General features: G+C 46.5%; 102 protein-coding genes (1 of these 102 running past the window's edge). 34 read left to right on the top strand and 68 right to left on the bottom strand.

Annotated elements, in window-relative coordinates; genetic code table 11:
- The 4 genes from J7E78_RS16255 to J7E78_RS16240 form a co-directional block, all read right to left on the bottom strand.
- Window positions 1-462: the start of a hypothetical protein gene (locus J7E78_RS16255; protein ID WP_215077272.1), read on the bottom strand. It extends 534 nt beyond the left edge of the window; 462 of the gene's 996 nt are visible here — the first part of the coding sequence; it begins with the start codon at window positions 460-462; the stop codon falls past the left edge of the window.
- Window positions 463-751: 289 nt separating this feature from the next.
- A complete protein-coding gene (locus J7E78_RS16250; protein ID WP_215077271.1) occupies window positions 752-2,776 on the bottom strand; it encodes a hypothetical protein in 2,025 nt (674 codons plus the stop codon).
- A complete protein-coding gene (locus J7E78_RS16245; RefSeq protein ID WP_215077270.1) occupies window positions 2,751-3,653 on the bottom strand; it encodes an ABC transporter ATP-binding protein in 903 nt (300 codons plus the stop codon). The genes J7E78_RS16250 and J7E78_RS16245 overlap by 26 nt, the downstream gene beginning before the upstream one ends.
- Window positions 3,646-4,035 carry a GntR family transcriptional regulator gene (locus J7E78_RS16240; protein WP_036606399.1) on the bottom strand — a complete coding sequence of 130 codons (390 nt, stop codon included), beginning with the start codon at window positions 4,033-4,035 and terminating at the stop codon, window positions 3,646-3,648. Before J7E78_RS16240 ends, J7E78_RS16245 begins: the two co-directional genes overlap by 8 nt.
- A 1,042-nt stretch (window positions 4,036-5,077) precedes the next feature.
- Between J7E78_RS16240 and J7E78_RS16235 the strand changes: the two genes are divergently transcribed.
- Window positions 5,078-5,983, top strand: a complete 906-nt coding sequence (locus J7E78_RS16235) for a futalosine hydrolase (RefSeq protein ID WP_215077269.1) — start codon at window positions 5,078-5,080, stop codon at window positions 5,981-5,983.
- Entirely contained in the window at window positions 5,980-6,822 is an 843-nt protein-coding gene (locus J7E78_RS16230; RefSeq protein ID WP_215077268.1) for a 1,4-dihydroxy-6-naphthoate synthase, read from the top strand. The genes J7E78_RS16235 and J7E78_RS16230 overlap by 4 nt, the downstream gene beginning before the upstream one ends.
- A gap of 189 nt (window positions 6,823-7,011) precedes the next feature.
- Here J7E78_RS16230 and J7E78_RS16225 read toward each other — a convergent pair whose 3' ends face one another.
- Both J7E78_RS16225 and J7E78_RS16220 read right to left on the bottom strand, forming a co-directional pair.
- The gene (locus tag J7E78_RS16225; protein WP_215077267.1) at window positions 7,012-7,635 is read right to left on the bottom strand and encodes a pyroglutamyl-peptidase I; all 624 of its coding nucleotides are present in this window, start codon (window positions 7,633-7,635) and stop codon (window positions 7,012-7,014) included.
- Window positions 7,636-7,654: 19 nt separating this feature from the next.
- Window positions 7,655-8,656 carry a Gfo/Idh/MocA family protein gene (locus tag J7E78_RS16220; RefSeq protein ID WP_215077266.1) on the bottom strand — a complete coding sequence of 334 codons (1,002 nt, stop codon included), beginning with the start codon at window positions 8,654-8,656 and terminating at the stop codon, window positions 7,655-7,657.
- Window positions 8,657-9,151: 495 nt separating this feature from the next.
- On the opposite strand from J7E78_RS16220, the gene J7E78_RS16215 reads away from it, so the two are divergent.
- The 7 genes from J7E78_RS16215 (at window position 9,152) to J7E78_RS16185 (ending at window position 18,585) form a co-directional block, all read left to right on the top strand.
- Window positions 9,152-10,882 (top strand): helix-turn-helix domain-containing protein, encoded by a 1,731-nt coding sequence (locus J7E78_RS16215; RefSeq protein WP_215077265.1) that lies wholly within the window; start codon window positions 9,152-9,154, stop codon window positions 10,880-10,882.
- A gap of 99 nt (window positions 10,883-10,981) precedes the next feature.
- Complete coding sequence (locus J7E78_RS16210; protein ID WP_215077264.1) at window positions 10,982-12,055, top strand: FecCD family ABC transporter permease; 1,074 nt, start codon at window positions 10,982-10,984, stop codon at window positions 12,053-12,055.
- A gap of 2 nt (window positions 12,056-12,057) precedes the next feature.
- Entirely contained in the window at window positions 12,058-13,074 is a 1,017-nt protein-coding gene (locus J7E78_RS16205; protein WP_215077263.1) for a FecCD family ABC transporter permease, read from the top strand.
- Window positions 13,075-13,135: 61 nt separating this feature from the next.
- Window positions 13,136-14,083 (top strand): iron-hydroxamate ABC transporter substrate-binding protein, encoded by a 948-nt coding sequence (locus tag J7E78_RS16200; protein ID WP_215077262.1) that lies wholly within the window; start codon window positions 13,136-13,138, stop codon window positions 14,081-14,083.
- A gap of 384 nt (window positions 14,084-14,467) precedes the next feature.
- On the top strand, window positions 14,468-14,902 hold the full coding sequence (locus J7E78_RS16195) for a MarR family winged helix-turn-helix transcriptional regulator (protein WP_215077261.1): 435 nt from the start codon (window positions 14,468-14,470) through the stop codon (window positions 14,900-14,902).
- Window positions 14,903-14,975: 73 nt separating this feature from the next.
- The gene (locus tag J7E78_RS16190; protein WP_215077260.1) at window positions 14,976-16,760 is read left to right on the top strand and encodes an ABC transporter ATP-binding protein; all 1,785 of its coding nucleotides are present in this window, start codon (window positions 14,976-14,978) and stop codon (window positions 16,758-16,760) included.
- Window positions 16,753-18,585, top strand: a complete 1,833-nt coding sequence (locus J7E78_RS16185; RefSeq protein WP_215077259.1) for an ABC transporter ATP-binding protein — start codon at window positions 16,753-16,755, stop codon at window positions 18,583-18,585. The genes J7E78_RS16190 and J7E78_RS16185 overlap by 8 nt, the downstream gene beginning before the upstream one ends.
- A 357-nt stretch (window positions 18,586-18,942) precedes the next feature.
- Here J7E78_RS16185 and J7E78_RS16180 read toward each other — a convergent pair whose 3' ends face one another.
- Window positions 18,943-20,514: an ATP-binding protein gene (locus J7E78_RS16180; RefSeq protein ID WP_251035084.1), complete on the bottom strand. Its 1,572-nt coding sequence runs from the start codon at window positions 20,512-20,514 to the stop codon at window positions 18,943-18,945.
- Between the two features lie 258 nt (window positions 20,515-20,772).
- On the opposite strand from J7E78_RS16180, the gene J7E78_RS16175 reads away from it, so the two are divergent.
- Entirely contained in the window at window positions 20,773-21,108 is a 336-nt protein-coding gene (locus J7E78_RS16175) for a hypothetical protein (RefSeq protein WP_215077258.1), read from the top strand.
- A gap of 74 nt (window positions 21,109-21,182) precedes the next feature.
- Here J7E78_RS16175 and mglC read toward each other — a convergent pair whose 3' ends face one another.
- The 7 genes from mglC to J7E78_RS16140 all read right to left on the bottom strand — a co-directional run bounded on the left by mglC (window position 21,183) and on the right by J7E78_RS16140 (window position 30,972).
- Window positions 21,183-22,202: a galactose/methyl galactoside ABC transporter permease MglC gene (gene mglC, locus J7E78_RS16170; RefSeq protein ID WP_215077257.1), complete on the bottom strand. Its 1,020-nt coding sequence runs from the start codon at window positions 22,200-22,202 to the stop codon at window positions 21,183-21,185.
- Window positions 22,199-23,725, bottom strand: coding sequence for a sugar ABC transporter ATP-binding protein (locus J7E78_RS16165; RefSeq protein ID WP_215077256.1), 1,527 nt, complete (start codon window positions 23,723-23,725; stop codon window positions 22,199-22,201). Before J7E78_RS16165 ends, mglC begins: the two co-directional genes overlap by 4 nt.
- A gap of 74 nt (window positions 23,726-23,799) precedes the next feature.
- Window positions 23,800-24,861, bottom strand: coding sequence for a galactose ABC transporter substrate-binding protein (locus tag J7E78_RS16160; RefSeq protein ID WP_036606548.1), 1,062 nt, complete (start codon window positions 24,859-24,861; stop codon window positions 23,800-23,802).
- Window positions 24,862-25,023: 162 nt separating this feature from the next.
- Window positions 25,024-26,196: a substrate-binding domain-containing protein gene (locus J7E78_RS16155; protein ID WP_215077255.1), complete on the bottom strand. Its 1,173-nt coding sequence runs from the start codon at window positions 26,194-26,196 to the stop codon at window positions 25,024-25,026.
- Window positions 26,186-28,000, bottom strand: a complete 1,815-nt coding sequence (locus J7E78_RS16150; RefSeq protein WP_251035083.1) for a cache domain-containing sensor histidine kinase — start codon at window positions 27,998-28,000, stop codon at window positions 26,186-26,188. The genes J7E78_RS16155 and J7E78_RS16150 overlap by 11 nt, the downstream gene beginning before the upstream one ends.
- On the bottom strand, window positions 27,997-29,730 hold the full coding sequence (locus tag J7E78_RS16145) for a response regulator (protein WP_215077254.1): 1,734 nt from the start codon (window positions 29,728-29,730) through the stop codon (window positions 27,997-27,999). The genes J7E78_RS16150 and J7E78_RS16145 overlap by 4 nt, the downstream gene beginning before the upstream one ends.
- 339 nt (window positions 29,731-30,069) lie before the next feature.
- Window positions 30,070-30,972, bottom strand: a complete 903-nt coding sequence (locus J7E78_RS16140; protein WP_215077253.1) for a tyrosine-type recombinase/integrase — start codon at window positions 30,970-30,972, stop codon at window positions 30,070-30,072.
- A 167-nt stretch (window positions 30,973-31,139) separates the two neighbouring features.
- Here J7E78_RS16140 and J7E78_RS16135 point away from each other — a divergent pair, with 167 nt between their 5' ends.
- Both J7E78_RS16135 and J7E78_RS16130 read left to right on the top strand, forming a co-directional pair.
- Window positions 31,140-31,340, top strand: coding sequence for a cold-shock protein (locus J7E78_RS16135; protein WP_017690333.1), 201 nt, complete (start codon window positions 31,140-31,142; stop codon window positions 31,338-31,340).
- Window positions 31,341-31,440: 100 nt separating this feature from the next.
- Window positions 31,441-31,713 (top strand): HU family DNA-binding protein, encoded by a 273-nt coding sequence (locus tag J7E78_RS16130; protein ID WP_074093765.1) that lies wholly within the window; start codon window positions 31,441-31,443, stop codon window positions 31,711-31,713.
- Window positions 31,714-32,044: 331 nt separating this feature from the next.
- On the opposite strand, the gene J7E78_RS16125 is transcribed toward J7E78_RS16130, so the two are convergent.
- The 3 genes from J7E78_RS16125 to J7E78_RS30030 all read right to left on the bottom strand — a co-directional run bounded on the left by J7E78_RS16125 (window position 32,045) and on the right by J7E78_RS30030 (window position 33,295).
- A complete protein-coding gene (locus J7E78_RS16125) occupies window positions 32,045-32,689 on the bottom strand; it encodes a Vat family streptogramin A O-acetyltransferase (protein WP_215077252.1) in 645 nt (214 codons plus the stop codon).
- Window positions 32,690-32,794: 105 nt separating this feature from the next.
- A complete protein-coding gene (locus J7E78_RS16120; RefSeq protein ID WP_215077251.1) occupies window positions 32,795-33,112 on the bottom strand; it encodes a hypothetical protein in 318 nt (105 codons plus the stop codon).
- 75 nt (window positions 33,113-33,187) lie between these two features.
- Complete coding sequence (locus J7E78_RS30030) at window positions 33,188-33,295, bottom strand: hypothetical protein (RefSeq protein ID WP_397330581.1); 108 nt, start codon at window positions 33,293-33,295, stop codon at window positions 33,188-33,190.
- Window positions 33,296-33,743: 448 nt separating this feature from the next.
- On the opposite strand from J7E78_RS30030, the gene J7E78_RS16110 reads away from it, so the two are divergent.
- On the top strand, window positions 33,744-35,480 hold the full coding sequence (locus tag J7E78_RS16110; protein WP_215077344.1) for a methyl-accepting chemotaxis protein: 1,737 nt from the start codon (window positions 33,744-33,746) through the stop codon (window positions 35,478-35,480).
- 134 nt (window positions 35,481-35,614) lie between these two features.
- Here the strand turns inward: J7E78_RS16110 and J7E78_RS16105 are convergent, their stop codons facing one another.
- The 3 genes from J7E78_RS16105 to J7E78_RS16095 form a co-directional block, all read right to left on the bottom strand.
- Window positions 35,615-36,589: an alpha/beta hydrolase gene (locus J7E78_RS16105; protein ID WP_215077249.1), complete on the bottom strand. Its 975-nt coding sequence runs from the start codon at window positions 36,587-36,589 to the stop codon at window positions 35,615-35,617.
- A complete protein-coding gene (locus J7E78_RS16100; RefSeq protein WP_215077248.1) occupies window positions 36,586-37,215 on the bottom strand; it encodes a TetR/AcrR family transcriptional regulator in 630 nt (209 codons plus the stop codon). The genes J7E78_RS16105 and J7E78_RS16100 overlap by 4 nt, the downstream gene beginning before the upstream one ends.
- 179 nt (window positions 37,216-37,394) lie before the next feature.
- Complete coding sequence (locus tag J7E78_RS16095; RefSeq protein WP_215077247.1) at window positions 37,395-38,300, bottom strand: arginase family protein; 906 nt, start codon at window positions 38,298-38,300, stop codon at window positions 37,395-37,397.
- Between the two features lie 104 nt (window positions 38,301-38,404).
- Between J7E78_RS16095 and J7E78_RS16090 the strand changes: the two genes are divergently transcribed.
- Entirely contained in the window at window positions 38,405-38,956 is a 552-nt protein-coding gene (locus J7E78_RS16090) for a CGNR zinc finger domain-containing protein (RefSeq protein ID WP_215077246.1), read from the top strand.
- Between the two features lie 392 nt (window positions 38,957-39,348).
- On the opposite strand, the gene J7E78_RS16085 is transcribed toward J7E78_RS16090, so the two are convergent.
- Entirely contained in the window at window positions 39,349-40,230 is an 882-nt protein-coding gene (locus J7E78_RS16085) for a LysR family transcriptional regulator (protein ID WP_215077245.1), read from the bottom strand.
- 117 nt (window positions 40,231-40,347) lie between these two features.
- Between J7E78_RS16085 and J7E78_RS16080 the strand changes: the two genes are divergently transcribed.
- The 3 genes from J7E78_RS16080 (at window position 40,348) to J7E78_RS16070 (ending at window position 43,907) form a co-directional block, all read left to right on the top strand.
- On the top strand, window positions 40,348-40,872 hold the full coding sequence (locus J7E78_RS16080) for an HPP family protein (protein ID WP_215077244.1): 525 nt from the start codon (window positions 40,348-40,350) through the stop codon (window positions 40,870-40,872).
- Window positions 40,873-41,064: 192 nt separating this feature from the next.
- Window positions 41,065-41,643: a TetR/AcrR family transcriptional regulator gene (locus J7E78_RS16075; RefSeq protein WP_215077243.1), complete on the top strand. Its 579-nt coding sequence runs from the start codon at window positions 41,065-41,067 to the stop codon at window positions 41,641-41,643.
- A gap of 77 nt (window positions 41,644-41,720) precedes the next feature.
- A complete protein-coding gene (locus tag J7E78_RS16070; RefSeq protein WP_215077343.1) occupies window positions 41,721-43,907 on the top strand; it encodes a YhgE/Pip domain-containing protein in 2,187 nt (728 codons plus the stop codon).
- A gap of 374 nt (window positions 43,908-44,281) precedes the next feature.
- Here J7E78_RS16070 and J7E78_RS16065 read toward each other — a convergent pair whose 3' ends face one another.
- From J7E78_RS16065 to J7E78_RS16025, 9 genes are all read right to left on the bottom strand, one after another.
- Window positions 44,282-44,611, bottom strand: coding sequence for a DUF4190 domain-containing protein (locus tag J7E78_RS16065; RefSeq protein ID WP_397330580.1), 330 nt, complete (start codon window positions 44,609-44,611; stop codon window positions 44,282-44,284).
- A 572-nt stretch (window positions 44,612-45,183) separates the two neighbouring features.
- Window positions 45,184-45,939 carry an amino acid ABC transporter ATP-binding protein gene (locus J7E78_RS16060; RefSeq protein WP_215077241.1) on the bottom strand — a complete coding sequence of 252 codons (756 nt, stop codon included), beginning with the start codon at window positions 45,937-45,939 and terminating at the stop codon, window positions 45,184-45,186.
- Window positions 45,940-45,972: 33 nt separating this feature from the next.
- Window positions 45,973-46,632, bottom strand: coding sequence for an amino acid ABC transporter permease (locus tag J7E78_RS16055; protein WP_215077240.1), 660 nt, complete (start codon window positions 46,630-46,632; stop codon window positions 45,973-45,975).
- A gap of 112 nt (window positions 46,633-46,744) precedes the next feature.
- Window positions 46,745-47,515 (bottom strand): amino acid ABC transporter substrate-binding protein, encoded by a 771-nt coding sequence (locus J7E78_RS16050; protein ID WP_036672520.1) that lies wholly within the window; start codon window positions 47,513-47,515, stop codon window positions 46,745-46,747.
- 132 nt (window positions 47,516-47,647) lie between these two features.
- A complete protein-coding gene (locus J7E78_RS16045) occupies window positions 47,648-48,205 on the bottom strand; it encodes a DUF4825 domain-containing protein (protein ID WP_215077239.1) in 558 nt (185 codons plus the stop codon).
- Window positions 48,202-48,897: a permease prefix domain 1-containing protein gene (locus J7E78_RS16040; RefSeq protein ID WP_215077238.1), complete on the bottom strand. Its 696-nt coding sequence runs from the start codon at window positions 48,895-48,897 to the stop codon at window positions 48,202-48,204. Before J7E78_RS16040 ends, J7E78_RS16045 begins: the two co-directional genes overlap by 4 nt.
- A complete protein-coding gene (locus tag J7E78_RS16035; protein ID WP_215077237.1) occupies window positions 48,894-49,253 on the bottom strand; it encodes a PadR family transcriptional regulator in 360 nt (119 codons plus the stop codon). Before J7E78_RS16035 ends, J7E78_RS16040 begins: the two co-directional genes overlap by 4 nt.
- A gap of 230 nt (window positions 49,254-49,483) precedes the next feature.
- On the bottom strand, window positions 49,484-50,989 hold the full coding sequence (gene melA, locus J7E78_RS16030; protein WP_215077236.1) for an alpha-glucosidase/alpha-galactosidase: 1,506 nt from the start codon (window positions 50,987-50,989) through the stop codon (window positions 49,484-49,486).
- 189 nt (window positions 50,990-51,178) lie between these two features.
- Window positions 51,179-52,192: an AraC family transcriptional regulator gene (locus J7E78_RS16025; RefSeq protein WP_215077235.1), complete on the bottom strand. Its 1,014-nt coding sequence runs from the start codon at window positions 52,190-52,192 to the stop codon at window positions 51,179-51,181.
- 182 nt (window positions 52,193-52,374) lie between these two features.
- Here J7E78_RS16025 and J7E78_RS16020 point away from each other — a divergent pair, with 182 nt between their 5' ends.
- A complete protein-coding gene (locus J7E78_RS16020) occupies window positions 52,375-52,758 on the top strand; it encodes a histidine phosphatase family protein (protein WP_251035082.1) in 384 nt (127 codons plus the stop codon).
- 136 nt (window positions 52,759-52,894) lie between these two features.
- Here the strand turns inward: J7E78_RS16020 and J7E78_RS16015 are convergent, their stop codons facing one another.
- Window positions 52,895-53,509: a peptidase E gene (locus J7E78_RS16015; protein WP_215077234.1), complete on the bottom strand. Its 615-nt coding sequence runs from the start codon at window positions 53,507-53,509 to the stop codon at window positions 52,895-52,897.
- Window positions 53,510-53,635: 126 nt separating this feature from the next.
- Here J7E78_RS16015 and J7E78_RS16010 point away from each other — a divergent pair, with 126 nt between their 5' ends.
- Window positions 53,636-54,577 (top strand): helix-turn-helix transcriptional regulator, encoded by a 942-nt coding sequence (locus J7E78_RS16010; protein ID WP_215077233.1) that lies wholly within the window; start codon window positions 53,636-53,638, stop codon window positions 54,575-54,577.
- A gap of 276 nt (window positions 54,578-54,853) precedes the next feature.
- On the opposite strand, the gene J7E78_RS16005 is transcribed toward J7E78_RS16010, so the two are convergent.
- Window positions 54,854-57,190 (bottom strand): rhamnogalacturonan lyase, encoded by a 2,337-nt coding sequence (locus tag J7E78_RS16005; protein ID WP_215077342.1) that lies wholly within the window; start codon window positions 57,188-57,190, stop codon window positions 54,854-54,856.
- A 241-nt stretch (window positions 57,191-57,431) separates the two neighbouring features.
- On the bottom strand, window positions 57,432-58,418 hold the full coding sequence (locus J7E78_RS16000) for a LacI family DNA-binding transcriptional regulator (protein WP_251035081.1): 987 nt from the start codon (window positions 58,416-58,418) through the stop codon (window positions 57,432-57,434).
- An 85-nt stretch (window positions 58,419-58,503) separates the two neighbouring features.
- Here J7E78_RS16000 and J7E78_RS15995 point away from each other — a divergent pair, with 85 nt between their 5' ends.
- Entirely contained in the window at window positions 58,504-59,331 is an 828-nt protein-coding gene (locus tag J7E78_RS15995; RefSeq protein WP_215077232.1) for an HAD-IIB family hydrolase, read from the top strand.
- 149 nt (window positions 59,332-59,480) lie between these two features.
- Here the strand turns inward: J7E78_RS15995 and J7E78_RS15990 are convergent, their stop codons facing one another.
- From J7E78_RS15990 to J7E78_RS15960, 7 genes are all read right to left on the bottom strand, one after another.
- Window positions 59,481-61,925 (bottom strand): glycoside hydrolase family 6 protein, encoded by a 2,445-nt coding sequence (locus J7E78_RS15990; RefSeq protein WP_215077231.1) that lies wholly within the window; start codon window positions 61,923-61,925, stop codon window positions 59,481-59,483.
- Between the two features lie 528 nt (window positions 61,926-62,453).
- A complete protein-coding gene (locus J7E78_RS15985; protein WP_215077230.1) occupies window positions 62,454-63,530 on the bottom strand; it encodes an efflux RND transporter periplasmic adaptor subunit in 1,077 nt (358 codons plus the stop codon).
- Between the two features lie 28 nt (window positions 63,531-63,558).
- Entirely contained in the window at window positions 63,559-64,929 is a 1,371-nt protein-coding gene (locus tag J7E78_RS15980) for an ABC transporter permease (protein WP_215077229.1), read from the bottom strand.
- Between the two features lie 18 nt (window positions 64,930-64,947).
- Window positions 64,948-65,631, bottom strand: coding sequence for an ABC transporter ATP-binding protein (locus J7E78_RS15975; protein ID WP_215077228.1), 684 nt, complete (start codon window positions 65,629-65,631; stop codon window positions 64,948-64,950).
- Between the two features lie 202 nt (window positions 65,632-65,833).
- The gene (locus tag J7E78_RS15970) at window positions 65,834-66,997 is read right to left on the bottom strand and encodes a hypothetical protein (RefSeq protein ID WP_215077227.1); all 1,164 of its coding nucleotides are present in this window, start codon (window positions 66,995-66,997) and stop codon (window positions 65,834-65,836) included.
- A complete protein-coding gene (locus tag J7E78_RS15965) occupies window positions 66,994-68,460 on the bottom strand; it encodes a sensor histidine kinase (RefSeq protein WP_215077226.1) in 1,467 nt (488 codons plus the stop codon). The genes J7E78_RS15970 and J7E78_RS15965 overlap by 4 nt, the downstream gene beginning before the upstream one ends.
- Window positions 68,457-69,170 carry a response regulator transcription factor gene (locus tag J7E78_RS15960; protein WP_215077225.1) on the bottom strand — a complete coding sequence of 238 codons (714 nt, stop codon included), beginning with the start codon at window positions 69,168-69,170 and terminating at the stop codon, window positions 68,457-68,459. The genes J7E78_RS15965 and J7E78_RS15960 overlap by 4 nt, the downstream gene beginning before the upstream one ends.
- 215 nt (window positions 69,171-69,385) lie before the next feature.
- Between J7E78_RS15960 and J7E78_RS15955 the strand changes: the two genes are divergently transcribed.
- Entirely contained in the window at window positions 69,386-69,862 is a 477-nt protein-coding gene (locus J7E78_RS15955) for an RNA polymerase sigma factor (protein WP_215077224.1), read from the top strand.
- Window positions 69,863-70,083: 221 nt separating this feature from the next.
- A complete protein-coding gene (locus tag J7E78_RS15950; RefSeq protein ID WP_397330584.1) occupies window positions 70,084-72,870 on the top strand; it encodes a DUF5689 domain-containing protein in 2,787 nt (928 codons plus the stop codon).
- Window positions 72,871-72,947: 77 nt separating this feature from the next.
- On the opposite strand, the gene J7E78_RS15945 is transcribed toward J7E78_RS15950, so the two are convergent.
- The 5 genes from J7E78_RS15945 to J7E78_RS15925 all read right to left on the bottom strand — a co-directional run bounded on the left by J7E78_RS15945 (window position 72,948) and on the right by J7E78_RS15925 (window position 78,131).
- Window positions 72,948-73,484: a hypothetical protein gene (locus tag J7E78_RS15945; protein WP_215077222.1), complete on the bottom strand. Its 537-nt coding sequence runs from the start codon at window positions 73,482-73,484 to the stop codon at window positions 72,948-72,950.
- A 1,018-nt stretch (window positions 73,485-74,502) separates the two neighbouring features.
- Complete coding sequence (gene phnE, locus J7E78_RS15940) at window positions 74,503-75,309, bottom strand: phosphonate ABC transporter, permease protein PhnE (RefSeq protein ID WP_215077221.1); 807 nt, start codon at window positions 75,307-75,309, stop codon at window positions 74,503-74,505.
- The gene (phnE, locus tag J7E78_RS15935) at window positions 75,306-76,157 is read right to left on the bottom strand and encodes a phosphonate ABC transporter, permease protein PhnE (RefSeq protein ID WP_251035080.1); all 852 of its coding nucleotides are present in this window, start codon (window positions 76,155-76,157) and stop codon (window positions 75,306-75,308) included. The genes phnE (J7E78_RS15940) and phnE (J7E78_RS15935) overlap by 4 nt, the downstream gene beginning before the upstream one ends.
- Window positions 76,154-76,951, bottom strand: a complete 798-nt coding sequence (gene phnC / locus J7E78_RS15930) for a phosphonate ABC transporter ATP-binding protein (protein ID WP_062837418.1) — start codon at window positions 76,949-76,951, stop codon at window positions 76,154-76,156. Before phnC ends, phnE (J7E78_RS15935) begins: the two co-directional genes overlap by 4 nt.
- Before the next feature lie 178 nt (window positions 76,952-77,129).
- Complete coding sequence (locus tag J7E78_RS15925) at window positions 77,130-78,131, bottom strand: phosphate/phosphite/phosphonate ABC transporter substrate-binding protein (RefSeq protein WP_397330583.1); 1,002 nt, start codon at window positions 78,129-78,131, stop codon at window positions 77,130-77,132.
- A gap of 258 nt (window positions 78,132-78,389) precedes the next feature.
- Between J7E78_RS15925 and J7E78_RS15920 the strand changes: the two genes are divergently transcribed.
- Window positions 78,390-80,042 (top strand): bifunctional metallophosphatase/5'-nucleotidase, encoded by a 1,653-nt coding sequence (locus J7E78_RS15920; RefSeq protein ID WP_215077220.1) that lies wholly within the window; start codon window positions 78,390-78,392, stop codon window positions 80,040-80,042.
- A 182-nt stretch (window positions 80,043-80,224) separates the two neighbouring features.
- On the opposite strand, the gene J7E78_RS15915 is transcribed toward J7E78_RS15920, so the two are convergent.
- From J7E78_RS15915 to J7E78_RS15835, 17 genes are all read right to left on the bottom strand, one after another.
- The gene (locus tag J7E78_RS15915; protein ID WP_215077219.1) at window positions 80,225-80,560 is read right to left on the bottom strand and encodes a hypothetical protein; all 336 of its coding nucleotides are present in this window, start codon (window positions 80,558-80,560) and stop codon (window positions 80,225-80,227) included.
- A 244-nt stretch (window positions 80,561-80,804) separates the two neighbouring features.
- Entirely contained in the window at window positions 80,805-82,643 is a 1,839-nt protein-coding gene (locus J7E78_RS15910) for an ABC transporter ATP-binding protein (protein WP_215077218.1), read from the bottom strand.
- The gene (locus tag J7E78_RS15905) at window positions 82,624-84,432 is read right to left on the bottom strand and encodes an ABC transporter ATP-binding protein (RefSeq protein WP_215077217.1); all 1,809 of its coding nucleotides are present in this window, start codon (window positions 84,430-84,432) and stop codon (window positions 82,624-82,626) included. The genes J7E78_RS15910 and J7E78_RS15905 overlap by 20 nt, the downstream gene beginning before the upstream one ends.
- A gap of 380 nt (window positions 84,433-84,812) precedes the next feature.
- Entirely contained in the window at window positions 84,813-85,916 is a 1,104-nt protein-coding gene (locus tag J7E78_RS15900; RefSeq protein ID WP_215077216.1) for a toxic anion resistance protein, read from the bottom strand.
- Between the two features lie 11 nt (window positions 85,917-85,927).
- On the bottom strand, window positions 85,928-86,683 hold the full coding sequence (locus J7E78_RS15895) for a hypothetical protein (protein ID WP_215077215.1): 756 nt from the start codon (window positions 86,681-86,683) through the stop codon (window positions 85,928-85,930).
- Window positions 86,684-86,949: 266 nt separating this feature from the next.
- Complete coding sequence (locus J7E78_RS15890; protein ID WP_215077214.1) at window positions 86,950-87,999, bottom strand: ATP-grasp domain-containing protein; 1,050 nt, start codon at window positions 87,997-87,999, stop codon at window positions 86,950-86,952.
- A complete protein-coding gene (locus J7E78_RS15885; RefSeq protein ID WP_215077338.1) occupies window positions 88,000-88,848 on the bottom strand; it encodes an HAD family hydrolase in 849 nt (282 codons plus the stop codon).
- Window positions 88,848-89,999: a cysteine protease StiP family protein gene (locus J7E78_RS15880; protein WP_215077213.1), complete on the bottom strand. Its 1,152-nt coding sequence runs from the start codon at window positions 89,997-89,999 to the stop codon at window positions 88,848-88,850. The genes J7E78_RS15885 and J7E78_RS15880 overlap by 1 nt, the downstream gene beginning before the upstream one ends.
- The gene (locus tag J7E78_RS15875; protein WP_215077212.1) at window positions 89,996-91,429 is read right to left on the bottom strand and encodes a phosphoribosyltransferase family protein; all 1,434 of its coding nucleotides are present in this window, start codon (window positions 91,427-91,429) and stop codon (window positions 89,996-89,998) included. The genes J7E78_RS15880 and J7E78_RS15875 overlap by 4 nt, the downstream gene beginning before the upstream one ends.
- Window positions 91,359-92,555: an HpcH/HpaI aldolase/citrate lyase family protein gene (locus J7E78_RS15870; RefSeq protein ID WP_397330582.1), complete on the bottom strand. Its 1,197-nt coding sequence runs from the start codon at window positions 92,553-92,555 to the stop codon at window positions 91,359-91,361. The genes J7E78_RS15875 and J7E78_RS15870 overlap by 71 nt, the downstream gene beginning before the upstream one ends.
- A 146-nt stretch (window positions 92,556-92,701) precedes the next feature.
- Window positions 92,702-93,958 carry a TerD family protein gene (locus J7E78_RS15865; protein ID WP_215077211.1) on the bottom strand — a complete coding sequence of 419 codons (1,257 nt, stop codon included), beginning with the start codon at window positions 93,956-93,958 and terminating at the stop codon, window positions 92,702-92,704.
- 26 nt (window positions 93,959-93,984) lie between these two features.
- Complete coding sequence (locus J7E78_RS15860) at window positions 93,985-94,566, bottom strand: TerD family protein (RefSeq protein ID WP_215077210.1); 582 nt, start codon at window positions 94,564-94,566, stop codon at window positions 93,985-93,987.
- A 93-nt stretch (window positions 94,567-94,659) separates the two neighbouring features.
- Complete coding sequence (locus J7E78_RS15855) at window positions 94,660-95,235, bottom strand: TerD family protein (protein WP_076213449.1); 576 nt, start codon at window positions 95,233-95,235, stop codon at window positions 94,660-94,662.
- A 90-nt stretch (window positions 95,236-95,325) separates the two neighbouring features.
- Window positions 95,326-95,919 (bottom strand): TerD family protein, encoded by a 594-nt coding sequence (locus J7E78_RS15850; protein ID WP_215077209.1) that lies wholly within the window; start codon window positions 95,917-95,919, stop codon window positions 95,326-95,328.
- A 35-nt stretch (window positions 95,920-95,954) separates the two neighbouring features.
- Window positions 95,955-96,401, bottom strand: coding sequence for a tellurite resistance TerB family protein (locus tag J7E78_RS15845; RefSeq protein ID WP_215077208.1), 447 nt, complete (start codon window positions 96,399-96,401; stop codon window positions 95,955-95,957).
- A 462-nt stretch (window positions 96,402-96,863) separates the two neighbouring features.
- Window positions 96,864-97,595 carry a nuclease-related domain-containing protein gene (locus J7E78_RS15840; protein ID WP_215077207.1) on the bottom strand — a complete coding sequence of 244 codons (732 nt, stop codon included), beginning with the start codon at window positions 97,593-97,595 and terminating at the stop codon, window positions 96,864-96,866.
- A 275-nt stretch (window positions 97,596-97,870) separates the two neighbouring features.
- Entirely contained in the window at window positions 97,871-98,764 is an 894-nt protein-coding gene (locus J7E78_RS15835) for an NAD(P)-dependent oxidoreductase (protein ID WP_215077206.1), read from the bottom strand.
- Window positions 98,765-98,968: 204 nt separating this feature from the next.
- On the opposite strand from J7E78_RS15835, the gene J7E78_RS15830 reads away from it, so the two are divergent.
- The 3 genes from J7E78_RS15830 to J7E78_RS15820 are packed head-to-tail and all read left to right on the top strand — an operon-like array spanning window position 98,969 to window position 102,724.
- A complete protein-coding gene (locus tag J7E78_RS15830) occupies window positions 98,969-100,090 on the top strand; it encodes an endospore germination permease (RefSeq protein ID WP_215077205.1) in 1,122 nt (373 codons plus the stop codon).
- Window positions 100,062-101,564 carry a spore germination protein gene (locus tag J7E78_RS15825; protein ID WP_311517506.1) on the top strand — a complete coding sequence of 501 codons (1,503 nt, stop codon included), beginning with the start codon at window positions 100,062-100,064 and terminating at the stop codon, window positions 101,562-101,564. Before J7E78_RS15830 ends, J7E78_RS15825 begins: the two co-directional genes overlap by 29 nt.
- Complete coding sequence (locus J7E78_RS15820) at window positions 101,561-102,724, top strand: Ger(x)C family spore germination protein (protein WP_215077204.1); 1,164 nt, start codon at window positions 101,561-101,563, stop codon at window positions 102,722-102,724. Before J7E78_RS15825 ends, J7E78_RS15820 begins: the two co-directional genes overlap by 4 nt.
- A gap of 127 nt (window positions 102,725-102,851) precedes the next feature.
- Here J7E78_RS15820 and J7E78_RS15815 read toward each other — a convergent pair whose 3' ends face one another.
- Window positions 102,852-103,208 (bottom strand): hypothetical protein, encoded by a 357-nt coding sequence (locus J7E78_RS15815; RefSeq protein WP_215077203.1) that lies wholly within the window; start codon window positions 103,206-103,208, stop codon window positions 102,852-102,854.
- A gap of 141 nt (window positions 103,209-103,349) precedes the next feature.
- On the opposite strand from J7E78_RS15815, the gene J7E78_RS15810 reads away from it, so the two are divergent.
- Complete coding sequence (locus J7E78_RS15810) at window positions 103,350-103,886, top strand: hypothetical protein (RefSeq protein ID WP_215077202.1); 537 nt, start codon at window positions 103,350-103,352, stop codon at window positions 103,884-103,886.
- Between the two features lie 102 nt (window positions 103,887-103,988).
- Here the strand turns inward: J7E78_RS15810 and J7E78_RS15805 are convergent, their stop codons facing one another.
- Complete coding sequence (locus tag J7E78_RS15805) at window positions 103,989-104,270, bottom strand: hypothetical protein (protein ID WP_215077201.1); 282 nt, start codon at window positions 104,268-104,270, stop codon at window positions 103,989-103,991.
- A gap of 265 nt (window positions 104,271-104,535) precedes the next feature.
- Between J7E78_RS15805 and J7E78_RS15800 the strand changes: the two genes are divergently transcribed.
- Window positions 104,536-105,549: a DUF7309 domain-containing protein gene (locus J7E78_RS15800; RefSeq protein WP_215077200.1), complete on the top strand. Its 1,014-nt coding sequence runs from the start codon at window positions 104,536-104,538 to the stop codon at window positions 105,547-105,549.
- Window positions 105,550-105,650: 101 nt separating this feature from the next.
- On the opposite strand, the gene J7E78_RS15795 is transcribed toward J7E78_RS15800, so the two are convergent.
- Window positions 105,651-106,949, bottom strand: a complete 1,299-nt coding sequence (locus tag J7E78_RS15795) for a galactokinase (protein WP_215077199.1) — start codon at window positions 106,947-106,949, stop codon at window positions 105,651-105,653.
- A gap of 276 nt (window positions 106,950-107,225) precedes the next feature.
- On the opposite strand from J7E78_RS15795, the gene J7E78_RS15790 reads away from it, so the two are divergent.
- The 3 genes from J7E78_RS15790 to J7E78_RS15780 are packed head-to-tail and all read left to right on the top strand — an operon-like array spanning window position 107,226 to window position 110,225.
- Window positions 107,226-108,482, top strand: coding sequence for an MFS transporter (locus J7E78_RS15790; protein ID WP_215077198.1), 1,257 nt, complete (start codon window positions 107,226-107,228; stop codon window positions 108,480-108,482).
- Between the two features lie 59 nt (window positions 108,483-108,541).
- Window positions 108,542-109,468, top strand: a complete 927-nt coding sequence (locus J7E78_RS15785) for a DUF2268 domain-containing putative Zn-dependent protease (protein WP_215077197.1) — start codon at window positions 108,542-108,544, stop codon at window positions 109,466-109,468.
- Window positions 109,443-110,225 (top strand): MerR family transcriptional regulator, encoded by a 783-nt coding sequence (locus tag J7E78_RS15780; protein WP_215077196.1) that lies wholly within the window; start codon window positions 109,443-109,445, stop codon window positions 110,223-110,225. The genes J7E78_RS15785 and J7E78_RS15780 overlap by 26 nt, the downstream gene beginning before the upstream one ends.
- A 132-nt stretch (window positions 110,226-110,357) precedes the next feature.
- Here the strand turns inward: J7E78_RS15780 and J7E78_RS15775 are convergent, their stop codons facing one another.
- The 3 genes from J7E78_RS15775 to J7E78_RS15765 form a co-directional block, all read right to left on the bottom strand.
- Complete coding sequence (locus J7E78_RS15775; protein ID WP_215077195.1) at window positions 110,358-112,277, bottom strand: 3'-5' exonuclease; 1,920 nt, start codon at window positions 112,275-112,277, stop codon at window positions 110,358-110,360.
- Between the two features lie 99 nt (window positions 112,278-112,376).
- Window positions 112,377-112,652 carry a hypothetical protein gene (locus tag J7E78_RS15770; RefSeq protein WP_215077194.1) on the bottom strand — a complete coding sequence of 92 codons (276 nt, stop codon included), beginning with the start codon at window positions 112,650-112,652 and terminating at the stop codon, window positions 112,377-112,379.
- A 15-nt stretch (window positions 112,653-112,667) separates the two neighbouring features.
- On the bottom strand, window positions 112,668-114,038 hold the full coding sequence (locus J7E78_RS15765; RefSeq protein WP_215077193.1) for a lipase family protein: 1,371 nt from the start codon (window positions 114,036-114,038) through the stop codon (window positions 112,668-112,670).
- 74 nt (window positions 114,039-114,112) lie between these two features.
- Between J7E78_RS15765 and J7E78_RS15760 the strand changes: the two genes are divergently transcribed.
- Genes J7E78_RS15760 through J7E78_RS15750 form a run of 3 tightly spaced genes read left to right on the top strand, consistent with a single transcriptional unit; the run spans window position 114,113 to window position 115,226 of the window.
- Window positions 114,113-114,457 (top strand): hypothetical protein, encoded by a 345-nt coding sequence (locus tag J7E78_RS15760; protein WP_215077192.1) that lies wholly within the window; start codon window positions 114,113-114,115, stop codon window positions 114,455-114,457.
- Complete coding sequence (locus tag J7E78_RS15755) at window positions 114,454-114,843, top strand: hypothetical protein (protein ID WP_215077191.1); 390 nt, start codon at window positions 114,454-114,456, stop codon at window positions 114,841-114,843. The genes J7E78_RS15760 and J7E78_RS15755 overlap by 4 nt, the downstream gene beginning before the upstream one ends.
- Window positions 114,840-115,226, top strand: a complete 387-nt coding sequence (locus J7E78_RS15750) for a hypothetical protein (RefSeq protein ID WP_215077190.1) — start codon at window positions 114,840-114,842, stop codon at window positions 115,224-115,226. Before J7E78_RS15755 ends, J7E78_RS15750 begins: the two co-directional genes overlap by 4 nt.
- Window positions 115,227-115,343: the final 117 nt, after the last annotated feature.

Raw genomic sequence — 115,343 nt, 5'->3', positions numbered from 1 at the left:
ATCGGTTTGTCTTATTTCTACACGTAATCGCTCCAATTCCGCGGTATTGGCGGCATGAAGTGTCTTTATTTTTTGTTCCCACGCCTGCTCTTGTGTCTTCCAGTTCCCCACTTTCTCGTACGCTTGCTTCAACCTTAACTTGGTTTGTGCATCGGCTTTGTTTAATACGGAGTCCCAGGCTTTCTGCGCTGTGACGCCAAGATCTATGCCCGCTGCCTCGGCTGTTGAAGCAAAATAAATCGTGCCTGCGCTGAACAGAATCACAAGCCCTATAAGCAGGCGTGATCCGAAAATAAGATGAGCGAATGATGACAATTGACCATTATGCTGTCGCCCCTTCTTTTCTTGCACTAAGCCATGTTGTTCTATGAAGTCATATCCGCTTGCTCGTTCCAATAAGGAAGAACAACATGCCATGGCCTCCTGATCAGTTATCGTTTCCTTCCGCGCTTCTGTTTGCATCCGTCTCTACATCCTTTCTTCTAAAATACTTAGCAGAATAGCCAACGAAATCAGCGAACGACAAAAAAAGCACCCGCAAGTCAGGCATTTGCCTGCTCTTACGGGTGCTTCCCTCATAAGCCGTTCCATATGAGATTCGATTGAACGAGTCGCTCGAACCTTACCTTTTTCTAATATATTCCATTCGTTGTATCTGGTCAAGTAAATCTGGTTTCACTGTACTAATATCAAACCTTTGATCAACGGGAGAACCCTTCCCGCTTATAGTTAACAACTGATACAACTCAGCTTATTGATTGACCAAAATAGCTTTCATTTCCGCGGTCAGATCCTCTTCTTTCAGCATCATATAGATGTTCTCGCCACGAGTTACATTCAACTTGATCTGATAGATGGTATCTTTCTCTGTTAGATAACCCGACCGTTGACGATTGAGTAGATCGCTAATGATTTTTTTGTTTTTGGTCGCGACCTGCTTCTTGATGCTAAGACTCCCATCGATATATTCTGGCTGCGGAGTAGTCCACTGAAGCGAACCCGGACTGTTAATCTCCTGCTTCGCAAACTGAGCGGAGACAATCTCGTCTGCCTGGACAAGCAACTGGTCGTATAATTTGTTATCCTTCAGCCAAGCCAATACCCGATCATAGCTAGGTTTGATCTCAAAATTCCACATCTCCCTCGGTTGAAATGGATCTTTGGAAGACGAATCCTGATTCATCTCCGCGTAAGCAAACGACTGCCACGGGGAGCGCTGTTCTTCATAGGTCTGATCCAAAATGTCCTGTTTCAACAATGCTTTGAACTCACGGACTTGCTCCGGATTGCTAATATAAACCTTCCGGTATGAACTTATGGCAGAGCGAATGCCGAAACTTAATGCATCTTCATCCAGCTTATACGTTTCAAAGGCGACTCTTTTGTAATCCTGGGACTGTTTCAGAGCCATTAATTCCTGATGGAATTCGGCTTCTGGAATATAGTATTTACGTTTCATTACCTTACCGTTATCCAGCTTGTAGTTAATAAATACATACTCATCATTACGCATACCTGGATTGATCGGATCATTCAGTAAAGGAAGATCGGAATCCACGATTTTTTGATGTAGATCGATAACTGCACCCATGTATTCCGGATCATTAGAATAGAGGTGAGCATCGTCCTTTTTCTGAGTGACACCCTTACTGTAGGTATAACTCTCCCCACCAAGCTTGATGCTGTTCACCTTGCTCATTTCAGGCACTCGAGCGGCGTATCCATTCCAGTCGGCAATAGGTACGTACAGTATCAGACCAGCGATGATACCATATAGAATCAGCTTGGGTAGCAGCCTGCTGCTCCAGATCAGCCATGTTTTGCGAATAATCATCTCGGCAACGATGTAACCTACAATTCCGCCGAGGATATATCCGAAGATTCCCCATCCAGCTGATCCTCTTGGAGCAATCATTGTAAAGTAACCTCCGCCAATCAGAACCAGCGTAAACATTAAACCAAAACGGAATATAGGTTTCACAAGAGTAAACGTAACGGCTTGAGTAGCAGATTCAACCTGCCTCTTCGCATAAAGCACATAGGTTAGAGGAATAAACAGGATTGCAAATATCGAATAGATTATAAGTTCTCCATTAACAACAGGAGAATAACTGATTGAAGCCATACGAAGAACAAGTGACATTTCCGCATTACGTCCCAATTCATCGTATGGATATCCGAGCAAATAATGCTGGAGATGAAGTGACATAATGAACCACACGACAACAGGTAACAAGAGGAGCGCGTACACGGTGAGTCCCTGCAATACAGATTGACCAATACACATGCCCACCGCCACAGTTAGCATGAACATAAATAGCGAGAAAATACTCATGCTCAAGCCCCACATCCAGATTGTACTGCCATCGAACAGAAAAGCAGGTTGATCCAGTACTGCCCATACCCAGCCGGTAATCGCAGTTGTAATCCAGATTGGAATCAGGATCATGGCATATCCGGTCAACAGATTAACCGTTAACAGATGTTTACGACGTAACGGCAAACTATGGAACAGATCCGAAGGTGCACCGGACTGAATATACCGAAAAAGGAAGATTCCAGCCGCTACGGGTAGTGTAATAGCGAACAGAATCTGCACTTCACCATTAGCTTGAAACAAACTTGTAATCTGTTGTGGCACGTCCCTGTACTCGGTAGCGATATATAACGGTAACGAGAACAGCAATGTGATCAGGTACAGGATGCCTATCCATCCATGCTGTCTGAAATTTTGGATCAGGATGCCCCGGTTACAGAACAATCGGTTGAATGTCATACCCTGCGTCCTCCATTTCATAGATAAAGATTTCTTCGAGCGTCAAAGGTAGTACATCCAGCAGATACGGATCATGTATACGGAATTGGTCCGTTACCTGTTGTCGGTTGCCTTTGACAATGTACAGGGATACACTTCCCCGTTTCTCTTCATGCAAAATATCAATCTGCTCATCCATAGCTTTGGCATGGTCCGGGTGGCGGAAAGCAACCTGGATTTTATGCGTATCTGCCTTCAGATCATCAAGATCCTTCTCTACAATAATTCGGCCTTTGTGCATAATCGCCACATGGTCACACAGATCTTCGATTTCACGCAAGTTGTGCGACGAGATGACAATGGTTACCTGACGCTCAGCTGCTTCCTGGAACAGCAGGTTTTTGATCTGCTGGCGCATGACCGGGTCGAGGCCGTCAATCGGCTCATCCATCAGCAGCACTTCAGGCATACAGCTAAGTCCCAGCCATACGGCTGCCTGACGGCGCATACCTTTGGACATGCGATGTAACTTGCGTTTTACATCCAGTTTGAACACGGTAGCCAGTTGCTTGAACCGTTCCTCATTCCAGCGCGGATATACGGAACGATAAAATGTAGCCATCTGAGTTATCGAAGATTGCGGGAAAAAGTAGGGCGAATCGGCCATGAAAATGGTACGGCCTTTGAGATCCATATTTTCATAAATTTCAGCATCTTCGATACGAACAGTCCCGCTGTCCTGACGGTAAATGCCAGCCATCATTTTGAGCAGCGATGTCTTTCCTGCCCCGTTGGAACCGAGCAAACCATAGATCGACCCCTTATGTATGTGCATCGTTACGCCATCCACTGCCTTTTCCTGTTCAAACGCTTTGACGACTTGATTCAGCTCAATCATGAGGCTCCTCCTTCTCTATACGGGCCATCGCTTCCTCAAACAAAAGCGTCATATCCGCTTTGGTCAAACCGGAATACGAAGCTTCTGCAATCAACTTCACCAGAGACTCTCTGATCTCATCTCTCATGGCTTCATTCGGATGTTCCACTGACGATGATACGAAGCTCCCTTTTCCCTGCAAAGAATAAATGTAACCTTCACGTTCAAGCTCACGATACGCTTTCTGAATCGTATTTGGATTCACGGTCAGCTGCGTGGATAACGCACGAACGGAAGGAAGCTGCTCGTCGGGCTTTAGAATACCGTATACGATCATTTCTTTGACTTTGTCCACTAGTTGCTCGTAGATCGCCTTACGGCTGCGTACATCTAATTCGAACATCCCGCACCTCCTTTCTGTAAATGTGTGAAATACCCTATGGGTTTACATGACTGTATCTGAGGTGTATGTGCAAATATCTGGGTGTAAAAAGGCGTTACCTAAGCTGTACAACTGTACGTATTCAACTCTTAGGTGTATTAACTGTACTACTATTATTAATACAGTAAAATCAGATTGTCAACCATTGACTTTGACTTCTTGTTTTATTGGGAGTACGTTAAGAAAGATAGATCATATGGTATATTTGACATATATAATTTGGGAAAGCAGGTTCATTCTGGCTTAGGGTGGGACTCGATCAGGGTGGCATTCACATGAAATGAGGTAAAAAGGCTATCTGAAGCGATGTGGCTAGATGTGGCTACTTGAAGTGATACGGTACCCGAAACCTTGGCTTGACCACTTTTGACAGAATTACATGCAAAGGTTGTTCAGGTCTTTCCCCTTCCGTTATGATGGAGATGAATGTTCAGTAATCACTGTATCTTTGTTACTTTTTTGTGCGCGTTTAATCTGATTGATTGTTAGGTCTGTTGTACGTTTGGCTTGTTGGTCTAAAATCCGAAGGTCGATATATGATTTTAGCATTGATTGGGTCAGAGCAGTCTTCAGCCTTTTTAATCGTTTATTTATTCGTATAGAGTGCTAACTCGTGCTGTCCGCACTGAGTATACATATTTTAGATATGTCTTTCAAAGGGTGGACACAGACATGAGCAATCAACCTGGAATTGATATGCTACATATAGATCATTTTTAATTTTAATTCTGAAAACATCTATATGTAGTGTTTCATATTCCTGGGGTGATATAGTACCTTTTTAGAAAAAGTGTCCACTCTTTGAAAGACAAAATTAAGATAAATGTCCTTTTTTAGTGGACATATATATCTCCGAATTCCATTTATATCAGTTGAACTATACATTTACACGGAAATATAAAAGTCAGTAATACCCCTAAGAAGTATAACTAGAAGCTTGCTGTAAGAAAGATACTATGGAAGCATATGTTACACTTCTAATACCTCACAAGGAGAATCCGATATGAATGAACATAGACAGGATGCAGCTCAGAATAATAAAGCGAACGCATCATTCGAGACTAGTGGACACCACGGGGATTTAACTGGGGAAATAAACACTTCAGATATAAGTCCGGTCCAAGCAAGTTCGTCACAACGTGTGTTAATTGTAACCGCGGTGGATGCGGAAAAAGATGCGGTCCTCCGTGGTTTGGGAGACACGGCCGCGGAACGATTTGACGTCATCGCTGCGGGCGTTGGCCCAGCCTCGGCCGCAGCGGGAACAGCCGCTACATTGGCATATGCCGTAGCGGCTGCAAGCACTAGGGCGTTGGCGCAGGGTTCCACCGCGCCAAGCCCATCCGATGTGGCACAGACATCTGCCACATCTTCAAGGCCGGGGCCCCTTGCCGGGGCCGGATATTCACCAGCCTACATGCTGGTGATCAGTGCCGGCATCGGCGGCGGGTTCCCCGGCCGGGCAGACGTCGGCTCCCTCGTGGTAGCCGACGCCATGGTTGCCGCCGATCTGGGCTCGCAGACGCCAGACGGCTTCCTCAGTGTGGACGAGCTCGGCTTCGGCTCGTCCATTGTGGCGGCAGACGCGGAGCTTGCCGCTCGCCTGCGCCATGAGCTGCAGCGGGCCGGGCTCGCTGTCAGCGGAGGCACTGCGGTCACCGTGTCCACGGCGACCGGAACAGCGGAGACGGCCGCGGAGCTATTGCGCCGCGTGCCGGATGCCGCAGCCGAAGGCATGGAAGGCTTCGGCGTGGCAACAGCTGCCCAGCAGTTCGGCGTGCCAGCACTCGAACTGCGGGCCATATCCAACGCGGTCGGTCCACGCGACCGCGACGCTTGGCGCATCAAGGATGCCCTGGGTGCGCTTCAGGCTGCAAGTTCCATTTTACGGGAGGTTATTACATCATGAAAATTGCATTTTCCCCTTGTCCCAATGATACATTTATCTTCCACGCGTGGGTGCACGGGTTGATCCCGGGCGCACCTGAGCTGGATGTCCGTTATGCTGATATTGATATTACCAATGGTCTGGCGGCAAATCCCGATGGACCCGACACACCTGAAGTGATGAAAATATCATATGCAGCATTGCCATACGTGTTATCTGACTATGCTCTGCTTCCTGCTGGAGGCGCACTCGGCAGAGGATGCGGACCACTCGTTCTTACCGCTAACGGTACCACTGATCCTAGCTACCTGTCTGGTCGACGGGTTGCTGTGCCGAGCGAACGCTCGACAGCTTATCTGTTATTCCGTCTGTGGGCAGCGCAAAATGTTCCTGGCGGCGTAGGTGAAATTGTTGTCATGCCATTTGACCAGATCATGCCTGCTGTGCGGGACGGCAAGATCGATGCCGGACTTGTTATCCATGAAGCACGCTTCACGTACCAGAACTACGATCTCAAGCTGATGACAGATCTCGGGAACTGGTGGGAAAGCGACACAGGCTTGCCCATTCCACTTGGAGCAATCATTGCACGTCGTAACCTGGATGCTCATGCCCTCGCCGGATGGGCACGTGCCTCCGTTGAATATGCTTGGGCGCACCCGGATGAGTCGAGAGCATACGTTATGGAACATGCCCAAGAAATGGACCCTGACGTAGCTGCACAGCATATCGGACTGTATGTTAACGAATTCAGCGCCAACCTGGGTGATGATGGTTACGGTGCAATCACTGCACTGCTTGGTCGTGCCATGAAAGAAGGACTCGTTCCCGAGTTCGACCTTGATCTGTTGCGAATCTAACAACACACGACATAGAAAGAGCTGTCCCCTAACGTCAGACTTATGACGATGGGACAGCTCTTTTTTTGACTTTTTCAATAGAAAGAACGCTTACTTTACTCTACTTCATCCTGAACCCTACTGTATCCATTCAAACCCTTCAAACCCACTTCTCTTCCTCTTAACCAAGTCTTCTCTCACAACCATTTCCTACGATTCCTCCACAACCGTTCGGACCATAATTCGCAGCGCATCCAGCATCATGGGAATAGGCAGCGAAGGGACGGAAGGCTGCAACACAGCCATCTCTGTTGAAGCGGGAAAGTGTACAAATCCTGCACGGATCGGAAGCTGCCCTACTCGAATGTGATCTAGTACCCGGTACATCGTGTTGTTGCAGATATATGTACCTGCTGTATTAGACACGGTAGCTGGAATACCCGCTGCGGACATGTCATTCACCATGGCACGTATGGGCAAGGTAGAGAAGAGTCCGTCCGGACTTCCTTGTACAATCGGCTCATCCACAGGACGCTGTCCCTGGTTATCCGCGTAGGAGCCAGGCGGAATGTCTTTGACATTAACGGCAATCCGCTCCGGTGTGATGGACGTTCTGCCCTTGGCCAGCCCACAGGCGATGACCACATCTGGCCGATAGGCTTCCATCTCTGCGATCAACAGGTCTGCACATTCATCGAAGTGCACGGGCAACAGTACTGTTTTTAGCTCAGCACCCTCCATCACTTCGTTTGCAAGAGCTTCCATTAACGCCCCCGTCGGATTCACCGCATCCCCGCCAAACGGTTCAAACCCGGATATCAGAATCTTCACCATCCACGTCAGCTCCTGTCTGTTACTCCGATTTGTAACGCAATCCCCACTGGCCTCGAATCGTGTCCATCAGCTTCATGATTTCCAGGGATTCATCCAGTGTAATGGTATGGCTCTCCGTACGGCCTTCCAGGATACAGCGCCCCGCTTCTTCTGCCTCAAAAGCATAACCAATACATGTTCGATCATCCGTGAATTTCTCGGGCTCATCCTGTCCGTTCACATGCAGATAGGCTTCTTTGCCCGCCAGGAACAAAGGTAAACGGATCTTGCCTTCCGTACCGTATATGATCGCTTCATTGCTGAGATTCAGACGAATGGCAGCACTAAGTGATGCAGCACGTCCCTCGGAATAGGACAACAATACGGAAAACTGCTCATCCACACCTGTCGTTCCTATGTTCGCTGTGCTCCACACATGCTGGGGCTGTTCGCCAAAGATCATGGAAGCAAAGGAAATCGGGTACACTCCTGCATCCAGCAAAGCTCCCCCACCCAGATCCGGATTAAGCAATCTTCCTTCCGGCTCCCAGCCGACACGGAATCCAAAGTCTGCCTGAAGCAAACGTACTTCACCGATTCGTCCCTCTGCAATCCATGCTCTGGCTTGAGCGATCGGCGGCAAAAAGCGTGTCCACATTCCTTCCATCAGAAAAAGGTTACGCTCCCGTGCCGTCTCCACCAGTTGCTCCAACTGACGCGCATTCATCGTAAACGGCTTTTCACAGAGCACCGCCTTACCTGCCTCCAGACAAGCCATTACATTCTCCTTATGCACAGGATGAGGTGTTGCCACATAGATAATATCTACCTCAGGATCTTGCAGCATCTCATCATAAGAACCGTAAGCGCGTGCAAAACCATATTCAGCTGCAAACTTCTCCGCGCTTCCCGCTGTCCGTGAACCTACCGCTGCTTTCACTGCGTTCCCGGCATGCTCCAGATCCCTTGCAAACTGGGATGCAATCCATCCCGTGCCCATAATGCCCCAACGTACTTTGTCCCGTCCCGCTACTTCTGTCATATTAAAGCCTCCCTACTGCAAATGGTGTTAAAAAGGTTCATGATTCAGATCAGGCCAACAGGTTATCCCCTTTATTTTACCAAAAAGAAACGCTTACGTCAGAAAACGATTTCGATTATGTGTTCTCATTAGAATTCCAGTTCATCAGGGACTCGAACATATCTGTGTACATTTCAATTCTCCAGTAGATTTGCTAAGATTATCAGCAGACCAGGGCCAAGAAGTCCTGTCCTTAAGCATACTTGTAACTAGCGACAATCTGTTTAAACTATCGATCACATCTGATAATGGGATCATATCCCCTGTGCTATTTATAAAACATCTGACAATACTGCAAACGCGTTTTTGACAAGGCAGCCGGTAATCATAACATCATGCGAAACGCATCAATAGATGAGACGTTCAAGAAAGACGTTCAGGTCCGAGAAAATAGGGTACGTTCCAGATTCGATCATTACCTAGAACTGTTTAAAAGAGAGGAGGTCGCATAGCACCATGACTACCATCCCCGGTACCGTCCACAGCGGCATGAATCCATACACGTTGCAACAGCAGACAAGTCCCAATGCAGAAAAGGAATCCTCAACCCAGGCAGACCTGGATGCCTTCCTGAATGATACCCTGATCGAACTTCGTCAGGCAGAACATATAATAACCCGAGGGAAATGGCGCTGGTCCACTACTGAACTTGCCCATCATACCTTTATATACATGCACAAATTCACAGGCGAACTAATCATGAATGGGACCGAATCCCACGTGGTTCGCAAATCAGCTTGTCTATGCACACCAGGAACTGCAATTGAACTGAAGAGTGATGAAGACCATGACATTGAACTATATATGATTCACTTCGATCTGTACCGGGCTACGGAGAAGACAAAAGCCAGACGAATCTACGAACGTGAGCTCAGTTCACCTGTTACAGGCTGGATTCAGGGCCCATTTTACGGTATACAGCGCATTGCCGCACAGCTTACACAATTAACCAAGGAAGGTTTGGAAACAGGCCTGAAAGCACAGCTCCTCCTGACGGAACTGTTACACATGCTCTGGCCTCAAGAAGACCAGACTGACGTAGGGGCTGGACAGGATGAACCCGAACAGTGGCTCAGGTCAACCCTGCAATACATGCGCGAAAACTATATGCATGAGATCAAGCTGGAAAAGCTGGCTGAACTGGCTGGCATGCACCCGTCCTATTACTCCCAGCTGTTCAAGAGTCGCATGCAGAAGAATCCGATTGAATACATCACCCATCTGCGCATGAATCGGGCCAAAGAATTGCTGCTCACTTCCGATCTGCGTATCCGTGATGTGGCTCGTGAAGTGGGTTACCGTGACGAATTCTATTTCAGCCGCCGCTTCCGAAATCATGCCGGTTATGCGCCCACTTCCTATGCGAAGCAGGTCCATCGGAATATCGTGTCGCTCTCCTATCCATACACGGACCACCTGATGACACTTGGCATCACGCCATGCGCAGCTCAGATCCAAGGCCATCTTCCTCATATGCCCAAATCGCTGACGCTGCCCTTCCACGCCTATGAACCTTGGGAACAGGGACGTCAGGCTTTCCTGGACGTGAATCCTGAGCTGATTCTGACCAAGGATAATGCAGCAGCCAAAGCCATGGAGCATATTGGCGATGTCGCCCCAATTATCACCATTCCCTGGAATCAGACAGACGTCTTTGGTCATCTGCATCAGATTGCATCCATTGTGGATCGTACCCAAGCAGCGACAGATTGGCTGGATCGACATGAACGCAAGGCAGAGCGTGCACGCAAAAAAATCAAGGAATTTGTCGGGGACATTACTGTTGCCGTTGGCACGTTAACACCTAAAGGTCCACGGATGTACAGCCACCGCAATTTCGGCCATGTATTTTACCGCAGCCTGCAACTGAACGCTCCTCAGCGCATTCAGACCGAACTGGCTGGCAAATCTCCCGGCGTTGGATTCAACTGGCTGCCCTTCACACCAGGAGAATGGGACGGACTGGAGGCAGATGTGCTGGTACTGGCGATTAATTCTATGCATGAAAAGGTAACACTGTTGAAAGAGATGGCTTCGAATCCGCTATGGAACAGCCATCCTGCGGTAAAAAACGGACGTGTACATCTCACCGACTGGAACTCATGGGTCGTATATGCTCCATATTCCATCAACATCCAGCTCGATGAAGCGCTCTCTATGTTGACGAACAAACCTTCACTTTTGTAATCTAAAAAATGTCCATCTCCAAAATCTTAATTTATGCCATGTACGGGCCTGAATTAAGATTCTATAATGATCACTAATTGATAATGATAATCAATAACAATGAAATGCGTTGTTGGTACCAAAGGAGTGACCCGTATTCAACATCCGGGACTGCCACATCGTCCGTCTAATTCAAAAAAATCTGCAGTGACCGTTGGGCTGACGTTTTTGTCTGCCATAGCCATACTGCTGCTAAGTATGTTTGTCGCAATCTCTTTAGGTGCCAAAGGGCTAACGCTGGAAACCGTATGGGCTGCCATATTTCAGTACAACCCAGCGTTGACACCACATCAGATTATTCATGAGCTGCGGCTGCCTCGTGTCCTTGCCGCGGTTATGATCGGCGCTGCCTTTGCCGTTGCAGGAGCATTAATGCAAGGCATTACGCGTAATCCGCTGGCAGACACGGGCATTCTGGGCATCAATGCTGGAGCCACTTTTGTCGTGGCACTGAGCTTTGCCTTTTGGCCCGGACTGCCGTACGGCTGGATTATGTTTTTATCATTCGTGGGAGCTGTTCTGGGCACACTGCTTATCTTCCTGCTTGGAATGGCAGCACCTGGTGGTCTGAATTCCATCAGACTGACCGTTGCCGGAGCCGTTATTGCAGCCATGTTAACCTCGCTCAGCACAGGCGTTGCCATTTATTTTGACCTGAGTCAGGATCTGGCTTTCTGGTATGCGGGTGGTTTTGGCGGAATTGAATGGCGGCATCTGAAGTTAATTCTTCCCGTGCTGCTCGCCACACTAGTACTGATTATGCCTCTCGCCCGGCGTGTATCCCTTATGTCACTCGGTGAAGAAGTAGCGATTAATCTCGGGATCAACTTGCGGTGGACGAGGTTTCTCGCCCTCGCAGCGGTTGTTGTGCTGGCTGGTGTGTCCGTGTCGGCAGTAGGCTCGATTGGATTTGTCGGACTCGTCATCCCTCATATCTCCCGCAAACTGGTGGGCGTGGATTATCGACTCATCATTCCGATGTCTTCTCTGCTTGGAGCGATATTACTGGTGCTCGCCGATCTGGGCTCACGCATCGTGAACCCGCCCGAGGAGCTCGCGGTAGGCATTATGGTCGCTTTTGTTGGTGTGCCGTTCTTCCTCTATCTGGCCCGTAAAGAAAGGAGGGCCTTGTAGCGATGAATTTTAACACACCTTCACGAGGTAAACGTTCGATAATCGTCAGTATCACGCTGCTCTGCGTCGCCATTGCTGTTATTGGGATCAGCCTGAATACGGGAACCATTCGTCTCTCCCCAGCGGCTGTGTTACAGACTTTGTTTGGTCATGGCAGTTCGGATGATCAGATTGTACTGTTTGATTACCGACTGCCTCGCATCCTGGTAACTGTACTGGCCGGAGCAGGACTTGGTATTGCCGGAGCAGCCTTGCAAGGAATCACCCGAAATCCACTGGCGGACCCGGGTATTCTGGGATTACATGCGGGGGCAGCATTTGGACTCATGGTGTTTGTTAGTCTTTCCTTTACGATGGATGGCTCTGTGGCCTTGCTGATTCCGTTGTTTGCTTTTGCAGGCAGTGTTGCCGCCGCCCTGATCATCATGCTGCTGTCCTATGATCGGCACAACGGCGTATCACCCATTAAGCTGATTCTGGTGGGAATCGCGGTAGCGGCCGGGTTCCATGCGTTGACACTCTACCTATCTCTGCGTTTGGATGAAGACACCTATTCCTTTGCTGCACGCTGGCTCGCAGGAAGCGTCTGGGGCCGGGATTGGATTCATGTGCAAGCATTGCTTCCTTGGGTGGTGTTATGTATCTCGTACATTTGGAGTCGATCCAAAACGCTTGATGCCTTCAATCTTGGAGATGCTGCCGCAACCAGTATCGGGACGCCTGTCCGATCCCAGCGTGTTATTTTGCTGCTCTGTGCCGTGGCTTTGTCTGCCGTTAGTGTATCGGTGGCTGGTGGGATCGGCTTTATCGGTCTGGCAGCGCCACATCTGGCGCGCAGACTTGTCGGTCCGATGCATCGGCATCTGATCCCTGCTGCCGGGCTCATCGGTATGGTTATTCTCGTGACCGCTGATACGATCGGGCGAACCATCTTTCAGCCTAATGCCATTCCGGCAGGCGTGGTGGTTGCTGCAATTGGTGCACCTTACTTTTTGTACCTGTTAGTACGAAGCAAGTGATCTTTTTTTTCAAAAAACAATAAAGACATCCAAGAGATGTTCAAGGAGAATGTGACTACCCATGTTAAAGAAAAATCTTATGCTTGTCATGAGTATCTGTCTGTTGCTTGTGCTCGCAGCCTGTGGAACGACCAATCATTCATCATCTGCTTCTGGTGGTTCGTCTACGGATACTTCAACCAAGAATCAAGACAACAGTGCAAATTCGGGAGAGCAACGTATTGCCTCCATGTCGATCCATCTGACCAATGATCTGTTGTCTCTCGGCATTACTCCGGTTGGTTCCGTGATCGGTGGCGAAGCCAAAGGTTTCCTGTCCCATGTTGCTGATCAACTTCAAGATACAACGCCGCTTGGTCCGGTTAAAGACCCGGATATGGAGGCTTTGCTTGCCCTGAAACCCGATGTGATCTATTTGGACGAAGAATTCTCCGGTGGTGATATTGCCAAATTCGAAAAAATTGCTCCGGTGCATGTCTTCAATCTGGATGACGGTACATGGCGCGACCATCTGAAAGACATTGGCAAACTCGTGAACCGCGAGAAGGAAGCCGAGCAATACATTCAGGACTACGCGGCCGAAACAGAAGAAGTGAAATCTCTGATTCATGACACGATTGGTGATGGGACTGTGATGGCGATCCGTGTTACTGCCAAAGAATTGCGTGTGTTCAGTACACGCCGTCCCATGGGTCCCATTTTGTATGAGGATCTCGGTCTGACGCCTGCCAATGGGATCACAGATATCGATTCGACTAAACCGTATCAAGTCGTCTCCCGTGAAATATTGCCGGACTATGATGCAGATGCGATCTTTGTGGTTGTGAATTCGGATGATGAAGCCCAGACCATGTTTAAGGAGCTGCAAAACAATCCGATCTGGCAAGGCCTGAAAGCAGTCAAAGCCGGCCATGTCTACCCGATTGGTGCACAACCTTGGCTCGATTACTCATCGATCGGTAATAAAATGGCCATGGATGAAGCCAAAGAAATGTTCTCCAAAAAGTAAGTTTCCGTACACTCCACACTTAACGTGTGACAATACCAAAAAACCTCTCTTAGAGACCGGAACAGAGTTAGTTATCATACTCTTTTCCGCTCAAAGCAGAGGTTTTTGTTTTTTTCTCTTGCATTCACTTGACGATATGTCAAATCGAATTTAAGATTTAGTTAGTCGACTAACTAAATGTACGTGTTCAAAAAGTCTGGTTTTCAGTACCGAGAAGATGGAATGAAGGTAGAAATGGAGTAGCGGAGCGTAGGTAAACTACGTGAGCAACGGACATTTCGGCTGAATTTTATATTCGATGCTGATGATGCCGCTAGGCATCCTTCGTAATCAAAAGTGGACTTTTTGAACAACCTCTAAAAGGATATGAACGGAGTAGATGATATGAACCAAGTCCAAAATGATCGGTTAATGGGACAGCTATCCGAACTCGTGAAACTGAAACGTTACAAGGTTCATGAGAAACTTGTGAATCACCCCGAGTTATACCCGGGACAACCCCCTTTGCTATTCCAGCTTGAACGGGAAGATGGCCAATCCCAGAAAAACCTGGCCGAACAACTTCAGCGCAGTCCCGCAACGGTAACCGTCATGCTCAAGCGCATGGAAACATCCGGTTATGTGAGACGTGAAGCAGACCCGAAGGATCTGCGCAGTATGCGAGTATATCTGACGGAACAGGGGCGCTCCGCGCTTCAAGAATTGAGAGAAGTGATTCAGGAGTTGGAACAGCAGGCCCAGAAAGATTTTACACCGGAAGAATTCCGGATCATGTCTGCACTTGCACAACGTATGCTCCAAAACCTGCGTGAAGCTTGAGGTGATGCAGGCTCGCGACATCGCTAACAACACTTGCTTGAATCAATGCAATTAAAACTGAGGTGATTCCCTATTGTGGACGTTAAAACGATTCTTGACACCGTATAAGTCGGCGGCAATCGTCGCCCCGCTGCTCATGGTACTTGAGGTAACCATGGACCTGCTCCAGCCCAAACTGATGTCCAGCATCGTGGATGATGGTGTACTTGCAGGGAATCTGCCCCATATCGTGACTACAGGTCTGATCATGCTACTTGTTGCGTTAATCGGCTGGGTTGGCGGCGCAGGCTGTACCCTCTATTCAAGCAAGGCTGCCATTGGATACGGCACGGATCTGCGTCAGGAACTGTTTGACCATATTCAAACCTTCTCCTTCCGCAATCTGGATACGTTTCAGGAAGGATCACTGATCACTCGTCTGACCAGTGACATTACCCAGATGCAGACCTTTGTGCAGATGCTGCTGCGGATGTTTATCCGTTCGCCAATGCTGATCATCGGTAGTATCATTATGGCGTTTACGATCAGTGTGAAACTGGCTTTGATTCTTATTGCCACTGTGCCGGTACTGTTTATTATTTTATTTATTCTGATAAAAGCATCCTATCCGCTGTTCGCCAGTGTGCAGAGCAAGCTTGATCAGGTCAACGCTGTCCTTCAGGAGAATCTTGCTGGCATTCGTGTCGTCAAGGCATTTGCACGTGCACGTCTGGAGAAAAAACGGTTCAAGCAATCCAACGAAGATTACACTACAACCGCGGTCAAAGCTTGGCGTATTGTAACGCTGAATGCACCCGTGCTCAGCTTGATGCTGAACGCTACCATTGTAGCGGTGCTGTGGTTCGGAGGTTTCCAGGTAGTCGGAGGCGATATTGCTGCCGGAGATCTGATTGCTTTTATCAACTATGTCACGGTTGTACTCTCGTCCCTCACGTCAATCGGCATGATGATGATGAGTTTCTCCCGCGCCAAAGTATCTGCTGCCCGGATCAACGAGGTGTTACACACACAGCCGGATATTCAATCGGGAACCGACAACTCCGGGAATGTACAGTCACCCCCGTCTACCCGTGATCAATCCCGATACCCAACGTCTTCCCTTTCCTCGCGCACAGGCGGTCAAGTGGAGCTCAGAGACGTATCTTTCCGTTATGACGGAGACCATGCACTCACCGGAATTAACCTGAAGGCTCGCCCGGGTGAGAAAGTGGCCCTGATCGGTTCAACAGGTTCAGGCAAAACCTCACTGGTGCAGCTGATCCCCCGACTCTATGATGCTTCGCAGGGGGAAGTGCTCGTGAATGGAGTGAACGTTCGTCACTGGGATCTTCAGGATCTTCGCAGCCGTGTGTCCATTGTGCTCCAGGAATCGATTCTGTTCAGCGGCAGCATCCGGGATAACATTTGCTTCGGCCGGCCCGGTGCAACGGATGCTGAATTGCGTGCTGCGGCACAAGCTGCGGCAGCGGATGATTTTATTATGAAACTGAAGGATGGGTATGACACGGAGCTGGGTCAGCGCGGGGTCAATCTGTCTGGTGGGCAGAAACAGCGTATATCCATTGCACGTGCCCTGCTCATGCGACCGGAAGTGCTGATTCTGGATGATAGCACCAGTGCTGTGGATCTGCGCACGGAAGCGAGTATTCAGAAGGCTTTGCAATCCATGATGAAATACAGTACCACCTTTTTGATTGCACAGCGGATCTCCTCCGTGAAGGATGCAGACTGTATATATGTTATTGATGAAGGGACGATCGTTGCCAGGGGCACACATGATGACCTTATGGCTCACTCATCACACTATCAAGCCATCTATTATTCTCAGCAACGGAAGGAGGATGTTCAATTTGGCTAAACCTGCATCTTCCTCCATTCAGCAAACCGTCGTGCCTCCGATCGGAAGACCCGGACCAGCGGGCAGAGGACCTGTTCCCAAAGTCAGAGCCAAAAATGCTCGCCACGCCCTAATCCGGGTATGGTCGTACATGGGACGTCATCGCAAAGGAGTCATTGCTGCATTAGTGCTGACCGCTCTCGGAACACTGCTCAATCTGGCAGGACCTTATCTTCTCGGCCGCGCCGTTAACGAACATATCGTTCCCAAAGTAACAGCGGGTTTGCTGAAGGAATGTCTCCTCTTGCTGAGTGTTTATGTCCTTGGTTCACTCCTGATGTGGGCTCAATCCTATGTCATGATTGGTGTTTCCCAACTGACCGTTAAGGATCTGCGACATGCGTTGTTCTCCCGACTGCAAGAGCTGCCTGTCAGCTTTTTTGATAAAAATCAAAGCGGGGACCTGATGAGCCGGGCCACCAATGATATCGATAACGTATCCACAACGCTGAATCAAAGCGTAACTCAATTGATGTCCAGTGCCATCCTGCTCGTTGGTTCCTTGTCGATCATGTTTGCACTGGATGTTCGGCTTACTCTGCTCAGTCTCGTGACTGTACCCTTGATTACCATTGCCACTCGCCTGATCGCTTCGAGAACACGTAAACACTTCACCGCCCAGCAGAAATTACTTGGTGAGCTTAACGGGTATGCTCAGGAAACCATTGCTGGACAAAAAGTCGTAACGGCTTATAACCGTCAGGATCAGGCACATCAGCATTTTGAGAACCTGAACGAGAAACTTCGCACATCCAGCACACAGGCTCAGACCGTTTCGGGTTTGGTTGGACCTACGATGAACGTGATGAACAATATCGGGTTTGCCATACTGGCTTCTGTAGGTGGATGGATGGCTTATCATGATCTGACGTCCATCGGACTGATCGTCAGCTTTCTCGCTTACTCCCGCCAGATCGAGCGGCCGCTCAACGATCTGGCCAATCAGTACAATCTGATTCAGGCTGCAATCGCAGGTGCTGAACGTGTGTTCCACATTATGGATACGCCTGGCGAATACGTGGAGGAACAGAAGAAACAACTGGACCAGATTCAAGGCAAAGTGGTATTTGAAGACGTCTCCTTCGGGTATAGTGCAGAGCGAGACATTCTTAAGAAAGTCAGTTTTACTGTAAAACCTGGTGAGATGATTGCACTTGTTGGACCCACCGGGGCAGGCAAAACGACCATTATCAACCTGTTACCCCGTTTCTACGAGATTACAGGCGGACGGATTACCATTGATGGATGTGACATCTCGGAACTGGAGAAGGATCAACTCCGTCGGCAACTCGGCATTGTACTTCAGGATGCCTACCTGTTCTCGGGTACCATTCGCGACAATCTCGCCTACGGCAAGCCGGACGCTACCGATGAACAGATCAGGAAAGCGGCTGGGCTGGCGAATGCACATTCGTTCATCCGCAAACTGTCACAGGGCTACGATACCCCCATCATTTCCGGGGGAAGCAATCTGAGCCAGGGACAGCGACAGCTGTTAACCATTGCCCGGGCAATTCTGGCTGATCCAGCGATTCTTATTCTGGATGAAGCAACGAGCAGCATTGATACGCGTACGGAGATGCAGATTCAAGAAGCGATGCGCACTTTAATGAAAGACCGTACCAGCTTTGTCATCGCCCACAGACTGAGCACGATTCGTGAAGCCGATCAGATTCTCGTCATTGATGATGGACAGATCGCTGAACGGGGCAGCCATGACGAGTTGATGCAGCAACAAGGATTCTACTATCGGTTACATCAGGGACAGCTCAATAAATCGAACTAATGATTATTAACACAGACACTACGATGACAGAATAACCTTCCAATCGCTGTTATCCCCAGATTTTATCAATTCCCTTTCACAAGGGGATAATCCGGGGATAAAGGCGAAGTGCATGCTTCCGAAGTATCTTTCTTTCAGAAAGCTTTCAGCTCCGCCTTTTCAGGTTTTTTCTGTCCTCTCCGTTACGTGTAAATGATTAGTTCAACCCAATATAGTCTGATCTGAACCGATGTGGATTCTACACAATAGGTTAATCGAAATACTAAACGCCGCACGGGGTTTCTCAGGACCCATGCGGCGTTTTTTTGTTTTTCTTTAATGACTATGTTATTGCTACCTCTGGGTCAATTATACGAGTTATATATCCATGGGCAGATGAAGCGTAAAGGTGGAACCAACCCCCATTTCGCTATGGACGGTAATTTTACCATTATGATCCTGAACGATTTTCTGGCAGAGTGCAAGTCCAAGTCCCGTGCCTTCTTCTTTGGTTGTATAAAAGGGATTAAAGATGGTGGATAGCGAATTTTCCGGAATGCCAATTCCTGTATCTGTAATTGAAATGAGTACTGCGTCTCCGTCCTGCAACAAATCCATATGAACCTCACCAGGATCTGTCATTGCTTCAAAAGCGTTACGAATCAGATTGATCAATACCTGTACAATCTTATCCCGATCCATGTTGATCACGACTGGCTCGTTGGTCATTTCAAGCGTAATTCGATGCCCACGGGATGCCGCATCTGACTCGGTCAAAGACATCACCCGCTCAAGGCAGTGGCCCAATTGCTCCGGCTTCATGTGATTGGCATGTGGTTTAGAAAACTGTAAAAATTCAGCCGTCAGATCGGTCACTCTCGTCACCTCACCCATAATCACTTCATACCAGGGTGCGATATTAAATGCTTGCCCACGTGACAGCTGCAGGAATCCACGAATTGCGGTAAGCGGGTTCCGAATTTCATGAGCCATCCCCGCGGCCAGTTCACCTACGGCCCTTAGTCTTTCGGAACGAAATACTTCTTCTTCATTTTTGAGCCATTTGCTGCGCTGTTGTTGAAGCAGTCTATCCTCGGCTGCCGTCATAAAGTGCTGCAACGAATCCGACATTTCCGGGTACAGAGAGATACTGTAGCTTACCTGGAGTCCTTGAAGCTGAACGGACAGCAGTGACGACATTCGTTCTTCCACATCCTGTATCTCCGGCAAAACGACCGCAAATCGGTCTCCTGCATACCGGGATATGCCATAGGCCTCGGTGAAATGATTGCTGATCATCTGACCTGTACCTGTAATTACCGTACACCAAGGATCTTCTGAATCTTTTTTAAAGCCGCTAAAGTTATTGACGTTCAAAAGGACAAGCAAAAAAGACCGTTGCTCTTCTACTGTCTTATGTAACACCTCCATGTAACCTTCGTAATTCAACAGTCCGGTAAGCGGATCATGCAGGGTCAGGAACCGATTTTTTTCCCGAAGCCTGCGCTTCTCGACCTCACTGTTGATTAAGGTATGATACAAAAAAATGATAACAACCGAGGTTAACAGATCAAATAACGAAACCAGTAAAGCATATGTATCTACAGGCACATACGACAGCCGAATCACTGTATATTGCAGCATGAACAGTAGCGAAATCGGTAATGTTTGTGCCACACGTTGTTTGTCCTGGATCATTGAAATGATCAGCATATAATACAGCATGTTACACCAGTTCAGTTGACTGAAGTAATGGAATATTCCGAGAAAAATCCAATGAACATTTCGCAGCACAGGATATCTTTTCTCCCCATAGATACTTGCAACCAACAGAGCACCCGAAATCAACAATAATACCAGATTAGGGGTAAGCCTGAGAACATAAGAGGACAGAATGACAAGCAGACAACCAAACGGGAATATCACCATTTTCATCGTGTAACTTAGCAAATAGCCTCGCCCCCTTTGACAAAAACTCATATCTAACAACTTATGTACATGTATTATATCGATTATGATTAGCTGATGTTGTCGATTAGTGGAGGCTCGTCAAATTCGCAAGAATGTATAAATTATGAAGGCAATAGGACATATGTTGTAATTGTAATCAACCAGAGTGAAACAATTCCTCTTCGCATAAATCAGTATTGTGGTACAATACATTAATGGATAAATTTAGGATAAATACTTGGTAATGGAGGATATCACATGACAACACAACGAAAACCACTGGGCCTCGGAACGCTCTCTCTACTCCTACTATTGATGGGTCTCGCCTTTAATTTCCAATGGGGCAAAGCAAATTTTATGATCAGTCACTCTCTTTTTAACTTAATAAACATGCCTATTTATAGCAACGGAACTCAAGGACTTCACATTCCTTTTGTAGTAGCGGCCCTCTTCTGGATTCCAGCCTTCTTGATCGCCAAAAAATATCGTGCGCATTTCGGTACCAGTGTATCTTATAACGTCGCCGGATTTATGTTGCTCTTATGCATCATTGGATCAGTTATCCCCGTTATCGATTGGATGGTCAATGGTTAAACAATTAAAGCCAGCTCTCTATATCCCGAGGGCTGGCTTCTTTGCTGCTTTTCCATATAAGATGAATGGAATTTTTATTTTTTCGCCATATACTTACGGATATCAAAAGCCACCGCAGCAACAATAATCATTCCTTTGATAATCAACTGCCAGTATGGACTTACACCGATAAACGTCAGACCATAGTTAATGACCCCGAAGATCAGCACACCCGCCATAACCCCAGGTACCGTTCCAATACCACCCGCCGTTGATACGCCGCCTACCACACATGCAGCAATCGCATCCAGCTCATACATGTTACCGTAATTGTTTGTTGCTCCACCTGTGCGTGCTGCCTCAAGTACACCACCCAGGCCATACAACGCACCCGCAATGGCATACAGGGCAACCAGGTTGCGTGCCACATGAATCCCGGATACATGCGCTGCCTGAATGTTGCCACCGATCGCGTACATGTTTTTACCGAGACGTGTTTTGTTAAAGATCACCCAGCAGATTAATGCCACCGCAAGCGCAATCAGTACAATATACGGGATGGAATAACCCTCGCCCAGATCAATGTATCCAGAGCCAATGACAGTGAAGTCCGGTCGCAATCCTCCGATCGGCTGTGACTGATTGGGTTCCGTATCAAAATAAATGGAGTTCAGTCCGTACACGGCAACCATCGTACCCAGCGTTGCGATAAAAGGAGGCACATGTAATTTGGCGACAATGAGTCCATTTACCAATCCCACAAACAGACCTGCGGTAATCCCGACAAGGATCGGCAGACCCACCCATAAGTGGGGCAGATCGGGGAAGAAGCGGTTTGCATACTCGTCAATTTGCAGCATCGATGCCGATACAACAGCCGTCAGACCAACCACCCGTCCAGCAGACAGATCGACCCCGCCCGTGACAAGGATAAAGGCTGCACCGAGCGCAATAATGGCCCGTGTGGAGGACTGCTGCAAGATGTCCCGCAGTGTGGAGAATGCAAGAAAATTCGGATCGGCAATCGCAATACCAATAATGAGCAGGATTAATACGATAAAGATGGCGCGTTGTGTTACATATTGTTTTACTTGATTGATCATCTGTGTGTTCATCTGTTTCCCTCCTGACTAAGCCCCATCCGCTGCTGAGCGGCCAGCCTCATAATATCCTGCTCGGTTGCCTCGGCTCCGTCCACGATTCCGGTGAGACGCCCTTCACTCATCACCATAATGCGATCCGACATACCCAGCAGTTCGGGCATCTCCGAGCTAATCATGATAATACTTTTGCCCTGACGAGCCAGTTCCGTAATAATGGTATAAATCTCAAACTTGGCCCCTACATCGATTCCACGTGTCGGTTCATCCAGCAACAGAATCTCCGGATCAGTCAGCAACCAGCGAGCCAGCAGAACTTTCTGCTGATTACCGCCAGAAAGGTTTCGAATCAGCGTGTTAACTGAAGGAGTTTTGGTTCTGAACTTCTGTGTCTGTTCCCGTGCTTCTTCCCGTCCCTTTTTCTCGTCCAGCAAGCCCACGCGATTTCGGTAACGCCCCAGACTGGCAATGATCGTGTTCTCATACACCGACAACACGGGGAATATTCCTGTAACCCTTCGTTCTTCCGTGAGCAACGCGATATTATGACGCTTCGCTGCTGCGGGGGAGTTAATCTTCACCTTGCGTCCATGAATCGAAATCGTACCTGAAGCGAGTCCGCGCAGTCCGAACAAGGACTCCATCAGTTCTGTCCGCTGTGCTCCAACCAGCCCGCCAATGCCAAGCACTTCACCTTTTCGCAGCTCAAAGGATACATCACGAAACGATTTGGACTGGCTTGATGTCAGACCCTCGGCCTTTAATATCACTTCACCGGGTACGTTGGTCCGTTCCGGGAACCGTTCATCCAGATCACGGCCAACCATACGCGTAATAATCAGATCGGTCGTTAAATCAGCAGCATCCCAAGTCCCGACAACGAAGCCATCACGCATGATCGTCACTTCATCCGAGATCGTCAGGATCTCCTCCATCTTGTGTGAAATATAGATAATGGATACGCCGCGACTGCGAAGTTCATTAATAATGGCAAAGAGCTGTTCCACTTCCTTGCCTGTCAGGGAGGAGGTGGGTTCATCCATGACAATAACTTTGGATTGAAAAGAGACTGCCTTGGCGATTTCCATGGATTGAATCTTCGAGACAGACAAGGTTCCGGCCTGAGCCTTCGGATCAATATCCAGATTCAGGTCCTTGAACAGAGATCGTGTATCGGTATACATCCGTTTCTCGTCCACCAGTATTCCCCTCATTGGAAAACGCCCCAGCCAGATATTCTCCATCACCGGACGATGCGGGACCGGGTTCAGCTCCTGATGAATCATGGATATGCCATGTTGTAGTGCCGCTTTGGAATTCGGAATATCCACATCTTTTCCTTCGATGCGTATCGTTCCTTCATCCGGGCGATACATGCCGAACAGACATTTCATCAGCGTGGATTTGCCCGCTCCATTCTCTCCCATCAAGGCGTGAACCGTCCCCGGCTTCACTTTCAATGTGACCTGACTTAGTGCCTGCACACCCGGAAATGCTTTGGAAACTCCATTCATCTCCAGCAGGTAAGGTGACTCCATCTTGGTTCCTCCCTTCCATATGACTGGCAAAAAAGGGACGCTACCCGAATGTCGGACGTCCCTGTCTCGTGCTGTTATTGGGCGTCGGCGATGTTGTCTTTTGTAATCTTTTTGTATGCAATCCAGACGTATTTACCATCTGTAATGTCGTATTTGGTATTTTCCTTTGTTGGTGTCTCACCTTTGGCAAGAACGGAAGCCAGTGCCACCGTAGCTGCACCCTGATTCTTGGCATCATTAAGCACCGTGCCCAGCATTGTGCCATCCTGTAGAGCTTGAATGGCTGGAGCTGTTGCATCGACACCTACAACCGGCATGGATTTGCCATCCTTGAAGTATCCGGCTGCTTTCAATGCCTCAATGGCTCCCAAGGCCATGTCATCATTGTTTGCGAGAACGGCTTCGATCTTGTCACCATGGGAAGCCAGGAATGCCTGCATTTTCTCCTGACCTTTCACCCGATCCCACATCGCTGTGTCTTCCGCCAGTGCTTCCACTTCGATACCGGCATCCTGGATCGCCTGAACCGAATATTTGGTCCGAAGCTCTGCATCCTGGTGACCCGGTTCCCCTTTCAGCATGACGTATTGCAGTTTGCCATCGCCGTTTTTATCCGCTTCCGGATGTGCTTTCCAGTAATCCACAATCAGCTGACCGGAGATCGTACCGGACTCCTCTGCTTTGGCTCCTACGTAGTACACTTTATCCCATTTGTTCATATCTTCCGCCACTGGCTCACGGTTGAGGAATACCACTGGAATGTTCGCTGCCTTGGCCTTGTCAATGATGACACCTGCCGCCGTCCGATCCACCGGGTTCACGGCCATGGCATTATATTTCTTGGACACAAACAGATCCACTTTCTCATTCTGGGTCGGCTGTGCATTCTGGCTGTCCACGATATCCAGAGTCGCAACGCCTTCCGCTGCTGCGGTCATCGCATTACGTACGCCCGTCATGAACGTATCATCAAATTTGTAGATGGCGACACCAATCTTGGGCGTTTCCGTCCCTGCTGCTGTCTGGCCTCCTGTATCTGTTCCCGTACTTCCACCTGCACTGTCTCCGCCGCTGCTACACCCTGCCGCCACAACCATACATGCTGTAATCAACAGTGTCATCCATGTCTTCTTCATATCCTAATGACCTCCCCCAAGTTCATTCGGCTTTACCGATGTCTTTATTATGAAAGGGTTTACATTAAATTCGAATACAATATCTTCACCTGTTCTATCGAAATCTTCCTCAAGTTCACAAACACTTTAATTTCTTCATTAAGCATTCGTTCAAGCATTGGTTCATTGTACAAAAGGAAACAACAGCTTCTGGTTATCCATCCAGAACATATTGTCTGTACTAACCAGCTTTGTCTCAAGTAATACTCTCGCTTGCACCTGTTGATTGTTCAGCCGCGCAACGGCTTGATTCAATCCCAGATAACCTGCACTATATCCATTCTGGACAATGAGATGATCAAAGACCCCTTCTTGCAATTGCTCCAGCTGCTGTTGTTCACTGCCGAATCCAACAATTCTTACCTTGTCCGCAGATTTGCGTCGATTCAGTTCATCGGCTGCTCCCAGAGAAGCCGGTTCCTGAAGAGTAATGAAGCCATCCACCTCCTGCTGGTCCAGCAATTGCTTCACAGTCTGCCAACATCCATCCCGTGTATTACATATCGATTTCGGTTCCACTTGAATATCAGGATACTGTACCAAGGCTTCCATAACTCCCTGCTCTCTCTGAATCAGACCAGAATTAAGGGGATCGAGGCCCAATAAGGCCACATGCCCTTTCCCTTCCAGAAGCTCCGCCATCGCCTGGCCGGCCTGTCTTCCCGCCTCGATATTATCCATCGAGATGAAACTAGTGATGCCTTTCACGGGAAATTCATCGTTAAGCACAATGACAGGAACAATGGTTTCATTGGAATTCGTTGTCTGTGCCTCCTGAATGATGTCACTAAGTGCCTTCTCACTTAGGGGATCAACCAATAGAGCTGATGCCCCCTGCTTTAGAGCCGATGCGGCAGCCCCCACTTGAGCCTGCTCTCGCGCACTGCGAGACAACGTTTGGCTGTTGATATTAGCCTGTTTGACATACATCTGACTTCCAGCAGAGTCCAGAATGGCAGGTGTGTACACATCACCATCGGAAGGGTATGCTTCCACGGTAATCAGTTCGGCTCCACTCTCTTTGGCAGCCGCTTCGGCGCCAAGCCGGATGGCTTCCGCAAGTTCCCCTGTCCCAGCTGGCGTAATCAGCGCGATACGTGGCGGTACTGCCGTAGCATCGGGACTCGATAGGCCGCAGGCACTGCATATGAGCAGACAGCAGTTTGCAACTGACAGAGTTACTAACCGACGTTTCCGAATCCCAGGGAAGCTCGCAGCAACCTTTTTCCAAAATGTACGGATATTCAATCCTTTAACTCTATGGGCATCGTTCCTATTAACTTGGTTATCCATCATCAGGCTCGCCCTCCTTCTGCTGCGATTGAATGGGGATCCGAATCCAGACCGTGGTTCCTTCTTCCAACTCACTTGCGAATTCAAGTCCGAAGCCCTCCCCATAATAAAGCCGAATTCGATCGTGTACGTTGCGTACAGCTACACCTGATCCTGCACCGCTTTTGACAACCGGATTGCCACTTAATAAACCTGACATCTGTTCTTCCGTCATGCCAACCCCATTATCTGTAATGCGAAACACCAGCTTGTTGTCCTCACAATAGACATCAATCTCAATACTTCCTTCGTCCATGTGGTACTCGATGCCATGAACAATGGCGTTCTCAATCAGAGGTTGAAGCACCAGCTTTAATGTCAGGCATTCCAGGAGCGTCTCATCTGCATTGATGGTAAAGTTGAATTTGCGTTTGAACCTCATCTGCTGAATCGTCAAATAATGCTGCGCATGCTCCAGCTCTTCTCTGATTGTGATAATCGTTTTGCCTTGACTGAGACTGATACGGAACAGGCGTGAGAGTGATGTAATCATCGTAATCACTTCCTCATTGCGGCTCATGCCTACCATGCGCACCACGGAATTCAGCGTGTTATATAGAAAATGCGGATTGATCTGGGCCTGCAAGGCTTCCAGCTCCAGACGACGCTTCTGTTCCTGTTCATGGATGATCTCATCCATCAAGGTGCGGATTTTATTGACCATCAGGTTGAAGCGACGGGATAGTCGTTCCACCTCCAGCGGCCCTTCAATAGGCAACTCCACGTTGAAATCCCCACGCTCCACGGCCTTCATCTTACGTTCCATTCGCCGAATCGGGCGAGTCAGACTGGAGGATAAGAACAGCGAGACGAGAATAACCAGCACCAGCACTACTACCAGTACACGAATGAGATATCCGTTCACTTCCTGACGCGTTGTCATAATCTCATCCAGGTAAGCAACACCAACGATTTTCCACCCGATATTGGCAACGGACTTTACGGTATTTAGCCTTTTCTGTCCATCTGCTTCATCTTCGTAACTGCCGGAAGCCACCAAAGCCTGTTCGATATTCTCACTTTTGAGTCCCATATACATCAATTGCTGCTGCGGATGGTACACGATATTGCCCGCACTCTCATCGATGATATAGACATATCCCCGTTGCCCCAGACTGACCCGACGGCTCAGTTCATCCATCTGTTTGAAATTGATATCGACCAGCAGGATGACATGTCGATCCTGACCATTTTGCCGTATCGTTATGCCTTTGCTCATGGAAACGACCCATTTATATGGGCCTGTGTACATGTTCTGAATATGAGGTAACGAGAAACTCAGATGATCCGGCACACGAAGCGCAGACTGAAACCACCCTTGCTGTGTCACATGGGCGCTGGTTTTTAATTCGGCTGTAGGTCGGTTCTTGAGCAATTTCCCCATGGAATCAAGCAGAGTAATTGAGATGATATCTTCACGACTGCTGAGCAGTGTGTCAAGCTGTTTGTCCACCAGTTCCCCTTCCCATGTCCCGTCACGCAGCATGTGTTCCTCAATGGCACGATACAGATGAGACATACTGCGGACGTAATCCTCCAGGTTATAACTGACCTGATCCACAATCTGTCTCGTCGTCAGTTCCGCACTTCGCTCGGCAGCCTGCGTGAACTTGTCATGCAGAAGCATCGCCATGATGGTCAGCACCAGAACGATGAAGACGGAGAAGGACCACGTAATAATAAACCGGATACTGCTGACTCTGGACGAACGCAGACGAGAGCGTAATCGAGGTCCCATGGACTTCACCCATCTGGACAAAAACTTCATCGGATTGAACCTTCACTTGCCGCCTGGGAAGCCTGTTTACGATATTCTTTCGGCGAGACACCAATATGTTTTTTGAAGCAAAAACTGAAGTAATTTGGTTCAGCAAAACCAACCTGCTCCGCAATCTCAAATGACTTCAGCTCTGTCGAGCGAAGCAGTTCACGCGCTGCCTCCATTCGGATCTGCATCAGGTACTGCAGGAAGGTAAGCTGCACTTCTTTTTTGAAAATGCCACAAAAATAACCAGAGCTGATATGCAGATGTCCGCACACCTTCTGAATGGACAGGTCCGGGTCGGCATAATGCTCTTTGGTGAAGACTAACGCCTGCTCAACAATATCCTTGTATACATGCTGGCGACCGCTGGCAATGCGATGTTGTACGAGTAGACAGACCTCCTGTACCTTCTTCTGTGCCTCAGTAAGTCCCGGCAGTCGGAACAAATCCGCATACAACTGGAACCCTGCACCAAAGATGTCTTCCATTTCTTCCCCTGATGCCTGTGCTGCCTTCCATACTGTTGTTAATACTTCAATTAAATAGAGCTGAATATCACTTCGCCCGTGTTCCACTGTAATTTCCCGGAAAATGATCGCAAGTGCTTCCTCCAGCTCCGCTTGTGTCCCTGCCTTCAGGCAACGTGTCAGCGTCTGCTGCTTCAACTCGTCGAACCGCAGCTTGCCCGCCGTCTGGCGCTCCACATCCGCAATGTATATGATTGAATCCGTCCCGGGCACAAGTCGATAATCCAGTGCCAGCAGGGCATCTTCATAGGCATGATTCACATCCGCAAGTGTATCCACAATCTGGCCTGATCCCACCGTCGCCGGGATACGCAAGTAGTGGTTGATGCTGCGCATCACATTTTCCAATGCCTTCTGTTGCCGCTTCGCTCCATCTGTACCGCCCGAGCGATCCACATAGAGCAGGACAATCGTCTCCTGATGCATAAAGGCATGACCAGCCCCATGCTCCGCCCAGACTTCTGCCGCAATGTTAAGTGCAGCAAAGCGTTTCAGTTCAGCATCCTCAGATTGACGCAAGGAACCTCCGGAAACCAATATCTCAGACTGATCCGCTACCTCGGATGTTGTTTTGTTATGTCGCTGTGGAGGCTCGTCGAATATTCCCTCAGGTTTCTCCTTCTGTACATCTCCATCTATATGCAGTGTCAATACGGACACACCATAGCGTTCTCCTGTCAGATCCAATCCGCATCGTTTGGCTTTACTATGAATATATGTCGAGGATTTCTGGCGATGGAGCAAGGTTGCCATCAGATCTGCCTGTAATAAAGGCACACTGGTATGATAGTGCTCACGCAGCTGCTGTACATCTTCACGCTCAGCCACTTCAGACGCCATCTGGGCGCGCAGTCTTGTGAGCAGTTCGGTGAGATGCCCTGTCGAGAACGGCTTCAGTAGATATTCATCCACACTTAACGAGATGGCTTGCCTCGCATAATCAAATTCATCATATCCAGTCAAAATGACCACCTTCACGAGTGGATTACGCTTCCTCAATCTTTCCGCAAGTTCCAGACCATTCATGAATGGCATGCTGATATCCGTCACCACAATGTCCGGCTCTACCCTCTCCGCCATCTCCAATGCTTCCCGCCCATTCTCAGCCAAACCGACTATCCGCAGATCGAGCGCTTCCCAATCGACCTCTACAACAAGTCCTTCACGCACATCTTCTTCATCATCCACCAGCAGTACCCGGTACACGATTGGATTCCTCCCTTTTATAACGGGCCTTATGCCCTAGCAACGAATAATATATGTAGCATTGTGAATCATTTAATTTCTTATTGCCCACCGAATTGAAGCAAAATGCAAAGGGCTCATGTTGATCTGTTCCAAGGTTGCCATCATAATATACAATATTATCAGGGATATGTAATCGCTTTCTTTGATAGAGGTAAGGCAACCCTGTCGGGCACTGCCTAAGTGAAATGTGAAGGATAGTTTATGAATGCTAAAGGTAGGTTAAAGTAATACAAACACGGAAAATTTCGAAGTACTTCTAATAAGAGGTGTTTTGATTGTGACTATAATTCAGATTCTTCATTCTTGTTCTCTACGATGATTCAAACTTAATGCTTTAAAATAAATCATTGTTGTATCTGGGTTGGTGTGTCCCATTATCTCGGCCAAACGGTGCAGTGGTGTATGCTCAGCCATGGCGTAACCAAAACGATGACGCAGGTCGTGTGAACTCAGTCCTTCCAGCCCTGCTGCTATCATTACTTTTTTAATCAGGTGGCGCAGTGCTCTCTCCGTTAAACGATCATTAGTCTTCTCTGAAGGAAAAAGGTACGCACGATCGGTAGCAAGATCAGACAAGTACTGATTCAAAATTACAATACATTGCATATTCAAAGGGATCTTACGTTGCACGTTGTGTTTATCGGCTCTCACTGTCAGGTGACCGCTTCGTCTACCAAGTTCGATATCATGAGGCTTGAGGTTGCATACCTCCATCGTTCGCAATCCCGTGTGAAACATAAGGGTCAGGATGGTCTGATCACGGAGGGAGTTACCATACTCCACTGCCGCGAGGAATGCCTGCTCTTCTTCGGATGTCATTCGGCGTGGACTGACTTTGTCTTCCGGAATGAATTTTAATGCTTTGGAAGGGTCATGACTGAGCCTGGATTCCAGGACAGCCCATTTGAAAAAACGCTTCAGCGTAATCAATCTTCGGTTAATGGTGGCTGGCTTCAATAACATAACTTTGAGTGAATCTTCGCGATAATGGACTAAAGTGGATGTGTGTACGTCTTCGATTCGCAATGTAAACTCTTCGCTAAGCATGGTGCTTTCCTTGTACCATTCGATAAAGTGCTTCAGATCACTTGTATATTCCTTCACGGTTTTGGGATGCAATTCACCCTCATTGGCAAGCATATGAATGAATTCTTCTATCGTCGGTTCCCGCTGCACCGAAGTCCCTGATGACTGGTTCATTAAAAATACCTCCAAATCTTGACTTATATTAGCGGACATGGTATTATAATATTAATCGATACATTAGCGGACATCAAGTTCGTGGTTTAAATGCACCAGGTGAGTGTCAATTTTTAATTATACTCGTCATAATGATCGGCTAAAAACTTATTTTTTGGAGGAATCACATGCAAACAGGTACAGTGAAATGGTTCAACGCGGATAAAGGATTCGGCTTTATCGAAACTGAAGAAGGAACAGACGTATTCGTTCATTTCAGTGCAATTCAAGGTGAAGGTTACAAATCTTTGGACGAAGGTCAACGCGTTCAATTTGAAGTAACTCAAGGTAACCGTGGACCACAAGCTGAGAACGTTACTAAACTTTAATTATATGAAAGCTGCCTTATCAATAAGGCAGCTTTTTATTTACTCATATGTTTCACAGTAAAAAACTTAACATCCCAAAAATGAAAGCGAGGTATTCCCCATGGATAAAGAACAATTGATCACAGAAGTAGCTAAGGCTGGCGGTTTCTCCAAGAAGAATGCTGAAAAAGCTGTAACCGTTGTACTGGATTCGATTCTCGAAGCTCTCAAAGAAGGTAAAGAAGTTCAAGTGGTTGGATTTGGGAAATTCGAAGTACAGAAGCGTGAGGCAAGAACGGGAAAAAGTCGTAGAACAGGCAAGGAAATTCAACTACCTGCAGGTAAAGTTCCTGTATTCACAGCAGGCTTAAGTATGAAAGAAGCTTTAAATTAAATCACGTAACAAACGTAACACCCCATTGAAAAGAGGTTTTTATTCAAACACACAATGATAATATGGATTTAAATGTCGTGTTTACTACCGTTGATGATATCATTAACTTTTATTCAGGCAAACAGACAAACTCGAATCATGCAGAAGCTCATACTCATTTAAAGCCCCCATCAGTACAGTCTGATTGCAACCTGCGACCATCAACCCGCTAAATTAACATTTCATCTTGGACAACAAGAGGCCCTGATCCGCTCAAAACGGTCCAGGGCCTGATTTGCTTGGAAGCCGGCTCCGTCAGGAACCAGCTTTTTTTGTCTTTTATGCAACCATCCTATTTGCTGTTCAGAAGTTCGCGCAAGATCTGTAGATCATATGTAGAGACAAGACGTTCCAAATGAGTATCCAGCCATTCCTCATCCTGATCCCACCACTTCAATTCCAGCAGCAGTGCAATCGTCTCTTCGTCAAAACGCTTTTTAACAGTCTTGGCTGGATTACCACCAACAATCGTATAGGGTTCAATGTCCTTAACAACGGTTGAATTGGAGGCAACGATTGCCCCGTCTCCAATCGTGATACCAGGCATGATCGTCACATTTTGTCCAAGCCATACATCGTTCCCCAGTACCGTGTCACCCTTATATGGAAGTTGTTCCAGTGTAGGTGTCACACGCTCCCATCCTCCACCAAAAATATTGAACGGATACGTGGTCATACCCTCCATCCGATGATTCGCGCCATTCATAATGAATGTCACACCTTCCGCAATTGCACAGAACTTGCCAATCACCAGGCGATCACCAATAAAGTCATAATGATGCTGTATACGGTCATAGAATTGCTCTGGTGGATTCGTGTTATCGCTATAATACGTATAATCACCGATGTCCACGTTGGAACGCGGCGGCAGGTTTTGAATGTAACATACCGTACGGATATTCTCATTCGGGAAAAGTTTTGTTTTATTAGGGGCCATATTGTAGTCCCTCCTTTTCCCTATTGTAACAGATTTTAAATTATAAATGGACTAGGAGCTCTGTCGACACATCGGACAAAATAGCCGCAGATGCCTTGATCTGCTCTACCGACTTGAGCTGTTCATGAAATTGCCGTTTTGTCCCAAGAGTGTCACGGTAATGGTTTTGTCAGTTGTTCCGGGTGAAGTATTTGAACCTGTCTCTTCCGAAGTCTCAGGCAGCGGTGTTACTTCACGCCCAAGTTGCTCTTGCAGATTCGCAAGGCGGTTCAATGCAAAAGTCGTCAGTGATCCGGCTGCCATGGAGTCCATACCTCCGCCGCCAAAGTTAACGCCAGGACGAGTCTGCGTATTACCTGTGCTATCTGTTGTTACTGTTCCCGTTGTGCCATCTGGAGGTGTTGTACCATCGGGCGGTGCCATTCCCTCAAATCTTCTGGTGGTGTACCGCCCACACCACCTGCTGCATCTGCATTTGCAGAATAAGCGATGTTGGATTCAAACTGTTCTGTTGTATAAAATTTCGTACTTGCCAGCGGCATCACTGTAGAGCATGTAGTTGTGTCCTTTGTCCCCGTTATAACTGTCATAGTTGCCAAAAACCATGTTGCCCGCAATATATTGAAGCGCTTATGTAAACATGGTAGGGGACGAACCTTTAGTGAATCTTAAACGCGATAAACCACAAAAATAAATAGTATGTATCACTATGAAATTTTCATAGGTATACAAAAAACATAATGAAAAAAAGCGCAATTATAACCTTGGAACCGGTTCATAAGTCCTATTTTGTTGCAAATATCTAACATTAATATGCCTATATAACGATATATCTGAAGAGTAGAACTTACCTGGAGTTCATATACGTGAATAGTAAAACTCATTACGAAAAGCTTTTAGAAACAAAAGAGAATCTGATCAGACAGTATTTTAGGGACGATTTCACAGTTTTTAAGTCAACAATTACATAGCGTGTACAACACCCAGGATAAGTCCTTCGTCACAATCGTAGAAGGAGTGAACCATCTTGTTTAATAAGCTTCGCTGGAGTACCATGCCTTTCTTCATCAAAAATTTGGTGATTTCATTCGGCAGCATCATGTTAATCGGTGTAATCCTGATTACTGCCGCGTATCAATTGCAAAAAAACATCTTGGTTGAACAGTTGCACGACCAGGCTACCGTCATCACCCAGAAATGGTACGATGATCTCGACACTGCCAAAGTGGCAGAAGCGGCTAAGGAAAAAAGCTACTCCGGTCCTGTACAAAAGGAAATGAAAGCTTATCTCGATTCCATCCATGACTTCTATCCCAACATCGCACAAGCGTACATTTTCGGTTCAGAACTTGAGCAAGGAAACGGAACGTCCATCATCGCGATTCCAACGAACCTGTTGGAACCATTCGAGGAAGGTAATCTGCCCGCAGGTGCCATGTACCCACTGCCCGAGAATAATGTTGTGGTGCTGGAACAGATGAAAAAGGACGGTAAGCCGGCCTTCAGTGATTTTTACACCGATGATTATGGAACGTGGACCACTCTGATCTATCCGATTAATAACGCAGATGGCTCCATGTACGCTGCTCTTTTCTTCGATGTAGATGCAAGTGCCGTTCCAAAAGGGCTAAACAAACTGCTTACATACGGTTTGATGTTCCTTGTCGGGTTCCTGATTTTGTTCATGGTGTTGCAATTCATTTTGCTGAAAAGAACGTTGCTTCCAATTCGCAACCTGATGAAAGGTATCGAAGAAGTCAGCACGGGTAATCTGGACATAACCATCGATACCGGGCGAGATGATCTGGGTATCATCAACGAGAAGTTCAATGCGATGATCCATCGATTCAATACAACCATCTATAAAGTACAGAATACTTCGCATCACCTCTCGGAATCTTCCAAACAACTACTGGGCATTTCCGAGAAAAATAATGTGAACATTCAATCCATCAGCACTAATATTCGAGAAATATCTACTGGACTGGTGTCACAAGACAAAGCCACTGTGGAGAACGCACGTGCCATGACTGAGATGTCAACGGTAGTGCAGACGATCGCCAGCAGCTCAGCCGATGTAGCAGATGAAGCACTCAGCATGGAGCAGCGCTCCAGTACAGGTAACGTGGTGATGCAACAAGTTATTGAGCAGATGCGCCTGATCTCCGGTGCGGTGCAAAACACGTCAAACTCGATTCAGTCTTTGGAAAATAACTCGAATCAGATTAGCAACATTGTTAACGTGATTACGGAGATCGCCGGACAAACCAACTTGCTTGCACTTAACGCTTCAATCGAGGCAGCCCGCGCAGGTGAAGAAGGAAGAGGTTTTGCGGTGGTTGCAGGCGAGGTACGTAACCTGGCAGAGCAATCTCAGGAATCAGCGAAGCAAATTCGACAGCTGATTGAAGAAATTCAACGGGATATCAGGCAGTCTTCCGAGGCAATGCAGTTGGGTTCCAAGGAAGTCACCAAAGGCTTGGAAGTTACCCAAGAGACAGGCGTATTCTTCGAGAATATTCTGACTGCTACGAATAAAGTTGCAAACCAGATTCAGGATATCTCCAGTTCTACTGAAGAGATCTCGGCAAGCACACAGGAAATGTCTGCCACGGCCGATGAACTGTCTGCCAATGTCAGCAAGGCAGCAAGCAGCAGTAAACAAATAGAGCAGTCCATAGATGAGCAGGAAGCCTCCATGGCAGCCATTGTGAGTGCCTCCGATGAGCTCTCGGTTGTATCCGAGCAACTGCAAGAACTGATCTCATTCTTCAAGGTTCGGGCGGAATAGTTTAGTCATAACTGTTTTTCTATGTAAAATCAGCCTATAGTGGTTTTCCACACTATAGGCTGATTTTATTTGATATTAAGGTGTTACCACTTCGTCAGAAAGCCCTTCTACTCGTCAGCTCTCCTGGATTGAATTTATTTCCCGATATACTCATCCAAAAAGCGATCTACTCTTTGGAAATATTCAGTGGGGTAATGGTTAATCGCATCGATGTGCTCCGTATTTTTCGGATACCATACTTCTGCGCTTGGATTATCTTTTAAGGATTCGTAAATAACTTCTGTATTTTTATAACTGATTTGCTGATCTCCAGTACCATGAATGAGCATAACTGGCTTGTCTTGCATCTTTTTCACCGCATCCATAGGAGATACGGAATCCAGATCAACGTTATAGACCCAATTGGCCATCCATGTCGATGTATAACTGAATGGGAATGCAGGTAAACCGGAAAAGAAGGGCAGACCCTCTCTCAGAAACAGACCGGCATTACGAAACGGACTATCTGCAATGACGGCTTGGATGTCATCACTTTCACTTGTGGCCAGCAAAGAAGTAGCTGCCCCCATAGAAAAGCCGATAACTCCGATGTTGTCACCCGTATGGTCTCTTGTTTTTAAATAGTCTACAGCTCCCAGCAAATCGTATTTTTCATTGAGGCCCAGAGTAATCAAATCACCATCGGATTTACCTTGCGAGCTGAGGTCAAATGCCAATACATTGTAACCTTTTGGAACGAGATGCTCTACTAACTTTGGGGTCCGCCCTTTGACTAAACGATTGCTCGTATACCCGTGGACAACAATTATCGTCTTATCGCTTGATTTACCACCAACATTTGCAGGAAAAAAGGTACCTCTAATCGTATTATCATTTTTCAAACTCTTGAACTCAACCTCTTCGTAAGGCGTTTTATCGATATTCAATTCGTAGCTGACATTTGTGTCTCTAGGATGGTGTAACAAAGTGTCTACTACTTTGTAAGATATAAAAAATACAAGAGCCACCACAAGCAAAAGCACGATTCCCAGGCTCCATAATATTTTGTTCCGTTTTTTCGCACGAACGTTGTTCAATGTCCGATCGGGTTGTAATGATGTTTGACTCATTCAGACTCCTCCAGTTTTTCTATTGGTGATATGGGTGCGAACAAATAAAAGGCATGGCTCTTCAGATTTTCCCACTCGGGATGATGAAGAATGCTTTCGCCGAGAGTTAAGGCCACTCCATTTAAAAAAGAGATATAGGCACGAGAAATCATCGCTGGAGAAAAGCTTTTGTTGAATTCCCCCATTAACTGTCCCTTGGCATAGACATCTTCGATTTCATCGGTCATTACCTTAATACTTTCAAGGACCTTCTGTGTAAGTTCAGGGAACCTTATTCGTTGTCCTAATACAGATTGAGCAAGCCGCAATTCATTGGTATAGAAGTAGATATGGTTGAATTGCTCTTCCACCATGTTCTTAATCAATTGGCCCGGTGTCCCCTCTTGTTGTAGAGAAGCAAGGGATTTCTTCTGAATATCAGCAAGCGGCTCAAGGACAGCGGCGTAGAATAAAGCTTCTTTACTAGGGAAATATTGAAAAATGGTTCCGGGAGTCACTCCGACACGCTTCGCAATGATTGCCGTTGTGGTATTCGAATATCCACTTTCTGCGAACAGGATAACCGCTTCTTTTAGAATCCGGCTCCGACGCTCCAGTTTTTTTTCTTCATTGATAGGTCTTGCCACATGTATTCCCCTCTCTTTAAACTAGACTTTAATTAATTAAATGATCAATTAATTAATAATATATCTTTAATGATGGCTTATTGCAAGAGCAAATTTATTTAACAGACGAGCAGGATGAAAACTTAACAAATAAAAACAAGCCGGTGTGCGGCCCAACTTGCGCCTCCGGCTTGTTTGTTTCAGACCCCTAATACATCAATAAGCATGTTGCAAAAGGTTCGCGTCACATCTTGAGCAACAGAGTCTAAATCGGGGTCGAGAATAGCTACAGTCATACCTACAATTAGATTGGAATCCAGAATCGTTCTGAGTATATCTTCTAGCTCATTCCAGTAAAGACCGTTTGGTTCTGGACAATCCACACAAGGCATAATCGAAGCATCCAGCACATCTGCATCCAGATGAAGCCAATAACCGTCAACCTTATTGGTTCGGAGCATAAAGTCCTGTACTAACGTTGTCGTCTTCTCTAACCCTTTCCGCCTGATCTGTTCCGCACTGCAAAAAGAAATGCCAGCCATTGTGGCTTCCTCAATAATGTCCTGCTCAGGATCGGACTCTCGATACCCTATCGAAAGTACGTGTTTCGCATGGATATACGGTGCTCGCTCTTCTACATTGGTTAGAAGGCTTATCCCCATTCCTGTGACTGTCGCCAGAGCCATTCCACCTACCACAGACTGTTCTCTATTCCCCTGATGGTAATAATCTGGATGTGCATCGATATGAATTAAACCATATGTGCCCTTCCGAGCGAGAGCAAGAGCACTCCCCACCAGGACACTGCAATCCCCACCGAGTACCAAGGAAAAATCATCAGCATTCAACACTTTTTGGACCACATTAGCTAAATTAACGGAGTAAGTAGCCACTTGTCGGCCATTTAGTGTTCCTTCATCGAAAACTTCTTCCACAGGATACTCAGGTTTGGATATTCGTTGAGTAATTTTTGCCCCAATAGCTGAATGCAAGCCCAACTGCTCAAGTGTATCTGGGAGCTTGTCACATCCTCTTTCACGTCCATCTGAATGTTTGCGTAGCCCCAGATTCGTCGGTGTGTGTATGATCTGAATTGTTGTATTCATGTAGACTCTACTCCTTTATCACTCGTTTGACTTGACTCATCGTAAGCACTAAAGCATAATTTAAGCATTACTATATAATGAATAATGTAAGGAGTCAATTGATTATGGAAGCTTACAATGACGCATGGTTTTCTTTCACATTCGAACTTATCAATACATATGATCCCTATTACGAGGAACCTGAAAGACTGGGTAGCTTGGCTCTATTCATGGAACTGTTGAATAAACATGTGTTGCCGTCAGCTAAGTTACCTACCTCGAAAGATTTAATAGCTGTACATTCATATCGCGACAAGTTTCGTGATCTCATTCGAACAGCAACGGACGAAGAGCTCTCTCTTTTCCTAAACATACATCTCTCTCGTGCCCCAATCCAATCCAGCTTATCTGCAACCACGTATGGGCAATTCATGTACGTATACGATCAACCGGACGGAACAGAACATTCGTTAGTGGATTCAATATTATCCATCTGCTCATTTGTATTGGGAATGGAATTAACCAAGTATGGCAGGTCACGCCTTAAAGCATGTGCTTCTGCACCTTGCGAGGAAATGTTTATGGATCACTCTAAAAATGGTCTTCAACGCTTCTGCAGTAAGCGTTGCTCAACCCGATACCATGTAAAAAAACATCGGCAGCAAAACAGTCAGTAGACATTTCATTGTTTTGTATGAGCTTGTTTGCACATGGCGAAAAGCCCGTTCCAGGAGGACATATGGCAGGCTGTGTTGGTGTTATTTGAGGGTGGGGGGACATGTACTCCCCGGCTTAACTCTTTCATTTCAATCCACGCACTCCATACGGAGTGTGACAGCGGAAATGAACGTCATAACGTCCTAAAAACCATATATTATGACGTATTTCCGATATCCCCAAAGAATTACATCATCATTTCTGCTAAAAATCAGCACAAATTCTACTTACCTGTTTGCCAAAAGGTCACAAAAAAGGTCTTTTCGACACATTTCGAGGTGCGAATCTCCCAGGGAAATCATGTGAGCTTGGGGTTCGCACCTACCCATACAGATCAGAAGACAAATCAATTTTACACTATAAGATTAAAGTGGTTAAAATGCTCTATTATAAACTTTTTAAACAAGCTTGAAATTTCGTTCATTTTGTTAGATTTTAATTCAATGATATTATGACGGATGATAATCGGATCGCCTAGTTTTAAAAGTTTCAGTGCGTTTGAGGATAACTCATTCTCAACTGAGCATTTGGGAACTAATGCAATACCCGTTCCATTAAGCACCGTCTGTTTAATCATTTCCAGGCTAGCGTATTCAATATTTTTGTAATCAAATTTGCCTTGATCGACCAGAATCTTGTTAGCCAGTGACTGATAAATGCAATGATTACCAAAGGTAATTACTTTAATTTCATGACTGAACAGCCTCTCATCGCTCACGCGGTTAGATCCAATAAAAACAAATTCTTCTTCAAAAATAGGCGTACACTTCAATTGATTAAGCTTAGGATCAACAGGAGCAATACCAAAATCGATTTTTTGATTGATTACATCGTCTATAATACTTTGATGAAAGCCCGTTGTTAATTTGATCTCTGAAGTAGTATACCGTTCTAAAAAATCGACGATCGGTTTGGAAAAATGGGTCACACAGAACGATTCCAAAGCTTTAATTTTAACGATACCGCTAATCTCATTAATTTCATCATATAGCTCTTGTGTTAGTTGCTCAAATGTTCGAGCATATTTTGCAAATATTTCTCCTTTATCGGTTGGAACTACACCGTTGATCGTTCTGTGAAACAATTGTACATTTAATAACTCTTCAAGAATATGAATATGGTTGGTAACCGTAGATTGGGAGTAACCTAATTGAATAGAAGCCTTGCTTATATTTCGTTGCTCATATGTTTTTAAAAACGAATACATATATTTTCCATCTAATTGGCTTAGCATTATACACATCCCATCTATTTATCGAATAATCATTATCGGTATTATTCATTATATAGATACCTCATCTTCATGTATACTCTGACATGTAGATGAAAACACATTTGTAGAGGAGTAGTCATGTTGTACAAAAATCTAAAAGCTTATATAACCAAATTTTCCACGGATACTCGTTCCCCGCTAACGATAAGCCTGTGGCATGCTGTTGTTGCTTTTACAGGTAGTTTTATTACGATATTTATGTTAATGAGTCTTTCTGAAGGGTTGCAATTATCTTTATTAATGGCTCCTTTTGGAGCTAGCTGTGTTTTGGCTTTTGTACTTCCCGAGGCTCCTGTGTCTCAACCCCGGAATATTATCGGTGGGCACTTCATTACAACTCTATGTGGACTGACTGTTTATCATTGGATAGGTTCAGGGATTTGGGCTTTATCTCTAGCTGTTGGATTAGGGATTGCTTTGATGATCGTAACCAAAACCACACACCCTCCTGCAGGTGCCAATCCAATCGTTGTGATCACAGCCGCAAGCTCCTGGTCTTTTCTTTTCACTCCAGTGTTACTCGGCTCAGTGATTATTGTGTGCGTTACCTTGCTATACAACAACCTGATTAAACATAGGAAATATCCGACATTTTGGCGATAAATTAATGTAACGATCGCAGGAATGTGAGCATCACATTTGCACCTGTTCCATCCGTTTATGAGAAAGATCACATCCACCTCCCCTGTTCAAGTGCTACAGTTGTTAACGACCAACTGACCACAATAGTAAATCGGTCAATAAAGAACTTATCTTACCATTTACCATTTCTATCTACAAGGAGGTGTACATACCATGAAAACGATAGATCGAAGGCAACAGGTGATGGATTCTGCCGAGAAATCCTTTGCCCTGTTTGGTTACAAAGCCACAACGATGGAGCAGGTTGCGAGACTTGCCAATGTGGGCAAGGGAACGATCTATACTTTTTTCGAAAATAAAGAGGAACTGTTCAGCGAGATTCTGCGCTCGATCATTACGGATATGAGACAGATTACAGAGCAGTCGGTGAAGGAAGAGAACTCCTTTCTGGATAACGTGCATATGAGCATGGATTCTTTGCTGGAATACCGTGAGGAACATGAGCTGTTGATCAAGCTCTTCCAGGAGGTTAACGAGTTCGGTACGCCGCAGGCCAAGGAAGGTTTACAGAAAGTGGAGACAGCCATTCTCGAATATCTGGAGCGTCAGGTCAGCCGTGCCATGGAATTAGAGCAGATTCGCAGGGACGATCCCAAGCTGGTTTCTTTTGTCCTGCTGAAGCTGTATGTCACCTTAACCTCGGATTGGAACAAAACGCATCCTACGCTGCACAAGGATCAGATCAAGGATTTTATGGGCCTCTTTCTCAAGAATGGCTTATCCCCTACCTAGAGAAAGGCATGCCACCAGACTCAACACATAATAGAGATAGAACAAATGGATGAGCGTAAGGATAGGGAGAGAACATGATGAAATCATTCCACGTATTTGGGCAAGACCTGAAGTCCGCCTTTAAGAAACCAAAAGTATTTATTCCGATTCTCGTTGTACTGTTCATTCCGGTGCTGTATAGCGGCCTGTTCCTGAACGCATTCTGGGACCCGTATGGCAAAATGAATGAATTACCTGTGGCGGTGGTCAACACGGATCAGGGTGCGGTCTACAACGATAAATCACTGGAGGTCGGTCAGAATCTGGTCGATGAATTGAAGAAAAGCAAAGATTTCAACTGGCAATTCGTGACTCGTGAACAAGCAGAACAAGGTATGCAAGACAACACGTATTATATGACAATTGTGATTCCAGAGGACTTTTCCACCAAAGCCACAACCCTGATGGATGAGCACCCTGAGCCGGCAGACCTGATCTATGAACCCAATGAAGGATACAACTTCCTCGCAGGTCAGATCGGCGGTACGGCGGTCAAACAAATTCGCTCCAAAGTCTCCGCTAAAGTAACTGAGTCGTATACCGAAACGTTACTGGATCAGGTCGAAAAAATCTCTGGTGGTTTGGCGGATGCCGGGGATGGAGCAGGTCAGATCCGTGATGGTGCGATTAAGCTGGATGAGGGTGCTGCTACATTAAATGAGAACCTGTCCAAACTGGCGGCAGGCACCGACAAGCTCGAAACGAGCGTAGTTCCGTTAAAAGAAGGTACATCTACCCTCGCTCAAGGCATAGGTGATCTTCATACTGGCGCAAGCGCCCTGTCCAATGGGCTGTCCCAATTGGCAGCAGCAGGCACAAAGCTTGGTGATGGAGCAACCCAGGCCGAAACAGGCAGCAAACAGCTACAAGCTGGCCTTCAATCTGCTCAGGAAGGCGCAGCCAAGCTGGATGCAGGACTGGCGGCTTCCGAGGAAGGCAGTGCAAAGCTGACTGCTGGGCTGCAAAGTTCTGTTGAGGGCAGTGGCAAAGTTAGCAAGGGTGCCAAAGCGGTTGCGCAAGGTCTTGCCCAATTAGCCGAAGCGAGTCCGGAACTGGCCGCAAGTCCAGCTGTACAGCAGCTTTTGGCAGCCAGTCAGGCCGTAGCCGCTGGCAGTGAACAAGTGTATCAGGGCGGACAGCAGTTGGTCGCAGGCAGCCAAAACCTGTACGCTGCACAGCAGCAACTCCATCAAGGCAGCAGCCAGTTGGTGCAGGGGGAACAACAACTGGTACAGGGTGCCACGCAGTTATCCGCCGGACAAGAAAAGCTTGCCACTGGTCTACAACAATTCAATTCCAAATTATCCGAAGCAGCCGCTGGAGGAGCCAAACTTGCGGATGGTTCAGGTCAATTGAATGCTGGTGCAGGCAAGCTGGTTGCCGGTGTAAGCCAGCTTACAGACGGCATCTCAACCCTTGCAGATGGCTCACATAAGCTCGATGACGGTGCTGGTCAGTTAAAAGAAGGTACGCTGAAGTTAACGGACGGATCTGGCGAACTTGCCACCAAGCTGAATGAAGCGGCCGAGCAGACGGGGAATGTGAAAAAGACCGATGAACTGGTAACGATGTATGCAGAGCCTGTTCAGGTCAATGAGCATAAATATAATGAGGTACCTAACTATGGTACAGGATTTTCGCCATACTTCCTGTCACTCGGGCTGTTTGTCGGGGCATTGATCGCCACTTTGGTAGTCCCAACACGCGGCAGCACAGTTAGCGAGGCAAGTGGCTGGAATCGTTTTGTGAGTAAAACGCTGGCTTTCACGCTCATGAGTGCTGTACAGTCCCTGCTTGCTTCATGGCTGGTCTTGTATGGCTTGGGTCTGGATGTTCAGAGCGTTCCATTGTTCCTCTTGTTCAGCTTTGTTACCAGTCTAAGCTTCATGTACATCATTCAGGCACTGGTGACTTGGTTGGAGAACCCGGGTCGATTCCTCGCGATTCTCATGCTGATCTTCCAGCTCACCACCAGCGCGGGCACCTTCCCGCTCGAACTAATTCCAAATTGGCTGAAAGTGTTTAATCCATGGCTGCCTATGACATATTCGGTAACAGGTTATAAAGCAGTCATCTCAAGTGGACAGTTCGGTGTGGCTTGGGATCAGATCGGTATTCTGTGCATCTTTGCCGTGATTGGTCTTGGAGGAACCTTAACGTATTTCCTGATGCATCGCACCACGGAGAACGAAAACGTAAGCAGTGAAGTTGTACTTCACGCATAGTACGAAAAAAATAGTCAAAGGCATATCCCACTATCCTGACTCGCTGGATGATAGCAAGTCTGGCTTAAATGGATATGCCTTTGTTATTTTGTTAGTTTCGATATTCAATTTAATCGAGATTCTTCAGAATGTTTTGGTTTAAAAATCTAAGAAAATCACCTTGCATGGAGCCAAGGGTAAGCATTTTCTTGATCATGCTAAATCGCCAATGGGTATTGTTGAATTGGAACGACCAAATAGCGGAGAGCAACATTCCAGATTTTAATTTTGATGTTGCAGATCAGCTTCTCTGTACGGTTCAGCTAAACGATCTATAGATTTTCTAGTGATGAATAGCATCGATAGTATTCCTATTCCTTTTCCTAGTATGTAGACTACATATCAGAGCTTGTGACAGCGAAAGTAAATAACAGTACGAACGCAATCAGTAATACATATAGCGCTACACTGATAATTCCACAGACAAGGCCAGCAATGGCTAATCCTCTACCCTGTTCCATGCGGTTCTTAATTTCTTTGAGCGATATAGAAGCAATGATGATAGCAACAATACCAATTAGTAATCCCATGTATGGAATCACGATGGACAATATCCCCAAGACAAGAGCAGCAATCGATTTGCTATTGGTTTTTGGTATTACATAAGGTGGTGGTGGAAGTGTGTCGTTATAATAACGATCCACATCATTTTCACGATATTCCAAGGTAAATCCTCCCTGTTTATTAAGTATGTTCATTATAATTGATTAATAGGAAAAATAATATCCATATTGTGTTAATTATTAATTGATATTAGATTTATTTTATTCCCATCATCCCCGGACACATATCTACATTCATACGCTTATAGATTGTACTTCAAGGATATGAACTTAAGAACCCGTTTATCCGTGTGATGATATAAATCAAGAATACCTCTAACATATAGATATTATTATAGTTGTAATACTTTTCTGAATATCTTTGGGGGAATACTCAGATGAAAATCGATAAAGTCATGAATATACTTATGATTTTGATGCTTGTACTTATTGCTTTTTATCAAAATAATGTAGCTGTTTTATGTTTTAGCATCGTTTTGTTTGGAATCATGAGTTATACGACATTTAGAATTCGAACCCATTGGAATGTAGCAACTTATATCTTGTTGACCCTCGTACTGATGATCTGGAACATATACCTGTGGACATAAGCTAATATTTTCAAAAAAAGAACGCAATCCCATATTACTCACAGGATTGCGTTCTATCGACATATCTTAGATTTGGAATGCCTTCTATCCTTCCACTTCCACCCGCTGCAAAAATGTCCGGGTACGTGCGAGCCTTGGATTGCCGAAAATCTGTTCTGGCGGCCCCGACTCTGCGATTTCCCCGTTATCCATGAAGAATACACGATCCGCAACGTCACGGGCGAAGCCCATCTCATGCGTGACAATCATCATCGTCATATTTTCCTGTGCAAGTTGCTTGATGACACGCAGCACTTCCCCGGTCAGCTCTGGATCGAGTGCCGAAGTCGGCTCATCGAACAGGAGGATATCCGGCTGCATCATCAGTGCCCGAGCGATGGCAACTCGCTGTTTCTGTCCACCGGACAGATTGGCGGGATAGACATCGGCTTTGTCCGATAGCCCTACTTTGCCGAGTAGTTCCAGACTGCGCTGCCGGATGATTGCCAAGCTTTCTTTTTTCAACGTCTTCGGTGCAAGTTCCAGATTATCTTGTACGGTCAGATGCGGGAACAAGTTGAAATGCTGGAACACCATGCCCATCCGATCCGTAATCTTGCGAATATCCGCGGCACCTGCGTAACGACCATTATCGACCAACGTCTGATCCTGAATGCGAATCGTTCCGCCCGAAATATCCTCCAGATGGACCAGGCTGCGCAGCATCGTACTTTTCCCCGAACCCGAAGGCCCGATCACGGCAATCACTTCGCCTGGTTCCACGTTGAAGGATACCTGCTTCAGCACATCAAGTGTACCGAATGATTTTCTCAATTGATTTACTTCTATTATATGTGTCATATGCAGACAGTCCTTTGATTGATCAGATTTAATTTATTCAAATGAAAACCGCTTCTCAAGTGCCTTGAACAGTACAGTGAGCACAAGTGTCATGAGCAGATACATAATCGCCGCCACGAAGAAAGGAATTAACTGCAAATCGCGATTTACCGCCGCTTGGGCGTAATACAACAGCTCAGGTACAGCCACGGCATAGAGCAGTGCCGTATCCTTGATGAGCGTAATGGACTCATTGGCCGTTGCGGGCAGTACCACACGAATCATCTGAGGAATAATGACTTTGGTCATCGTCTGCCACTTCGTGAGTCCAAGTACCTTCGCTGCCTCATGTTGCCCTTTATCAATGGAAAGTAGCCCGCCCCTGAAGATTTCAGCGAAGTACGCAGCATAGTTTAAGATGAACGCAATCCCCGCTGCAACAAAGCGATCAAACACCAGATACTCTCCAATCACCGGAAGCAACGGTAAACCGAAGCAGAAGAATAGAATTTGGAGTAGTAGCGGTGTTCCTCGCATGACGTAGACGTAGGTATGGGCAATCCACGCCAGCGGTTTAATTTGGCTTCTCATCGCCAGCGTAACTGCAAATCCAAGCGGTACAGAGAGCACGATCGCGAGCAAGAACATGAAAATGGTGGTCTGCGCACCCTCTAGCATCGGTTTTAAAATGGTCGATAGATAATCCCAACTCATTGTTTTGTCTCCTCTAATCTGTTAACCCCGCATTCCTCTGGGGCATGAATCGCTCCAGCGTGGAATACGGGGTCCGTTTTGTTTCTAACTATATATCAGGTGTGTAACCTGCCTATTTCAGAACCTTATCTTCACCCAACCATTGAGTGGAGATCTTAGCCGCTGTTCCGTCTGCATTCAGTTCATCCAATGCTTTTTGCAGCTGATTCAGAAGCTCTTCATTGCCTTTTTTGATACCAATGCCATATTGTTCCGGTGCAAGAGATTCATCCAGCAGTTTGAATGTTCCCTCTTCTTTGGACATGTAGTATCTCGCTACCACTTCATCAATGATGACCGCATCCAGACGTTTTGTCTTCAAATCCGTAAGAGCAAGGACGTTATCCTTGAACTCGGAAGCTTTCACTTTATCCTTGAGAGGACTTGCTGCAAGTGCATCTGCCGCGGAGGACAATGCCTGCAATCCCACATTTTTTCCATCCAGTTCATCCAACTTCGTGATTGGCGAGTCTGCCAAGGTAATGGCTACTTGACTATTTTCCAGATACGGCTTCGTGAAGAGCACTTTCTCTTTGCGCTCATCCGTAATGGTGTACCCGTTCCAGATCATATCAATCCGGCCACTGTTCAGCTCTGACTCTTTGGAAGACCAGTCGATTGGCTGGAATGTGATTTCTTTACCCATTTTCTCCGCTGCAGCTCTGGCATAATCAATATCAAAACCTACAATTTCATTCTGCTCGTCCCGGAAACCCATTGGAGCAAACTTGTCATCAATTCCTACAACAATCGTGTTATCGTCTTTGCTTGCGGAACTGGAACAACCAGCAACAATCAAGACACATATACTAATGAATAATAGTAGAATCGCTTTTTTTCTCATCTCTCGAACCCCTCCATGTCTATAACCAAAACCAAAACGCTTTAGTTCGTTACCACGTTATCAGAGATTTATAATAACATAGCATGGGAGAAGAGTCGAGTCTCTTGCCTATTTACTTCTATTTCATGCAGCTTAATTGTCAACAATCTGTGAAAAAGCCTCTTTCACTTGTGCGGATTCTACCAGCTTCTCGCGTACAGTCGAATTCCATAGCTCCGGGTTCTGAAGGTGTTCTAATTCCGTACCTGTCCATTGCCGGGCAGATTCACGACGTAAAGTATGGCTGGTATTCTCAAACTGGTAGACGATCTGCTCCAGATTATCGATCATGACAAAGTTGGCAACCCCATTATATATAAGTATCCGCTCAAGCTCTTCTGCGTCCATCTCATGAGTATCCATGCTGTAATTCACCTGAGCCGTGAACGTATCTGGATACAATTGGTAACCATTCAATCTTTCACGCAAAGGCAAAGCCTGATTCAGATGACTAAGGTTCGAATGATCACCCATGTATGGACTGCGATATTTCGCTAAAGCGGCAAAATCATGTGTCAGCGGGTTCTGCTGCTCTTCCTCGTACTGAGTCTGTTTCGCCTCGATCTTCGGATTAACGAAGCCTTCAACTATCACTAAGCCAATGATGCCCAACACAACAAGTGTTATAATCCATATGTTTCTAATTCTCATAACGCATCACTCACTTCATACTTACTAACGATCCGACACGCCCGATGCACAACCAAAGGAATAATAATACTCAGTAATGGGATGGCAAAGGCAATGACGATCACAGCAAACTGGTAGGGTCCATCCACCTGAATGGGTCGATTAAACCAGATGTTGCTTCCGAATCGCAACGCTGCCTGCGTTCCCCATAGTACGAGTATTAATGCCGCCCACAACCACCATATTCTGCGATTCCACTGCACTAAGGCAGGGATTCGAATAACCGTTGTTTTCACCGAAGTTGCAGAATCGTTCGACTTGTTGATCAACAGATACAATACATACATGCCACCAACAATGAGACTCATGATCATAAGCAGATTGTTTATGGCGGAGCCTTGCATCAGCACTCTCATTGGAATGGTAATGATCCAGGCTATGAGGCTATAAATCAGAGCAGACTGCAACAACGCTGTGCAGTAAGGAACACGTTGTACCCTTCGATGGTCACTCATCACTTCATCCATACCAGCGATATGCTGAATGGCGGTCTGGAACGCCTTCTCTTCACTCATCCCCTGCGAGATATAATCGTCAATCCGTGCAGCGAGATTGCTGTGAATCTCTTCTTTTAATTCTCGGTTGTCTAATGTATCTTGTGCGTGAGCGAACAAACGATTCACATGACGGGTGATGCGAGCTTCCAATCTCATAGGTCTTCATCTCCTTTTTCTCCAGTGACAATCATGCAATCAATCAGTGCCTTGGCTGCCTGCCAAGCTTGAACCTGCTCTCTATAGGCTTCGAGGCCTTGCGCTGTAATTCGGTAATATTTGCGTCGTCCTCCCTGCGTCTCTTCCCCCCAGTAGGACTCCACATATCCACTCTTCTCCAGCCTCTTCAAACTCGAATAAAGCGTAGGTTCCTTCAATTCAAACTGCTCTCCGCTCTTGCGATAGATCTCCTTAATAATGCTGTAGCCATAGTTATCCGCGGGTATAAGTACACTCAGAATAATGGGGTCAATATTGCCCCGAATCAGGTCACTGTTAATTACTTGCACATCCATCTGCGAGTTTCACCGACTTTCTTCCGTCCTGTGTATACTATAAGACATATTACTATGTCTGTAAAGGTAATATGTATCATGTAGTAGATATGCATCGCAAGAGCAACATTAGCAACATTCCTTTCTTGCTCTTCGTTTGGAAGCTATGGAGCCTTTGTTATCAGTGATGTCGAAAAAATAAAAAAACAAACAGGGCCCCTCCATTGGAGAAGCCCTTACTCACTTTCTATCTATTGCTGCACTTTCTCGCGATCTTTCCCTTTATCGGATTCTCCCGCATTTTTGTTCGCAGCATCCCGATCCTGTTGCATCTCTTCAACCGTTTTCACCTTGAGACGCGCTGCACCTTCATACTCCTTCGTTGGAATCAAATCACCTGCAGTAAGTCTTGCTTCTGCCGCTGCAATCGCATCTCCGTACTGCGGCAACCACTGGGCTTGCGCAACCAGCATCTCGTCGACCATCTGCCAGATTTCTTTTGGATTACACACGGCACCCACGAGCGGGTCCATCATAAACGCCTGACGAAGTAATTTGTCGTCTCCGTTCACCGCGGCTTCAACCGCGAGCCGTTGCACGGAGATGCTCACATTACATACGGCAGCCGGGCCAAGTGGCAGATCCCCTACATGCGGCATAGAGATACCGTTTCGATCCACATATCCCGGTGCCTCAATAATTGCATCATTCGGCAGGTTGGAGATCACCCCATGATTAACGGTATTGAAATGTCCGCGATAGACACGTCCGGTTTCCAGTCCCTCGATAATATACGAACCGTGCTCCTCGCCCCGTTTTTCCGGAATGAATTGCATCGGTTCATCCTTCATCCAGTTAGGAAAGTCAGTCTCGAACCAGTTGCGCCCCTCGGTACATACCCGCAGATACCCACCTGTCTCTCCGTTAATCCAGTTGCCCAGGTCGATCCATTCGTTAATCTCTTCCGGACGTTTGCGGTACCACGGCACATATTCACTCAGATGACCATTCGATTCCGTGCTGTAGTACCCAAAACGGCGCAGCATATCGATCCGTACTTTCTCGGTGCGGCTGTACTCTGGATGTTTCTCGAAGGCTTCGAGCAGATCACCTGTAAGGTCTTTGCCCTCATGAGACGCTTGAATATACCAAGTCTGATGGTTGATGCCGGCACAGACAATATCCACTTCACTCTTTTTCAATCCAAAAGCTTCCGCAATCTGATGATGACCATGCTGTACGCCATGACACAGTCCGATCGTCCGCACTCCGCCGTACTTGTTGCAAGCCCATGTGAGCATCGCCATCGGATTAGAATAGTTCAAGAGCAGCACGTCGGGTGTGCTCTGTTCACGAATATCTTTACAGATGTCCAGCATCTCAGCAATTCCGCGTTGTCCATACATAATGCCACCTGCACACAACGTGTCGCCGACACATTGGTCTACCCCATATTTCAGTGGAATATCCACATCGGTTGCAAATGCTTCCAGTCCCCCAACACGAATCGTACACAGTACATACTTCGCATCTTTCAACGCTTCTTTCCGATCCGTTGTTGGCTGAATCTGGATATTCAATCCATTCTCACGAATATCCCGCTGACACAGCTCAGTCACCATGTCCAGATTGTGCTGGTTAATATCGCAGAACGCAATCTCGATGTTGTTAAATTCCGGTACCGTGAGCAAATCCCTTAGCAACCCCCGTGTGAATCCGATACTTCCTGCCCCGATAAACGCCACTTTAAACGACATGTCTATGTCCTCCCCTAATCCGAATCTTTCGCTTCGGTTAATGACTCTCTTCATGAAATCATTGTACCAACGGCAAAAGGGGAAGCGTTATCAAAATCATGACCTGTTCAAGATCTTGTTGTCAAAAATCCTAACTTTTACACGCCAGTTCCACTAATCGATATGTATTCGATAATAACTGCAATCGGTTCAGTCATCCGACGGGTACTGACTAACATGTCGTTCCATAGAGGAGCGAAATTCAACTGGCGTACGGCCTGTATATTTTTTGAATAACATATGAAAATACTGACGGCTCCCTACTCCAACATAGTCGGAGATCTCAGAAATTGGAATATTCGTCTGCTGTAGTAGCATCTTGGCCTTCTCCATCCGAAGCATCGTCAGGTAATCGGTTGGTGTGCGCTGCGTGTGCTGACGGAAAATGCGATGCAAATAACCCGGATTCAGATTGACGGCTGCTGCAATGTCCTTCATCTGAATATTTCGATCCATATTATGATGCATGAATTCAATGGTTCGTTTGACATACAGCTCCGCCTGATCTGGCGCACTCCGGCTCATTTCTCCGCGCAGACGTGCAACACGGACCAGCAACTGGATAAACAGTGTACGCACCAGCATACCCTGTTCCGGGGACGAGAGATTCCGGGCTTCGCGGTGATGCGACCTTTCTTCTGGTGGAATGATCTTCATCGGCACAGTTGATCTTCCTTGCTCCAACAGACCGCGTTGATCGAGTTCCAGCACCAGACTTTTCATAATGTGGTACACCTCTTCCGGGTCAGGCAGTATCAGATATGGCGAAGCATTAGTGAGTAGAGTGTGAACTTCTTCCTCCTCCAGCGCGAGCTGACGGATCGATAACTGTCCGGGAGGTGAGCCTGAGAATCCAAACTCAACATTAAGCATCCGGCAAGGCACGCCATCTTCCACCAGCAAACGGTGAGGGACACCTGCGTCGAGCATAATGAACTGTCCTTTTTTCAAAATAGTCTGCTCCGAGGTCCCATCTGGCATCTGCACATCCACCCGGCATATTCCCGAAATAATATACATGATCTCCGTCGAATCATGATGGTGATAGGACATACGATAGTTGTCCCACTGCTTGTAATAGTACGCGTAGAAACGCGGCCCGCAGTCCTCTGTTCGCAATGCCTCCTGATACAGGCTTCCTGTCCAGCGCTTCGCAATGCTCATATCCATACCTCCATTCCTACAACGATCGATCCTCACTTTTCTCCATTGTAGCAATTCTATCGAGTGGATATAAACTGTCCTGACTCAGATGATGATTGCAATATTAAATTAGATAAACATATAATTAGTATATTATCTAATGATTTATGTGAACTATCTATACTTAAAGGAGGTTTCTACGTATGAGTACCACCTTTCATCTGGTGAGACATGGTCTCAAAGAAAGACGAATCGGTGATGTCTCCCTCACTTTCGAGGGGACTTTACAAGCCGAAGCCACAGCAATGCATTTTGCCAGAGCTGCCTTTCCTGTTGCTATAATCTTTACCAGCCCACTTCGACGAGCCCATGAAACCGCCAGCATGATTGCCCACCATATTCAATCCCCTATCACCGTAGATCCTCGCCTGCGCGAACGTGCCAATTGGGCCGATTGCCCGGATCAGTCATTCGAAGAATTCATTGCGATGTGGGATCGATGTACGTCTGATCCAGATTACATTCCACCCGTGGGTGACTCGGCCAAACAGGCTGGTGAACGTCTGGCATTCCGATTTTATAGCTAAGCAGAATCAATTGATCCCCGAGTGCTCCATCACCACATTAATTCATGAGAAAGGAAAATACACCCTCAAAGACTTTGCATCCGTTAAACATCTGAAATTCTGAATGATTGTTTCACTAAGCTTAATCGAGGATATGCTAAGCTCCAACAATCCGGAATTGTTCCCCCTCCACAACAATAGCTTGTGCATTCGTAATAGGTACTAGAGGTACCTTGGACTGATACTCTGCAAGAACTTTTTCTGATGATTCAACAAACGGAAAGCATCCATGATGCGGGACCGGATAAAAATCGATGACATTTAATGCACCATAACTTTTAAGGCTCGGGGCCACCGTGGAATCATCCATTTCTTTCACATATTCAATATGAGGCGATAAGATTATAGAGCCTGCTGACTCTCCAATGTAGATCTTTCCAGCCTGAATGTGTGCTCGAATCCGTTGGTCCGCCCCGCTTTTTTTAAGTTCTTGAAGTAGAAAAAATGTATTCCCACCCGTCACATAAATCATATCGTTTCGCTGTAAGGTACTCTCTATTTCTTGAGGTGAGGCTGAGGATATCTCCAACTCATCCACCACCAATCCCAATTCCTCAAGGGCTTTTCGGCCAGCCTGTACATAATCATTGTATTCCTCTTGAATAGCCGCTGTAGGAATAAATGTGACCGTTCTCCCCGTCAATTCTTCCTCAAATGCACCAAACAAGCTCGCTGTCTCTTCAAAAGATGAAGTCAGAAACAATTTTTTCATCTTTAACGCCTCCCATCGCTTTTCCTTCCTCTTCATTAAAACATGCAATGACTGACAGCTTGATGTCAGTCATTATAAAATAAGAGTGATGAACCTACGTATAGAATAAATAAGGAGGGATCAGTTATGAAATTGGAACGCATGCTCGCTATTGTGATGTTGCTTTTGCAACGTGGCAAGGTTCGTGGAAAAGATCTCGCCGAATTGTTCGAAGTTTCTCTGCGCACCATTTATCGGGATATAGAATCCATTAATGCAGCAGGAATTCCCATTACAACAAGCTCTGGTGCCGGTGGTGGCATTCGCATTATGGAGCAGTACAAACTGAATAAGGGCTTATTTACTACAGATGATATGATTGCCATGCTGACTGGACTCGGCATAATGCAAAGCACATTCTCAGGTAAGGAAGTATCCCATGCACTGGTTAAGTTGAGAAGCATTGTTTCAGAAGAACAGTTTCATGCTATGACTATGAAAACAAATCAGATGATGGTGGACTTTACGTCCTGGATGGGCGTTGATGACTCCGACACCGTTATTAAGTCTATCAAATTAGCCCTGGAAAAAATGTACACTTTAGCTTTTTCTTATTATAATCGCAAAGGAACCGAGCAGCTTCAAGGTGTGGAACCTCAACGACTGGTGTTTAAGGCAAGCTATTGGTATGTGCAGGCCTATCTGCCTCAAACACAGAGTTGCAGACTGTTCAAGTTACGCAAAATGTATGCGGTGACGGTTGAAGAAACTCCTTTTACTCAGCGTATCATGCCACATCCCTTCTCTGATTTTACCAATCAGATGCGCGCCAGAACTTTTCCAATTAAAGTACTCATTAACTCATCCGCTCTGAATCGCATGCTGGATTATTGCACGATGGAACATATCACCGATCTCGGAGATGAGCGATATCAGGTGGACCTCCCTTTTATAGACGATGATTATGGCTTCGGTATATTAATGAGCTTTGGAAGTAGCCTTCGTTGCCTAGAGCCGGAACATGTTCGACTGGAATTAATTCAACGAATGAACGCGGCAACAGAGCAATATACGAGATACGTCCCTTAATACATAGTTCCTTGCCAATAAACCGCCCCCTAAGAAAAACTAAGCCAATCCTAACTTTTCGATTGCATCCCCGAATGCTTCAATCCGCCTCTGATCTGCAATCATGGAAACTATCAAAAAAGCTCTGAAACCTCCATGTGTCGAGACACATTGGGATTCCAGAGCTTTTAAGCTTCCTTCGATGCCAACTTTTAAAAACCGATGTTTCTTTTCGTTTCAGGCTGATCATGAACACATGTTGTATTGCTATTGCCAGCTATTGCTCATCCCGTCTGTTTACTTTCCACCCTTACCTGGCGTGTAGAACTTCGGCAGCGTTACTTGTGACCAGTCCATATCCGACGCCATGTAGAAGGACGGATAGGAAGGCTGGTTGTATCCACTGTTCTGTCCAGCAATGCCTACACGATACATCGCATCATGCATGAGCGTGTACAGCTTACGATCTGTCTTCTCGGTACTCAGATAGATGCGGATCGCTGAGCTGTCGGTGGTTCTCACCAGCATCTCTTCCCGCCAATCCCCGAAGATATCAGCCACAAGAGAAGGTGTACCTTTGGTGTGATTGTTGGTTAATGTGCCTGTTGCGGTTAGCAGCGTACCACGCTTCCAATCCTTGATCGTAGGCGTGACGTTGATGGCACCGTCTACGATCTGAGTCGTCATATCAGCAGCCCAGCGGATATTCATATTTGTACCCGGCATCTGATCACTGATTTTCTCACCGCTCGCTGTCCATAATCCTACAGCCCATGTCTCCAGTCCACGACGGGTTGGATCAACATCTCCCACCATGCCGCGTCCGGTATCTTTGCCCGTGTACCCGCCATAGATCATTTCTCCGGTCTTCGCATCACGCAAGGAATAGCCGTATGGCGCCCAAGGACCACCCTCGTGAACCATGAAAATCTCAAGTCCCGGACGATCCGGGTCAATATCTGCCACATGAAGTGCATCCCCATGGCCCAGACGGGCAATCGTTCCCGGTGCAGCACTCTCGGCAGGCATCAGGTCTGAGGAGCTGTAAAGCACGCTGCCATCATGATCAATCGTAGCAGAGCCATAGACGATCTCCTGTTTGCCATCTCCATCCACATCCGCCACACTGAACGAGTGTGCACCCTGGGTGGTAATGGATCCGTACTCTGGATCTGTACCATCTACACCATGCGGCCCGTCATTGAACGGGTTCTTCATCGGTGTCCAGCCGCTGTCCACTTTCCATTCCTTTTTCAGCTTTTTGCCGTCCCAATTGTAGGCAACCATCGTCGAACGTGTATAATATCCGCGTGCAAAGATCGCAGACGGTTTCTTGCCATCCAGATACGCCACGCCTGCCAGGAAACGGTCCACCCGATTCCCCGGTTCAATTCGCGCCATGGCATAATCGCCCCACATCAGACCATCATCATGACGCTCGGGTTCATATGGAATGGTCTCCAGCTCTTTGCCTGATTTCCCTTCAAATACCGTAACATACTCCGGTCCATCCACGATAAAACCTTCAAACTTGCGCAGCTCATTTCGGTTACTGCGTTCTACCGCATATACATCAATGAAGTATTCGGCCAGGCTCTCGGCATCCAGCTGAGATAATGGGTAGTTATACTTTTTCTCCATTCCAAAAGCCTCTTCCAATGTTGCAGGCCAGTTCCCCTTCACAACCTCATCATGTTTATGCCAATTTCTGAACATATCCACTACGTGGTCGAAGTAACCGTCAGCACTCAACCGATAATCATCTTCGTTCGAGTACCCTGCCTTGCGATCCTGCTTGGGAAGTGTGATGTACTTCTCGGATGTTACTTTTCCTTTTTTGTTATATTGGATAATCTTGGTGCCCGGAGCGGTTTTAAACATCATCTCAGCCTTGCCATCCCCGTCAAAATCGTAAACGAGCATCTGTGTATAATGAGCACCCGCACGGATGTTAACCCCAAGATCGATCCGGTACAACAATTGTCCGTCCAAGGTGTAAGCATCAATGTAGGTTTTACCGGTGTATCCTTTTTGCGATACGTCCTTGGCGTTGGATGGGTCCCATTTGACGAAAAACTCATATTGGCCATCCCCGTCCACATCCCCCACGCTCATGTCATTGGCGGAATACGTATAAGCTTCTCCCGCAGGTGTCACACAATCGGCGGGTTTTTGCAGTGGAATATCCACATACCCGTTCGCCCAAGGTTTGACGGATGCACTGCGTTTACCCTCCTTGCCCTTTTTGTTCACCGCTGCCACTTCATAACGGGAAGAGGATTTGCCCGTGGCATCCACATAGTTGGTGCTGTCCGTGACGGTAGCGATCTTTTTGCCATCACGATAGACGTTAAAGTCCGTACCTGTCAGCCCTTTGTCGCTATACCCTGTGGCTTCATCCCCGAGCAATCTCCAGCTAAGAAAAACACCTTCGGATGTCGATGCAGCTACCAGACCCCGATCCAGATATTCCAGTTGAATGCTTTTCAAGTGACTGCCCCCTTTGCTGGATTGCAGACTGGCCTCTGCCACTCCATTGCTCTTCGAAGCTTCTGCTCCGGTGATTCCTGCTGTTCCTCCAATGAGCAAGGCTACGCTAAGCGCGGATGAGAGCACTTTGGCTGCAAGTGGCATACGTGGTGTCCGTTGCTTCCTATGACTGAATTGCAGACCTGAAGCCGCCCCCTTATGTACAGGCGTTGTTGTTTCTGAGTTCATCTACCTTCACTCTCCTTGAGACAGAATAGGTGATTACCTTCAAATGTTTACGCTTACATTTTGTCCGTCGGTTTCTATTATAGACACCCTGCCTGCCAGACCATAGGCAGATATCCGTCCAAAACGATCAATATTCAGTGTTTATGAGGATCATTACTTACGTGGAATCACGTATAATCAGCGAAGTCTTGTAGGTTTTCACTATTGGTGCAGATCGTATCCCTTTCAATCGCTGGCTAAGACATTCCGTAACATCCCTGACCATATCGGGAATACAATTGGTTAATGTGGTCAGTTCCGGATGGGTCATCAAGCCGACAGAATGGTTATCAAACCCGATGACAGACATTTGTTGAGGCACAGATATTCTTCTTTGCTTTGCTGCTCTCAGTAAACCCGCAGCTACAAAGTCACTACCTGTAATCATGCCATCTGGCAATGAATCAGAAATAAACAATTGTTCTCCCAAGGCATAACCATCCTCCATAGTTACCAGACCTGCATAACATTGTGATTTCGCACACGGAAGTCCGAACTGTTGGTGAGCCCGTTGAAACCCGTTCCATCTTTTCTCTTGCAATGGTGTCAGGTAATCCATACAGAAAAACAGATGACGACGTCCCCTCGACAGCAAATAAGAGGTCGCTTGAAAAACCGCATCTTCTTCATCCAGTCGAAAGACATCGAGAAACTCCCCGTCCATCGCTTCGTTGCATATGATCCCGATGCCTGAACCTAACCATTCTTTAATTTCGCTCTCCGAGAAATGGGAATGCGCAATAATTACAGCATCCATCTCCCGATGTAACAATCGGGCATACACATCACGTTCATACTCGCGGGATAATTCGGTCTGATAGATGACAAGCCGATACCCCATGGAGCCTAAGGAACGACCTAATGCACTAACAAGCTGGCTGAAATAGGGATGCTCCACATCGGGGACAAGCACGCCGATATGATTGCTTGCCTGCAGGCGGAACTGAACCCCATGCGTATTGCGAACATATCCCAGCTCCTTGATGGCTTCTTTTACTTTTTGTCTGCTTTCAATGGATACATGAGGATGGTCGTTTAACACACGGGATACCGTCGATTTAGAAAGACCGCTTACACGTGAAATATCAATTATGGTGGGCAACATAAACACCTCATAAGAAAAGTATTGACCTGGGAACGTTCCCAGCAACTATGCTATCGAAAACAACCTCTAGGGAGGAATGATACAGATGGAAGTCACCTATATCCCGGCTGTAACTGAATATCTGATATTTTTTGATTTTGACGAAACGTATTACCCACATGAATGTTTGCCTGAACAACTCAAAAGGGTATACGAGTTGGAAAGATATATCCAGCTCCTTGCCAGAAATCATCATGTAAAGGTAGCCTGGGTCACCGGAAGCAGCATTCAGCAAATACAGGCAAAAATGAAAATGGCCGGCATGACGCAGTTCCCTCATTTTATAGCGAGTAACCTGGGGACAGATCTATGGGAAGTCCGGCATGACGGACAATTGCTCACCATTCCTTCCTGGCAAAAGATCATTCGAGAATCTGGATTCTCCCGTAGAGATGTAGAAGATTTAATTGGTGAATTGAAATCAATATACAACATTGTTCTCCACGAACAGACTCAGTTTGGTCAATCCGGTTACAAAATGAACTACTATTATTATGCAGAATCTTTAGTCAAAACCCAATATGATATTCATATTATCAGGCATCTGGCTACCAATCACGGAATCGGAATCAATATCAATCAATGTAATCCCAAGGCGGGTGATCCGGAGCACGCCTATGATGTCGATTTTATCCCCGCAGGAACCGGAAAAAAAGCGGCTGTGCGATTCCTGATCGATTACAATCAGGTACTAATGTCCAATACATTGGCCTTCGGTGACAGTGGAAATGACATCGAGATGCTTCAGATGGTTGCCCATGGATATCTTCTTCAGAATGCAACGACCGAGGCAAAATCATACCACAATAACGTTGCCCCATATCGATACGCCGAGGGAATTTTGCATGTATGCAGAAATTTCTTTGGGGAGTAATTCATGTTTTGGCGGAAGTTCTATCGATTGTACAATGTAAATACCGCCACTTTCCTCAACGGAGAAGGGCGGTATTTTACATCCTATTGACGGGTTACCATGCTTGTAGCTTATCTTAACTCCGAATTACAGATCACCGATGGTTCCTCTTAAGGCTCAATGCCCCATACCAGGTTTCCATCTTGGTAGAGCGTTACCTTGTTCCAATCCTGGTAAGCTGTTTTCGTTGGATCGAAGGAGTAGTCGTTACTCTCGTCAAAGTTGGACCAGTCTGTTTTGTACATGCGAAGCTGGATGTCTCCAGTCTGTCCACCAGCCTGAATGCTGCCAGCACCAGATGTGAAGCTCAGCTCAACATACGAGTCTGTGAAGGTCCGCTGGATATTGGACCCGCCAACTTGAGCGTAATCGATGGCAGAATCCATCGCAGCCGAGCCTTCTTTAGAGAAGTAATAACGGATCTTCAAGTCACTCAGATTCACATCGGTACTGCCCAGGTTTTTGATGTTAAAATACGGTTTGATCTGGCTATCCTGCGCATTGGTATCTCCAGCACGATATTGCAGAACAAGATCACTGGTTGGTACAACGACACTTTGAGGTGTCGCGGAAGCTACAGCGGAATTGGCACTTTGCCCCGCTGTATTCACTGCACTTACCACATAATGATACGTTGTGCCGTTCGTGAGGGCAGTGTTGGTGTAGGACGTACCACTCACATTCGCCGCGATCGTTGTGAACGGACCTGATGCACTCAGCGCGCGTTTCACATTATAGCTTGTCGCACCTGCAGAAGCTGCCCACGTCAGGCTTACCTGAGCATTGCCTGCTGTCGCTGTTAAGGCTGTTGGTGCAGCCGGTGCCGTTACCCCTGCAACCGGCGTAGCAGTTGCTGTGGCAGAGTTAACACTTTCACCTACTGCATTCGTGGCCGTTACCACATAATAGTAGGTTGTGCCATTAATCAGTCCAGTGTTACTGTAAGACGTTCCACTCACATTGGCTGCAATTGTTGTGAATGGACCTGATGCACTCAGTGCCCGCTTGACACTATAACTTGTAGCCCCTGTGGAAGCAGTCCACGTCAAGGAGACTTGAGCGTTACCAGCAGTAGCCGTCAATGCTGCTGGTGCTGCCGGAGCTGTTGTTCCACCCGGAGGATTGCCTCCACCGTTACTTGCAGGTAGGACAGGGAATGAGTTTTCCACCAGCATCACGAATTGATCATGGAACCAGTGACCCGATACCGGAGCATTAGGCAATGCGCCTGTTAATACACCATCCCGAGTGGTGAAGGTCGGATCACACATCCGGTCAAAGCCTTTGCCTTCGTTATTCGGAATTTCGGAACTGGAGCCATCGGATTCACCCGGAGGTTTCACCCATACATAAGCATCCAGATGTGCGGGTCCCGGAGCAGCCTTAGGTGCTTCACCTATGCCAGCTCCACTGGCATTACACCAGTTTCCCCGATGCTCCCGGCGATCCACACGTCCGGAATTTACATAATCGTTGATGTTGCTGCCCGTAGCCGATGCTGGACGGTCTACCCCGCCCCAGCCATTCCGGCTAGTATCAATCAGGAAACCTGTGCTGCTTGGCCAGCCGGCTTGTACAAAATCGGCATACAGTGCAGCAGTGAAATCGGTTTCGTCAAAATAAGGATTCCACTCATAAAACTTGGCAGATTTAATCGGTTGTCCACCGATATTGAGATCCGGGTTGGACAGGTTCGGCTCTCCCAGCGGTGTAGTGTTCGCTGTATTCGTAATGAAACCATCTGCACTGCTCAGACCCGCGGCTGTCCCTTGCACAACACTTGTATACAGCGCGACTGCTGCAGAACGGTTGTTATCCCATCCAAGCCAGCCGGAGTGGCCGATATCCAGATAGTTGTATACATTCGGAATGGCGTGCAGCTTTTCCAGTGCATACTTCACACCCGCCTCATAGATACCTGTTGAGCTGGCTTGACCACAAGCTGGTGTACTCAGGTTGGTCACAAGGTTAGGCAGACTGTCCGGTTCAATGACGGCAATAATGCGAATATCCTGATACTTCGGATCTGCGAAGATATCTGCGAGCACATCAATATAATCCGTTTTATATGTCTGCAGTGCTGCCTGTGTTAGTGGAAGTTCACCGTTCGATGCGAGTGCATGACAATCCCGTCCGGGCAAGTTATAGATAACGAATGAAGCGGTTATGGGTGTACCAGGTTTCTTTTGGGCGAGAACGGCATCGAGATGTTGCTCTACGCTTTTGCGACCAGCGTTATCCGGGCCGCCATAGATTGCAGCAATGCGGTCAACCCATACAGCCGTTGGATACGATTTGACCGTCTCCATCTTGGCCTTCAGCGATGTATCGTTGGTCAGCGCAATGGACGTATCCACGAGAGCCGAATAGTCCTGGTTCAGATAAGCCGTTGCTCCCACAAATGGATTATCCACATGTGCCTCAGCCGCCTGAGTCAAGCCTGGAGACAATCCAGGGAAAATCCCCGCAGCGAGCAGCGTTGCTGCCAGCATTTGTTTTACACCTTTGCGCAGGATCTTCTTACCTCTCGATTTGGTTTTCAATTTAGTCTTCATAGTTCCACCTTTCCTTTAGTTAGATTGGGTTGTACTCATGTCTGATCCTCTGTGTCATTATGATGCTTAGCACGAAGAGAACGTTCGGATGAGTTGGTTGTATCACCTCCAAAAGAAATGGTTGTATGACTGGAATCTTGAGCAAACAAATGGTGTGTGAGGGCGAATCATGTGAGTGAGTATAATATGGTGGGTGTGGTTGAACGTGTGTTAGACATGAAGAAGTGTGAACAATGACTTATGGGATGTCTGAATCCTAAATTTGGGTAAGCGCTTTCTTCAAGGAGTTAAAAAAAAAGGCCTTCGCCTATCCATCTACAAACATGATGTACGGTGTCACCTCCTTATGTTCTGATTATACGACATGTAAAAATTACTGTAAATTGAATTAACTAAATTTAATTATATTTTTTTTCCATAATTCAGGCAGGAATCTGGACATCCCTTGCCCCTAACCACACCAAAGGCTCATCATGGCTAAATGCCACGATGAACCTCGTGTTTTTCAAGGTCGATTCGACCGTTCGTCTAGGGCAAAACGACTATATCTCCCGGTTTCAACCCGCTAACTACTTCCGTCTTGTCCCCCGATTCCATTCCAGCCTGGATCGTCAGCGGCTCGGTCTGTCCATTGCCTTTGTCTAACAGTACGTAAGGTTCGGTCTGATCACGCATAATGGCCAGGCTGGACACAACGGTCACTTTGTCCTTCCGCATTGTCTCGATATCGCCTTCCAGACTCACGCCTCCATACATTCTGGCGTCCGGCTTCAGATCAATGACCACGTCAAACTGGGAAGCTTGCTTGAGGTCCGTATCGGTACTCTTGCGGGCGAATTTGGACACCTTACTTACCTTCCCGGTGAATTGCAGGTCTTTCTGCGCTGTCATTCGCACCTTAACCGACATTCCCACCTTGAGCCTGAACATCTCTTCTTCACCAACAATCGTCATAAATTTCAGTTTGCTGATGTTTGTAATGGACCCCATCAGCTGTCCTTCCGTCACCGCACGTGTCTTGCTGTCCTCTTCATTCATCTGAAATATACCGGAAGCGGAAGCATATACAACAGACTTACTTATTACTGCCTGCTTTTTCTGTATCTCCTTCTCCTTGAGTACCAACGCTTTTTGATTCAATTCATTCGTCAGACGTTTGCCTTCCCGATCTGCAAATGCCTTCTTGCGCTCCTCTTCCGTCACGCCAAGTGACTCGCTCATATTCGCCTGATCCAGGCTAACCTGATTCATCTTGTTTTCCAGCTGAGCTTTCTCCAGATCACTCTGCAACTGTTCCACTTCCGTTTGTAACGTTGAGGTATCGAGGGTAAACAGGATATCGCCTTTGCTCACCTGCTCACCACTTTTCACATGCCACTGCTTGATGTTGGAAGCATACGGAGCAAAAATATCCGTCTGATCAGTGTATACGGATTTCCCCTTCACCTGTATCGTTTGCGTCATCGTTTCCTGTGTCACATCAAAGGTAATCGGGGGCGGAATCTCTATAGGCGCCTCCGGTTTTGGCTTGTACTTTTCATACAGCCAGTACCCTGCACCTGCCAAAAGTACAACAGTGATGATGATTTTAATCCATTTCTTCATGTGCCCAATTTCCCTTTCGCTGATAAAATTACATTGATTTGATCACAGTTAATGCGTTGGTTCGGGATGCGATGATTGCCGGATATATCCCCGATACAATGCCAACCAGAACAGCAAACACGATGCCAAGTGGCAGAGCCGACTGCTGAATAACCACGGTCATCGGACCATTCATCTGATCTGCCATCTGACTCGCCAGCAGACTATTCACCCCGCCGAGGGCAGCAAAGGCAATCCCCACACCAGCCACGCCGCCCATTAATCCAAGCATCGCTGCTTCCGTAATAAACATCTGGCGGATCTGCCACAGATTTGCACCCAGCACCTTCATGACACCAATCTGTTTACGCCGCTGATGCGTAGACATAATCATCGCTACGATAATGGATAATGAGGCCAGCAGCATGATAAAACCACCGATCCCCAATGCCGCTTTCTGATACATCGCCAATTGGCCTGCCATCGCTTCCTCCTGGAACAGATTACTCTGTGTGTTTAACGTCAGCTTTTTAATCTGTTCTTCCACCTGGGATACATAACGTTTGTCCTCAACCTTGACCAGAGCTGAGTTAAGTTGTTTGGCCGCACTGCTATCGGCCTGCTGTAATCCAAGCTCATCCTGCAGTGCACGAGCTGTATCGAGTGGCAAATATACTTTTTTATCGCTTTGAGCGCTCATCTCATCCATGTTGGAAGGTTTCGTCAGTTCTCCAGACACGCGTATAGAGCCACTCATTTTGGTTTTGCTCGCATTTGCATAATCTTCATATCGGAACTGAATACGCTGCTGAACCAGCTGATCCTGCTTCCCTGACATTTCCGTAAACTGCTCCAAAAGCTCATTGTTATACGGATCAGCATTCAACTGCTCAAATAACTTCTGAGTTACTTTGGGGTCCACGAGTCCAAATGCAGCCCCATAACTGGTCACTGCTATACGACCATCCTCTGCCCCACGTCCCTCTGCATACTTGTATCCAAACCCGCACAGGGTCTCCAGCTGGGTACCGATGACCTCAACATATGTGCTGCGACCATCCGGAAGCACCATTTCCAGCGAATCCAGCTTTAACATAGGAGCCACAGCAACAACATGAGGAAGTCTTTGGATAATCTGAATCTTTTCCAACGTCAGCGCACCCCGTTCAAACTTCGATGTCTGACCGCTCTCCTTGCCGTTCCCAGTACGTATGCCTTCATTTGGCGTAATTGTAATTTCATCCATTTTGTAATTGTCGTTCAATGTTTTCTCGCTATAGGTCTGTACGGACTGCCCCACACTAAGTGCAATGATCATGGCGGCAGAGCCGATGGACAGCCCCATCATGCACAGCAGTGTGACCATTTTTCTGCGAATGATCTGTCCCCAGGCCATACGTGCTACATCCCGTATTCTCACATTTCCTCTCCTTTTGCCTCAATCTTCCCTTACAGCTTCTTCGACCAGTATTCCATGTTGCAGTGTAAGCACAACTTGCATCTGCTCCGCGACCTCTGCTTCATGTGTCACAATGACAAAGGTTGTATTCATATCCCGGTTAAGCTGCTGCAAAATCGCAATGATCTCTTCCTCCGTCTCGGTATCCAGATTCCCGGTAGGCTCATCCGCAAAGATCACCGAGGGTTCGGTAATGAGCGAACGTGCAATACTGACACGTTGTTGTTGACCGCCCGACAACTGAGACGGGAACAAGTTTGCTTTTTCACCCAGTCCCACTTGTTCCAGCAGCTTTAATGCTTTTGCTTTGCGTTTTGAAGGACTTATCCCCATAAATACCAAGGGTAACTCTACATTTTCCCGGATCGTAAGATTGGACAGCAGCTCATAGGATTGAAAAATAAACCCGATATGACTGCGCCTGAACTCAGCCAGGCGATTTTCACTGAAACGTACAATATCTTGTCCCGCAATTAGAATCTTGCCCTGATCCGGTTTCATGAGCCCTGCCATCAGATTCAACAGTGTGGATTTGCCCGAACCAGAACTGCCCAGCAGGGCTACCATCTTGCCTTCTCCAATCGTCAGGTTGATATCCTGAAGCACCGGCACGGTTCCCTGGCCATTGCGGAACGAGTGGGATAATTGTTCAACTTGAAGCATTACTGCATTTCTTCCTTTCTACTTGCTGTATATGTATGGATTCGCGTAGAATATTCCCTTTTCATTATAGGGTGGAGATGTATCCGGGCTGGCCGGAGTTGTATCCAACTTGTAACATGTCATAACAAAAAGACCTTGTCCGAAGAGCAGATATCGTCAGCTCTATCAGACCAAGGTCTTATACTCGTATACCTTCCGCAGCTTACCAGGCTCTGAAACTAAAGCGGTACATTTCACTTTTACCCACTGAGCTGCTTACAGCAAATAATTCATCGTCATTCCATTTCAGATTAATGAAGTTATCCATATTGCGATAGATCACCGTATCGGACGAAATCTTGCTGTCATTCAAGTAGGCAACATGCAACTCATTCTTCTGATTCTGACTGTCGATCGGGAAAAAGTAAGCGATTCGAGATTCATCTGCATCCAGATCGAAGCCCCAGATCGAACCTTGTAATAACAGATCATACTGCTCCTCTGCTGCATGATACCGATACAGCCCCTGTACCTTATTCATCGTTCCCTGGATGAGCATGTCACCATTTTTCAGCAACTTGTACTGTTGAATGTCTTCCATTGAAGCATACGTCTTCACTTCATGCTCATCCTCAAGCGATACACGATAGATGGCATACTTATCTTTCAGCATCACAAGTATATAAAACTGCTCGTGATCCTCACTGACCTGCAACACATCCATAACGATAAACGTATCACTCGAACCTTTCCCTTGTTTTGGTCCTGTGAACATCCTCATCAGCTCTTCATACGTGTAGATGACATGACTCGTCCCCTGGCTCAGATCAACTTGTTTAAATAACAGATCATCCTGACCGATGTAGGAGTCGTTCCCTGCAAACACTCGATAATACAGGTTGTCGTTCGGAAGCTTGCGACGTTCCCCGCTCTGTATGATATACTCATACGTTGTCTTCTGCGTCTGACCTGACCGATACTGGGAGTATATGATCTTCTTGTGATCCGGGCTGAGCGTTACGCCGTAATCCGTATTAGCCGCAATGTTCTTCACTTCCTTATCATCCAGATGCAGGAGAGACAGCTTGAGCCCTGAATAGGAAAATTCCGGTTGATTAAATATAATTGTATTCCGGTCTAACACTTCAAAATCAAAGATCGCAAAGTCATTTGGAATCTTGGTCGCCGACTCAATCTGAATCGTACTGCTTGGTGGTGGCGCCAGACGGCTGTTGAACTGCTCACTTGGCAAAATTACCGTTCTAGGCTTGAGATTTCCGATACTGAACAGGCTGCTAATCCCGAAAATTCCGCTGACAAATGCGATCAACAACCCGGACAGCATCAATCTGTCACGGTTTTTACGCCAAAATCCAGGATGTCTCATGCGTTCCTTTCCCCCGGAAGACTGATATTTACTTGTGTCCCTTGCCGCATGATGCTCTTCATCTCCACTGTTCCTCCATGACGCTCAACGATATTCTTCACAATAGACAACCCCAGCCCGGCACTGCCTTTCTCGGCCCTGTTGATTCCTTTATCCTGGTAAAAGGGTTCAAATACATGCTGGAGCGCTTCAGCACCGATTCCTTCCCCCTGATCACGGATCACAATAGCGATGGAATCACCTAACCGGAAGGATTGTACTTCGATGATGGAGTTCACATCACTGTACTTGACCGAATTATCCAGGATATTGAGGAAGACCTCCTTCAACTTATCCCGATCTCCCTGTAAATACTGATGTTCCTCCAGCTCATAGTGAATGCCTATATTGTACTTGCCCGCCTTAATCGACATGTCCTCACAAGCTTCACGAATAATATCTGATATATCGATACGTTCTAATCGGTACGCCTGAATGACCGCTGAGGAGACCGAGACCTCCAGAATATCCGCAACCATCGTGTTGAGACGCTGGCTTTCCTTGATGATATAATTCATGCCTTTGTCAAAAAAGTCCTGGTCGGTAAACCCGTTATCCCGTAAAATCTGGGCGTACCCCAGAATCGTCGTTAAGGGTGTCTTCAATTCATGCGTTACATTGTCAAAAAAAACTTTGCTTCGGGCCTGTACTTGCTTCACTTCGTCCCGCTCTCGCTCAATCACATCAATCTGCTCCCGTACCCGATCAATCATGACGGTGAAGCTTGAAGCCAGTTCACCGATCTCATCCTTGGTCGTAATCTGAATGTCCGCATTCAGACTTCCCTGGGCCACTTCCGCAGAACGTTTCGTGAGTACACGGATAGGTTGTGTAATTTTCCGGGAGATAAAGATGGATGCGATAAATACAAATACAAAAATAACCGCTGCAAACAACTTGATCGTATTTTGAAAACGAAGGTTACGTTTGAACAATTCCGTGTAATCCTTCTTCATCTGTACGATTCCAATCAATTGTTGATCCATCTGGAGCGGGAAGGACAGACTGGCTGTGACCCGGCCCTTATCCACAACTGTGGTGTAAGCAATCCGGGACTGTATGGCTTCCTCCACATCAGGAAGGTCAGACCGCTTAGCAACGTTAGCCTCTCTGCCAACAGATCCGTATGGCGAAGCATCGGGGCGGTATACTATAATCTCCCCACCAACGGCTGATCCAATCTGCTCCGCGAGCTCGCGGCTTCCTGCTTCAAGCGAGTCTCTGCTCATGCGTTTGTTATGAATCAGAAAGTACTGATTCAGCGCGATGTCCAGATTTCTTTTGGATTGCACCATATCCTCATGTACTTCCCGGTACATATTCTCCTGAGCTACCTTATTGGACAGAATCAGCAGAACCGAGAATCCGATAAATACAATGACCGAGAATAGCACCACCATCTTGAACTGGATTGTCCACTTCATGTCTGTACCTGAATATTCAGCTTGTACCCCACACCGAATACCGTTTCAATCATCGAGATACCTTGCACCCCACTATCCAGTTTCTTGCGAATCCGTTGCACATGAATGTCCACCGTTCGGGTATCCCCTGCAAAATCAAATCCCCATACCTTGTCCAGCAGTTCAGAACGTGTATGCACCTTGCGATGATAGGTCACGAGAAATAACAACAGATCATATTCCTTATTCGTGAGTCCTGCCCGTTCCCCGTCTTTCCACACTTCACGTTCATCCTTGCGGATCTCAATATGCTTGCCTAGCCTTACCACCTCATAGGACTGATTCTCCAGTGTCTCGCTAATCAGATCAATCCGGCGAAAGATCGCCCGAATGCGCGCAACCACCTCACGGATATCAAAAGGCTTCGTGATATAATCATCCGCCCCAAGCTCCATACCAAGTACCTTGTCCAGCATGTCCGACTTCGCAGTGATCATGATGACGGGTATCTTGGAGTTCACAGATAGTTGTCTGCACACATCAAAACCGCTCATATCCGGCAGCATCAGATCCAGCAGGATCAGATCCGGCTTCGAATCCCGAAGCAGATCCAGCCCCTCTTTTCCCGTAGCTGCTTCCTTGATCTCAAATCCTTCCTTACGTAACGAATAGGACAAAATATCGCGAATGGACTCCTCGTCCTCAATAATTAAAATCTCTTTTTGTCTCATGATACTTTCGTAATCTCCCTGCTCTATGAATTTCCTTCATCTGCTTTTATTTTGTATCCCAAGCCGTATGCTTGAATAGAGGGAAGCACGAAATGTTACAACTCCGATACAACTCTGAACCTTTTGGAAACAACCTCCCGATATACTTGGATCAGAAGAGACTCATACCAGACCGGACCCAAGCCTGATCTGTATCCAAGGGGGATTCACATCATATGAACAGCACACAAATTAATGATGCTTATGTCAACTATAAATCAGAAATCACAAGGTATCTATCCCATATCGTCAAACAACCGCAAGACGCAGAAGATCTGGCACAGGATTGTTTCATACGACTGATGAATGTTAACGTGGATATCCCTGAAGATCGGCTTCTCTATTATCTCAAACGCATTGCCCGTAACCTGGCAATGGACAGCTTCCGCAGACGGACCCGTACACTCAGACGAGACAGCCGTCTGGAGGTACCTACCCATCACGTCGATACATCCCACCTTGAAATTAGCGAAGGTGTTCATGATCTTGTCTCCCACATTAACAACACGGAACATCGTAAAATATTAGAACTTCGCCTCATCCATGGATACTCCATTAAGGAAACGGCAGAGCTGGTGAATCGCAGTGAAGGCATGATTAAATCATCTGTCTTCCATGCCGTCAATCGAATTCGGGCCAAAGTCATCTCATAAGAGATGGCTTTTTTTATACCGGAATCAATATATGAGGGTAGATTGGATAAATGAAGCTGGACCGAATGACCTACGGATATGTCAAAAGACCCAATTTTACAAATATCGAGTTAATTTTTACAAATTGTTATGACTATGTGAGATTTTCATGTGGTAGAATATGGACGAACTCATGAATCAACTAATATTTGGGAGGGATTTGGTTGGGTAAATTAACAGGTATGCGAGGAGTATTTCTAAAATCACTCCTGGCATTGTCCATGGCTTTGCCGCTTCAGATCGGATTATGGAACGGAGATGCATCGGTTCATGCGGAAGGACCGACAGACCCGGCACCGTTCATTCAGGCAAAGGTTGTGAACCAAAATGCAGGTAAAAAAGTATTGTTCGACAACTCTCACGGCCAAACGGCTGGAGCTGCAGACTGGGTCATTGATGGAGGTTTCTCCGACTTCGGGAATGCACTCGCGAATGATGGTTACTATGTCAAAGAACTTCGCAAGACAACTCCATTTACCTATGATGATCTGAAAGAGTACAACGTATTCGTTATTGCAGAGCCTCAAATTCCTTTCAAAACATCCGAACAAGAAGCACTGAAACAATATGTTGAAACGGGCGGCAGCATCTTCTTTGTTGGAGATCACTATAATGCAGACCGTAACAAAAATCGCTGGGATGGCTCTGAAGTCATCAATGGCTATCGTCGGGGAGCATTCGAAGATCCGGCAAAAGGTATGAGCACAGATGAGCGTAATTCTGAAGCGATGCAAAATATAACCAGCTCGGACTGGTTGTCCGATAACTTCGGCGTAAGATTCCGCTATAACGCTCTTGGTGATATCAATGCCAATATCGTCGTACCGGCAGATCAAGCCTTCGGAATTACAGAAGGGGTATCGGCTGTAGCCATGCACGCCGGTTCAACACTTGCAATCACTGATCCTGAAAAGGCAAAAGGTATTGTGTACCTGCCAAAAACCAACGCAAAATGGAATAACGCGGTGGACCAAGGCGTATACAACGGTGGCGGGATCGAAGAAGGTCCTTACGTGGCTGTATCCAAGCTGGGCGCAGGTAAGGCTGCTTTCATCGGTGACTCGTCTCCAGTAGAAGATGCATCACCAAAATACTTGCGTGAAGAGACTGGCACACGCAAAACGACTTATGACGGTTTTAAAGAAGCCGATGATGCGGTGTTGCTCGTGAATACCGTGAACTGGCTCGCTACGCAAGAAAACTACACAAGCCTGACTGAAGTGAACGGACTTGAACTGGACACAGCTACAGCGTTGTTGCCATTCGAAGAGCCGACTGCTTCTACAGAACCACAGGCTGAACCTTGGTCCGGACCTGCTGCCGGATACAAGTGGTACGATCGTTCCACGTTTAAGGCTGGTTCTTACGGCGGCCCTGCATCCAGTGCAAATGCTGCTTACAGCTTCGTGAAACAGGATACGCTTCCGAATGCAGAAGACTTCCAGATTCGTGTAGTTGTGGAGAACATGGCTCCAAACACAACCGTATCCGGATATAGTGCCGGTATCTATCTGACTGGCGGAACACAGGTCGCCATGGTCCAGAATGATAGTGGTACTTGGCCGACTTCGTACGGTTATAGCTCCACATTCAGTGTAACCTCGGACAGCCAAGGTCGCGGGATCAAAGATCTGAACGTCCGCATCAAACCGGGTACAACTGGCGCTGCGAGCTTGCGTCTGCGTCTGAATGGCAGCAACCTGATCACCAATGCCGTGACTGTTGGCAATGTGCCAGCAGAACAGCTTCCGGAAGAAGAAGGACCGATTCCAGCAGCTATCACAGTTGCTGAAGCACGCACCAAAGCCGTTGGTACGACCGTAACCATCGAAGGTGTTGTGACGACAGAGCCGGGTGCATTCGGTGGACAAGCCTTCTATCTTCAAGATGAAACTGCCGGAATCTACGTATTCCAGCATACTAGCGGCTTCCATGCAGGTGACAAGGTGAAAGTGACGGCAGCAACAACCATCTATAACAGCGAGTTTGAGCTTACGGATATCGTTGCGATTGAGAAAACAGGTACGGCTTCCGTACCTGCTCCAATCGAGGTTACTGCAATTACAGATGCGAACCAAGGTCAACTGGTTCAACTGAAAGATGTAACGATTGAGAATATCATCAGTGCTACACCAGTTGGATCTTTTGAATTCGACGCGGTAGCCGCAGACGGAACAAGCACACATATCCGTGTAGACACCCGTACAGGTGTGACGGAGACTTCTTTCCCTTATGCTGCTGGTGACAAAATCGATATCACAGGGGTTTCCGCTATTTTCAAAGATGTATATCAATTGAAACCTAGAAGCTTGAATGATTTTGTACCTGCTGAAGAGCAAGGTGGCGGCGAAGTGCCTTCCACTCCAGCTGCAGGAGCACCGGGTAAACCGGTGCTTTCTTCTGATAATGGATATACCACTGGCCTGTTCGAAGGTTCGTATAACGTAAGCATGAACCTCTGGTGGGGCGAAAACGGTTCTGAGTACAAACTGTATGAGAACGGCGTTCTGATCGATACACAGAAACTGACTGCGACTACACCTTCTTCACAGTTTGCCAAAACGGCGATTACAGGCAAGGCTAACGGAACATACACGTATGTAGCCGAGCTGACCAATGACAAAGGAACTACACGCAGTGATGAGCTGACAGTTCAAGTAACGAATGCTGCTCCAGGAAAAGCGAACTTGTCCCAAAATAACTGGGATGGTGACGGCAACTATAACGTATCCATGAACCTCTGGTGGGGTACGAACGCAACTGAATACCGTCTCTACGAGAATGATGTATTGATTGATACACAAGCGTTGAACGCGGCAACACCAGCTTCTCAAAGTGCTACAACGGAATTGTCCGGTCGCGCTAACGGAACGTATACGTACCGTGCTGAGCTGATCAACGCCGCAGGCGTAACCAGCACAGAGACGATTGCGGTTCAAGTGACCAAAGCGTTGCCTTTGGCTAGTTAAGAGCTTAAATTATTCAAACTTGTATAATCCGCAAAGAGGGCCTTTCTCCGTTTAACGGAGAAAGGCCCTCTTTCTATTTATTCTATGTTGTTTCGAGGAGCAAATCCGTCTCCAAATCGCTCACTCATACGCGCTTGAACTTCGTAAGCTTCTTGCTGATTGCGAGCTGTAGCGACCACATAAAAATTCTGGTCTGACGTCTGTCCTGCTCTGCCAAGATTCAGATTAATATTTTCCCACGCTGAATCAAACCAAATTAGTCCATGCCATAACGTTTCCAAGGGTTTACCTGATTTTAGATAATGAAGGTTCCCCATATGAATGCCTCCGTGGCTTTCCGCTACGTAGACAGTCATCATATCCCCAGTTGTTGTAAAATCTTTACCTTCGATTGTAATTCTGCCTTCGAACGTAGACTGACGAAATAGTGGACGGTAAATCGTTCCTTCTACCTTAATTGCAGTTGATTCGGTAGTTTCGGGATCAACCTGTGCATAGGTTACAGCTTCACGTGTAACATTGACTTCTTTAGGAAACTTGTAAAAATAAGCGAATAGACCACCACCAACCAGCAGTACGATCAACATAACCAGAATAGATGATTTATATGTCATTAGAACCTCCAGTTCACACCAATGGTCAATAAGTTAATCAGCACATCACTTATCTTACTTGAGAAGGAAACATTGGAGCTAGAGGAGAAATCGTCTTAACCGTTTTATTCTCTACTCCCGTCAGATCAATTCTAGTTACATAGGAATTCCTTGGCTGGAAAGTATCTAAAAAAGCTGCCACTGCTAAAGAACCCGACAGATCTTATTCGGCCATTTGGGCCGAATTTTAAAATCTAACGAACCTCAGCATCGCTATTTAACTACATTTCAGTTGCCAAAGGGTTAAATCGGGCAAAACGCAACAAATAGCGCCACTACGATTCGTTAGAATTCCAGTGATGCCTTATAAGGCTAAATAGGGACTCTCAGGTTCCTTAGCCCAGTTCCCGCAAGGCTATGCTACATTGTTTGAATTCTTTATCGCCGATGCAGAACGGGTTCATTTCAAACGTTCCGACTCATAGCCATTTCTAACAAATAGAATGCTGTTCCATACAGCACAATAAGCGGCCACGGCGATAACACTAATGAAAAAAATTAAGTTCATGTGTGTAAACGTATAACTGCTTCCCGTGAAAATGATCAGGATTGCACTGAGTCCAATATTTTCTCTGTTATGTTTTTTAAACTTCTGAAAGACCATTCTGTAAAGTAACAGGAGTACCATAAACCCAATCCATATATACTGAAATAATCCCATAGGTCACCTTCTTTTTAAAAACTCACTTCTTGTATTGATATCTAGGAGGAGTATTAATTAAATCCTTAATTCCCTTTATATAGAAACCTATTAACATTACATGAATTTGGAAAATAATTCAATCATCTTTATACATATTCTTGGAATCCTCTTCTTCCTCAACGATTAGCTGAGCAACAAGAACGCACCGTTGTTTATTTGCAGACACACAAAAAAGACTATCCCTGCCAAAATTCTGGCACCGAATAGCCCTCTCTTCTTACGCTATCATCTAATCTTAATTTATCATCTACTATATTTCGTAGCTTTACATCAACTCTAAACCAGCTTCTTACGAATATACCCCGAGATCAAGTCGATAATCGTGATCATCACGATAATACCCAGCAGGATTATACCTACTCGCGGCCAGTTCCGGGTGCTCAATGCAAAGATCAGCGGGGTACCGATCCCCCCTGCCCCGATTACACCGAGTATAGTCGCAGAACGTACATTGATCTCGAATCGATACAGAGTATAGTTCAGGAATCCAGGCATGACCTGGGGCAGGATGGCGAACCACAACTGTTGCATGCGATTGGCTCCGCAAGAAAGCAGCGCCTCAGATGGACCGTAGTCGATATTCTCAACTTCATCCGCGTACAATTTGCCTAACATGCCGATGGAGTGCAATCCAAGGGCGAGTACCCCTGCGAACGATCCGGGACCTACTGCCTTGATGAACATCAAAGCCATGATAATCTCAGGGAACGTACGGATGAAACTGAGTACCATTTTGCCTGCGCCCGAGATGGAACGATGCCCACTCATGTTACGGGCAGACCAGAAGGCAAACGGAATACAGAGTACAGCCGAGATCACGGTACCCAGCACGGAAATCGCCAACGTGTCCAGTAGGCCTCGCAGCAAGTCTTCTCCCTCAGGCAGATATACAAAATCCCAGTCCGGCGAGAAAATCCCGGCTACAATGGCCTTCATAATCTGGGCGGCGGTTTCCTTGAAACCAGTAAACGGTACACCAGCGAGAGCCCAGGCATACACAAGGATCAGCAGTAATACAATGACCCAGCGTAGCGGGTTTTTCCGTGGTTTTGGCCGGATGCGGCTTGTTTCATTTTTCATCATAGCAATTTCTCCCGCAGCTTAGTACTTACATAATCAATGATCAGGACAATGACGAGGGTAAACAGAATGATTACGCTGGTCTTGTCATACTCCAGGAATCCAAGTGTAGCCTCATAGTAGAGTCCAATTCCTCCGGCTCCCACCAGTCCCAGAATGGCAGCAGCACGTATATTAATTTCGAAGGCATACAGCACATAGGATGTGAACTGGGCGGCCAGTTGCGGCACCACACCATATACAATGAGCTGAATCCGGTTCATACCAACAGCCGTCATCGCTTCCAGCGGCCCCTGATCAATGGTTTCCAGCGTCTCATAGGTCAACTTCGCAATCAGACCTACGGAGAACACAGCCAGTGCCAAGATTCCGGGGATTGGCCCCAAACCAAACACAGCAACGAACAAAGCAGCAAGCAACAGATCCGGGACGGTCCGAATCAGGTTCAGCAGAAAACGTGCGGGATAATAGATCCAGCGACTCGGCATCAAGTTACCGGCACAGATGATCGAGACTGGAATGGCAATAATGGCACCAATAGTTGTTCCAATCAAGGCCATTCGGATCGTCTCCAGCATGCCTTGCACGATATTATCAAAGTAACTCCACCGGGGTGGGAACATATCCTTTAACAATTTCCACATTTCAGGGAATCCCTGAAATAACTCTGTGAAGCCGGCATCGGTCTGCTTGGCACTGGCCCACAGAAGGAGCAGAATGATCACTAAAGTGAGCAGATGTTTCGTACGCCCAGGCGGTTTTGGGCGATTCACAACCTGAGCCGGGTTAGAACCAGGTTCCTTCCCCACTCCGCCTGAATTCTGAAGTGGAACGTTGGACTGCCCCTTCATACCACAACTTCTCCCTGCTCATGCACAGCCTGCTTGTCCAGCAATTCGTCAGCCAGAATCGGTCTGCCGTATATTTCTGCAAAGCGCTCATCCGTTGCCTCTTCCACCGGACCATCGAATACGACCTCGCCTGCTCGCAATCCAACAATACGGGTCGCATACTCTCTGGCCAGATCAATAAAGTGAAGATTGACGATGGTAGTAATCCCAAGGTCCTGATTGATGCGTTTTAGGTCATCCATCACCTGCTTTGTTGTAAGTGGGTCGAGTGAAGCAACCGGTTCGTCGGCCAGTATGATTTTTGCTTCCTGTGCCAGTACACGGGCAATAGCCACACGCTGTTGTTGTCCACCGGACAACTGATCTGCACGGGAGTAAGCTTTCTCCGAAATATTCACGCGATCCAGCGCAGTGAATGCCAGCTCAATATCCTCTTTTGGAAAACGACCCAGAATGGTACGCATGGTGGAATGGTATCCAACCCGTCCAGCGAGTACGTTACGTAGTACACTGGACCGTTTCACCAGATTGAAGCTTTGGAAGATCATGCCGATGTCGCGTCTGATCATACGTAGCCGTTTGCCTTGTGCCTTCGTGATGGAGCTTCCGTTAATCAGAATCTCTCCCTCACTAATGTCGTGCAGTCGGTTAATGGAGCGTAAGAGCGTTGATTTGCCCGCACCGGACAGACCCACTACAGCAATGAATTCACCCTGCTCAAATTTCAGATTAATATTATCCAGGCCCTTGGTGCCGTTAGCGTAAGTTTTGGTAACGTTATGAAGCTCAATCATGACAATATCCTTCTTTCATTCATAATGATCAACCATATATGAGTCGTTTGCTATAATGGCACAAGCCAGCACAGCGTAGATCACGCTGAACTGGCCTGTTCATTGCTACGATTAAGCTGTTCCCATCCAAGAAAGCTATTACAAAGTGAACAGATCCCAAACTACTTTTGGATCAGAATTATTCACCTTTCACTTTTTCGCCATACTGACGAACGATCTCGAACTTGCTATCATCGGACTCTACATAACCTTCATGCGTATAGATTTCTTTGATGATCTGATGTCCTTCTGTATCTTTACCGATATCGATGAAGGCTTGTTTGATCTTCGCAGTCCAATCTGCATTCATGTCTGTACGAACGGCAATGGTATCGTTAGGAATAGGCTCAGTGAATGCCAGTACACGCGTATCTTCAAATACAGTCGGATAGTCTTTGGCTACCGTGTTGCGGGCATCCTGGAAAATAGCTGCTGCATCAACGTCACCGTTCAATACAGCGATAACACCTTGGTCATGTCCTTTCAACGTTACAGGTGATACATCTTTCAATGGATCAATCCCTCTGTCGAGCAACAGGCCTGCTGGCCATACATAACCTGCGGAAGACGTTACGTTTTGGTAAGCGACTTTTTTACCTTTAAGGTCCTCGATGGATTGAATCGGCGAATCTTTTTTCACAATGAACATGGATTTATAGGAATCCGCCAACTCTTCGGTTGGAGCACCTGTCTCATCATTTACACCAAAACGTTGTGCTTGCAAAATAACTTGTGCAGCGCCTTTTTCTTTGGCCAGTACATAAGCTGTCGGAGGCAAGAAACCTACGTCTACTTTGTTGGAAGCCATTGCTTCAATAATTGTGTTATAGTCTGTGGATACGCTGACTTTTACCGGAATGCCCAGTTTGTCACCAAGCAGCTTCTCCAGCGGTTTCGCTTTGGCTTCAAGCGTATCTGCGTTCTGGGAAGGAACAAATTGAACCGTCAATTCAGTTGGTACATAACCTTCGACAGCTTTCTCTGTCTCTGCCGTATCGGTAGATGAACCGGACGCATTCGAACTCGTATCAGATCCGTTAGACGAACCTGTTGTAGCACTAGACCCACAAGCACTCAGAAACAGAACCAAAATCAACAATGGTAAAAATAAAGCAGACTTCTTCAAACGAACACCCTCCAGAGAATATCTATTTTTCAGTACTTGTCTACTATAATTGCCAAATATTAGCGCGATGTGAAACGAAATTTGGAGTTTTGTAAAGTTTCCTGTCAGGCTGTCAGCGTGACTTGTATCTGTTAGAATAGGCTCATTATGGTTGAAGATATAGGAAGAACATCGGAGATACCAACCTATCCTTCGGTCCTTCAGCCTATTCTGTCTTCTCCGTTTTATGGTAATTCCATATATCTGAACTTATATATTAGAGGAGATTGTAAAATGACATCCATAACCACTCATACGGCAAGCTTCGACATCCTGTTCACCAGTGATCTGCACGGGGCCATCCGCCCCATTCATTACAATACCAATACATACCGCCCGGCAGGACTTGCCCTCCTGGGTTCCCTGATTCGTAAGGAACGCGAACGTTCACCTGAACTGTTGCTGGTGGATAACGGGGATTTGTTGCAAGGATCACCCTTGGCTTCATATGCTGCTTCACAGGTTTCCAACAACGAAGGGCACCCCTTCATAACAGTACTGAATGAACTGGGCTATGATGCTGCAGTGATGGGCAATCATGAATTTAACTACGGTCAGGACTTGCTACGCAAAGCAGTTGAGGTCTCCAACTTCCCTTGGCTATCGGCCAATATTGTGTATGGTGAACAAGCTGAACGTAGTGAATTAGGCGCTGGATCAGATCTTCCACCCGGTACGGGTATCCCGGCCTTTGGCCCTCCCTATCTGATCAAAACATTATCTTCAGGCGTCAAAATTGCCCTGTTGGGCGCAACTACGCATTACATACCCAACTGGGAGCACCCCAAAAATATTGAAGGTTTACAGTTCATTGATGCCTTGGAAACGATTCGTGCATGGGTTAACTATATCCATGAGCATGAACAACCAGATGTAATGGTGGTGAGTTATCATGGCGGATTTGAGAATGATTTGGAGACAGGCGAGCCCACCGAACGGTTAACTGGAGAAAATCAAGGCTATGCCATCTGCCGGGACATTGAAGGCATCGATGTGTTGCTAACCGGACATCAGCATCGTCAACTTATCGCTACTATTCATGGTGTAACCGTCATTCAGCCGGGATTCAGTGGAAATGGTGCGGGGCATGTAACCGTTAAGTTGGAACAATCATCCGGCGGGAAATGGCAGATTACCGATAAGAAGGCTCGGTTGTTACTTCTGGATGAACATAGTGAAATTGAACCTGACGCAACCGTCATGAAACTGACGGATGAGCTGGAAACTGAGGCACAAGCATGGCTTGATCAACCCATTGGCGAGGTGGATGGGGATTTATCTATTACCAATGCTACGGCTCTGCGACTCAAGGCACATCCATTCATTGCTTTTGTACATCAAGTGCAGATGGAAGCGACTGGAGCGCAGCTCTCCAATACCGCCATGCTGAGTGAAGAAGCTCGTGGTTTCGGGAGTCACATCACCGTTCGGGACGTGTTATCCAACTTCATCTATCCTAATACTCTGACGGTTCTGGAGTTGAGTGGTCAGGATATCCGGGAGGCGTTGGAACAAACGGCTCGTTACTTTGAAGTGAATGCTTCTGGCGAGGTGGCAGTCAATCCGGCTTATATGGAGCCCAAACCCCAACATTATAATTACGATATGTGGGCTGGCCTAGAGTACGAATTGGATATCTCCCAACCTGTAGGCAGTCGAGTTGTGAAGTTGGAACGTGAAGGCAAACCAATGGGGATGAATGGCACGTACTCTGTGGTGATGAACAGCTACCGTGCTGCTGGCGGCGGCGATTATGCGATGTATCCAGGCAAAAAGGTACTGCACGAAGGTGCCACAGACATGGCCGCACTGGTGGAGGATTATATTCGCAGACATCAACCGTTAACGGTTGAACAGGCTAATAACTGGCAGGTGGTTGGCAGTTAAATGAGAAAGAGCAGATCCTGATCACAGGACCTGCTCCTTCTCATTTAACCCATCAGTTTTCTAATCGGCTACCTCATTTTAAATGCCGTAAACTGCCGGTGTAATCCGCAGGGAGTTCATGGACATTAGTCATTGAGGCTACTATCGCTGAACAGTCATAACCTTAGTGGGAATATTAAAATCTATCCGAAATATTGAAGAATTAACTGATATAAGGCTATGGAAAACCCTAAGATACTCGCTTTCATTTTAGATGGATGATTTCTTTCGCTGCGAATCAAATACAAGAAAACTACTATAAATCCTAAAGGAATCCATAGCTCAAAGACACCTTTTGTTGTACTTTGAGAATAAATTGGAGTAATGAACGTACTAATCAAAAAGTAAAAGAAAACCGTAAAACGCCTTGTTTCTAATTGCTTGCTCCACCTTACCAGAAAGAAAAGAATAATGATTGCGATAATAATAATGTGAACAGGGGGTAGAAGAATAGCAGCATTCCCAAATTCGAATTCCATTCCGCATTGCCCTCCTCTCTTTTAGTACATCACTTGACTGACTATAGGCATACGTCTGGCAACCTTCCAAAAACGGACTCATTCCAATATATCCATATTTTAACACACAATTGCAGTTTCATTTCCCACGTTTATTCAATATAATATGCAAAAAGAGCAGAAGTGAGGAGCATCGCGCCCTCATCCCTGCTCTTTTTACATACCTACAAGTTCTCTAATACATGTCCCATATTATCCAAAATGACTATTGCGCCTTTTTACGTAGCTGACTGTAATACAGCTCGCTGTAGAAACCGCCTTGTTCCAGCAGGGCATCATGCGAGCCTTGCTCCAGTAGATGACCATCCTTCAGTACCAAAATCCGATCAGCCTGGCGGATCGTGTTCAGCCTGTGGGCAATGACAAAGCTGGTACGGCCTTGCATCAGACGTTGCAGCCCTTCCTGAATTTTGATCTCCGTGACAGTATCAATACTGCTCGTCGCTTCGTCCAGTACGAGTATGGATGGATCTGCCAAGATTGCCCGGGCAATGGCGAGTAATTGCTTCTGCCCCTGACTAATGCCGCTCCCGTCGGCCTGGAGCACTTTGTCGTACCCGTCCTTCATTCGCACAATGAAGGAATGGGCATTCGCCAGCCGGGAGGCTGCTTCCACCTCTTCATCCGTCGCATCGAGACGGCCAAACCGAATATTTTCCCGAATTGTGCCCTGAAACAGAAATGAATCCTGTAGTACAAATGCCATATGTGACCGCAGATTCTCACGCCGAATGGTGGTCATATCGCGTCCATCTACCGTTAATGTGCCACCTGTCGGATCATAGAAACGTGATAATAGCTGAATTAATGTTGTTTTCCCCGCTCCGGTCGGACCTACAAGGGCAATCATCTCACCCGGTTTGGCTTCAAAGCTGATGTCATGCAAAATGTTACGTCCTTCATCGTATCCAAAGGATACTTTGTCGAAGCGAACAGCACCCTCTACCTTGTCCAGAGATACCGCTGCCCCTTCATCCTTCGCTTCCTCATCTTCGTCCAGTACCTCGAATACACGCTCAGCCCCCGCAATCGCGGACAATAACGTATTCCACTGGTTCGCCAGATCATTCAGCGGACGGGTGAATTGACGGGCATATTCCACAAAGATAATAATCACCCCGACTGTAACCGAACCCTGAATCGCCAGAATACCACCGATGCCTGCCACAATCGCAAAGCTTAGGTTATTCAATCCATTCATCAGTTTCGGGATAAAACCGGAGATCGTCTGTGCCCAGAAACCGGAAATCCGGATGCGGGTATTTCGCTCCTCAAAACCGCGAATCACTCGCTCCTCTTGCGAGAATGCCTTAATGATCCGCTGCCCGGATAATGTCTCTTCGATGTAACCGTTAAGTTCACCGAGATTACGCTGCCGCTCCTTGAAGAGCGGTCCCGTTCTGCGCGTAATCCAACGCATGCCGATGGCCATCAAAGGTACAACGATAAAAGTAAGCAAGGTCAGTAGCGGACTGAGCCAGAGCATAACCCCAAACGTTCCCAGCAGTGTTAATACACTTGAGAAAATCTGGATGGCCGAGCTGTTCAGCGTACCGCTGACATTCTCAATATCATTGGTCACCCGGCTCATAATCTCCCCCTGCTGGCGTTTCCCGAAGAATGGAATTGGCAGCTTGTGCAGATGGGAGAACAGATCATACCGCATGCGGAACACGGTTTCCTGTGCAATTTCGATCATCCATATGTTTTGTAACCAGGATGTAAAAGAGAACAAGACATACACTGCGGTTAATCCAATCAGAAATCGAGTCCAACTGGAGCCTCCTTCACCCGCAATAAAATCATCCACGGCCATCCCTACCATGTAAGGGCCCAGCAAAGCGAGTGCAGAGCTGGCGAACACCATCAACAGTACCATGGACAGCTTGACCTTACGCCGTGCCAGATACGTCCAGATCCGGCCTAACGTACCGGACCAGTTCTTCGCCCGTGCCTTGGGTTTGCGTCCACCACCTGACCGTAGCGTCTCGGGATCAATCGGCGGGGGTGGCTGACGGAAAGGCTCAATGAATGCTTTGAACATGCTGTGCACCCTCCCCGTATTGTGATTCATGAATTCGGCGATACAGCTCTGACGATTCCATCAGATCTTCATGTTTTCCCTGTCCAATAAGTTGTCCATCATCCAGCAGCAGAATCAGGTCCGCCGAAGTGGTCGAACTGATCTTCTGGGTGATGATAAACGTGGTACACGACAATTCCTCCAGCGCATCGAGCAGTCTGCCTTCTGTAGCCACATCCAGCGCACTTGTGCTATCGTCCAGAATTAGAATTCTTGGTCTACGTACCAGTGCTCGTGCAATGGAAAGTCGTTGCTTCTGTCCACCGGAGAGATTCACTCCCCGTTGACCCAGCAATGTATCATAACCATTTGGTAAATTCTCAATCGTTTCATGGATCTGCGCGCGCTTTGCAGCTTCCACAATCTCCTCCAAGGTAGCATCTTCCTGGCCCCAGGCAATATTCTCCCGGATAGAACCGGTAAACAGGACAACTTCCTGAGGCACATAACCAATCGCACCACGCAGTATGGACAGATCCAGCTCTGATGCATCAGCACCATCAATCCGTACCTTTCCTTGGTCCTCTGTGTATAACCGGGGAATGAGTTGTACCAGCGAGGATTTGCCTGAGCCTGTTGCTCCCATAATGGCAATGCGCTCCCCCGCTTTTGCAGTGAATGTGATATTATCCAGTACTGTAATTTCACTATTCGGATAACTGAAGCCTACACTGCGGAATTCAACCGCTCCCTGCACAGCGCGCTGTTTCTTCGCCGGGTATACAGATTGCGGAAAATGCGAAGATTTCATAGATCCAGCAGATGGTGCAGACGTTGATAACGACTTCGTCTGTTCAGTCTCCGACGTGTCCTCCGTATGAAACACTTCATTCAGACGTTGCGCCGAAGCGCTTGCTCTGGAGAAGGTTACCAGAATCCATGACAACGCAGACATGGCACCAATTGTGCGAAGCAGATAGTTAATGACGGCAACCACTTCACCCACAGTTGCATTACCAGAGGCGATATCGACTCGTCCAAACCACAACACCGCGATGATACAAACGTTCATCATCAGCAGCATGAACGGCATTGTCGTCTCCGTCAGGCGTAGCGCGGAGATTGTGCCTTTCATCAGCTTGCCGCTGAATCCGGCAAAGCGTTCAATCTCATGGCCCATCCGTACAAAGACACGGATCAGCCGAATGCCTGTCAGATTCTCCTGGATGACTCCGTTGACGGCATCCAGTCTGCGCTGCACATTGCGGAACAGCAGCGCTGCCTTTTTAATCATCCACACCACAACAATGAGCAGTACAGGCACCATGACAACCAACAGCAGACCCAATCTTGGATTCACGATTACTGCCATAATCATGCTACCAATAACCACCAGCGGCACACGTGTCATGAATCGCAGACTCATGAAGACGGTGTCCTGAACCTGAGTAACATCTCCCGTTAGTCGCGTAATCAGGGAAGATGTCGCAAAACGATTGAAGACCGCATAAGAGAACGTCTGCACTTTCTCATACAACTTCTCCCGCAGATCGTATCCGAACCCCAGACTCGCATGGGATGCAAAGAACGAACTGGCAATTCCGGCAGCAAAAGCCACCACAGCACTACCAACCAGCACACCGCCCCACAACCAGACAACAGAAAGGTCTCCCTGCTGAATCCCGTTATCAATGATCTTGGAGATCAGATAAGGCTGAGCCAGCTCCACCGCAAGCTCAATTAACATCATGACCAGGGCTGCAATCGCGGCAACTCGGTACTTCTTCAAGTAGTACAACAACTTGATCATAAGCATTCCTCCGGGCCGGAGCACCCTAAACCGATAACACGTTCCAGCTCAGAGCCTCCATTAGACATGTTGATTTCTCCACTTCGTCCAATATGTAATCATTTCTATGTACACATATGGTTATTATAGCGTATTTTACAATGCCGCTTCTATTCTTATTACCCTACTTTTCCCAATACAATAAACTTCTCATCATTTTGGCAGTTGAACTAAAGATTATTTACACTGATACTACGATGACAGAATAACCTTCCAATCGCTGTTATCCCCAGATTTTAACTTCATTTTATCGAACAAATGAAACAAGAGACGCACTCAGCGTCCCTCGTAGAAAATAAATACATGTAGTGATGTCCATGCCATATGCAGCGAGTCCTACCCTAATCCAGGAAAGACCCTAGTGCGCTGGAATCCGGTTTGTTTTTCTCCGGAATGGCAGTAGCTTTCGGCCCTTCCAGACCCAGTCGATCACTCATTTTGGCGTTAAGGGTTGTCATCTTGTTGGTATAGTCATTACAGCTCTCGATGATCCGGCGATTCGACTGCTCAGAAAGATCCAGCGCAGACATCAGATCACCCATCGCTTGATTGACCGCTTCAAGGGACATGGCAGGTTTGGACAACAACTCATTCGTTTTCTCTGTTGTTGTCTTCAACAATCTGGCATTCTCCTTGAATTGATCTTCAATCGTCTTATTCGTAGCTTCCACAGCAGAAATGACCTTCTCCTGATCATTAAGTGCCATCGCAATCATGGCCGAAACGGTGATCAGATTTGCTGTTTTATCAATGGCATTATTAACGGAATCAATCAGCTTGTCATTGTTATCATTAATGATGTCGGTAGCTGCGATCGCCTGATTGTACAGCATGATCATCTCTGTCATGGATTGGGTACGTGTTACCACTTTGCGCAACCCACGCTCCAGATGTGCTTTACGATTCTCGTTCTCAGGCTTGGCGATCTCGGTTTCAAACAATGCTTTTAATTGATTACCGAAGGAAATTTTGGTCTGCAGATTGTAGATCTCCTGAATGGAAGAACGTTTCAATTGGCGCATATTCACGATGCTTTCTTCCAGATTATCCTTGCCGTCGCGCAACCCGTTAATGATGGCATCAATGTTTGTGCGAACGGATTGATAACGGTACACGTAGTTTTTCAGCGGGCTTTTACGTAACAACTTCCCGACAAAACTCACATTTTTACTCTGCTGCAGACTCTCACATTCATCACGGAGCTTCAGGATCATGTTGGATACCTCGGCCCGATTCCCTGACATCAGTTCATTGACTGGACGATCAAGCAGCTTGAGAGTCTGTCCTGCTCTCTCTTGTGTTTTCACACCCAATTTACCGATATCATCCATTAAGGTATCCAGGTGAGCCGGATCACTTTGGGACACTTTTTGAATAAGCTGCGTTGCTTCCTGGTTAATCCGTTGCTCATCTTCCTGCTTCAACTGAGCCCATTCCGTTGCCATGCCAATCCCTCCTATAATTCAGAGCTGTTATACCGTTGATGTATTAGTTCCGCTTTGTTCTGGAGCTCCATCAAGTCTTTATGTTCAATCGTTGATACAATATCCGATATCTTGGAATCCACGTCTCGAAGACCATTCAGAAGCATACGCCGATTGTTCCGTTTGGCTTCTCCACTCAAACGTAGAAATGGATTAATAAAACCGTTCAGGTCTTTCAAAATCAGTCTGCGTACCGTATGGTTGATATCCCCATTGTTCAGCTCCTGAAGGGAAGGGATCACTCGCTGCAAACGGGCAAACAACGCCAGTGATTTCTCCACGATCTCATTATCCAGCTCGTTCTTCTGACCTTCGGAGATGATCATGTCCTCCAGAACCTCCAGGTATTCAATCACCGGATCAAATACAGGATCTGGTTCGGTCCGGGAAGGCTTCGCTTGTTCTGTGCCCGCATGTTGTGCGGGAGTGGAACTCGCATGGGACTGTGCCGTAGAAGCATCTATAACCCCTGTTGGCACTGCGCTCGGCGCTTGTCCACCATTCAAGCGGGATGGTGGCTCATTGCCGATATCTGTAATGGGTACAGAGGCTGATGACGAACCCTCCACCTGTGTACGTGGCGTGGAACGTGAAGGAATCAGTCCCCCGACCACAGTTGCCAGTGCCGGAATTGCCCACGTGATAACATCTGGTAGAAAGGGACTCGTGATTGCCGCGAGACCATAACCGACCAATGCGCCTATACCTATCTTCGTTTTCCGTAACATTACTTGTCCTCCTGCCTTAACAACACATAAAGTGCATATTCAAAAAGTCTGGTTTTCAGTACCGAGAAGATGGAATGAAGATAGAAATGGAGTAGCGGAGCGTAGGAAAACTACGTGAGCAACGGACATTTCGGCTGAGTTTCATATTCGATGCTGATGATGCCGTAAGGCATTATTCGTAATCAAAAGTAGACTTTTTGAATAACCTCTCATCCGTATTGTAAAAAAACCATCCAGAAGGTGTCAATGTTGAGGGAAATTCTCAGCTAGACGTGGTGTACTCCGCTTACCTTCTGAACGTCGATTATAAATGGCTGTTCGATATGACTTCCCAGTATGCCAAACTTCGGATGAAGTGGTCCAATATCATGGCCAAGTGCAGACTTGACCGCCAGATAAGGGAAGTTCACGCCCGACAGACAAGACATATGCAATCCACCCGACATTCGCGGATTGATCTCAAGCAGCTTCGGTGTATCCTTGCGATATTTCATCTGAATATTAAAATTATAAGGAATCCGATATACCTCTGCCACATTGCGGGCAATCGCCAGCAATTCCTCGTTTTCTTCGAGCAAACGCAAACGTCCTCTTTCTTTTCTACGCGGAATAGCCGTTAATAGTTTCCCATTGCGGTCCGAAAGACAATCAATGCTGTATTCATATCCTTCCAGCACCTCCATCACCATGACATTGGGAAAGGACGGAGCAGAAGAGAAAGCACGCAGGGCATCTTCATATGATATCGAGTTAAGCGCATAACCGAACAACTCCTGCAACGGATCACGTTCATTGTTAATCACCCGGAATCCCATGCCGCCCTCACCATTACATGGTTTGAAGCATACATCATGTCCACGTGCACGCAGCGCCTCATAGGCTTGCTGGAATTGTGCAGCATTACTGACGGTGAAATAATCCGGAATCTCCATAATGCCCTTCTCACGCACCGATTCATAGAAGCGGTCTTTCTCCATCAATTGTTCCAGCAATTCCGTATCCGAGCATACGATAACCCGTGTACCAATCTCTTCGAACAAGGAGATATGTCTGCTGATATCCAGCATGTTCCAGCGTGGAATAAACACATCAATCTGATGACGACGGCAAAAGTCGAGGCAAAAATCTACATATTCCCGGCCTGTTACACGCGGTTCAACTTCTGCAACATCACAGCCCTGTAATGCCATGTGTCCCGGATCAGGATGCGTGCCGTAGATTTCAAATTCAAACCCATCCTCATTGTCCCGAATCGCATTCATATAATGATACGTTACAGAGAACCAGCGGTTGAAGTAAATCTTCATTTTTTTCATTTATACGGTCTCCCTTATCTCGGCATGGTCTATCTGGGTCTGTTGATCGTTATGAATACGGTGGACGTAATCGAGAATCTCATCCGCTGCAAAAGCACCAAATTGTTCCGTAAATTGATACGGTACTTGCTCAGGTACACGCTGTCTCTCCACATGCAGCTCTCCATGAGATGGAGCAATGGCATACTGCGCAAAGTCCAGCAAACAACGATCCAGCAAAGAGTCACCTGAAGCAATCACAGGCACATCACCGATACGTTGCCTAATATGCTCCACTGCAGCTCGTTTGTTTACGGCCGAAGGCACCAGATAGAGCTTGCGCCCCTGAATCGAGCTCTCCCAACCAAGCGTCTCTAACACCCGAATCTTGTCCGCAATGCGCTCCATTGGAAGCTTGTCACGTTCAATCAACAGTGCATAGAACAGCTCATCACACAATCGCTTATTAATTACCCATTCCGGGCTCAGCACATCGTCAAATAAATCCAGGATCTCTTCGGGAGCAGCTGCCTGCTGACGAAGCAAAGAACGAATATGCAGGTTCCATTCATCGTCTACCTGACCGTCTACAATGATGTTGCCACCATTGCTCGTCACCGCATATTTCGGAATACATTCGTTCTGAAAAATATGAATGCGCCGGTACTGCTCCACGGTACGTGTCGTCACAGGCATAAATACAATGTCTTGTGGCAAAGACTGCAACCGCTCCAGTGCATATGCTGACATAAAAGCAGATAACTTGCCGTTAATCCACTCTGCGGGAACAAGTCCCGGTGTATCTTCGGGAATACGGAGCGCACGACGGGAGTACACCAGCGTCTGGTCCAGATCACTTGCGTAGATCATCATTCTCCGCCACCTCCCAGGGATTGAATAATGCCGCAACAGGAATAGGTTAATCCCGGATATACCTCAACCGGCACATTCCTGTCTCTGGCGAGCATCCTGATATGTTGCAAATCCGGATTATCCAGTCGATCCACAAGAATCTTCCAAGGGACCCGGCGTAATAACACCCGGGTTGTTTCTCCGATTCCAGGTTTAATCAGATTGATGTTCGCAATGCCAAAGAATTGCTGAATGGACTCAATATCCTGCCAGCCTTTCCAGGTGATTTCCGAAGTACCTGTAGAATTAACGTCCGTACGAAGTTCCGCTTGGTTCATCACCTGTGGAAAATGCTGAGCAATAGTATCCACGTATTGGTTCGACACATCGTCAGAGGACCATTCACGGTACCATTTGGCCCCGTGAAAATCTGCCGGCCCAATCAGATCATCCCGAAGCACTGTACGGCTCACCAGTCCGGAGACCGTGGAATTCAGACAAGCGCTAGGAATGAGGTAATCTTCCCTTGTCCCAAATGTGCCTGAACATTGCCCCGGATCGGCCAACACAGCTAGATCTTCATCGAGGCTTACGCCATAAGTCCGTTCCATTTGATCACAGGATTCTTTCAGCACTTTGCGAATAGCCCCTTTGCCAGTCCAACCGTCTACAAACTGAATGGCTGTTTCCAGCCCATGCTGCTGTAAAATATATAAAATTGCGTTCTCGTCCATACCCTTGCCACGAATAATCGAGATGCTATAATGCGGAATCGTCACCATGTATTTCAATTCAATATAACGCTTGATCAGGATGCCAATAGGGGTTCCGGCTCGAGCCAGAGATACCAGCACAAGATCCAGTCCCCTGCGCTCTACAATCTTCTCAGCCACGATCGCGGTATGACGTGCGATTCTCGCGGCGGATTGTTCCAGCGTCTGATGGAACAGTTCGATGTATTCTGCTGTAGGCTGATATTCCACGGGCAGCATCTCCGAATAATGAATCCCGGATTGGATCGCCTGCTCTCGTTCACCCGTTCCCTTTTCCAGATCAACATGACTGATATCCTTCAGTAGGAAAACAACGTCCGATGCAGCATAGCTGCCCATCGGCTCGGGAGACTGAATCTCACGTTGTCTGATTAGCTCCAGTGTATTTAAGTTCATTGCTGGTTGTCCCCTGTCTTCTCTGGCAAGCCGCAATATACGATATGAATGTGTCCACATCCCAACTGCTCCAGTACCTTCACCATCGGTTCCATTCGCTCTTCGGACATCTGTCTCTCCAGCAGAACAAAAATCTCGTCATATTGTCCCGGAGCGATGTTATAGATAAAGTTACGAACAGATGCGTCTTCCGGTGAGGCATATCCGGCACCACTACGAACAGCATATTCCGGAGCCGGATGTGTATGGATCGGGCTCCGGGTAGTGGATTGATAGAACACGCCTTCTCCCATCTCGGCAGCAACACGCATTGGAATGTACATGAACTCCCCTGTTCCCATCACCAAAGTCCGTTCTCCCGTACGCTGCGACCGAAGTCGTTCTGCAATCCGGCTAATCTCCTGACGTAATACACCATTATGACGCGATTGCATACCAAACCTGCCCGTATGCTGGACGTAGCTCGCAGTGCTACGTTTACCTTCACCATCCTCCGAAGTAGCGTGCAGCTGATCGAAGGCATCGGCAACGGTAGTGGTTTGAAGCGTTACGGCAGGACGGGATAGCTGCTCATCTTGCTGTGTTGCTTCCAACTTTGGAGTACCCACTACTTCAATACGGCCCTTCAACAGGCTTAACGGTGTAATAGTAATTCCAAGTTCAGCTTCCAGCTCGGCAAATCGATTCTCGTCCGCTTCCGTACGCCAGTCCAACAGTGAAGCAATCACATATTGCTTCCGAGGATATCTGGCCTGAATATCCCGAATGATATTCAACGTCGTTTTGCCCGTCGTAATCTCGTCGTCCACCAGAACTATCGGGCCCTCTCCTGCAAAAGCTTCGTGATCTAACGCATAACAGCGATGAGCCATCGCGTGGGAATGTTCTTCTTCAAATTGAATATCCGGACGCATCGCTGGAACATATTCGCGAGTGGTGTGAATGTAGGAAGCATGATCAGCAAACATCTCGTACATGCTGTGACCCAGCGCTGTAGCTGTCTCGGCAAAACCAACAAAACGAATCGTTTCCGGCAAACTCAACTTTTCTTGCAACAACATGTCGTACACTTGCCGAGCTTGCTTGGGATCAATCAAACCTTCGACCATTTCCTGTTTCCACTCGGTGATCTGAACTTTCGTCTCTTCCGTCTTTTCAGTCAGGTGCTCATATAACAGAACAGCCAATGCCGCGCCACTCAGAAGCGAGGTATACGGGTTAACCGGGATGTGCTTGCCCAGCAGTCTGCTTACAAACAAAAATGAACGTTTTTTATTGATTCGTGCAGCCATGGAAAATAGTGATTCCAGTGGCAGTTGCAGCGGGTTATGTGTAACCTGAACGTTCAGACTGAATTGATCAAGAATTGGGAACGTAGTTATGTTGTTGTTCGTGCTTGGGCAAGAGCCCGACAAAATGCTGCTGTTCATGTAACACCCCATATATTTGTGATCGGATTAGAATTCGATTCGCCCAGCTCAAGTGTGGTTTAATCTCATTCATTTTGTTATAGTAATTACTTTTGAACACACCCAGGCTGCCGTCATTACGGGCGATGATGTCTTGAGCATCGGAATATTCCTCATGTGTAACAACGTACATGGCTTGTACGGGCTTAATATGAGAAGGATGAATGATCGTTTTGCCTACAATTCCATTTTCCTTGTCCATCATGACTTCACGCATCAATCCATCCATTGTATTCGTAATATATTTCATTCTCAGATGCAGCCCTGATTTGCCCAGGGTTTCTTCGAATGGAGTCTGTCGTAATTGAGGTTTGAACACGCGCTCCCGCTGACTGAAATATTCCCAGACAGGACCCGAAATCACATACGGCTTGTCCATCCGACCAAACAGATTGATAATATCCGAGATGCAGTCGCGGATCGTGGCGATATCGTATATGGTGAGTTCCGGGCTTCGACGTAGTCCAAAAAGGCTGGAGAAATCGGTCGCACCAATGCGTACATTGAGCACATATTCAACATTTTCATCGAGGATGTTTCGAAGGCCCAGTAAGGTCTCCCAACGTGTCTCCCGATATATAATTGAAGCCGTTTCCAATATAGGCATTCCATAGAGAACGGGAACATGATCCGGTTTCCCTTGATTATACTTGCGGATCTGTTCGAAATAGGCTCTTCCATTGCCCACACAAAACTTGGGCAAAGCCACGCCTGTCAGCATGGACACCAATTCTCCCAACGTATCAATGAGGCATTCCAACTGTTGTGGTGAACGTACGCGAGCAAACAGAAGAGGCATTTGATCCTGACTCAGCATGCCTGTCTCCATATAAGTCATCAGTTGAGTTAGATGCTGTACCAGACACTGCTCGGCAAACTCTACTTGGTCGTCACCCACAGCGTCCTCCAGATCAATAATAATGGTCGTCAGACCTTCATGTTTACCATTTATAATGTCGTCCGCGATATGTGTGCGCGTCGCGGGCATATATAAAGCAGCCCCAACAGCATATGCCAGTAAATCTTTGGAAGTCCGGTGATTGAACGAGACGGGTGAAGAGAAAAATAAAGTATCTTCTTCTTCCAGACTCAAAAAGTTAAAATATTTCAGGGTTGTCTCCTCCTCGCACCTTTGGCAATAGCCAATCTGCAATAGTTGATTCCAGCTGTCGGGGCATAAAAACCAATCCCTCCTAATCTGGAGGGATTGAATGAATAAATAAATACGAATGATTACTTTCTTCCCGCAACCCACTGCATTCCCCAATCATGAGCCTCGTCCAACGCCTGATGCCCATTATAGAACTGCACGATTCGTTCAATACTGAATGTCTCATTGTTCACATTGCGTAACATCGCGATGCCACACATGCCAAGCGGGCTCCCGTATTCATTCATTCGGACAATGATATCCGGGCCATCCTTCTGCTGGATGGTTACCACACCGTCTACCTGAGACCAGTTGGCCACACCACCATAAATATAGGTGAATACCAAGATGCGCTCAATTTCCGAGATACGGGCACCATTAATCCGCAGATTCTCTCCCGTCTTAACCGATCCCGTCCGGTCATCCCCATCCAGTGCAATATAAGGGAAACGGTTGAGTGAACCAAACGTTTGTCCCAATGCCTGAATTACATCTCGTGTACCATCCTTCATCTCGAACAGGCAGCCCAAGTCCAGATCCACACTCTTGCTGCGACCAAATAACCCTTTGCTACCCTGTTGATTCCAATTCAGGTTAATCAGGATTTCACCAAGTCCCCCCGCATTTTTCTTGAGGTTAATGGTGTCGCCCTTCTTCTTCAATTCAATTTTGCTGAAATTGATCGAATTCACAGGAGCAGACGTCGGCTCAGCTACAGGTGCCGGGGGTGGTGGAGTCGGTGCAGCTGTCGGAGGAACGGTTGAAGTCGTTGGTGCAGGGTCCGATCCACTATCCACATCCACACCAAAATTGGCACATAATGCATTCAAGCCACCTGCAAAACCCGATCCTATTGCATTGAACTTCCATTCTCCGTTATGACGATACAATTCACCAATGACAATCGCGGTCTCCACTGTAAAACCGCTTCCCAGATCATATCTCATCACTTCCTGACCTGTAGCTGCATTGGCAAACCGTAGAAAACCATGCTGAACCTGTCCAAAATGATGGCGTCGTGCTTCACCGTCATGAATCGTCAGGCTGAAGGCGATTTTCTCCATTCGGGCAGGGATTTTGCCAAGATCAATGGCGAATTGTTTCTTCTCACCGTTAACCTGCCCACCATCCATATACGTGATAAACGCGGTAGAGGGCTGGTTATAGAAGATAAAATCCTCATCTCCAGCCACTTTATTGTCTGAACCCAGAAGGAATGCTGATGTGTCCAGCTCCACACCCGAGGCTGCCTCCCAACCAATGCCTACCGTTAGACGGGACAAGCCCGGATTGGTTTTGGTCAGATCACTCTTCTGGCCTTTCACGACAGAAATCGCCATAGCAGACTCACCTTTCTTATGCCAAGTTATTGTGCATCCAGTCCGTAATTTTTGCACAAAGCAGATAGTCCACCTGTGAAACCGCTGCCTACTGCCTGGAATTTCCAGTCTGCATCTGCACGGTAAAACTCACAGAACACCACTGCTGTTTCTGTAGAGTAGTCTTCTCCGAGGTCGAACCGAAGCACTTCCCGATCACTTGCAGCATCCACAACACGAACAAAAGCATTGGAGACTTGTCCAAAATTCTGCCCTCGTCCATCTCCATCGTAGATGGTTACCGTAATCCCGATCCGGTGAATGTGCGCAGGGATCTTGCTGAAGTCAACGACAACTTGCTCATCATCGCCGTCACCCTCACCCGTACGATTGTCACCGGTATGTGTCACTGAACCCGCACCGCCGCTTGGATTGTTATAAAAAACAAAGTCATCCGTACCTTTGGCTTTTCCATCTTCGTACAACAAAAAAGCCGAAGCGTCCAGATCAAAATCGACTCCACCACTATATTTGTTCGTGTCCCAGCCTAAACCAACCACCACACGGGTAAGGCCCGGATTCGTCTTAGTCAGGTCAATACGTTGTCCTTTGGCAAGACTGATCGTCATTTGTTTTTCCACCTTTCCAAGATATGTGATTAAATGAAAAGGAGAACCGTCCAGGAGACGGTTCTTCCCATCCTGTAAGTCGTTCTGTACGTCCTATTGCAAACCGTAATCGCGTGTCAATCCAACCAGTCCATCCTGGTAACCACTACCGATGGCACTGAACTTCCACTCGCCGCTATGACGATACAACTCACCAACAACTACACCTGTTTCAATGGAGAAATCTTCTCCCAGATCGAAACGAATCAGTTCTTCGTTGTTTGCTTCGTTAACAATTCGCACATAAGCACGGGAGACTTGTCCGAAGTTCTGACTACGTTCTGTAGCTTCGTAGATCGTAATGGAGAATGCAATTTTCTCTACATTGGCGGGTACGTTAGGCAGGTCGATATTGATCTGCTCATCATCACCATCGCCATCTCCTGTACGGTTGTCACCGGTGTGAACAACAGAACCATTTTCATTTTGTGGATTGTTGAAGAAGATGAAGTTTTTCTCGCCTTCTACTTTACCGTTAGCATTCGCACAGAATACCGATACATCCAGGTCAAAGTCTTTTCCGCCATCATACTTATTGGTATCCCAGCCCAAGCCTACTGTGATTTTGGTCAAACCTGGGTTCGTTTTAGTCAGATCGATTTTTTGACCTTTAGAGAGATTAATTGCCATCGTATGATCATCCTCGCTTATTTAAATGTATTGTAGTTATCGTGACATATGAATATCAGGATTATTGTCGATTTAGGTTAAATCTTGTACTTAAGAGTACCTGCGAGCGAGTTCGTTGATATGTACCGCATGGGAACCCTCTCCAATTGCCGAGAATTTCCATTCGCTTCCATGACGATACAATTCACCACAGATCAACGCGGTTGATCCTGTGTAGTTATCGGATAGATTGAACTTCACAAGCTCACTGGAATTTTTACCATCCAGAATACGAATATAAGCCTTCTCAATCATGCCAAAATCTTGCTTGCGATTGACACAATCGTAGATATTAACAACGATTAATACTTTATGAACATCAGCAGGAATACGGGACAGATCCATTTTGATCTGTTCATCGTCACCGTCTCCCTGTCCTGTTAAATTGTCACCTGAGTGGATAACCGAACCACATGCACTTTGCTTGTTGTGGAAGCAAACCAGGTTGGAGTCCTTAACCAACTTGCCTTCCTCATTCAACATGATCGCCGATGCATCACAATCGATATCCGCTTGTTTTTTTCTTCCAAAGAAACCTTTGGCAGTTACCGGGTCCCAACCGAGACCAGCAATTACCTCAGTAAGTCCTGCATTGCCTTTGGTTAAATCAATCTTCTGTCCTTTGACCAAATTAATGCTTGCCACTGATTTTCACCTCCCTTCATATGTACAATAGCTACTTAGAGATTGAATTCACCCGGGTTCAGTCCAAGTACAATGCATATCTCGGTAACAACTCTTTTCTCCTGATCATCAAAGTTGCCGTCAGCTGAACCAATCGCACTGCATACACCCACAATAACGCGTCCTACATCCGGCTTAGCTTTGAACTTCCCAATGGCTTTCAGCGCTTCCTGCTTCCCGATCTCCGGAGAGAACTCAAAGTTCGCGACATAGTGATTAAAGCGTGTAATCACTTCAGCCATATCAAATACTTTCAATTCCTGACTCAGGTTGATATAACCGGCCATCTTGTTCTTCTCGGCTTCGTCAATGGAACCATCTGCAAAAGCAACCAGTGCACAACCTGCAACCACGGCATCCATAAAATCTTTATTTTTAAACTTTTTGACTTGCTCCTCAAGTCCTTGTTTTGTTGAATTTAACCAGCTTTTAAATGAACTCATACTCAACCTCCAATAGTTTCAAACTGGTGTTCCGTACATTCTTTTCATTTTTTCAGTAACTTTCATGTCTACATCATGTTGAATATAAGTTAAATTATTCCTTAACTATACTCTGAAATACGGCAATATTCTACATTAAAAAACAATTAATACCTTATGATACGTATCGTTCTGGATATGGTTTCAAGCGGATTTCAAAAAAATGCATACAACACATAGAACCCCGACCACCGATCGTCCCGGAAGTCAGGGTTCTATGTAATACCTCAGCATATATCTATAATTCAACTCATTCAAATTCTATTCAATATTACTATTCCTTTCCGTAAATCTCCTCCCTACGTTCTTCCTCATGGTAGACAATACCTGTGTCTAAAGCCTTTTTACTACCCCAGTATTAACTACCACCGCAACACAAAAAACACTGCCGCCCGCATGGACAACAGTGTTCGTGAAGCGTAATTATTTGATCCCTTTAGCCTTCTCCATATGCTCTGACCGAATCTGAGGGTCTGTCGAATTGACCGATGATAACAGAGCGTAGATCGCCTGGATATCCTTCTCTTGAAATACGGTTTCGGGAACCTCTGTCTCAAGTCGTTCCGTCTTGCGCTGTATCGTTTCCACCAATTCATGATCGTAAATGATCAGTTCATCCGAATTCACATACCTCACAGCAGGATCAACACTGATGCGGCAACGGTTGGTGAAGGTCACCATGGAGACGAGACGTACTCTTTTGTAATCTCCGAGGTGTGCATGGATGGCTTCCACATGTGCACGATGCTGCATGAGCGGATTGTACATTTTGACCCGGCTGCTGCTGACCGACCAATTGGCCTCTCTTCTTCCGCCGCGAATCTCACCTGTGGTCAGATTTCGGGTTTCGATCACAAAGATTGCCCGAGGGCCGATCACGACATGATCAATCTGCGAATAACCGGAACGCGACTTCGGATTGGTAACGAGTAAGTCGTTCAGCACTTTATATTGACTTGGGAGACCAATCAGCTGATCTGCTGTACTAGCCTCCTCCGGCTGACGTGTCCAATCCCCTTCCGCCTTTTTCTTGCGCTTACTTCGGACCATACGCGGGGGAATGGTTGTCGTCGATGGTAATGCTGAAGCGGAGGCTGTAATTGGGTTCGCAAGCTCTGGCTGTGTCTTGAACAGAGACAGGATTTTCTTGAACATGGGCAAGCTCCGTTCTATTGTAGTGTGTGTTACGGTTGACCATTACAGATGGAATAACATCCTTTGACACATTCATTATGTAAACTTCTATTACTTATGTCGGATAAAGCGGGGTAAAAATAAAGGGAAAACGATCAAAATCTCTCCAATACGCAAAGTACATATGAACATTTAACCAATTTCGTGACTTTAGACGCATAAACAAGCCGCAAAATTGAAAAAAACAGCGCAACCTTTCCTGAATAGAAAAAGAATACGCTGCTGTTCTCTTGATGTTAAGCCTGAAGATAATAGGTGTAGAGCACCTGTGTCCCCTTCTCTTCCAGACCATTATTCGCTATTTCCTGATACAGGGATTCGGCCAGAGCCAGCCCAGGCGTTTTCATACCCATCGCTTTTGCAGACTCCAGAGCAATTCCCATGTCTTTGATAAAATGTTTCACATAGAATCCAGGCTCATAGTCGCCTGCGATCATACGCGGACCGAGATTGCTGAGCGACCAGCTTCCGGCTGCACCGGTAGCAATGCTCTTCAGCACGTTCTCCGCGTCCAGCCCAGACGTCTTGGCATAGGCGAGTGCTTCGCATACGCCCATCATGCCAGAGGCAATGGCAATCTGGTTGCACATTTTGGTATGCTGCCCGGCTCCCGCCTTGCCTTGCAGCACAATGTTGGTGCCCATCTGCTCAAACAGCGGACGCACGGCTTCAAAGGCCTCCGAGCTACCACCAACCATAATGGACAGCTTCGCGTTCTGCGCTCCGATATCACCGCCCGATACAGGTGCGTCCAATGCATGCAGTCCTTTGGCTTCCGCAGCTTCAAAGATTCGTGCAGCCAGAAGCGGACTGGATGTTGTCATATCAATCAGATATGAACCCGGTTTGGCATTGGCTACAAGTCCATCTTCACCGAGGTAGATCTCCTCCACATCCTTCGGATATCCTACCATCGTGATGATCACATCACATGCAGCAGCAAGTTTGCCTGGTGTGTCATGCCATACGGCACCCTCTTTCACCAGTGCTTCCGCTTTGGCAGCAGTTCGCGTGTACACATGTAGCGGATACCCTGCTCTCTGGATGTGCCCAGCCATACTTTTCCCCATCACGCCTGTACCAATAAAGCCAACTTTTGTCTCTCCAGGTGCCTTCGTTGAATTTGTCATCGCAGGTTTCCTCCCTATTTTCTCTATTTTTCTATGCTTCGCTCAGTGCTTGTCTTCGACATTGCTATATCTGTATGTTAAAGCTTTCTGGTTAGTCCGTCCATCTCGGTTGCAGCTTTCTGTGAAAAAATCTGAAAAAGGAATCAACTTCCTGTATGCTGTACAACCTAACGGAAACTTCCTTCATTGGAAAGGAGGATTCCCATGAGTCGTGAAAAAGGTCAAATTACCATTTGGTTGTCCTTTTCCATCCTTTTATTAAGTGCCGGACTGGTCTGCCATGTCTTGTCCATCCCAGCAATTCTTGAAGCTGGCGGCAGAGACGGATGGTTGTCTGTCGTGGCGGCTGGCCCTTTTTTCATGTTGTTTCTATGTATGATGTATATCATCATTCGGCGGGTACGTGGACAGCGATTAACAGATTGGATCACGCGAGAATTCGGTGCGGTCCCTTCCTGGATCTTCCGCATCTCCGCTTCCATTCTGCTGTTCACGCTTGGCACACATACGCTGTATGAGACAACTAACTGGACCGTGTCCACATATCTTCAATTCACGCCACCTTACGTTCTGGCTGGTGGCGGTGCACTGGTTGCAGCGTGGGCAGCAGCTAAAGGCATACGCTCCATTGCGATGACTTCCAGTCTGCTGCTGCCCTTTGTGATTTTGCTTGGTTATTTTGTAATGTCCGCCAATATGAAATACAAAGACTACAGTCTATTGTTCCCGATTATGGAGAACGGCATGGGTTCCGTGTGGCGGGGCATGATCTACTCCTTAGCCGGGCTTATGGAAATCTGGATTCTTATGTTGTTCCAACATGAAGTCAAAGGCAAAATTCGTTGGTGGTATGTTCTGATCCTCGGCGTGTTTATGCTCAGTATGGCGATAGGGCCAACGATCGGGGCCATCGTGGAATTTGGTCCAGAAGAAGCTGCCAAACAACGGAACAGTCCCTATGAGCAATGGAAACTTGTGAATATAGGCAAACTGTTGCAGCACGTTGATTTTCTGTCCATCTATCAGTGGCTTAGTGGTTCCTTCGCAAGGATTGCCATATCCATGTATCTCATCGTAGATCTGCTTAATTTCCGCAGACCGAAGAAACGATATATCGCCATTCTTACCATTACCGTCATCATGAGCTTCATGGCGATGCAATGGTGGCGCATTGATTACGTGGACTATTACGTGAATCATATTCAGTTCCCGGTCATGCTGGCCTATGTCTCAATCGTTACCGTGATATTAACCATTGCTGCATTAATCCACAAAAAAGACAAGGAGGCTCCCGAACGTGCCGATCTCATCCCAACCCAAGAATAATCGTGAAGTTGAACCGTTCCGAATGAACGAGCATAACCTGAACACCTTTTTTGCCGGATCTGATGATGTCATCATCAATAGTCATATGTTCGGAGAACCTCCGATGCAACTCCTTATGACCTATTGCAGCGGTATGGTAGACAGTGAAGCAATCTACGATATTATTCTCCCGGAACTCAAACGAACATATGAAAATACACACTTTGTCCGTACATCCGACATTGAAAAGTGCATCAGCCTGGATTGGACCCGAATGGATCTGCAAGATCCGGCATTTGGAACTGAACTGATGTCTCTCCGTGTTTTTGAAGGCCATATGTTGATCTGTATTCCTTCCCTGCAAACCATGTGGAGTATTGATATATCTAACCTCCCTACTCGGACACCGGAGGAATCGACCACCGAAGTTTCGATCCGTGGGGCAAGAGATGGGTTCATTGAACCACTTGCCGTCAATGTTGCCTTGATACGCACCCGACTGCGTACGAACCAACTGGCCTGTAATATTGAACTGATCGGTTCACGTTCTGCAACCAAAGTGGCATTGATGTATATCAAGAATATCGCCAATCCGGATCTGATTGAAGACGTCCAGGATCGGTTGCGTAAGATTGAGACTGAACGCATCTTGACCGCTAATGAACTGGAAGAATTGCTGTCCCCTTCGAAGATTACTTTGTTTCCCGTCACCCATTATACGGGCAGGCCCGACTTTGCTGCAGAATGTCTCCTGAACGGACGTTTTATCCTCATTGTTGACGGCAATCCCAGCGCCATTATTGGGCCAGTCAATCTGTTTCTTTTGCTCAAATCACCGGAAGATGCCAGCTTTCCCTTCTTAGCTGTCAACGTAGGGCGGATGCTCCGCTTTCTTGGCCTGATAATCACCGTGTTCCTGCCCGGCTTTTATATTGCGCTGACCTCATTTCATATGGATCAGGTTCCTTTCCCACTGGTTGCCACGATATCGGTAGGCCGTATGGGACTGCCAATGGAATCAGGAGTGGAGATGTTTCTCATTATGCTGCTAATGGAGCTGTTCCGAGAGGCGGGGGTACGTTTACCGAGTGCCATCGGCCAGACACTAACTGTCGTTGGCGGTTTGATCATCGGGGATTCCGCCATTCGAGCCGGCATGGTCTCTCCCCTCATGATTGTCATCATCGCAGTTACCGTCGTAGCTGGAGCAACCATTGTGAATCAGGTCATGACCAGTTCTGTGCTGATCCTGCGGTTCCTTTGTTTTGTCCTGGGAGCATCTCTCGGCATCTATGGGTTCATCCTGTCGTTGATTCTGTTCCTCATCTACCTGACCGATCTCAAATCATTTGGCATTCCGTATCTCACTCCGTTAACACCGCTTCATTTCAAACAAGCCATAGCTTCATTATTTAAATTGCCAAAAGGGTTGGGGAAACGCAAACCCGTCTATCTCGAAACCCAAGAGCCCCGCAAGAAAGGGAACGGACGATGAAGCGTTTGTTGCGGAGATGTACGCTGGGTCTGTTAAGCCTGTCGATGTGCGTGATGACGAGTGGATGCTGGAGTGCTTTTGAGATTCAACAAGTAGACTACGCCAAAGCATTTGGCATTGATTACAAAGACGGCATGTATCACCTGTATGTACAAACGCTGGATTTTGCCAGTGTCGCCAAAAGTGAAAGTTCAGCCAAAAGTGCTGATACGCCCCCTGTATGGGTCGGACATGCCGAAGGGAAAACATTGAGTCTGGCGTTAAACGAACTGTTTCGTACAGCCCAATTACACATGGCCTGGGGGCATGTGACAGCCATCGTTATGGCCGAAGGTGTGCTCACCAGCAAACACATCAAAGAAGTGTTTGATATGCTGGGACGATTTCCAGAATCCCGTTATACAACCTGGGTGTATGGAACACGAGAGCCTCTGGAGAAAATCCTGAGTGCGACGTCCATCTATAATATGTCGCCACTGGACAGCATTCTTCACAATCCGCTCCCCACGTACATGGAAGAATCGTTGTACCCACCTGTGCTTAGCTTTAAGCTCATTGCAACACATAATGATCCGGCTATCACGACGTATCTACCGAGTCTTGCATTGAACAATACCCAGTGGGCTGAGAATGAGAAAAAACATGATTTGTTTCTGGTGGAAGGGGCCTTTTTCGAGAAGACTGGCTATGACTTTGAATACTTTCCACGCAGTCAGCTTCCCGGTTACCACTGGCTAATCAAAGACATGCGGCGGGCTCCCTTACTTGTCCAGAAGGATGGAACGATCTATGGGGCACTCAGTGTAGGATTGCCAAAGATCAAAATTAAACCTGTCATTCATGGGGAAGAGGTCAAGTTCAACATTGACGCCGAATACCTCACTGCCCTGTACGAATACCTTGTGCCTACCTCTTATGAAGAGATGATTCAGATTAGTGAAGTGAAGTTGCGGGAGCAGATCATGCAGACCTATCGTCACGGCCTTGAGCGTGGCGTAGATATTTACGGTCTTCAGGAGAAGCTGTATCGCAAAAATCCAAAGCTCTGGCGTAAGTTATCCAACAATGGCAGCAAGATGATGCTTACCGAAGAATCGATCCAGGATCTGAAAATCCACCTCACCATCCCTTATACAGGGAAATATAAACGGAAAGTGTAGCAAGAACGCGAAACACCCCTTGTCCGTCAGGAACGACGGATAAGGGGTGTTTGTGTATATGGATGTCGTTCGTTTGCAGTTCGAATCATGCAGGTCTGTGACTGCGAAGTCTCCATTCCATTAACTTTCACTTCTTATAATAATGCATTACCCGCAACCGAGTAGTCAGGATTAAGGTCTGAGGAATGAGCACAAAGACAATATACATAAGTACAATTAACCATAGATGTGCGGCAAAATGTTCTGCACCAAACGATGGTTTCGGACGTTCAATCCAATACCACCAACACGGGATGGCAATAAACCATGTCAATAATGTCGAAACGAACATATCTTTTACATCGCTCCATAGAAAGCAGAACACCGCGACGAACAAAATTGGACCTGTCCAAGAATCCAATATCGGTCCCCAGCTCTGGAAGACAAAGATAATGGCAGGATACAGAAGATTAATGGTCCAGCGCCATATGTTATTAGTGTACATAATGCTTCTCACCTCATTACATAACGTTGCAATTGTAACTTCACTTCTTTGGATCATTTGCTACATTTATAACAAGAAGAAGCATGATTTTGGATATTATTGCTCATACTACCTTCAGGAAATTATTGAAGGAGTGACAGCATGAGGTTAAAAAGTATCATCGCCGTTGGAGCCGTGTTAACCTGCTCAACTCTGTTATGGGGCTGTGGCAATGGCACTGCGAACAATGCTTCCCAGCAACAGAATGACTCCGTTCGATCGGAGAGTTGGAGCGATCCCAAACGACTGGAAGCTTCCCATCTGGAGGCACTTGAGCGTATGGAGAAAGATCATATTCACCGAATGGTTTCGCTTAGCGCAAGTACAGATGGAGACAAAGTGATGACCACACTTGAACGGTCGAGCCAAAAGTTGGAGGAAATGAGACCGCTCGCCGAAATGCTCCAACATGAAGGACACCCAGCATTATTACAGCGAATTCAAGACATGTCCGGTGATATCCAAGGTTCCAAATCCGTCATTGCTGAGATGAAAAAATTGCCTCAGGACGGTAAAATTAAGATCCAGTCTGAGAACTCCGATTCCTTGCATCACATCAGCAGCTTCCGCGATTACCACCAGTATATCCAGGGACAAGTGCAATCTTTAGACGGTAAATCTACACAAATGTCCCACTAACCCTAAAGAGAGTTCTTAGAATCGTTACAGTCGGAATACGATAATCCGATGGTTAACGGTTCTTTTTATTAACTTCATAATGTATCTCTCTTCGTTACAGCTTCATTCCACCCACAACGATACCCAGATGAACATGCTAAATAACAAAACTGGTGCAAGTGCACCTGTGGCTAGTATGGTCCATAATGTCGCGGGCTTGATCTTTTGACAGTATGCATCCACCTTGCGCATCCGATCTTTGCGCCACTTGGCGAACCTGAGCTGTCTTACCATCCGACTCAGAACTTTTTGCCGTTGCTCGCCCTCTTCGAATTCATCGATCGCACGTCGCAACTCCTCGTATAATTGAGCCTCTTCCTGCCCAGCCACTGTAGGTGTAATCATCTAATCCTTCCTCCCATGGAAAATCAATACGCCTGTATTGCAGATCACTAAACTACCCAATCAGGCTACTATCTACTGAACACTATAACGACCTTCTAAGTTGGAGATTTTATTATATATGATTATATCAAAAAATCCGGCAAGCCCGAAATGAGTTAAGGACATCTGTTCATCCTTGTTGTAATTATTCACGTACAAGCTGACAGTGTGGTAGACTCACTTTAACGACCACTATCCACTTATATGAAAGGAGTAAATAGTATTCATGAAATTACTTATTGAAGAAGCACGTCCACTGTACGAAGCAGCCAACCGTTTCAAACAACAAGCAAGCTGGCAATGGCTGAGCAGCTCTCATATTTTTGGTGTCCAGGACCCGGAATCCGGACAGATCGGCTACTGCACTGTAATGGGCAACGGAGGCGAGATGTATGGAATGGCTGTCTACCTGGGTACAGAAGGACTGAATGCCTTGTTTGATCTGATGCAAGGAAACAATGTTGAAGATCCCGTTTTTACCCAAAAATGTCTGCTGTTGTCCTTTGAAAACCGGGACGAGCTATCCAGTGAGGAATACAAACAATTAAAGGCATTAGGTTTCTCTTACCGCGGACGCAATGCCTGGCCTACTTTTCATCGATATGAACCGGGATTCGTACCTGGCCCAGTTCGAGAAGCTAAAGAGCTCCGGTTCTTTGCAACCTGTGTTGAGCAGGCCATTGAAGTCGCTTCAGCCGTACAGTCTGACCCGGATCAGCTCTTTCCTTCAGATCAGCGATTATTTCTCACACGTGTGCCAGAGCTTTCATCTGATGGACAAACATTCACCTGGAGCAGTCAGTGGGTTGAACCACAGCCTATCGTTGTAGAAGAAACCGCATCTATATTCATTGATGAATTTCAACAAGCGCGTCTTCGCAAGCTGCCTTGCCCGCCAGAATCATTCTGGGAATTCGGATTATCCTATCTGCCTACATCCATTGGTGATAAGGAACGCCCCTATTTCCCACAGATTATCATCGTCACTGAGCCAGCCTCCGGCATGATTATCCACTCTGCCGTCGCAGAACAAAAACGCAGTATGCAGCAATGCGCAGAAGAATTGGTTGACCTTCTTTTGCAGCGAGGATACAGGCCTTCCCAGCTAATTCTGTCACGACCTGAATTGGCACAAGCGCTTTTGCCCTTGCTTGCCTCTATCGATATTGAAGTATACACGGCGGAGCGGCTACCTATGGTAGAGGACGTTTTACAAGAAATGAATCAGTTCTTGCATTAATCCTTGCGTTGGGTATGACAAAAAGCGGTGATTTACCTTGACTTTAGTCCGGGAAGATCACCGCTTTTTATACAAGTCATATATATACTTGCTACATCCTATTAGTTCGCGTTAGCGATCAATGTATTCAGGCATACTGCACCCTGTGCGCGCACATTAACGACAATAATCGGCGTGTCCAACATGTTGTGCATCCAGGACATATATTCTTCTACTTTTTCGTTCGGAAGGATCGTCAGAATAACCCCTGCGAATCCACCACCATGAATACGACAAGCGCCATCACCCAAGTTTTGCAGATAATTCTCGGTTAGTGCCAGCGCGATGCCAATCTCCTGTTCTTTCACAGCACCACTCTGATATACATTCTGCAGCCACTTCCATGACGAATTACCAGACGCTGTAATCAGTTTCAGGAAATCAGCAAAACGTCCATCACGCAACGCCTGTACCTGACCATCAACACGATTGTTTTCCTCCAGGAAATGAAGCGCACGCAGCACAGCACGATCCCCAGCCGCTTCACGAACCTTCTTGAGATTCGCATAGATTGCGTCAACTGTAATTCCCCGAACATACTCACTGCCAAGTGCTTGAGCAACCGCTCTCATCTCATACGGCACAGCAGCGTAATCTTCCGTCAGATCAGCGTGGTTACCACCTGTATTCACAATAACCAATGAGTAACCGTTCTGTTGGAAATCCCACTGAACAGGCTCAATTACCGGTTGTGCAGGATTTTCAAAATCAATCGAAATCAGTCCACCATATGCACAAGCCATCTGATCCAGCAGACCGGATGGTTTGTTCCAATAGTGATTCTCCGCATACTGACCGATTTTGGCCAAGGTCACAACATCCATTGCTCCATCATTATAAAAGTGATTCAAAATCGTACAGATCAGCATCTCGAATGACGCCGATGAACTGAGGCCTGATGCCGAGAATACGTTACTGGAGATGTACGCTTGGAAGCCACCTACCTTATATCCGAATTCTCCAAATCCCGCAGCCATACCGCGAATCAATGCTGTTGTGCCATCGTCTTCCGTATTTGGCGTGAGATCCATGAGATCGATTACATATTTCTTGTCGTAGCCTTCCGAATAAAAAGTAATAACCGATTCTGCCGTTGGCGCAGCCACCGCAAGTGTATCCAGCGTAATGCTGCCCGCCAGGACTTTACCATGGTTATGATCCGTATGATTGCCGCCAATCTCGCTACGTCCTGCCGCGCTGAACAACTTGCTTCCCTCTTGCGCACCAAAATACTCTTCGAACGTTGCATTCAGCTTTGTGTAACGTGCAGTCTGTTCCTGTACTTGTGATTGTCCATACATTTGGGCAAGCAACGCTTGGCCCTCCGTGGATTGGATCAGATTCAATGGTTGTGTCGTCATTCATAATCCTCCTATGGATATGCAGCTTTTATTTTTGGGCTGTTGGTGAACATGGTTGTCGCATCTGTTTCATGCCTTATTCCTCTCCCATTATCTCAGCTTCACAGCGGAAAAGGTAGGGTAGAATTGAAAGTTTGTAAGCGTTTTGTGAAGTTATTTATTGTAAAAACAGGATTGAAAACCATTTTGCAATAACTTAAATTTGGTTTAAGTGAAAACACATTATTTCCTAATTCAAAAGTTGGTATGCTTTACATCTTATTGGTGGAGGGAACGATGAAAATCAAATCGAATTATACCAAGTTATTTGGTGCATTTTCGCTTACATTCTTGGGTGATGGACTTACACTTGCTGCGGTGCCTTGGTTCATATCAACTCTCACGAGTAATACGCTGTATGCCTCTGTTACCATGACGGCACTTCGTTTACCCTGGCTACTCTTCAGTCTGCCTGTAGGTGTCCTCATCGACCGTTACTCACGCAAACATATGCTGATTGGGGCAGGCTTTACGCGAATGATGCTTCTGCTTGGACTGACTTTATGTATCTGGGGAGGGTGGGTAAGCATTCCGATTCTTGCTCTGTTCATGTTTGGTATTGGTCTTAGCCGAGTCGTATTCGACAGCACGGTGCAGACGGTGATCCCACAACTAGTAGATGAGAGTAAGTTAGAAAAAGCCAATGGGCAATTCACCGCCGGACAGTTAATCACGAGTGATATTCTTGGCGTTGCCCTGGGAGGGTTCATCATCACCCTGCATATTGTATTTCCTTTTGCCATAGACGCCGTAACGGCTGTTATTGCTCTGCTTTTTTTAAGCAGTTTGAAGGGAAACTTCTATCCAGGGGATACAGAAACAACCAAGAAGCAAGCTCGCCCGATGAAGAATTGGAAACGTGAGATGTGGGCTGGTATCCAATATGTCTATCATGATCGTTTTCTCCGTGGTCTGGCCATTCTGTCTGTCACCATTACGCTGATGTATTCGATCATCCTGGCTACTCAGATTTTCTTTGTACGAGATGTGCTTCAGTTGGATGCTTTTGCATTTGGTATCCTCATCTCCGTCGCAACCATCGGCAGCATAGTAGGAAGCCAGGCTGTTGCTTATATGCGCAAGAGATGGAGTACGAAACAATTAATTATCTCCTCCATTTTGTGCATGGGAATCATCTACGGTGTGGTGGGTCTAACTACAAATGCATATTTGGTAGGCGGACTGTACTTCTGTGCTGCATTTTTCATCATTGTCTACAATGTTACCCGTTCCTCCATCCTGCAGCGTTCCGTTCCTAATGAGATGCTTGGCAGGGTTGGAAGCGTGTTTCGCTTTCTATCCTTTGGGATCAGTGCCATCGGTACGCTTCTCGGCGGATTATTGGTGCGGGTTAGTGAAACGACATTTGATCGCGTCTTCTCGCTGCAACTCCCCTATCTCTTGTTAAGCTTGATCTATATCCTGTCTGCGGTGATATTCACAATGAAGATGAAGAATCATTCAGAGAACCAGCAGCCTAACATCAACGCTTGACTGTTACGTTAGGTCATACTTGATAATGATCTCAAGCGAATAAGAAGGAGTGATGAAGGATGAAGATTACCGCGTTGCGCTCAGATCAAATCTATGAAGAGATCATCCAGGCTGCACCCGATGAGAAATTGGAGTTATACCGCGAGCGAATGATGAGTCCATTTATGAACAAATGGAACATTCAACAGATCCCGTTTCGATCAAGCGAGCCTAATGGCTTCGACGTGATCATGATGAATAACTTGTTGAATATCGCTCCCGCAGATATCACGCCTGAGATTAACGAATCGTTAGCAGCAATCTCGTCTGAAGCATTTTGGCAACAGTGTCATGAAGCTGTTTGTACGAGTCTATCGACCTTTACAGATCACGGGATTGAGCTGTCGGTCTCCGAATATCTATTTACGATTTTATTAGGCGACAAGAATAGTCCATCACTCACGATGAACGAAGGTATTAGCGGAGATGGTGGAATCCCGGGTTATATTATTGCGAACCTGATCCCCAATAGGTATACTCTACCTCGTATGCAATCCGTGTTAGCCCATGAATGCAATCATAATGTGAGATATCAATATATTCAGTGGAGTCCACAGATTACGCTTGGCGAGATGGTGGTTAGCGAGGGGCTGGCCGAGAGCTTTGCGACATCCCTGTATGGAGAAGAGTTGCTAGGCCCCTGGGTAGCCAAAACAGATATGGAGACTTTGAACAACGTAATCAAACCGAAGATGAAAGATCAGCTGCATGTCACAGGTTTTGACCAGATTAATCCGTATCTATACGGCGATGAACTTGCCATCATGCAAAATTTCACACCTGTAGGTATGCCCTATGCGGCTGGTTATGCCTGCGGTTATCACTTAATTCAATATTATCTGAACAAAACAGGTACACCGATTACCGAAGCAACCATTACTCCGGCAAGTGTCATCCTTGCTGAAACAAAGGAATTTTGGAATGAAGACACCCTATTTCACCGTTAAAGATATTATTCAGATTACAGGCATCACCAAACGCGCATTACATTATTACGATAAAACGGATCTATTGAAACCGAGCAAAGTCGAGGACAATGGCTATCGGTATTACGATCAAGAGGCACTCGGGAATCTGCAGATGATTCTGTTGTTCAAAGAAATGAATTTCTCCTTGAAAGACATTTCAGCCATGATGCAACTTTCCAAAGGCGAACAAAAAGATATTCTAAGAGGGCATCGCAGCACACTCGTTCAACGAAAACAAAAGCTCGAAACCATCATCGACCAGTTGGACGAGTATGTGGGTGGAACGGATATCTCTCATCTCAATCTGTTTGGCAACTCTCCCATTCTGTCCATTCAAGAACAGTATGAATCTGAGGCGAAGTTCGTCTACGGAGATACCGAGAAATATCAGGAATTCGAAGCGAATGTGAGCCAGCTGTCTGCGGAAGAGCAAGAACAAGCCTACCAGCAGTTCTCGGTCAACATGGAGCAGGTATTTCGGGAGTTGGCGAAACATCAGGACCTGCCCCCTGCTTCTGGTGAGGTACAAGAGTTAGTGCGTGAATGGAAGAGTTGCTTGGAACAGTTTATGGTCTGTGATACTGAGATTTTGAGGTGTATCGCGGAGACCTATACGACGGATCGTCGCTATGCGGGTTATTTTGATCAGTTTGGTGATGAGGATTTTTTGAGGTTTTTGTATCAAGCGATTATGGTTTATGTGGGGGGGGGGGGGGAGGAAATTGATTTGGTGTGAATTGGATACCCTCCACATACAAGGTAACTTAGTAAAAAACGTATCTTCCATATGTATGGAAGATACGTTTTTCAGTGTTGTTCATGTATGTCACATGTAATAAATATTCCACTTTGTTCAGGCCACGCGTGATTACCCCCTGCTTACCGCTTTATCTCTTTGCATTTCCGTTCGTTGCTGCTGAACCTCATCCAGATATTGCGTGAATCGGGATTCATCAGAGTAGCTCAGGAACAGCCATTCCAAGGCACGTGTCATACCGATATAGAAACGGGACACCTCCTGTTCATCCACTTCATCTGTTTTTCCCGACTTGCGTGGCATCGCTTCAATGGCAATGATAAATACAGCCTTGAAATCCAACCCCTTTGCACTATCAATCGTCAATATTTTAATGCTGTCCTCTTCCCGATCGAAGTTCTTCTTGCTCTGATCATCTCTGGTCACCCAATTATACGTAAGGTTATTGTCAACCAACACATGCTCCATCTCACCAATAATATTGACCCCATTAAATTCCTGGACCCTATACAAGATGGCTATATCCTTCAGAGACAAGGATTTCTCTCGTCGTAAAGAATCAATCGACTTGGCTACAAACGCCATCTCATCCTTCGTGCTTAGACTTTGGTAGATCTTAGGCTCTGACCCTTTACGCTTCGTGAACTGAGGCGGTATAATCTCAATTCCATCTGCCGCAGTGCTGATGACTTTATGTTGCAACTTGGACTGCTCTCTATAGAAATCCCAAGCAAATTGCACAATTTGTGCCGTATTTCTGTAGTTGATGGTTAATATCTTGGAGCGTCCCCGGAAGTCTAATCCCGTATCTTGAGCCAAGCTATTTTTCCGTTTAAAAATGCTTTGAGCCCGATCCTCCACAAGCAGCAGTGACTGCGTCTCATCATTGAGACATGCGCTCACGAGCTTCAGCCAATCAGCATCAAAGTCCTGCCCTTCGTCGATCAATATCGCGTCATACTTCGGTAACTCTTGTAGTCCTTGAGAGATCTTCTCCAGTAAAACTGGCAGCTTCTTTTCGATAATCCGAAACTGCTTGCCGAGCCATGAGTGGAACGTGCTTACTTGAATGTTTGATCCAAGGACCGAAGATTTTCCATCATGGGCAAAATCAAATAAATCCTCTGGCTCTGCCAACTTCTGTACAATAGCCTGTCTCAAGTATTGGGACAAGGTTGCGCCATAACAAAGTACGAGAATCTTCCAGCTCGGATTTGCCTTCGCCAGCATCCTTGCCCGACTGACAAGCACCAGCGTTTTACCACTGCCCGCAACTCCGCGGATTAAACGATGCTTGTCTCCCACCTGCTTCGCCATTTTCTCCTGATGTAGATCCATCGTCTTAATGTTATGCAAGGATAATAACAGCTGGTCCTGATGTGGTATCACCTCTTTAAGTTCCGCACTGATTCTCACTTCAGGAAACAGATGGTAACGAATTGCTTGTATATCGTCATGGGTCAATCTATATCGATTCCGAGTTGGCACCGTGAACATGTGCAAGAGTTTCTCAATCAGGATTTCCTCAGAGAAATCTTCATCCTCTGGATCAATCTCTTCTCTGGTCAGCACAAACACCGGATCTATGACACTATACAAATCCATATGTAGAAAGTCCTTTTGCTTCAGGCGGCTGAAAACAACACCATACCCATAATTGAACTTCAAATATCCTGGCGTTCCTTCTTTGATCAAATTCTTATCCTTCTTCAATTGACCCGTTATGAGGAATGCATTATCTCTCGCTTGCTTTAGTGGACTTCGTTCGGTAGCCGTCTCACCTGCCTTAGTGTGTAAAGTCCATTCATCCCGATTTACCTGATGCAGCGTGCTTTTGGTATAATCCTTCACTTCTAGTACAAGCAATCCTAAATCTGGCCCGATAATAACAAAATCCGGTCGTCTTCCACGAATCTCAGGTTCATAGTACACAATGTAGTCTTGCGGGAGATGTTTCTTAAGCGTTTCAAATAATAACCGTTCACCAGGCATCGCTTTTTTCGGTATAACCTCTGGTACTGTATTTGCCATGCTAATCGCTCCTAATTCCTAGTTGAATATAAAGTAGTTTCTTAGAATCAATAGTTGCTTCGCCGCTTGGTTTCGTTGCAGTCCCCACTCTAAACCACATTATTTTCCAGCGCGATCTGCTTCTTCCATACGATAATTATATCTTGCTAAATCCACCTGTTGATGCTCAAATTCGGCGATCCTTCTTGTCATTACAGTCAGGAATTGATCCATTTTACTTCTCATTTCTTCTGCCGCTTGACCTTTCCAATCTCCTACACTTTCCCCTATAGACTGGACGTGGGCCTTATTCGCTTTTAATAGATTCATCAAATGAGTGATATCTTTCTCTGCTTGCATCAAATCGTGCAATTCAACCAAAATTCTTCCAGACACCTCTAATCCTCCTTGTTATCCCTCGTCAGCGATTCTGAAATCTTCCGCCTTTTTATTGATATACTCTGCGATAAGATGCGCTTCCTCTTCATACCAGCGGCTAAATTGATGCAAGTCATGTGTTAGTCTGTCCACGATCGGCTCCAAAGATCGACTTCGACTCGTTTCAACCAATCGTAAGATGGAATTAATCGCTGTAGGTAGACTTGACTGAAATTCTTGCACATATTGCTCCATCTTCTGCCCCGCGGCCTTCAAATCCTCAACAGAGAGCTGTATGGTAACACCACTTGCTGCTGCTGCATATTGCCCATACACACCCAACTTCGACCCATATTTTTGTAGAAGTTGATCAAATGCTTTTTTCATGTTGTCTTGAGCTACCAAAGATTTTAAGTAAGCATCAAAACGCAGATTCCCGTTCACAGGTTGTCCATCGGTAGTTGTGAATAACTTATTTGTGATAAATCCATGTTCATCAAACTGGAAATAGTTCAAATCATGCGTTTTCTGATTACCAAATGAATTCATAAACTTGCTTATGGGATCTTGATTCAGAAATGGGACATTAATGGGCACATAAACCACTTTATTTTCAGTCAAACCCAAAAAGCTCTTAAAAAAATTATATTCGCTGTCTTTGTCAGGGATAGATACTCGTACATAAAATCTGCTGTTGGCTTCTTCATATGTATTGTTAATAAAAAGTCCTGTTCCTACTGTTTTGCGCGCACTCATAATACCAGAGCTAACAATGTCACCAGGATGTGATATGGAATAAATCTTATCTTTATAATCACCGTTATCAATACGCTTAATGATGTCGTCGGACAACACAGGCAATATATCAGCTGGGTCATAGGTTACTGCTGATAAGTCATTTCTTGCTGCTACATACTCGGCTAATCCACCGCCCAGTGAATGCCCTGTTGTCGTGATATCCGCAGTTGGATATTCCTTCTTAACGGTTCTATACAGTTCCTCTGCCTGATAAAGTTGTGTATCCTTGTACCCCTCGTTGATCACGTTTTGGTCGTACTTGCTGGGAGCCCGTTCTACTCCGCTCTGATGTTGATTATATGTATTCTCAAGTTGCTTCGCTCTTCCCAGGACAACGTCCAGCACATCCGTTTCCAGGTCGGGAAGTTTCTCCTGAATAGGACGACCTCCAGGCTCTGTACCTCTATACCCAATGATGATTTGATTCGTGTTTTCATTATGGAATACTTCAGCGTCAAATCCGGTCTTGCTGTCGTGTAAAGTGGTTTGGGGTTTTACTATTTTCCAGCCAGGGATTTCGTCAAAAATATCATTAGCTATAATATTCGATTGATATACTTCATTTGATATAAAATGGTAGGTATATTCATTAATATAGGCCTTCATTGCACTTCTCTCCTTTGTTAATTTATTATAATATATATCATCGGAGTATTTATTTCCAATAAAGGAGGATTACGGTGTTTAAATCCGTTCGTATCGTTGTTCTAACATTTTTCCTAATCTGTCTACTTGCAGGTTGTGGAGGACTTTCTAACGTAGAAAAAAAAGAATATTATGAAAAGGCTGTACCTATTGGACAAAGATATTTCCAAACTTATTATGATGAAGAGGTCATATTCACGGATTATGATATTAACTTGCCTAATTCTTCTACCATGTTTCTTTATGGTTATGTAAAGAATGATCAAGCAATCAAGGTATCTCTATCCTTAGACATACCATCTATGAAGGTTCGCTCTGGCAAAGGTCCCGAGGACTTCATAAAAAAACGAAAGAGTGAGGATGAGGTTAATTCCCAATGAAATTTCCAATTCAACCCCTTCTACAGATCAGGATGATTCGCTTGCTTAAATTATTTCATTCAACATTCTTATTCGTAACCCTTGTACTTATTTCAACTGGCTGTGGAGGACTATCTCATAAAGAGGAACAAGCATATTTTGAAAAAGCAATTCCGATTGGACAAGAATACTTTAAGAAGTATTACGTTGTGGAAGTGGAATTCACTGATTATCAGATCCTGCTACCTATGTCATCTACAATCGTGTTAAAAGGTTATGTAAAGGACGATCCTCAAACTTCAGTATCTCTTTCGCTTTACCTCCCATCTCTGGAAATTGATTCAGAAGGTGGACCCGGTGAATTCATTCAGAAACGCAAAAGTGAAGAAGAGGTTAATTCCAAATGAAGCTCACAACTCAAACCCTTCTACAGATCAGGGTGATAAACTTGCTTAAGTTATTTCATTCAGCCTTTTTAATCTTAACCCTTGTACTTATTCCAACTGGCTGTGGGGGACTATCTCCAAAAGAGGAACAAGCATATTTTGAAAAAACAATTCCTGTTGGACAAAAGTACTTCAAAAAATATTATGATGCAGATGTAGAATTCACTGATTATCAGATCCTGCTGCCTATGTCATCTACAATTGTATTATACGGTCATGTTAAAGATGACCCATATACCTCTCTCTCTTTGTCTTTATCCCTACCCTCTCTAGAAGTTGATTCAGCTGGAGGGCCAGCAGAGTTCATTGACAAACGTAAGAGTGAGGAAGAGGTTAATTCCTAGGAAAATTGTACGTTCCACCCTACATACGAAAAACAAAAAAAGCTGCCTGAATTCAGAACAATGATATGCTCCCCTCATAGTAGACAGTAGAAAAAAACAAAACTTCTACGTCTATTC

Origin of the sequence: Paenibacillus polymyxa, from assembly GCF_018614975.1 — a bacterium.
In the GTDB taxonomy this organism is placed as follows: Bacteria; Bacillota; Bacilli; order Paenibacillales; family Paenibacillaceae; genus Paenibacillus; species Paenibacillus polymyxa_E.
The sequence above is the reverse complement of the archived record's forward strand: the minus strand, read 5'-3'. Positions and strand labels throughout refer to the sequence as shown.

Bases quoted from the DNA above. Each gene is read 5' to 3' on its own strand.
- J7E78_RS16250 (WP_215077271.1), bottom strand. From the start codon at position 2,776: ATGACATTCAACCGATTGTTCTGTAACCGGGGCATCCTGATCCAAAAT.
- J7E78_RS16245 (WP_215077270.1), bottom strand. From the start codon at position 3,653: ATGATTGAGCTGAATCAAGTCGTCAAAGCGTTTGAACAGGAAAAGGCA.
- J7E78_RS16240 (WP_036606399.1), bottom strand. From the start codon at position 4,035: ATGTTCGAATTAGATGTACGCAGCCGTAAGGCGATCTACGAGCAACTA.
- J7E78_RS16235 (WP_215077269.1), top strand. From the start codon at position 5,078: ATGAATGAACATAGACAGGATGCAGCTCAGAATAATAAAGCGAACGCA.
- J7E78_RS16230 (WP_215077268.1), top strand. From the start codon at position 5,980: ATGAAAATTGCATTTTCCCCTTGTCCCAATGATACATTTATCTTCCAC.
- J7E78_RS16225 (WP_215077267.1), bottom strand. From the start codon at position 7,635: ATGGTGAAGATTCTGATATCCGGGTTTGAACCGTTTGGCGGGGATGCG.
- J7E78_RS16220 (WP_215077266.1), bottom strand. From the start codon at position 8,656: ATGACAGAAGTAGCGGGACGGGACAAAGTACGTTGGGGCATTATGGGC.
- J7E78_RS16215 (WP_215077265.1), top strand. From the start codon at position 9,152: ATGACTACCATCCCCGGTACCGTCCACAGCGGCATGAATCCATACACG.
- J7E78_RS16210 (WP_215077264.1), top strand. From the start codon at position 10,982: ATGAAATGCGTTGTTGGTACCAAAGGAGTGACCCGTATTCAACATCCG.
- J7E78_RS16205 (WP_215077263.1), top strand. From the start codon at position 12,058: ATGAATTTTAACACACCTTCACGAGGTAAACGTTCGATAATCGTCAGT.
- J7E78_RS16200 (WP_215077262.1), top strand. From the start codon at position 13,136: ATGTTAAAGAAAAATCTTATGCTTGTCATGAGTATCTGTCTGTTGCTT.
- J7E78_RS16195 (WP_215077261.1), top strand. From the start codon at position 14,468: ATGAACCAAGTCCAAAATGATCGGTTAATGGGACAGCTATCCGAACTC.
- J7E78_RS16175 (WP_215077258.1), top strand. From the start codon at position 20,773: ATGACAACACAACGAAAACCACTGGGCCTCGGAACGCTCTCTCTACTC.
- mglC (WP_215077257.1), bottom strand. From the start codon at position 22,202: ATGAACACACAGATGATCAATCAAGTAAAACAATATGTAACACAACGC.
- J7E78_RS16165 (WP_215077256.1), bottom strand. From the start codon at position 23,725: ATGGAGTCACCTTACCTGCTGGAGATGAATGGAGTTTCCAAAGCATTT.
- J7E78_RS16160 (WP_036606548.1), bottom strand. From the start codon at position 24,861: ATGAAGAAGACATGGATGACACTGTTGATTACAGCATGTATGGTTGTG.
- J7E78_RS16155 (WP_215077255.1), bottom strand. From the start codon at position 26,196: ATGATGGATAACCAAGTTAATAGGAACGATGCCCATAGAGTTAAAGGA.
- J7E78_RS16150 (WP_251035083.1), bottom strand. From the start codon at position 28,000: ATGAAGTTTTTGTCCAGATGGGTGAAGTCCATGGGACCTCGATTACGC.
- J7E78_RS16140 (WP_215077253.1), bottom strand. From the start codon at position 30,972: ATGAACCAGTCATCAGGGACTTCGGTGCAGCGGGAACCGACGATAGAA.
- J7E78_RS16135 (WP_017690333.1), top strand. From the start codon at position 31,140: ATGCAAACAGGTACAGTGAAATGGTTCAACGCGGATAAAGGATTCGGC.
- J7E78_RS16130 (WP_074093765.1), top strand. From the start codon at position 31,441: ATGGATAAAGAACAATTGATCACAGAAGTAGCTAAGGCTGGCGGTTTC.
- J7E78_RS16125 (WP_215077252.1), bottom strand. From the start codon at position 32,689: ATGGCCCCTAATAAAACAAAACTTTTCCCGAATGAGAATATCCGTACG.
- J7E78_RS16120 (WP_215077251.1), bottom strand. From the start codon at position 33,112: ATGGCACCGCCCGATGGTACAACACCTCCAGATGGCACAACGGGAACA.
- J7E78_RS30030 (WP_397330581.1), bottom strand. From the start codon at position 33,295: ATGGTTTTTGGCAACTATGACAGTTATAACGGGGACAAAGGACACAAC.
- J7E78_RS16110 (WP_215077344.1), top strand. From the start codon at position 33,744: ATGCCTTTCTTCATCAAAAATTTGGTGATTTCATTCGGCAGCATCATG.
- J7E78_RS16105 (WP_215077249.1), bottom strand. From the start codon at position 36,589: ATGAGTCAAACATCATTACAACCCGATCGGACATTGAACAACGTTCGT.
- J7E78_RS16095 (WP_215077247.1), bottom strand. From the start codon at position 38,300: ATGAATACAACAATTCAGATCATACACACACCGACGAATCTGGGGCTA.
- J7E78_RS16090 (WP_215077246.1), top strand. From the start codon at position 38,405: ATGGAAGCTTACAATGACGCATGGTTTTCTTTCACATTCGAACTTATC.
- J7E78_RS16085 (WP_215077245.1), bottom strand. From the start codon at position 40,230: ATGCTAAGCCAATTAGATGGAAAATATATGTATTCGTTTTTAAAAACA.
- J7E78_RS16080 (WP_215077244.1), top strand. From the start codon at position 40,348: ATGTTGTACAAAAATCTAAAAGCTTATATAACCAAATTTTCCACGGAT.
- J7E78_RS16075 (WP_215077243.1), top strand. From the start codon at position 41,065: ATGAAAACGATAGATCGAAGGCAACAGGTGATGGATTCTGCCGAGAAA.
- J7E78_RS16070 (WP_215077343.1), top strand. From the start codon at position 41,721: ATGAAATCATTCCACGTATTTGGGCAAGACCTGAAGTCCGCCTTTAAG.
- J7E78_RS16060 (WP_215077241.1), bottom strand. From the start codon at position 45,939: ATGACACATATAATAGAAGTAAATCAATTGAGAAAATCATTCGGTACA.
- J7E78_RS16055 (WP_215077240.1), bottom strand. From the start codon at position 46,632: ATGAGTTGGGATTATCTATCGACCATTTTAAAACCGATGCTAGAGGGT.
- J7E78_RS16050 (WP_036672520.1), bottom strand. From the start codon at position 47,515: ATGAGAAAAAAAGCGATTCTACTATTATTCATTAGTATATGTGTCTTG.
- J7E78_RS16045 (WP_215077239.1), bottom strand. From the start codon at position 48,205: ATGAGAATTAGAAACATATGGATTATAACACTTGTTGTGTTGGGCATC.
- J7E78_RS16040 (WP_215077238.1), bottom strand. From the start codon at position 48,897: ATGAGATTGGAAGCTCGCATCACCCGTCATGTGAATCGTTTGTTCGCT.
- J7E78_RS16035 (WP_215077237.1), bottom strand. From the start codon at position 49,253: ATGGATGTGCAAGTAATTAACAGTGACCTGATTCGGGGCAATATTGAC.
- melA (WP_215077236.1), bottom strand. From the start codon at position 50,989: ATGTCGTTTAAAGTGGCGTTTATCGGGGCAGGAAGTATCGGATTCACA.
- J7E78_RS16025 (WP_215077235.1), bottom strand. From the start codon at position 52,192: ATGAGCATTGCGAAGCGCTGGACAGGAAGCCTGTATCAGGAGGCATTG.
- J7E78_RS16020 (WP_251035082.1), top strand. From the start codon at position 52,375: ATGAGTACCACCTTTCATCTGGTGAGACATGGTCTCAAAGAAAGACGA.
- J7E78_RS16015 (WP_215077234.1), bottom strand. From the start codon at position 53,509: ATGAAAAAATTGTTTCTGACTTCATCTTTTGAAGAGACAGCGAGCTTG.
- J7E78_RS16010 (WP_215077233.1), top strand. From the start codon at position 53,636: ATGAAATTGGAACGCATGCTCGCTATTGTGATGTTGCTTTTGCAACGT.
- J7E78_RS16005 (WP_215077342.1), bottom strand. From the start codon at position 57,190: ATGCCACTTGCAGCCAAAGTGCTCTCATCCGCGCTTAGCGTAGCCTTG.
- J7E78_RS16000 (WP_251035081.1), bottom strand. From the start codon at position 58,418: ATGTTGCCCACCATAATTGATATTTCACGTGTAAGCGGTCTTTCTAAA.
- J7E78_RS15995 (WP_215077232.1), top strand. From the start codon at position 58,504: ATGGAAGTCACCTATATCCCGGCTGTAACTGAATATCTGATATTTTTT.
- J7E78_RS15990 (WP_215077231.1), bottom strand. From the start codon at position 61,925: ATGAAGACTAAATTGAAAACCAAATCGAGAGGTAAGAAGATCCTGCGC.
- J7E78_RS15985 (WP_215077230.1), bottom strand. From the start codon at position 63,530: ATGAAGAAATGGATTAAAATCATCATCACTGTTGTACTTTTGGCAGGT.
- J7E78_RS15975 (WP_215077228.1), bottom strand. From the start codon at position 65,631: ATGCTTCAAGTTGAACAATTATCCCACTCGTTCCGCAATGGCCAGGGA.
- J7E78_RS15970 (WP_215077227.1), bottom strand. From the start codon at position 66,997: ATGAGACATCCTGGATTTTGGCGTAAAAACCGTGACAGATTGATGCTG.
- J7E78_RS15965 (WP_215077226.1), bottom strand. From the start codon at position 68,460: ATGAAGTGGACAATCCAGTTCAAGATGGTGGTGCTATTCTCGGTCATT.
- J7E78_RS15960 (WP_215077225.1), bottom strand. From the start codon at position 69,170: ATGAGACAAAAAGAGATTTTAATTATTGAGGACGAGGAGTCCATTCGC.
- J7E78_RS15955 (WP_215077224.1), top strand. From the start codon at position 69,386: ATGAACAGCACACAAATTAATGATGCTTATGTCAACTATAAATCAGAA.
- J7E78_RS15950 (WP_397330584.1), top strand. From the start codon at position 70,084: ATGCGAGGAGTATTTCTAAAATCACTCCTGGCATTGTCCATGGCTTTG.
- J7E78_RS15945 (WP_215077222.1), bottom strand. From the start codon at position 73,484: ATGACATATAAATCATCTATTCTGGTTATGTTGATCGTACTGCTGGTT.
- phnE (WP_215077221.1), bottom strand. From the start codon at position 75,309: ATGATGAAAAATGAAACAAGCCGCATCCGGCCAAAACCACGGAAAAAC.
- phnE (WP_251035080.1), bottom strand. From the start codon at position 76,157: ATGAAGGGGCAGTCCAACGTTCCACTTCAGAATTCAGGCGGAGTGGGG.
- phnC (WP_062837418.1), bottom strand. From the start codon at position 76,951: ATGATTGAGCTTCATAACGTTACCAAAACTTACGCTAACGGCACCAAG.
- J7E78_RS15920 (WP_215077220.1), top strand. From the start codon at position 78,390: ATGACATCCATAACCACTCATACGGCAAGCTTCGACATCCTGTTCACC.
- J7E78_RS15915 (WP_215077219.1), bottom strand. From the start codon at position 80,560: ATGGAATTCGAATTTGGGAATGCTGCTATTCTTCTACCCCCTGTTCAC.
- J7E78_RS15910 (WP_215077218.1), bottom strand. From the start codon at position 82,643: ATGTTCAAAGCATTCATTGAGCCTTTCCGTCAGCCACCCCCGCCGATT.
- J7E78_RS15905 (WP_215077217.1), bottom strand. From the start codon at position 84,432: ATGATCAAGTTGTTGTACTACTTGAAGAAGTACCGAGTTGCCGCGATT.
- J7E78_RS15900 (WP_215077216.1), bottom strand. From the start codon at position 85,916: ATGGCAACGGAATGGGCTCAGTTGAAGCAGGAAGATGAGCAACGGATT.
- J7E78_RS15895 (WP_215077215.1), bottom strand. From the start codon at position 86,683: ATGTTACGGAAAACGAAGATAGGTATAGGCGCATTGGTCGGTTATGGT.
- J7E78_RS15890 (WP_215077214.1), bottom strand. From the start codon at position 87,999: ATGAAAAAAATGAAGATTTACTTCAACCGCTGGTTCTCTGTAACGTAT.
- J7E78_RS15885 (WP_215077338.1), bottom strand. From the start codon at position 88,848: ATGATCTACGCAAGTGATCTGGACCAGACGCTGGTGTACTCCCGTCGT.
- J7E78_RS15880 (WP_215077213.1), bottom strand. From the start codon at position 89,999: ATGAACTTAAATACACTGGAGCTAATCAGACAACGTGAGATTCAGTCT.
- J7E78_RS15875 (WP_215077212.1), bottom strand. From the start codon at position 91,429: ATGAACAGCAGCATTTTGTCGGGCTCTTGCCCAAGCACGAACAACAAC.
- J7E78_RS15865 (WP_215077211.1), bottom strand. From the start codon at position 93,958: ATGGCGATTTCTGTCGTGAAAGGCCAGAAGAGTGATCTGACCAAAACC.
- J7E78_RS15860 (WP_215077210.1), bottom strand. From the start codon at position 94,566: ATGACGATCAGTCTTGCCAAAGGACAACGTATTGACCTGACTAAGACG.
- J7E78_RS15855 (WP_076213449.1), bottom strand. From the start codon at position 95,235: ATGGCAATTAATCTCTCTAAAGGTCAAAAAATCGATCTGACTAAAACG.
- J7E78_RS15845 (WP_215077208.1), bottom strand. From the start codon at position 96,401: ATGAGTTCATTTAAAAGCTGGTTAAATTCAACAAAACAAGGACTTGAG.
- J7E78_RS15840 (WP_215077207.1), bottom strand. From the start codon at position 97,595: ATGTTCAAGAAAATCCTGTCTCTGTTCAAGACACAGCCAGAGCTTGCG.
- J7E78_RS15835 (WP_215077206.1), bottom strand. From the start codon at position 98,764: ATGACAAATTCAACGAAGGCACCTGGAGAGACAAAAGTTGGCTTTATT.
- J7E78_RS15830 (WP_215077205.1), top strand. From the start codon at position 98,969: ATGAGTCGTGAAAAAGGTCAAATTACCATTTGGTTGTCCTTTTCCATC.
- J7E78_RS15820 (WP_215077204.1), top strand. From the start codon at position 101,561: ATGAAGCGTTTGTTGCGGAGATGTACGCTGGGTCTGTTAAGCCTGTCG.
- J7E78_RS15815 (WP_215077203.1), bottom strand. From the start codon at position 103,208: ATGTACACTAATAACATATGGCGCTGGACCATTAATCTTCTGTATCCT.
- J7E78_RS15810 (WP_215077202.1), top strand. From the start codon at position 103,350: ATGAGGTTAAAAAGTATCATCGCCGTTGGAGCCGTGTTAACCTGCTCA.
- J7E78_RS15805 (WP_215077201.1), bottom strand. From the start codon at position 104,270: ATGATTACACCTACAGTGGCTGGGCAGGAAGAGGCTCAATTATACGAG.
- J7E78_RS15800 (WP_215077200.1), top strand. From the start codon at position 104,536: ATGAAATTACTTATTGAAGAAGCACGTCCACTGTACGAAGCAGCCAAC.
- J7E78_RS15795 (WP_215077199.1), bottom strand. From the start codon at position 106,949: ATGACGACACAACCATTGAATCTGATCCAATCCACGGAGGGCCAAGCG.
- J7E78_RS15790 (WP_215077198.1), top strand. From the start codon at position 107,226: ATGAAAATCAAATCGAATTATACCAAGTTATTTGGTGCATTTTCGCTT.
- J7E78_RS15785 (WP_215077197.1), top strand. From the start codon at position 108,542: ATGAAGATTACCGCGTTGCGCTCAGATCAAATCTATGAAGAGATCATC.
- J7E78_RS15780 (WP_215077196.1), top strand. From the start codon at position 109,443: ATGAAGACACCCTATTTCACCGTTAAAGATATTATTCAGATTACAGGC.
- J7E78_RS15775 (WP_215077195.1), bottom strand. From the start codon at position 112,277: ATGGCAAATACAGTACCAGAGGTTATACCGAAAAAAGCGATGCCTGGT.
- J7E78_RS15765 (WP_215077193.1), bottom strand. From the start codon at position 114,038: ATGAAGGCCTATATTAATGAATATACCTACCATTTTATATCAAATGAA.
- J7E78_RS15755 (WP_215077191.1), top strand. From the start codon at position 114,454: ATGAAATTTCCAATTCAACCCCTTCTACAGATCAGGATGATTCGCTTG.
- J7E78_RS15750 (WP_215077190.1), top strand. From the start codon at position 114,840: ATGAAGCTCACAACTCAAACCCTTCTACAGATCAGGGTGATAAACTTG.